The sequence below is a fragment of the Leptospira bandrabouensis genome, assembly GCF_004770905.1.
GTDB classification, from domain to species: domain Bacteria; phylum Spirochaetota; class Leptospiria; order Leptospirales; family Leptospiraceae; genus Leptospira_A; species Leptospira_A bandrabouensis.
Genome location: NZ_RQHT01000014.1, coordinates 1,560,001 through 1,675,343, shown reverse-complemented (window position 1 = coordinate 1,675,343; position 115,343 = coordinate 1,560,001). Strand labels below are relative to the sequence as shown.

The window sequence follows — 115,343 nt, the reverse complement described above, 5'->3', positions numbered from 1 at the left end:
CGACCAAAGAAATTCTGCAAAATTATTGTGAGTAATGTATGCGGATTTCTGGTCTAAACTTGTACGTTTGAACTTGATGAGGAACCATGTCATTCCACCAACCAAGATGACAAACGAAACAAGGCTTGCTATGATCAGAAACGCATAGAGAAGATCGACTTCTTTTGCGATTTCAGTTGCCTGGATAGGCATGAACGAGGTCGCTGGAATGAGACTGCTCCAAGACATCTATGTGACTCCTTGACGGTTGTTATTTGTTTTTTTTCGCCAGTTTATGTATAAAAACGCACCGAGAAGGAGTAAGGTGACTGCCCCCCCGAATTGCATCATCCTGTATGCGTATATCGTATATTTATTTTTTCTCGGATCAAATTGAAAGCAAAATAAAGCAAACTTGTCTACAAAACTCCCAATCTTACCAGAAGATGCCTCGAGAAAGGCAAATTTTAAATCTCTTGGTTCGAGTTGGATTCCTTGAAAGATGCGCGACACCTTACCTTCTGGAGTCAAAACATAAACCCCACTGGCGTGGATGTATTGTTTTGCTTCCGCATCCCATGCGTACCGAAAGTCCAATTGTTTGGTTAAAATATCAATGGATTCCTGTGTACCCGTGAGGAGATGAAGACCGGATCCGGCTCCTTCTCTACCATATTCCTTCAAATAGGCCTCCTTTTTAGGAAAAGCAACCGACTCATTTTCTTTCGGATCAATGGATACGGCAATGTATTGGTATTCTTTGCCAAGAGACCAATCGAGTGCTTTTAAACCTTGGAACACACCATTGAGGTGAAAATTACAAAGAGTAGGACATTTGAAATAAACAGGAGAAAGGAGGACGGGTTTCCCTTTCGAAAGAAAATCGGAAAACTTAACGATTTTTCCCGATTCATCTCGAAACGGTATGTCGAGATTGAGTGACTTCCCCGTGACATCAGAAAATCCGATATTTTCTAATTCTTTCGGAAGTTTATTCTCCCGAGTCAAGTTGGAATGCGGATCATACGCAGATACGCTAGTTCCTAATAACAGAAAAAGAAAAAAGAAGAATCGAATGTTCACGAAGATTTGGTGGTTACCCTATTTGGACTGAACGCTTTTTGATTCCATTCCTGGGTTATCCGGTGTTCCCGGGTGAACAAAGGAAATATAAGCGAAAAATAGAATGTTGAGAACGAGTGTGACAAGGAAAGTCCAATAGCCACCCTTATTGTAAAGGTCTGTGTTTTGCATAATTTTACCTGATATAGTCTATACGAAAAACTGCTCTTTTTATCCAACAATTTTTAAAAGATGCAAGATTAATTTTATTTTCCCTAAACTCAGGTCACAAAACCTGGAGGAAACAGATAGACGTATGACACTCAAACGTTTTTACACCATACTTTCCGCAATGATCCTTATCAATCTCCTCTACGGTCCACTCGTAAGAGCAACCGATTCAGGGCTCGCTTGTCCTGATTGGCCTTTGTGCCATGGTAAATTTGTACCAGAATTTACATTTCAGATCTTTATGGAAGTGGGACATAGATACTATTCAGGGATTTTAGGAATCCTTGTAGGAATCGGTTTTATTTGGATTTTACGAAAAAAAGAAACTCGAAAAAACCTGGGGATTCCTGCAACACTCTCCCTTGTATTTTTAATTTCCCAAGTCATCCTCGGCGGACTCACTGTTACCAAACTTCTCCACCCAACAACCGTTAACCTACATTTACTCAATGCAGTTCTATTATTGTCTTGTTGTTTAACAGTTCGATTGCTGATCTCCGAAGATAATCAATCCAAATTCCAATGGAATCGACCTGGTAAGTATTTTTTTCTATTTGTACTCATCGTCGTTTTATACCAACTTTTTCTTGGTGGAAAGGTGAGTTCTCACTATGCAGGTCTTGTTTGTTCCGACTTCCCTACTTGTAATGGAGAGTGGTTTCCGAAAATGATAGGACCCATCCGATTTCAAATGGAACATAGATTGTTTGGATATTTAGCTGCCTTGTCTGTACTTTCTTTGTCTGCTTATGGAATCCTTTACTTAAAGGATAATTTGGTCAAAAAGACTCTTAAAATTGCAGCTTATCTAATATCTTTTCAGATTTTTTTAGGTGCTATGAACGTTTTGTACCAACTACCCAAACTCATTACCGGATTACACACGCTAAACGGTGTTCTCGTGTTTATGTTTTGTTTTATTGCAGCCTTTTACCATTTTAGGTCTCCTGAAAGAGGAGTCCAATAATGTTCCGATTATGGAACCAACTGACAAAACCTAGAGTCACAGTACTCGTTCTTGCGACAGTTCTTCCTGGAATGTATCTGGGTACTAATGGTTACCCATCCCTTTGGGAAATCTCGATCACTCTGTTTGGGACTTATTTAATGAGCTCTGCCTCTTTCATTCTCAATCAATATATTGAACGAGAAAGAGACGCTGTGATGTACAGAACCAAACAAAGACCAATCCCAGCAGGAGAAATTTCACCAGGTTTTGCACTCTTTTTGGGTATTTTTGTCGCTATTTTGGCGTTTGGAATTTTGACATATTTTATCAATCTACTAACGGCCGTTTGTGCCCTCTCTGCTTTACTTTTATATGTGTTTTTATATACTATTTGGTTAAAACCGAGAACAGAACAAAACATCGTCATCGGTGGAATCTCTGGTTGTATTGGACCTTTGATCGGATATGCAGCAATGGCAAATACCCTTCCCGTTCCTGCATGGATTTTATTTTTGATGATATTTCTTTGGACACCTGCACACTTCTGGGCACTAGCTATCTTCTTAAAAGATGATTATGAATTCGCAGGAATTCCTATGATGCCTGTAGTTTCAGGCATTCAAAAGACAGTAAATCAAATCTTTCTTTATGCGATTGCATATTCGTTGTCTGTCATTGGATTTTATTTTGCCGATGAACGAATGGGATTTTTATTTTTAAGTTCTGCGATTTTTCTTACAGTTTTGATTTTGCTTTTCGCATTTCGATTAAAACTTTCGGGGGACAAACTCCTTGCAAAACGTTTTTTCTTTTTTAGTATCCTACATTTATTTTTGGTCAGCTTGATCATCGTCATCGATTCAAAAATCTAGTTTTTTTAGTTGATCTAGGCAGAATTTCCTGTTTTTCTTCTGCCCATGAGTATACTAACACGTTATTTCTCTAAATCTGACTTAGATGAAATCAAATCTGCTGTTGGCGAAGCAGAATCAAAAACTGCGGCAGAAATTGTTCCTTTTTTCGCTGAATCCTCTCACCATTATAAAGAATGGGCATGGCTTGGTGCATTTCTTATGGGTGGAGTGACTGGAGTAACATTCTATACTGCACAAAAATTCTACGGCCTTGTATGGAGTGGTGAATCTTTCTTTGCAGTTCTATCTGTTTGGATTGGTGCTCTCCTTGGTTTATCTATCACTGCACTTTTTCCTAAAATCAGAATCAACCTAGTTTCAAGGGCCGCCAAACAATACTTTGTTGATCTGAGAGCTAAAGAAGCTTTTTTAGATGAAGAAGTGTTTCGTACAAAAAACAGAACTGGCATTTTAATTTATATTTCTTTGTTTGAACATTTTGTAAGAGTTTTACCTGACAAAGAAATCGCAAGAATTGTGCCTAAATCAGAATGGAACGAAGCAGTAAAACTTATCGTTGAGGGAATGAAGTCGAACAAGAAAAAAGAAGGGATTGTTTCCAGTATTCTTTTCTGCGGACAACTTCTCAAAAAATACAATATTCAAATCGAAAAAGATGACAAAAACGAAATCTCCAACGAAATCCGTGACGGTGGGAAATTGATGTAATGAAATTCAATTTTAAATTTATAAATTCAAAAATCATTTCTAGGTTTAGCCAAAAGAACATTTGTTTTTTTCTAACTATTTTATTTGTTACATTTACAGAAGTTTCTTCTTATCCAGTTCCCAAATTGGAAAGACGAGTGATGGACCACGCTGGCATTTTATCAGAAGCCACAGTAAACCAACTGGAATCCAACCTCAAACAATTTGAGGCCGAAACTTCCAACCAAATTGCTGTGTATATCACACCAAATTTACAGGGAGAGACTATCGAAGATGTATCGATGGAGATCTTCGACGAATGGAAGTTAGGGCAAAAATCAAAAAACAATGGAGTTTTATTAATCATAGCACCAACCGAAAGGAAAATGAGAATTGCTGTAGGCCGTGGACTTGAAGGAGCACTCACAGACATCCAAGCAAAACAAATTATCCGAAACGAACTAAGACCAGGCTTTCAGTCTGGAGATATGGATGGTGGTGTCACCGCCGGTGTGAATGCGATTATGGCAGCGATCCGAGGAGAATATGCCCCTTCAGAAGATGATGTGGCCACAACTGGCAATAGTTCCGAAGAGGAAGTTTTTTCGTCGGGACTTGTTGGAGGAATTTTTACTTTAATTTCCTTAATTGTTCCTTCCATAGGAGGAGTGATTTTTACAATCATAGGCCTTCTTGTTTTATTCCCCTTTTTAACCTTTCTTTTTGGAAGTACTTTTGGCCTAATCGTTGCCGTACTTTTATTTCTACTCGTTATGTTTTTAAAACGTAAAATAGGAATCGGTAATGGTGGTGGTTCCGATGGTGGGTATTTTGGTGGTGGAGGTTGGTCTAGTGGCGGGGACTCATGGTCTTCTGGTTCGGACAGTTGGTCTGGGGGAGGCGGTGATTCTGCGGGCGGAGGATCTTCCGGAGATTGGTAATTCACATACGATCAAATAAAATTTAAATTCTAATTAATATCTAAGATATTTAAAAACAGGTCACCTAACATAAAAAATGTTTAGGTGACCTCGATAAAAATAAGTGTGGAATCATCTTTCCATTGAGATTTGTTCATCCTTTGGAATAACATGTTTTGAATTGCCGGAAGGACTTCTGCAAAAGGTAAAGAAACTGTAACCTGAATTATCTTTAACAAATCCTCCCAAGCCTGAGCTCCATCAGATTCGTTTAACTCCTCAAACAATCCATCTGTAAACAAAAAAATTCGGTCACCCGATTCTACCTTAGATTCAGTAATACCATACCTGTAGTGTTCCAAAATTCCAATAATGGGACCCGTGTTTTCCAACATTGCGGTGAACCCATTTTTTTTCAGATGGATTTGGTTTTGAACTCCACCTCCTGCATAACGAAGGATCTTCTGATGAAAATCAAAATCCAACACAATCGCAGGGAAATAAATTTGAAGGTCAGCATTTTTATCATAAAAATGTTGGTTCATATAAAACAACAAATCGTTTGGTCGCATGGCCACAGCAGACACACGTTCAAACTCAGATTGGATCATCATTGAATATAGTGCGGCCTGTAAACCATGTCCTGTAGCATCACCTAAAAAGAATCGGTAATAAAAATCCTGAATGCGTTTTACGAAATATATATCCCCACCCACTTCAGCGATTGGTTTGTATAAAATATCTACTTTAAGGAAAGGTTCTAAATCAGGAAGTTTGGTAACACTTTGAATGATGGACTTAGCAAGTCTCATATCTTTTCCAATTTGATCCAACTTTCCTTGGAGTTCTTCAGTTTTATCTTTAACTCGAGTTTCCAACCTTTCATTTAGCTCTGTTAGTTGGTTTTGCATACTTTGCAGAGTTTTATTTTTATCCGAAAGTTCACCAGCTAAGTTTTCTGCTTCCACAAAACCTTTTGAAAAATTTCTCGCAATATATACGGACTGCACAAAGAACATAGTAAAGATCCCCAAATGGATCAAAAGTGGCCCGTGTATGATTAGGTTGTTAACCAAAATATCGTTTACGAAACTTGCGATAAAGATGATAAAACTAAACAAAAAAATAAGAGAACCTGGGGAAGAATCTCGAATGGCTCGTGCTATAACAAAAAATGTATAAATAGCACCTAACAAGGTAAAAACCTGAAACGGAACCATCAAATAAGTATAAAAAGATGATCTCGTCACAAAGACGATAAAGCAGAATACAAACCCAGAATATTTAATTAATTCATAAACTCTACGTGAAAAATACTGATTGAAGAGTAAATAAACATAACGAGCAAAAATAGGAGTAATCAAAAAGAAACTTAAGTAACTTAACTTTAAATGGACTTCCCAGGAAATGTTTGGATACAGATGAACAATATATTTGTTTCCAGTAATGAACACACGTAAAGCAACAAGAATACACGTAAGTGCAAACCAATATGTGAAAGGGTCTTTTTTCCTGTTCCAAAACAAAAACAAATGATAAATTCCCATAAACAAAATGCTACCTACAAGTAACATATCGCGCAGAATTTCAAACTCGAATTGATGGTGGATATCGGATGTCCTTCCCAAAACTAATATTTGTGCAGGCCCACCCTTTCTGTGATGGTAATTGGAAATTTGTAATAAAATTGAAGTTTGATTTTCCTTGGGAAAAAAATCGACAATTCGTGGGCGATATTCCGGTTTCCCTGTTTGGTAAGAGGTAGTAACAACTCCATTGGATGATATTTTCACACCATCAACAAACAGATTATAGGCGGTTTCCATTTCAGGAACTTTTACAGAAAGGGGAATCCCTTTAAGTCCATGGTGGACTTTCATGCTAAAGGTGGCATATCCATCGCCTGCCAAAAATCCCCGTTTCCAAAAAGAGTCGGACCAAACTCCAGGAACCTCAAAAAAATGCGGCTCCCGGTTTGTTTTTAAAATCTCTAACTCTAAAGGTGAAATGAGAAGTCCCGGATAATATTCCCATTCACCTTTAAGTTCCACCGTTTTGGAGGAGGAACTTAAATAAGACTCAGCGGAAAGGACCCCTTTTTCCACCTTGGGTGGTGCCTCTTTCGAAATACACGAAACAACCAGCAAACACCATACAAGTCCGAACCAGCGGAAATTCATAAGACGATGCTGTTTGATAAACCTAGAGACGGTTCTGAACAGGAATGTACTTTCTTTGATTTTCACCCACATATATCTGTTTTGGACGAACTTTTGAGAAGTCTCCCTTCACTCTTTGTTCTCTCCAATGAGCAAGCCAACCTGGAAGTCTGCCAATGACCTGCATCACTGAGAACATATTCTTAGGAATTCCCAATGTGTGAAATACGAGACCAGAGTAGTATTCTAAATTAGGATAAAGAAGATTCTCCATAAAGTAGGAATCGTTCCAAACCACTTCGTCTATTTGTAGCGCAATGTCTTCCACAGCAGACAACTTTCTACCTTTGTAGAATTCACGAATGATTTCACGAGCGACCTTAGCACGTGGACTCACTACATCATAAGCCTTTTGTCCAAAACCATTAGTTTGGATATTCAAACCACCGCGTTTGAATCTTTCGAAATAATCTTTAACAGGTGTTTTAGTTTTTAAAATGTCTTCAATTAGACCAATGGCTGCTGTAGGACGTCCGCCCTCTCGTGCTCCCCATTGTGCCATAATCCCTGCAGAGATAGAGGCAAATAAATTGGCTTGAGTAGAACCTACCACTTGGACTGCAGTGTTGGATACGTTTTGTTCGTGATCCGCATGTAAAATCCACATTTGGTTTAAAATACGATCAAACTCTTCCGGAACTGTATAATTGTCCGCAGGCATTTTATGCATCATATAAAGAAAGTTTGTACAATATGGATTTTTATCCAAAGGATATACGAAAGGATGACCCACTGCATGTTTGTATGTGAAAGCGGCAATGGTGCGAATTTTTGCAAGTAACCTTGCAATTAAGTCCACACCCATATCTAATTTTTCTTCGTAGTCTTCTAAATAATAACTAGAAAGTGAAGTAACCATTACAGATAAAACTGCCAATGGATTGGCAACACCAGGAAATCCGTCGAAGAGATTTAACATATCTTCGTGGATCATAGAGTGTTTAGAAAGTCGACCGGAAAAGTCATTTAACTCTTGTTTTGTGGGGAGGTTCCCGTAAATTAATAAAAACGAAGTTTCCACAAATGTGGATTGGTATGCGAGTTCTTTTAGGTCATAACCGCGATAGGTTAGCTCCCCTTTTTCTGGATCACGTCTTGATACTTTAGACAATCCAAGAGCTGTATTAAACAAACCTGGATCAACAGTGACTAGGCCCGTTTTTCTATAAAAATCGGTTAGGTCGATTCCTTCTTTTCCATCGGTACCAACAATGACCGGTAATTTATATGTTTTGCCCTTGACGTGGATTTCCACTTCACTCATGAAAAGACCTCTCTCCCTCCTATCTTACGGAAGGGAAGTTTGGAATCTAGAATAATTTAGACTTGGGTGAGCGCAGAATTCAGAGAATCGTGAATGAGGACAAAATCAGTCAGACCAACAATATCCATCACTTTTCTAAAGTGAGTATTGAGTCCTGCAAATTCAATTTTACCCTGATTCTCTGATGATTTTGTAATGAGACTGATAAGAGTCGCAATTCCGGCAGAGTTGATGTATGATGTTTCCGAAAAGTTCAAAATGACACGATTTCGTTTATCTGCCGGGATGGATTCGTAAGATTCTACGATTTCCTCTTCAGCTTCGGATGTGATTTCGCCAGATATATGAATTACGGGTAAATTTCCCCCGTTTTCAAATCCCAACCGAATCTTAAACTCTTCCATCATTAGCTTCCAGGGAAATCCACCGAGAACGCGGGTCAACTAAAATTAGGATTTCGATTTTCTTTCTTCTTTCGTCATTCGACCAAAGGGTTGTTTGCACTTTCGACAAACAAAGTATATATCGGTTGGTGTAGCAGATATCCCGACAAGACCCATGGCGATCATTCCCCAAGTGGAATACTTAACAACTTTACGTGCATTTTCATCGTCACGAGTGGTTCCACAATCACAAGTGGGTCGATCGGCTTTTTTAATGATTTGGTTCATAAAGACAAGTGTTCGGCTCCAACCCGTAGGCGGAACCGAAAAAGACAATGATTAATTTTTAGAAAGGTGTTCTACGTATTTTGCAAGGATGCGAATGTTATCATCACCCAAATGTCCGTAAGCAACCATGGGAGATCCTTTGATTCCTTCTTTCAAAGTTTTAGTCACACCAGCAGCAGTATTTCCGTTTTTCCATTCAGAAGCAGGAGATTTGTAGTTTCTTGGTTTTGGATTGAGGGCAGCAGCAGCAGCTCCGTCACCAGCACCTTTTTCACCGTGGCAAGAAGAGCAGTTTTGTAGGTAAAGTTCTTCCCCTTTTGCAAGATCAGGATCGGCACTCGCGCTAGATTCAACAGCAGCAGGTGTTTCTTCTTTTGGTTTGGAATCGCCACAAGCTACCATCACGAATGCGAAGGAGAGTGCGAAGAGAGAGACTAGGACTTTTTTTGAGTTCATTTCTTACTCCAAGATAAGGTTGGCTCCAGTCTCTCACCCTTCTTATCTTTTGAAAAGAAGAAATCACTGTTTTTCTAAAAGATTTGCAAGTGCCTTTTCTAAATTTTGAAACTGAAACTCATATCCGCTAGAAAGCAACCGTTCCGGAAGCACATATTGTCCCTTTGTCACTACTACAGCTCCTTCTCCATAGAGCGCCTGTATGGCGAAGGAAGGAACTTTGAAAAAATTGGGTCTGTGCAAAGATTTGGCCAAAGATTTAGAAAACTCTTCGTTACTGACTGGTTGGGGAGAAACTAAATTAAAAGCGCCAGAGGCTGAATCCAACTGCATTAAGTGTAACATAGCGGAAATAAAGTCTGCTATATGAATCCAACTCATTCCTTGTTTTCCAGAAGCAATCGATCCACCAACACCTAATAAAAAAGGAGGAATCATTTTTTCTAAGGCTCCACCTTCGGGAGTTAAAACAATTCCTGTTCTTAGGACGAGAGATCGAATTCCTGTTGATTGCAAAGGAAGGATTTGGTTTTCCCAATCCACACAAATTTTGGCAAGGAAGTCATTTCCTGGAGCAGTATTTTCGTTATAAGGAAGATGATGTTCTTCTGACATTCCATAATAACCAACGGCACTTGCATTCACAAAAACTTTTGGTGGAGATTTTAAATCCAAAACACGTGCCACAAGCCCCCGTGTAAAATCAATACGGGAAGTCTGAATGAGTCGTTTCCGTTCTTCCGTCCACCTAACGCCCGCAATTGGTTCGCCAACTAAATTTACAATGGCATCTAAACCTTCTAAGTCTGCAGTTTGTGGGAGAATACAAGAAACAAATTCTAATTCAGGGAAAGAAGATAATTCAGCAGGTAACGAATTCTGTCTTGAGAAAACACGAAACCTGTGTCCTTTCAGAGAGGCAGTTTTTATAAAGGACTTACCAATCAGGCCAGTGCCACCTAAAATCCCAATTTTCATTTGATCTCCTTTAGGATCGATTCACAAAAAAAGAAGTAGCCCTTTTTCTTAGGCAGTAGAAGTTTTTCTTTCATATGAAACCTGTCATTGTACTTCCTATCTTCATCGCCATAATTTTAGTTCTCTTCGGAAATTATTATCTGTTTTCCGGAACCAAAAAAAGTATCAACCAATACAAAGAAAATCCACCATTCCGCATAGAAGATGCTACTGGATCCGGTGGCATCCATCTTTTGTTAGACAAAGATAAAAATACTGTTTGGAGAAAGAAACAAGACGGAAAAGAAGATTTCGATTTTTTCTTAGAAATGAAACTCTCTCATTTTTGGAATGGAACCGAGTTTTCACCCAGAGAATTTCGTTATTTGAATGTATATGCCTGTCCTGGAGAATCCCTACCTACATTCCAGATGCGATTTTTATTACGGGAAAGTATTAATGTAGATAAAGAACTTAGAATGCCAAAAGACCAACTTGCTTTCGTGTACCTGTTTCAGGAAAAAAACAAATCTAAAGTTTCCATTCCCTTATCAAAACTTCCTAAGTTTCAAAAAGAAAACAATTACCCAAAAAACATTTATATTCTAACCCCCGAATTCAAAGAAGTATCTAAGGATGGATGTTTTGCGGAAATAGAACTGGAAGAAATAAATTAATTTATCTTTAGTTTTATGTATTTGATTTTCATACATTTGGAAATCAAATACATACTTCATTCGAAGATGGATTGAAAATTGTTTTGTCTGCAGTCTACAACTTTTGTTTGGATCAATTGCCTTTTGTCTGTTTCTCTATTTCTTTTTTTAGTTCGATGATGCTCATATATAGGTTTGCAAATGTAGTGAGTTGGTTCATTGCATCTTGCAATCCGGCTTTGAATAAAAGTCCGTTGTCCATATGTTCCCGAAAGATGGTGAGCGGATTTTCCGCCTCCATACTTTCTACGGTTTTTTGGTAAGATTCCATAAGTTCTCTTTTATCATCTAGAGACTCTGGAATCTTCCAACCATTGGACAACCGACTCATAAAAAACTATCTACCTTCGACTTCGAGAAGTTTGGTGGTCTTTACAATCAGACGTGTGACAACATAAAAAATAAGTCCAAATCCAAAAAACCAAGTATGGAATGGTTTCCAAATTCCAGTGATGTCTACTGCACGAAGTGCCGGTTCTTGGAAATAAACTTGGATCAAATCAAAAACAGTGAACACAACAATGATTCCAAACAAACTTGGGTATTCACGTTTCCAAATATTGCGAAATGAAAAATCTAAGTTTGGTTTGATATAACCAGACAAACGAGGAATGAAGGCTGGAGTTTTATCCGCCCATTTTAAATATCCTTCTCCAAATTTACCACGAAGGAAATATTCTTCTGCAAAAATAATACGTTCGTAATACAAATAAAAAAACATAATGTATACGAGAGCAAAGGCAAAATCCCTAAGGATAAAAACCGGGCCAAGATACATAAGAAAATTCCCTACATATAACGGGTGTCTGACTAACGAATAAATACCTGATTGGTTTACAACATCAGCCACTTGTTGTTTTGTATTTCTACCTGACGTATTTTTAGGAGTGTATCCGATCGTAAAACATCTAACAAAAAGTCCCGCAAAACTGACTAAAAATGCACCAGATAACCAATACAAATTGGACTCGTAGTTCCCTTGGAAATAAGGGACATACGGTAGATACAGTAAGGAAAGAAACAAAATGACTCCTGGGATGTAGGAGCGCCATCGGAAGAGGAAATTGCCTTGTTGGTTGAGTTCTTCTATAAGTGCCATGTGAATTCGTACTTGCTTCCTTTGATTAAGCTGTCAGCATACGTCCTATGTCAATCAAATCCTTCATTCCCGCAAAGTTCAATCTTCCTGCTCTATGGTTTACGGATCTGACTCTTCCCGTTCTTAACAAAATGCTCCATAATCTTGATTCCATTGAGATTTCCGAAACAGACCAAAAAACTTTAAAGACCTTCCAAAAAGAACGTCTCCTTTATATTTCCAATCATCCCACAACCAAAGAACCTGGAATTGCCTATCACGCAGCAAACATTATGGGTTCTAGGTTTCATTATATGGCCGCAAGAGAAGTGTTTGAATGGGCTTATGGATTTGTAGGTGACTTTATCCAATCCATCGGAGCCTACTCCGTGTTAGCTGGTGCGCCTGATCGTGAATCCTTAAAAGCATCAAGGGAAATTCTTGCCTCTCCCGGTGGTAAACTTGCCCTATTCCCAGAAGGAGAACCCACTAGTGGTATGAACGATACCCTACTTCCCTTCCAACCAGGTGTGGCCCAACTCGGATTTTGGGGACTGGAGGATGCACTTAAAAAAGAGCCAAATGCAAAAATTTGGATTTTGCCCACTTTTGTTAAGTACAGAATGACCGGTTCCATAAACTCCATGCAAAAAGACATAGACCAAACCATCAGCAAAATGGAACAGAAGTTAGGGATTGAAAAAACTGGCAAAGACATAGTCCATCGTTTTTTGTCGGTGGGAAAACGAATGATTGAAAGGGAAGAAAAAGAGTATGGAGTCCCTGTCGATGAAAACAGAGCCGATGATTTTGACTACCGATTGGGACGGATGCGTCATGCTATGCTCGACAATATTGCAAGAAAAGCCAATATCCCCAAATGGGATAATGATGCCAATGCCATCGAAAAACTAAGAAGGATCTTAAGTGTTCTTGAAATGGTTTCTGTGGGTATGCCCGATCCCAAAGGAGAACTTCCTAGTTTAGAAATGGCAACTTGGGCAAGAAAAGCGGCAACCAAAGCTTATGACTTTATCACTATCCAAACCGCCTATATCAAAGAATTACCCAGTGCAGAACGGCTCTATGAGTTTTTATATCGCTATGAAAACGAACTTTTTGGAGAATTTAAACCTCGCTCTCACAAAGCAGTTGTTAGATTCGGAACACCATTCACGATCAATGAGTATTTTAGTTCTTATAAAGAAGATAAAAAGAAAACGATAGATTCCATTACAGAACGTCTAAGAAAAGAGTTACAGACAATGCTTGTGGAAGAAAAATCCAAATCCAATCCCCTATTCCCGAGCCAATATATTTTTTGATGGAAGTCTTAAGTCCAGAACAAGTAAAACAACTCATTACAAGCGGAGAGCCCATTGAGCTGAGTGCTTTTGGTGCCTCCAAGGTCTTAGATGAAAACTTGGTAAAAATTTTGGATGCCCTGACTGAAAAATATGGAATTTCTGATTTATCAGCCATTTTATTTACCATTGTCAAAGATTTAATCCTCAATGGTTTTAAAGCCAACTTTAAAAGAATTTTTTTTCAAGAAAACCAACTAGACATCCATTCTCCCGCCGACTACGAGTTAGGTGTTAGAATGTATAAAAGCCTCATCCTTTCTGGAAGGGGAAATACTTTCGAACCATTGGCAAAAGAAAGAAACCTATATGTGCATTTAAAAATTGAACATAATGAAAACCAAATCAAGTTTGATGTCAGAAACAATAACACACTCGTGCGGGGAGAGATGCAAAAAATTCGTAACTCACTCCTACATGCACAAAACTATAACGATATCATGGAATATTATATAGAGAGGGGAGATAACTCGGAAGGGGAAGGGATTGGGATTGCCCTTTGTGTTATCCTTTTAAAAGGAGAAGGACTTCCTACAGACCAATTTCGGATCTACCATGAGGATGGAGAAACCATCGCCCAACTCAGTATCCCACTAAAGAAAGGCTAGCCCAAAGAAACACATCTCACAATTTGGATTTATGGGTTCTGTTGCTGTCCTCTCGAATGATTCCATTCCTAAAGTTCTTTCTGACATCGTTGCCAATGAAACCAACCATGCACTTTGGCTGAACACTCTTTCCCTTTTAGAACATCTAGGTTCCAGAAAAATCCTACTCACCCAATCCAGTGAAGAAACTTCGGAGATGATTTTGAAACATGCTACCGAAGAAGCAAGACATGCCCTCTTTTTTAAAAAAGCTGCCCGCACCATAAGACCCAGTTTCCAATTGGGATACCAAAACTCCGCCCTTGTTCGGGGAACTGCGGCAAGAATTTATTTCGCAAAGCTAGACACTTTGGTGCGCCGAAGCCTACGAAAGGTTTTCCCAGACCCAAAAGAATTTACTTACCTTGCTTATTTGTACACCACAACGGTCATTGAAAAAAGAGCTATGGTCGTCTATGCTGCGTACGACGAGATTTTGGACAAAACGGGTTCTCCCATCCGCCTAACCAACCTGATTTTGGAAGAGGAAGGTCACCTTTCCGAAATGAGTGCCGAAATGTTCCGCATGGATCCAAATGCAAGGGAAAGACTTGCCGCTCTTGAGGCAGAAGAATCGAAGATTTTTGCCCGATTTTGGCTCCAAATCCGTGAATTCTCCCTGAATTAAAAAAGGCTTGCGGAAAAAATCCGAGGCTGGTTTTCTTCAACCATCTTCATGCGACATAATACTATTATTGGATCTTTGAGAAAATGGGATTAGAAGTCTTTTTATTGCCTTTTTTAGCCAGTGTTGCGGTGACCATTGGGTTACGTCGTTTGGACAAATCCAACACCAAACTCTCCCAACTCAAACGTTATGCGTCCAAATTGACCGATGAAATTGATGGTGTCGCTCTTCAAAAAATCCAATTGGTGAAAGATGCGGGCATTGACCTCGACATCCTTGTCAAACAGTCCCGAAAAGTGGCCGAAGACATTCAATCTTTAAGTTCCGAATCTCGTGACCTATTCGAAAAAATCCGCGCGAGCAAAGATTACCTCTCTTCTTTATCAGGCGAGATGGAACAAATCCAAGATTTGAGTACCCAAGTACGTCGTGAAAAACAATATATGGAAGAAGGTCTCTCTCAGATCAATTCCCACAAACGAGAGTTACGCGAAGTATCGGAAGATATGGAAGCCCTTCATAATGAATCCATTTCTATGTTGGATACTTTCCAAAATAAACTCAATCTTAGAAGCGATGAAATTTTACAATCTGTCGCACAAAAGATGGTGGAGTTAGAAAGCCTACTCGAAACCAAATCCGATTTTCTAGACAATTCACTTTCCAAAATTGCAGAGACTGCACGCGAAAAACTTTTATCCCATGCAGATGTGATGGTAGGAGAAACTGCCGGACGACTCGACCACGCACGTAAAGAAATGGATTTACTCCTCGAATCCATGAAATATGCGCAAGGGGATTTGGATGTTCGCCTAACAAAATTCGAAGATACATCTTCCCTACTTTCTGACAAAGTGGATAAGTTTGATGAAAGGTTAGAAGAAAAATACCAAAGAGCTTCCGGTAAGTTAGATGAGAAAGTAAACTTACTCGAGAAAAAAATCCAAGAACGTTTTGATTCTATTTTTGACCAAGTCACTCATACAAAAGATTCTTTTATGAAGGGTCTAAGTCAAGAGACAGATGCCATCAAACGAGAAATTGAAGATTTGTCTCTCGAAACACTTTCCAAACGTGATGACATCATCAATGAAACCAGAAGACAAGCTGACGGGATCAACCAAACCATCATCCAATTCCAAGAAAAATATTTGGAAGCAGAGAACAAACTCCTGCGCCAAGCCGACATTCGCAAACAAGAACTCATTCGAGAAATTGAAGCCTTTTCTGAAGAATTCCACCGTATCTCTGAAGAATTAAAAGAAGAAGCAAGTTCTCTCAAAAAAAGTGCCCTGCAAGAACTCAAAGATTTTGATCGTGAGTTAGATTCGGTTCGCACCAACCAAGAAACAGTCATTAAAACTTCTCTTTTTGAATTAAGAAAAGAACTCGAAGAAAGAATGAATTCTGATTTCAAACTCCAAAAGAGTGAAATGGAATCAGATCTTGAGATAGTCCAATCACAAATCAAAAACTTAAACGAATCCATTACAGCACAAACCAAAGATGTGGATGAATATGTGGAAGAGTTAAAATCGGCTCTTCGAGAATCCGCACATGAAATTTTAGAAACAGCAGAAGAAAAAGCCAAAGAATCCGAAGAAATCGTCACAGAAAAGATTCGTATCGCCAATGCCAACTTAGAACAATTTGTCAGCAAATGGGAAGACGAACTCGGTAAAATTCGGGAAGACCAAAATTATAGTATTGAAAGACTCCAGGATCGCCTAAAAGAAATTCATATTGAAGGTGCTGACCTACTCGGTGAATTTCAAAACCAATTCCAAAAAGCAAAAGCTAATTTGGATATGGCAGCAGAGTCCAAAACCAAAGAAAGTATCTCCCGATTAGAAGAAGAAGCGAAACTGGCTCGTAGCGAAGTCGAACGAATCCTCAAACATTTAGAAGAATCGGGTGAATCCTTTTTCAATTTACAAGAAGAGAAAATGGATAGGCTCAATGAAACCATTGATTCTAAAATCTCTCACCAATTGACAAAACTCCTTGATAAAGGAAATGTCCAATTAGGCCAACTGGAAGAAAAAATTTCAAACCATCTAAATACCGTCAAACGCAACTTAGACGAAAGTATCAAACGTTCTAAAGACGAATCTAAAAAACAAATTGAAACTTATCAAAGAGACTACGAAAAGTCTTTCAAAGAGATTGCAAAAGAAAGCCAAGACTTCTTAAAAGAAAGTTTAGATCGTTTCCAGGATTTAAAACAAGAAATCAAAAATGGATTGGAGGATCTAAACGATACCAAAGAAGAAACTCTTTTTAGTTTCCAATCCGAGATGGAAACATTAAAAGAAGATATCTTAACTCTTTCGAGTGAGTTAGAAACGGTCAAAGAACATTCTGATTTATTTGCTTCCGCCAAACAGATTGCAGATGAATCCAATCGTGCTGTAGAAGAAATTTCTGAAGCCCTCCGATCCCTTGAAAAAAATCGACCAGACATTGACCTCTACCAATCGGCAATCTCCGAGTTTTCTGAACTTCGAAAAGAAATCGCAAACGAATTAGAAACTTTAAAAGAAGCTCAGTTCCAAACCGAAGACATCGACAAACAAATACAAATCCTTGCCTCAAACCTAGTCCATGTATCGGAAACGATGGAAGGTTTTGAACAAAGTTTAAGCGAAGTAAGTTCCATTGAAACTCGGGTAACCAAACTCACAGCAGAACAATCTAAAATTGAATCCTTCCTTTCTTCCCTACAAGAGTCACAAGATTCCGTTTTCCATTTGGTAGAAAACTTAGAAGGCCAAAAACACAATGCACGGGAACTCCAAGCCCGCCTCGACATCCTTGACCGCGAAATCGAAGTGGTAGAAGCCCGCGAAAAGGAACTCACAGAAACCATTCGCCAAGCGGAAAACCGCACTTCCTTCCTTGTAGAACGAGAAGCTCAAATTGATTCGGTCGAACGTAAGTTTGACAAAATCGAAGAGCTGCTAGGTGATCTTTCCGACCGCCACCGCCAAATCCTTACCCTCCAAAAACGTCTGGAAGACCTGAAAGAATCCTCACGCGAAACCAAGGATGATTTGGAATCTCTCCTCGGAGAGGCAGACGAAACCTTCGAAAAACTCTCCGAATTCCTGGACATTGTCCAAGGGGCCATGCAAAATCCGGTCCCAACGGGGAAATCAGACCGAAAAGTTTCGGGAAATCCCCTTGTCGAGAGGAAAAGAGCCACCATCCAGAGCCTCCACGACAATTACCAGTGGTCTTCTGAGGCAATTAGCGAAAAATTAAATATTGAAAAATCCCTCGTAGATAACATCCTCGGAGTTAGAAAGAAATAACCGAGGTATCCATGTCCGAAGAACAAACAGAATCAACGTCGAAGGAATCCCTAATTGTCACTTCTAAAGTGAAAGCATACATCAAAAGTAAGGGATTTATGACTTCTGGCGATGCGATTGAAGGAATCAATGAAGAAATCTACCGATTGATCGACAAAGCTTTGGAAAGAACCTCTGCCAACAAAAGAACAACGGTTCGCTCCACAGATTTCTAATCCGTGATTTACATTAAAAACAAATCTGAAATTGAAAAGATGAGGAAGGCGGGAAAATTTGCCGCCGAACTCCTCGTGTATCTAGAACCTTTCGTCAAAGCTGGGGTCACGACCCTGGAGCTGAACGATCTTGCTGAGGCCTATACCAAAAAAAATGGTCATAGGTCTGCTCCCCTTGGGTACAAAGGGTTTCCGAAATCCATCTGTTCTTCCATCAATCACGTGGTTTGCCACGGAATTCCCAAAAAAGAGGATGTTCTCGCCGATGGAGACATTGTCAATCTAGACGTATCACCAATAGTCGACGGATACATTGGAGACACTTCTAAAACCTTTATCGTGGGTGGAAAATCTAGTCCCGAAGCGGAAAAACTTGTGGCAGATACCGAAAAAGCCATGTGGATCGGAATTGAACAAGTGAAACCAGGAAACCGAATTGATGATATCGGCAATGCCATTGATGATTTTCTTACCCCCCTTGGGTATGGAATTGTTCGGGACCTAATGGGTCATGGAGTAGGACGTAATTTCCATGAAGAACCACAAGTTCCCCATTTTCGATCTCCTAGAAAACTGGCAAAAATGGAAGCGGGAATGATTTTTACTGTGGAGCCAATGGTCAATTTAGGGACTTGGGAAGTGAATTTCGACAAATCCGATAAATGGACCGTTCGCACAAGAGACGGAAAACTTTCGGCTCAGTTTGAACATACCGTTCTTGTCACAGACAAAGGTTACGAAATTCTAACAAAAGTTTGAAGAAATCGTTCTTGCTTTCGCGTCCCATTTGTCGTCTAATTCCAAAAGAGGGTCATTATGAAAACAGCCATCACATTATTTAGTCTTTTTGTCATTACATCTGCATCTTTTGCCATTTGCCCAGGAAAGGAAAAACGTTCCTGCCCTGGTCACGACAAACTCATTGAATGCCCACACGACGGAAAGTAATTCGTAATGAACAAAGCCATTCTCTTCGTTGATGACGAACAAATCATTCTAATGAGCCTGAAGTCTCAGCTCAAAAAACATTTTGGGAACGAGTATCGTTATGAAACCGCCCAAAATACGGAAGAGGCGTGGTCGATCATCGAAGAATTGGCAGAAGAAGGAATCGATATCCTCATCATTATTTCGGATTGGCTTATGCCCAACCAAAGAGGTGATGAGTTTCTTAGGGATGTCCACAAAACATATCCAGAGATTAAGAAAATAATTATTTCTGGTCATATCGATGAACTCTCACTCAACCAATTGAGAGGAGAAGTAGACCTACATAGTTTTTTAAACAAACCTTGGTCTGAATCGGATTTAATCAAAAAAGTAGAAGACGCCATCGCGAAGATTGCCTAGGTTTTCCTAGGATACCTCCGCATGTCTCAATCAATCATTCAAAACACTATCGAAGACTTGGAAAATTTACGTTCTAAGTCCCCTCTCGTTCATAATATCACAAACTATGTAGTCATGAATAACACAGCCAATGCTCTTCTTGCCATTGGTGCTTCTCCCATTATGGCCCATGCCATTGAAGAAGTGGAAGAAATGGTTACAATCTGTTCGGCTACGGTTATCAACATAGGAACACTCTCTGAACCTTGGATCCAAAGTATGGAAAAAGCTGCGGCAAAAGCGGTGTCTCTTAACAAACCTCTCATTTTAGATCCTGTAGGAGCAGGAGCGAGTAACTTGCGTAATATGGCAATTCGTCGTATCCTCGGTGCAGGAAGTCCGAGCATTATCCGAGGAAATGCATCTGAAATTCTCTCGACTCTCAATTCTTCTGGAAAAACAAAAGGTGTCGATGCAACAGATTCCTCCGAGTCGGCAGTGGATTCAGGGAAGTCTCTCTCGAAAGTTACGGGTGGGGTGGTTGTGATCTCAGGAGCTACTGATTATATCTTAAGTGGAACAGAAAAAGCCCAAATACGCAATGGAGATGTTTTGATGACTAAGGTCACAGGGCTTGGATGCACTGCTTCAGCCATTTGTGGTGCCTTTGCTGCCATCCAACCCAACCAATTTCGCGCGGCTACTTCTGCTATGGCTGTGATGGGTATTGCTGGGGAAATGGCAAAATCCAAAACAAGTTCTCCTGGAAGTTTCCAAGTTGCTTTTTTAGATGCCCTCTATGAAATCGGAGCCGATGCCATTAAACAAAAGTTAAATGGTGAATAAAAAACAGATCCGAGGGGTTTATCTTGTCACCGATAGACCCTTATGTATCCACCACAATTTAGCAGAAGTCGTAAAACTTGCCGCCCTTGGTGGAGTATCTTTTGTCCAACTGAGGGAAAAAGAAACAGATAGCCGAACATTTTTAGAACTCGCCAAACATTTAATAGAAATCCTAAGACCATTTTCCATTCCCCTTCTCATCAATGATCGATTGGATATTTGTTTGGCCGCAGGAGCCGAAGGTGTCCATCTGGGACAATCCGATTTACCTTGGTGGGAAGCGCGTAGAATTTTAGGAGAACAGGCGATCCTTGGACTTTCTTTAGAAACAAAAGAAGACTATTTTTCTCTTATTCATACACATCCAAAACCAGAGTTGGATTATTTGGCCGTTTCTCCCGTATTTGATACCAATACAAAAACCAATACCAAACCTGCATGGGGACTTATGGGTGTTACCTGGTTAAAGAACCAAACCAATCTTCCGATTGTTGCCATTGGGGGAATCAAAGAATCCAATGCGGAAGCCGTCATTGAAGCAGGAGCCGATTCCCTAGCAGTCGTCAGTGCGATTTGTTCTGCCAAAGATCCGAAACTGGCAACAGAGAATTTATCAAAAAAATTCCATTCAATAAAAGAATAAAACAGAAATGGTTCAAATTCTATGAAGCGGAAACTCAAATCATTCATCTTTTGATAAGATTGAAACCTATTCGTTGTTTAAAAATCTATTAGTTCGGTTCTTTTTCGTTTTTTTGTATTAGATTCCGGTTCCAAATTTCAAATCCAATCCTTTCGATTGGGGAATCTTTAAAATATTCATCAAATTCTTGTTTGGTAAGTGCTTTTTTATTGGTAAATTCCGGATCGGTCCAGAAAGCTCTGGGTAAAAATCCAGGTTCTGTGGTTTCCACTTTGTTTCGTTTGGCGACATTGGCATTCCAAGGACAAACTTCTTGGCAAAGATCACATCCATACACCCAACCTTTGCGGTCCCATTTTAAAAAAGATTCCGTGGCTTCCGTTTCTCTCCTATCTTCTATGGTTAAATAAGAAATACATTTTTTGGCATCAATTTTATATGCATCCAAAGCACCTGTCGGACAAATATCGATACATTTACGACAACTCCCACAGTGGTCTGTGACAATTTCTTCCGGATCTGGGCCACCTAACTCCAAATCAGTGAGAATTGTGGAAAGAAAAAAATAAGATCCCAGTTTGGGATGGATGAGATTGGTATTTTTTCCCTGCCAGGCAATTCCAGATTCTCTCGTAAGAATTTTTTCTGCCACGGGCAAACTATCCACAGATTGCCTAAATTTATAATTTGGAAACTTTGTCCTTAGTATTTTTAATATGCGATTTCCTTTTTCTTTGAGAAGGATATGGTAATCAGAACCTAACGCATAACGAGAAACCTTTGATTCCATTAGAGAAAGAATATTTTCGGAAGCATCCGAACGGTATACAAATCCAAGACAAATCGCCGAACGAGGGGTAAGGCCCAAATTTTCAAATCGATTCCGAATTCCTAATGCATGGTCTTTGGCAAACCAATCCATATTTCCGAAACGTCCTTCCGAAATCCACTCCTCCAAATTTGCCAAGTCTGCTTCGGGAATTTTGGCCTCGGCAAACCCCACCAAAGAAAATCCTTCTTTTTCACAAATGGTTTTAATTTGGGAACGGATCTGGTAAACTGGATTTGTCATGGGTGGTGTAGAGGATGAAGTTTATCTTACGGAAATGCAAGGCAGGTTGCCAAGCGATTTGTATGTCCATGTTCCAAAACTAGTATCGCTCTATCCACAAATAGAAGCACTGGTGGCAGTTCCGAAGGGACTTCCTGAACTTTTACGAAAAGGAATTTATTTTGCTCTGCTCCAATCGGTGGTAAGACTACTCGAAAGACATACAGACCCACTTCTTCCTGAAATTCTTCCCGAATACCGAGAACTCATTCGGTCTGTTTCAGAAACTTATTCTCTTCTAAGACCTGAGCCAGAATCCAATTGGCTTTCCGAATGTATCCAATACGGAGACAAATCCGCCTACCATTGGGAATGGAAACATTTTGATTCACATGAGTTGTTCTAAATTATAAACGTTCTTTCTCTAACGATTTTAAAAAATCAGGAGGAATTGGTTTTTTAGATTTTGCTCTATAGTCAAAGTATACCTGAACTGTTTTTGCTTTCACATACACTTTGTTAGTGAGTTTATCTCGAATTTCATAAGAAAATTCCCAAGAGGTAGTGCCGATAGAGGAAACCCAAGTTTCTACAAAAATGGAAGCTCCAGGGAGAACCGAAGCTTTTAAATCCATTTCCACACGAGCCAGAACAAAAGGAATGTCTTCGAGTTCTGAAACTGATAGATAACGATTACAAAAATCTAATCTTGCTAATTCTAAATAAGTCGAATAACTAGAGTTATTGACTCTTCGCATGGGGTCCATGTCATTAAATCGAATTTGGATATCGGTTTGAATCATTGTTTCAAAATCAAATGTATTAATTTGGATTTATATGTCACTTCAATGTTTCTATTTTGTATTGGATACGAACAGACCGGAGTAACCTTCGCTCTTCAGGACTTCGACCAAAACTGGGGTCTAAAAATATTTTTCTAATTTTTTCCTTGGGAAATCCTAATGAAAATAAATAACTTTCGACAACACGGATTCTTTCTTTTACCAAACGTCGATTCGTAGTTAGATGACCGCTTGCATCCGCAGAACCAATTAAAGTGATATATCCTATTTGGGAGAAAACGGAAGGATTTAAATTCTCCAGCAATCGATCCAGAGATTGTTTTTCCAATTCAGAAGAACCCGCCGCAAATAGAATCGCAAATTCTAAACTTGAGGATTCCATAACAGTTGTATTTTTTTCAAGGTTTCGCGTGAATCTTTTTTGTTCAGAAGGTACTATGTTGTTAGTTTTTGAACTTTTTTTCCAAATCCAAAGCAGAAATAGTCCCGTACCGACTAACATTAGGGAAATCCAAAGCATCTCTCTTTAGACATATCTCAGTTTCGCAGAAATTTATTTCAAACAACTAGACAAATTCTAAATTCTTTATTAAAATATCGCATTATGGTCAGTATGCGAAAAATTATCATCATCTACGCATTGTTTATGGGTTTAGTGATTGGTTGTAAACCTCCAAAACTTTCAAACCCATGTGATATAAAATCAAAAGATTATTTATTGGGGACTCTCGTCCGTTTTGTCACAGAAGATCGTTCTCCTTCTTGTTATCCATCCTTCGACTTCCAAGATCTATGGGGAGTCTTTCGCGGGACTTCCGGGTATTCCAGTGTGAATGCCATTGCAAGTTACAATGACCAAATCATCGTTGGTGGAAATTTTCAGTTAATGGGCCCTTCTACAGGGAATGTCGTTTATTTAGAAACTGCCAATGGAAAGGTACTTCCCAATCGGTATTGTCCTTATCTCAAAATCGACGGCTCTGCTTTTACAGCAATCTCTGATGGGAGTGGTGGGTTTTACATTGGAGGAAGTATTTTTGCAGTCCAAGGAGAAACACGGATGGGCATCACCCATATTTCACCTGGTTGCCAAGTGGATCGGAACTTTAACCCTTCGATAGGATATGACAGAGAAATCAGGGCGATACTCATCAAAGGTGATTCAATCTATGTAGGCGGTTATTTTACCGAGTGGAATGGAAATACCAATTACAAGTACTTGGTCAAACTCAATCGATATACGGGAGCACTCGAACCCGAATTCAATCTTCAATTGGATGAGGTTGTCTTTGATCTCGAGTCTGACATGGATGCCATGTACCTTTGTGGCACCTTTACCACGGTCGGAGGTCTTCTGAGAAGTTCCCTCGCCAAATATTCGTTTGCTTCTGGTTCTGTTGTTTCTTCCTTTAACCCAGGTGTGACTAGTGGAAGTTGCGTAGACCTCTATTACGGATCCGATGCGAATGGCAGTCCCAATCTCTATGCGGTAGGAGATTTAGCCATCGCCCCTCGTTTGAATGCCCTCTCTGTTTACCCCGATGGCACTCCTACACCCTGGAACCCCAATATCAACTTAAATGTAAACTCAGTCCAACAATATGGAAATACCATTTATTTAGGGGGGCAGTTTACCACAGTCAATGGGTCTGCCGTATCAAATTTTGTTTCCGTCAATAATAGCACTGGAGCAACGATAAACGCCAATTATGCGGTCAACAACCTAGTGGCTTCCGTCCAAGTTGTGGAGAATACGTTGTATTTAAGTGGAAGTTTTACTTCGGTAAAGTCAGTTTCTAGAAATTATGTGGCAGCACTGGATCTTCCCAGTGAGACAGTAAGTGCGTTTGATCCCAACTATGATTATGTAATGAGTAACCCTGGTGCACGGTTTGTTTCTGCTGGGAATGGAGTGGTTCTTGTCGCATCCTTTCGTTCTACGGTAAATGTGGTTTCACGCAGTAATTTTGCAGTGATCGATGAATATACTGGCAAACCCATTGAAGGCACACCTTACTTTGATTTGCCAATCAAAGTTCTCCATCGCATCGACAATCGACTGTTTGTAGGGGGTGAATTTACCTCCGTGCAAGGACAAACCAAAAATGGAATGGTGGTTTTAGATTTACCTCATTATACAATCAACCCTAGTAGCCCAACGATCGCTGGTTCCACCTATGATGTACGATCCATGACCAGCGACGAATCTCGAATTTATGCGGTCGGGAATGGCATTCTTACAGTCAATGGACTTACGAGAAGAAATGCCTTTGCTTTAAACCTGGGAGACCTTTCTGTCACAAATTGGAACCCCGATTTAAATGGAGATGGGAATACAGTCCTCTTAGTCAGAGATCTAGTTTTCATCGGAGGTGGGTTTTTAGGAATGAATGCTGATGCAACTACCTACAGGTACCAAGCAGTAGATAAAATCAATGGAACCAAACAACTGCTTCCTTCTTCCTCAGTATTTCCAAATGATGTAGTCAACGCACAGGCATTAGTGGGTGATCGGATCTTTTTAGGAGGTGCATTTACTTCCATTGGCACAGGTTTTAGTTATTTGGCAATCTACAACCTAACAACACAATCCTATGAATCTCCCTCACAACTTTACACTAACGGTATTGCCAAATTTCTCACTTCTTACCCAGATGGGAATGTTCTTATTGGTGGCAGTTTTAACAGTTTGAATGGAATCGGAGAAAGATTTTCCGCTGGAATCTACAATTCCAATTCCAACCAACTTTCTCCTTGGAATCCAGGAATGAATGACGCCCTTTTATCCTCGCATTTTAAAAATGGAAAATACTATTTGGGAGGTTTGTTCCAAGGTTCCTTCAAACGAAGTTTTGGCGGGTTTGTGCGCTCCAGTTTGAATGAACAGTAACAAACAATAGTTGGTCATTGCGGACGATATAATTGTTTGAATTCAATTTTTTAAATCAGAAACGTGGTCAAATAATTAGAGATTTTCCTAGAAAGGAACCAAGCGACATCCCTTCAAAAAACTAGACATTAAATTTATCTTCTAAGAATGGCCTTATGGGCCGATTCCTTTTTCTATTCGTAAGCGTTCTCAGTTTTATCAATTTATTTCAATGCAAACCTGCAGACCTTGAAAATGCCTGTGATGTGAAGTCAAAATCTTTTCTTTTAGGAACTATCATTCGGTATGTGACCGGTGACCATTCCCCTTCTTGTCTCCCTTCCTTTTCCTTCTTCGAAGGATGGGGAGTCTACGGCACAACGGCCAGGGTCAATGCCATTACAAGTTACCAAGGACAAATCATACTTGGTGGGGAATTTACAATGGTAGGCATAGCCACAGGGAGTGCTGCTATGGTCGATGCGCAAACAGGGATGAGCATTCCCAATCGATTTTGTCCCCATCTAAAGGTAAAAGGTCTCACTAACGTTGTCATTTCTGACGAATCAGGTGGGTTTTATATCGGAGGCGATTTTACTCATGTCCAAGGAATCAAACGTAGCCAAGTAGCACATATCTTACCTGGATGCCAATTGGACACAAATTTTGTGCCAGCCGAAGACCCAAATCGCAACATAACCGCCTTAGCATTATTAGGTGAAAATTTATACGTTGGAGGTATGTTTACAGGCTGGGGATCTGGTTCACAGAATAATATTGCATCGATTCATCGTATCACAGGTGCACTCAACCCTGGATTTCTCAGTCCATCCTATGATAATTCCGTTTTTGATATCGTATCTGATGGATCAGCTTTGTATGTCGGTGGGCATTTTCAAAACGTTGGAGGAAGCCCACGATATGGCCTTGTAAAATTATCTCCAGTCACTGGTGCCGTAGATTCATCCTTCACAGCACAAGCCCCTGCCAGTGGGCAAGTGAATGACTTACATCTTGGAACAGATCATACAGGCACTAGCGTCCTCTATATTGTTGGACCATTTACAGGTCGTGCTATGTCTTTCTATTTAAATGGAACCCAAACATCTTGGTCCCCGAATCCAAACGCGGAAGTATTTAAAGTCAAACAATTCGAAAACACAATTTACTTGGGTGGTGAGTTCACAACTATCGGAGTCACTCCAGCTAATTATCTTGTTGGTGTAGATAATCAATTAGGTGCTGTTAAAGAAAACTCTTTTGCAATCAACAATTACGTCAGAAGTTTAAATGTTATCGGAAATAAACTTTATGTCCTTGGTGAGTTTACCGAAGCAAAAGGTCAGAAAAGAAACTATGCTGCTAGTTACGACTTACCAAGTCAAAACTTAAACCAGTGGGATCCGAGTTTAAACTCTACTATTTACTTCCCTGCTGGAGATATTGTTCTTTCAGGTTCTACCATTCTAATGGGAAGTAATTTTTCCACTATCAATACAAAACTTCGAAACAATTTTGCCGCTTTTGATGAAGAAACTGGATACCCAGCTGAGAATACACCAAACTTTGATTATTCGATCAAAGCCCTTCATGTTAAAGATAACCATCTTTTTGTTGGAGGTTCCTTTGAGAGTATCAACGGAATTCCAAGGATTTCCTTTGCCATTTTAGATTTGCCTTCTTACCAGTTAAATCCAACCAATATTGGTGTTTCACCGGTAGGCACCGATATTAGAACCATCACAAGTAACGAAAACCAAATTTTCTTTAGCGGCTATGGTTTGGCTTCTGTAGCTGGCCAAACTCGCAATGGTCTAGCCTCCATTGATTCAAATTCCTTTGGCCTTACTTCCTGGAATCCTGCTTTAGGTGCAGGAGAAAGTGCCAGCACATTACTAATTTTAAAGGATCTTATTTTTGTTGGCGGAATTTTTAATAGTCTTAATGGTGATAACACAGTACTCAATTACCGCGCCGTTGACGCAAATACAGGCGTTATGCGTTCCATTCCTTCTAGTGCAAACTATCCAAGTAACGGAGTCAATGGACAGGCCTATTTCGATGGCAAAATTTACTTAGGAGGAATCTTTACTTCGATTGGTAGTTTCGGAACCTTCAATCACATTGCAACCTACGATACCCAAACACAAAGCTACATTACACCAAACTATATTTATGCGGATGCAATGGTTTCGTCGCTAACAGCATCTCCTGAAGGAAAGGTAATTGTTACTGGTTCCTTTTCTGGACTCAGTGGGAACACAGCAAGTCAATATATTGCTGCATTTGATGCAAAAACCAATTCAGTTCTTGATTGGTATCCCAACCCAAATGATGTAGGGAATGTGAGTTATTATAAAAATGGAAAATGGTTTATTGGCGGAGATTTTATAAATGCATTCAACAAACCATACGGAGCATTTTTTGTAAGTTATATGAACGAAAAAAATTAAAATTTATTTTTTCAATTTCCGTTTTAAAATTTTTTGTAATGCTTCTTCGCCTTTTCTAACACCGAGAAGAGCGGTTTTGTATAATTTCGCTCGAATGGTTGTAGTGAGTTTCACCGGCAAAGGTCCATCCGGTGCCACAGTGATGATTTTTACACCCTTTGGTGGTTTAACTGCAATTTCTCTAGCTGCATTGAAGTGGAAGTGGTGAAGTTTACGCATCATCTTCCGAATCGTTCTATGTTTTGGAAAAGCCAGTAAACTTGTAAAACGAGTTAATGGGCCAGAAATATGACGAATAGGTGAATTCATAATCACCACTATTTCTTTATAACCTGCTTCAATAATATCCTGGATTGGCAGTGGATTTAAAATCGCTGCGTCGGAATATAATTTTCCATTTAACCAATGTTTGCCCCGAGTTGCAATAGGTAGAGAAGTGGCAGCCTTCAAAAGATCAAAAACATTTGAAGAAGTAGCTTTAATATATTCAATGGAATGCGTTTGAAGGTTACTTACGGCAATGGCAAAATGAGGAACATTTTTCCTATCTAATGTTTCTGATTCCAAACGCACTTTTTTACGAAAGATAAAATCAATTAAGTATTCTTGGTTCAGAAGAGTTTTGCCCTGAAATGGGTGAAAAAAAGAAATTAGTTTCCTTCCTGATAAATCTCTATACCAAACTGCTAGTGCTTTTTGACTTTTGACAGGCTCCTCTTTAGGCATGGAAACATAATAGGCTGCGGCACAAGCACCAGAAGATACTCCCACCACCAAATCAAAGTAATTCGGTCGTAAAAACCGATTCCATGCGTGTAAAACGCCACCGGAAAAGGCACCCTTCATTCCCCCACCTTCTACAAGAAGGGCTCTTTTGGTACCTTTTGCTTTCGGAAGTTTAGGTTGGTTGGAAGATTCACTGGAAATGGAAGACTGCACAATAATGTCAGGGTCTTCCGTCCACTTTCGGTTGCAAAAAATAATTCATGGCTTCTTTAGGTTTTCTATCTTTAGGGGAATCTCCAATCCTATTCGAAGTAGTTCCCACAATTCAAAATTCTTAAAAAAAAAGACCACCATACAATAAATTTCACTACATTAGCAATTGATTATCAGTATGCTCGGAATCAAAACATTGCAAACAGACGTGAATGGAACGATTGTCAAAGGAACTTTGCAAATGAATGCGAGAGGGTCATACCAATTGGATTTAATTTCTCCTTACAAAGGAGCAATGTTTACCTTTTCCTTTCCCAAAAATTATTTTGTACTTGGAGACGGACAAACTTCCGAAATCGATGATTGCGCAAAAAGCCACCTTCGCACACTTTTTTTTAAAAGTGAAAGTATCAAAAAAGAAATTCCTAAGTTCGAACAAGAACTAAAAGAGTTTTGGTTAGAATTAGAAACAATCTCAGTACTTTCCCCAAATGAATGGAATGAAAAATGTATGTTTCTAAAAAAGGCCTTACATGAAGGTTATATGGATGCTGACACATACGAAAAAACTTTAAACGATCTAACGAAGGTAATGGAAAAAAAATATTTCGAACGTGAGAAACGATGTGAAGTGTTTTTATCTCAGTACCTTCCCGAGTATTCTCATCTGCAAAATCATTTTTCATGGATTCAATTCTGTTATGAATTAACCGAAAAAAAACACCTACTCTTACTTTAATTTTTCCTTTTTCTTGCCAAAGATTCGGACTTACTCTTTACTCTCCATTAGGGACAGAAATTTATTTCCGGTACCTAAAAAATAGAACTCGGAATTTAGCTATGCGACCAATGGATCAAATCACAGGGAAAGAACAAAAACACCATGTGATATTACACTACTTAATGAATCAAGAAATGAAGGCCAATTGGAATGGACAAATCCAAACTATGACCGTCACACAGGAGTTACCCGGTGGTGAAGAAATTATAGTCGATTGGTCGGAAGTTTGGCCCATTGGACCGGGTTCTTCTTTTATCCTTTCGAAGTTACTGGCACGTTATTTAGAACTCCATTGCACATTTCTGAAACAACTTTCTCCAACTAAAATCCAACTACATGTTGATAGAGTCCTCATTGCCAAAAAAGAAAGATTAAATCCACGTTTTACGATTACAGAAGAAGGACTTGTCAACGTAACAAACATTGTCAGTTCCAAGACTATTATCGAAGCCAATATGTTTAATATCCCAACTCTTGTACGAGTTAACTTTGAAGACTATCGCAAACGAATGATGGTTAGGTCTGGCGAAGCAGGTACAATGGATATTTTTAAATCCGGTATGGAACGAAAGTTTGACATTGTGAAATCAACACAAAAAATCCTGTTTATCAAAGATGCGACAAGTGTCGAAAGTTATCGTTCAGATGAAGATGGGTTTATCAATTATGAAGACGAAATTGACGAACAAGTTGAAAAACTTGCGATGACAGCTCGTGACAAAAAAATAAAATCAGAGTTAATTCTTCCAATTCTTTATAAAAATGAATTAGAAGAAATCATTCCCATCGGATACTACTGGTTACAAACAAAAGAAAACTTCATTACTGCAGATGATTTAACATTCTACCAAACTTTAATTGCAGAAATGATAGAAAGAATCAAAGACGCCAATCTAATGACAACCGTAGAAAAATTTCCAGTTTTGGATTTATCCACAACGGGGTTAAAATTACGAGTTGGTAACAGTAATTTGGTGGAAACTTTACCAAAACAAAAAGGAATCCTTTTGGAATTGGTTTTTAAACTCCAAACACCTTTTCGGTTTTTTGGAAAAATTGCTTGGGCCAAAAAAGAAGAATCTGGTGATTTACTTGTCGGAGTGGAATTTTCCGGAAAACGAACCTATGCAGAAAAAGTTCGTTTTGAAGAAAATATAGAAATTATCAAAAATAGTGGAAAGTCCGCTGCGTAAATCGTTAGCGGGCCTCCAATTTAATTGTTTTCGTAATTTTTGGAATTTCATAAGCACATATATAGTATAACATTTTTAGATCGATGTAATCATAAGCCCTGGCCAAATCCTTTTCCCATAGGCTGTCAATTTTATCCCAAGGAAGGTTTGGGTATTTTTGTTTTTCAGTCTGGGGAATTTTTAAGGACTCTGCCTGGATATACCGCAACATTTCCTCGGCAAAAAAACTATCGTGGTCGCCTTCTTTAAATTCTTGGATTTGATTTCTGAAGAGGAAGGACTCAAGTTCCCGACAATAGAAAATAAACTCATAAAACATTTGGTTATTCTAAAATAGGATTGGATTAGGAATAGTTTTTTTCATTGGCAAAGAAATCTAAATCATGAATGCTTTCACTCAATATGAAGTTCATTAGCCGAATTCTTTTATTTTCCTTTTTAGTTTTGGTATTTCCCATACAATCTGCTGAAAAGGACTTCCAAATCATCGATCTCGTTGTTGGAAAAGGAGAAGAAGCCTTTTCTGGTTCCTATGTGACAGTTCACTACGTGGGCAAACTCACCAACGGTACTAAATTTGATAGTTCCCGTGATCGCAACCGACCTTTTGAATTCAATCTTGGGGCCGGAGAAGTAGTGAAAGGTTGGGACAAAGGTATCAAAGGAATGCGAGTCGGTGGAAAAAGAAAACTCATCATTCCACCAGAGTTAGGTTATGGTAGTAAAAAGGTAGGGAACATTCCCCCTGACTCTACTCTCATCTTTGAAGTGGAACTTTTAAAGATCTATTAAGGCCAAAATTCCAAAACCACACCTAACTGTCCTTAGTTTTTGATTTTATATCCTGTGCGAAAGATAACCCAAGTCACAGTCAAACATAAAGTCAAAAACATAAGGATCATGGAAATACTCACGGAAAGTGCAACATCTGCTCTTTCAAAAAAACTATAACGAAACCCACTGACCAAATACAAAACAGGGTTAAACATACTCAGTTTTTGCCAGAATGGTGGTAACATTTGTATGGAATAAAAACTTCCACCAAGAAATACAAGTGGTGTAATGACTAACATTGGAATCATTTGGAGTTTTTCAAAACTATCTGCCCAAATTCCAATCACAAAACCGAACAAACTAAAACTAATGCAAGTTAAAACAAGAAAAAACACCATCAGAATAGGATGATCTATGCGGATGGGAACAAAAAAGGATGCGGTTATGAGCATTAACACACCAAGCATCAGTGATTTTGTGGCCGCTGCTCCAACATATCCAATCACTACTTCCCACATAGTCACAGGAGCCGATAGAATCTCATAGATAGTTCCATTGAATTTCGGGAAATAAATTCCAAAGGAAGCATTCGAAATACTCTCAGTCAGTAAGGACAACATCACAAGTCCAGGAACAATAAAACTTCCATAGTGGATTCCGTCGATTTCTTGGATCCGCGAACCTATGGCCGATCCAAAGACAATAAAGTATAAAGAAGTCGAAAGCACAGGAGAAGCAATACTTTGTAAAAGAGTTCGAAAGGTTCTAGCCATCTCGAATCTATAGATAGACTTAATTGCGTAAAAATTCATACAGCCTCCTGTAACAATTGAACAAAGATTTCTTCCAATGAACTTTGTTTTGTGCTTAAATCACTGAATTGGATTTTCAGTTTTTTCAAATCATCCAAAAGTTTGGTAATGAGACTACTATCATCCGAACGATCATAAGTAAATACAAGAGCGGAATGATTATCAACAAGTTCCAATTCATACTTCGAAAGTGCTTTTGGAATTTGTTTTAGATTTTTTTTAAGTTCAATCCGAAGTTGTTTGGTTCCAAGTTGTTTCATGAGCCGGTCCTTGTCTTCGGTGAGAAATATCTCTCCCTTTCTAATCACAGAGATCCGGTCGGCAATCGATTCTGCCTCTTCGATATAATGTGTGGTGAGGATAATCGTTACCCCATTTTTTCTAAGGGATTCTACAATTTTCCACATATCTTTTCGAAGTTCCACATCAACACCGGCACTTGGTTCGTCCAAAAAAAGAATTTTTGGTTCGTGTGACAAGGCTTTGGCGATAAGAACTCTTCGTTTCATCCCGCCAGATAAAGTCATAATTCTTTGGTCTTTTTTATCCCAAAGAGAAAGGGATTTTAAAACTTCCTCGATGTATTTGGGATTGGCTGGTTTACCATACAATCCACGAGTGAATGATACACTGGCCCAAACCGTCTCAAATGCGTGTACACTGAGCTCTTGGGGAACAAGGCCTATGAGAGATCTCGTTTTTTTGAACTCACTGATGATATTAAAACCGTCAACAATCACCTCACCAGAGCTTGGTGAGACTATGCCACAAATCAAATTGATTAAAGTGGTTTTCCCTGCTCCATTTGGGCCAAGAAGGGCATGGATTTCGCCCTCTTTTACTTCCCAATGAACATCTTTTAACGCTTGGAATCCGTTGTCATAAGACTTGGAAACTTGTTTTAGAGTGAGGATCGATTTCAAACAGTTTCATCCTTCCAGCCAATGTCTGAGAGGAAGTCGTCATAACCCCCATCATAGACAAAAACTCGGTCATCATCGAATACAATTAGTTTTGTGGCTACAGCGCGCAAGTGCATTTCATTATGTGTTACCATAATCACTGAGCCATCAAAGTTATCAATGGCCTCAATGAGGGAATCACAAGACTGCATATCCAAGTGGTTTGTCGGTTCATCCAAATACAAAAGGTGACAAGGTGTGACCAAAATTTTTCCAAGGAGTACCCGGCTCTTTTCTCCCCCGGAAAGAACTTTGATTTTTTTTAGCGCAAGGTCTTCCGAAAACATAAGTCCACCAGCAATGTTACGAGCCTTTCCTTCTGAACAATTCGGGTCAGCACTCATAATTTCTTGGACAACCGTATTACTTTCGTTCATGTTTAATTTATTGGTTTGGCCAAAATATCCTTCTTTCAAAATGGGATGTTTTTTGACTTCACCTGAAACCGGTTGCAGTTCCCCTGCAATTAACTTGAGTAATGTGGACTTACCTTTTCCGTTTTTCCCAATAATACAAATACGATCTTCTGGTCCAACACTTAGAGAAAAATTTTCAAACAAATAGGGAGATGTTCCGTTATAAGAAAATGAAACCTCTTCTACACTTAACATTTGATTGGCGGAGAATGGGGCACTATTAAAATAGAGTTCCATATCTTCAATATTGTCTAGTGCTTTCATTTCACCTTGTTTTTCTAATTTTTTAACACGAGATTGGGTGCGGCTTGCAAAACTTGCCTTTGCTTTGAACTTTGCGATGAAAATTTCTTCTTGTTTGCGTTTTTTAGCTTCGTTCAGTCTAGTTTTTTCGTAAATTTCTTCGGCTTGGTTGATTTGTGTGTATAACTTTTCTGTGTTACCTTGCACCTTAATTGCTTTGCTTCTATGAATGGCTACCGTATGAGTTACAACACTGTCCATAAAACTTCTATCGTGGGTAATCAGAATGATCTCACCTTCCCATTCACGAAGGAATTCCTCTAACCAGCGTATGGTGACAATATCCAAATAGTTGTTTGGTTCATCTAAGATGAGCATATCAGGTGCCGACACAAGAAGTTTAGCTAAATTCATTCGAATTTGGTAACCACCGGAAAATTCTTCAGGACTTCGTTCCATGTCTTTTTCGGAAAAGCCAAGCCCAAATAGAATCCGTTCCACCTTCCAAGTTTCGTATTCATCACCCTCTGGTAGTCCCAGTGCACACTCTTCTAATACGGTTGGTTTTGTAAAAACTAAGTGTTGTTCCAAATGGCCGATTCGGTATCCTTTGGGGATGGTGATATTGCCTGAGTCTGGCTCTGTTTTACCTAGAATGATTTGGACTAAGGTGGATTTTCCATGTCCATTGCGACCGACAAGTCCTACTCGTTCGCCACGGTTGACGCTGAATTGTAAATCATCGAATAAAACTTTGCCATTGAATTGTTTGTTTAAACCAGATATTTTAATCATATAATTTCCGAAGGTTTCCCTATTTCGTATAAAACCAGGATCGAAAAAGAACCAGAAACGACGAGTAGAATCGAAGAGAAAATCTGTCAGTTTTCCCGGGAAATGGCCGCTCCCCAATCCCGTCGGACATAATCGACACAAAAACTACCAGTGAAATTATGAACTCTTTTTCATGGGTCTAAATTCCGAAACTGTACTGTGCGAACTTTTTTCTTCCTGCTCCTCCTATACTTAAGTTTCGGCAGCGGTAGTTATGCGAATGGAAACTTACAAGTGGCATTTGGCGCAGAAGAAAACTATCTTTTAGTTCATTCTCTTGATTCCAGCATTGTTCACTTAGGAAGTCCTGAAGAAAAAGAAGAATACAGAGAAATCATAAATGAGTATTTGCGATTCAAAAGTCTACACATCCAAGGTAAATACAGCGATGCTTATTTGGCCGTAAGGTCTACCCAATTCAAACTCATAAACTTATATGATAAGATTCTAACTAAAAACTTAAACCTAGTTCGATCGGAATTGATTTTACTCGGTGGAAAATCTAGAGATAAAGAGAAAACACAAACAAGAGCATTCTTACGTTTAGCGTTACGAGATATCAGTGAAGCCGAACAGAAGTTAATCATGGCAAGAAACACTCGCCCTCTCCTCTATTTACTAAAACTTCGAGAAATGTTATTTGCTTTGAAAATCTTAAAACATGCAGGAAAGTTTGTCATTTTTTTAAACCTTCTGCACGATGGAAAGTTTATGGATTCCATTGAATTTTCTGATTTTGATACTATTGAATCAGAACTCATTCGTGGATTTGGGAACACAAACAACAGATTATTAGCTCTTCATTATGATAATTCCTTTCTTCCTTTTGGAGAAGAAAGTATCTATGAATCGATGATGTCTAATTATAAATCACCAGAAATCAAAAAAGACTAAATACCTATAGTTTATTAGAGAATTTGTTTCGCAATTAGTTGATTAACCTTTCTATTTTTTTAGAATGTTTATTCATTTAATCTGATCTGGTCTCTTGCACGATTGGCTTTTTCTCTAGCCTCTTCTACCGTACTACCCAATGCTAAACTAACACCCATTCGGCGTTTTCCATCAATTTCCGGTTTCCCAAAAATGCGGACATCGACTCCTTTGACTTTCAAAGCTTCTTCCAACCCAGTATAAACAGGAGTTTTAGTTTTTCCTTCTAAAAGGATGGCCGAACTGGCAGCGGGAGTATGAAAGATTAGTTCTGGAATAGGAAGTCCAAGTAAAGCTCTAACATGAAGAGAAAATTCAGAATCATTTTGAGAGATCAGTGTGACAAGGCCCGTATCATGAGGTCTTGGAGATACTTCACTAAAGTACACTTCGTCCCCTTTGACAAAAAGTTCGACACCAAAAATTCCCCTCCCACCAAGACCAGTGGTGACTGCTTCCGCAATGTTTTGTGCTGCAAGGAGTGCTTTCTCCGTCATTGGCTGTGGCATCCAAGATTCCACATAATCACCATTCACTTGTCTATGACCAATCGGTGGTAAAAAGGAAGTTCCACCTATATGTCGTATAGTGAGGAGAGTGATTTCAAAATCAAAAGGTACATACTCTTCGATAATCATTTTACCTTTCCCTGTTCTTCCTCCTGTTTGGCCATACTCCCAAGCCTTTAAAATTTCGGACTCATCACGAACCATACTTTGTCCTTTTCCAGAAGAACTCATAATGGGTTTGACTACACATGGAAATCCAATTTCTCTAACTGACTTTTGAAAGTTTTCTACCGTATCAGCAAAAAGAAATTTTGATGTTTTTAAACCGAGTTCCTTTGCTGCAAAGTTTCGAATCCCTTCTCGGTTCATGGTAAGGTTCACTGCTTTTGCTGAGGGAATGATATGAAAACCTTCAGCTTCTAGTCGAACCAAAGTTTCTGTATGAATGGCTTCAATTTCGGGAACAACAAAATCAGGTTTTAACTCTCGTATGGTGGCCTCCAATTCTTTTGGATCCAACATATTGATGACACGCGATTCCTGTGCCACAAGCATAGCCGGCGCATTTGGATAACGATCAACGGCTATGACATGAACACCCAAACGGTTTGCTTCTATGGCAACCTCTTTCCCAAGTTCGCCTGATCCCAGGAGTAAAAGTTTTGTGGCAGTCTTTGTAAAAGGGGTTCCAATCATATTCACAAAGATTGAAAACTAGGTGAATCAGACAAACAGATTATACCCACCTTTCCCAGGAAATGAATGGCAGGGATTCGTATTACATTAAGTAACGTTTGCCCAGTTTGTCCCTTTGGTAGATATTGGCACCCTTGCGAATGAGTAGATCGGAGATTTCACTGAGTCCGTCAAAACTGTTGGCAATATGTAGGGCGGTGACACCACTCGGATCTGCAGCATTCGGATCTGCTGCTGAATTTAGAAGTACTTCGACAGCTTCTACATTTCCCGTTTCCGTTGCTTTGTGAATCGGATACAAACCCATGTTATCTGGTTGATTCGGATCCAATCCAATCGATAATAATTTTTTTAGATAATAAACATCCGATACTTCGGTAACAGCAATCCCTAAAAGCAAAGGTGATTCTGATACCAAAACTTCTTTCAGATCTGAATCCGCCAATAATAAATCGAAAGAATCTTTATCTTCTCTTGTGATCGCAGAACACAAGGTGCGCAATCTAAGATTGGATTTTGTTTTACCAACGAAATCAATTATGTTTTGTATCATTTGTTCATCCTACCAGTATCAGACGAATCTCCCTTGTAAAAATGGGACATTTTTTCGAATTCCGCAAACCATTCGTTTGGAATCGTTCCCGATTTTTTTTTGAAATCGTGATTAAAATGGGACTGATCGGAATAATTGTATTCCTGGGCCAAATCAGTGAACTTTAAATTCGGATTGTTCTCTCGGTAGTGTTCCGGATTCCTTACCATTTCGAGTAACCTGTGCACCGTTCTGTATTCCGAAGGTGCCATACCCACAATCTCTTTAAATTTACGATCCAGTTGTTTTCGAGATATTCCCAATTTTTTACAAAGACTTTCAATCGAAATATTAGGACGTGTCAGTTCCAATAAAGCAAAACGAATGTATGCAGGAATTTCGCGAGCTTTTCCCGGATACGTTTCCAAAAAGGAAGTTAAAAAGGTGCTGATGTCATCCTTCAATAGTAAGTTGGAAACGTTATTTTCACTTAATAAAATCTTTTCTTTAATTTCAGAAAAGACACCTAACAAAGAATCCATTTTCATCTCAGAAAATTGGTTTTGCAATTCGTCTCCCCGTTTGGAAAACAAGGAATACAAACCACCAACATAAAATCGAATGGCAATTAAGGATAAATTTGACTCGGATAAAATCCGCCACCTTCTTGTTTGAGGTCCCACAAGATGAACCCCAGGTAACCGAATTACTTGTTTGTCTTCTGTTTCTACAAGTGGTGGGTTTCCCAAATGAAACACCATCTCACACTCATAAGATGGTAAAATCCAAGGAAGTTCCTTAACATTTACCTCTTTCCAAATCCAGAATTCCTTTATAGAAGATTCCAAGTGGGAAGGAGGTTTTATAAAATAAATTTCCAAAGATTCTCCATCGTTTAGTTATGTTTTATTTCCAACGGCTCATTCGCAAAGCATTGAAAACAACAGACAAAGAACTAAAGGCCATTGCAGCCCCACTCACCCAAGGAGCAAGCAAACCAGAAGCTGCAATCGGAATGCCTAATAGATTGTATCCAAGTGCCCAACCAAAGTTTTGTCGAATGTTTAAGACTGTATCTTTTCCAATATGGATCAAATCTACAATTCTTTGGATATCTCCATTAACAAGCACCACATCCGCCGTATTAATTGCAACATCAGAACCAGTTCCCATCGCAATGCCAACATCCGCAGAAGCAAGAGCAGGTGCGTCATTGATTCCATCACCAACCATAGCAGAATGTATTTTTTCAGTTTTGAGCCTAAGGATGATTTTTGCTTTTTCTTCTGGTAAAAGACCTGAATACAAAGAAGAAATCCCTACTAAACGTGCTACTTTTTCAGCAGAAGTCTGATGATCACCTGTTAGGAGGACAGGTTCCACACCAATGGACTTTAAATCTTGAACTGCATCCTTAGCTTCCTTTCGAAGTTTATCTTCGATGCGAAATACTACCATCCCTTCGATTTCACCTCGTATCCCTACAAAAACCAAACTGGAACCATCTTCTGTCCAAGGTTGCATTGCTTTCTGAATAGAATCGGATATAACAAATCCATTCTCTTCCACAAACGATCGTTTGCCGGCAAAGTAAGAATTTTTGTTTTGTTCCGATACAATCCCACCACCAGGAAAAGTTTTTGTTGAAATCAAGTCAGAATCTGTTTGAATTATGTTTTTTTCTTTTCCAAACAGAACAATGGCTTTGGCCAGAGGGTGGTCAGAAGTTTCCTCCATCCTCACAATATCACTTAAAACAAGATCCGAATGGTTAGGATCCAAAAATGTATGAGTCATCTCTGTTACTTTTGGTTTCCCTTCCGTTAAGGTTCCCGTTTTATCAAAGGCAATCCAATTGATTTTGGAAACTGATTCCAGTGCTTCTGCACTGCGAAAAAGCATACCTCTTTTTGCGGCTCTTCCTGTGCCTACAAGTAATGAGATAGGTGTAGCAAGGCCCAATGCACAAGGGCAAGCAATGACAAGTATCGCTATACTCGTTTCGATGGCCGAAGCAATGACACCTGGATTGATAAAAAAATACCAAATAAAAAAATCAATGATACTTATAGCGATTACCACAGGCACAAAATAAGCAGAAATTTGATCTGCAATCCTTTGGATCGGAGCCTTAGTTCCTAGCGATTCTTCTACAGATCGAATGATATGGGAAAGTGTTGTATCATTCCCTACTTTGTTTGCCTTCACAACCAAAGACCCACTTCCGTTTACTGTACCACCTAGAATTTTATCTCCCACGTTCTTTTCTACAGGCATACTTTCACCAGTTAACATCGATTCATCGGCAAAACTAATTCCCTCAAATACAAAACCATCCATGGGGAAACGTTCGCCTGCTTTGACTAAAACCAAATCCCCTGGTTTTAAATATTCATTGGGAACTTCAGTCCAAACACCATTCGATTGTACAGTAGCAACTTCTGGACGAAGTTTAAGTAGGGCATTAATCCCATCGCTACTTTTCCCTTTGGCATAATGTTCAATCCACTTACCACCCAGGATAAAAGTAATAAGAACTGCAGAGGTCTCGAAGTATAGGTCTTTTCCAAATATACTATAACCGTAAGCAGCACTTGTACCAATAACCACTAGAACATCCATATTGGCGGATCCATTTCGCAAGGCACGATATGCTGATTTATAAAATGGAAACCCAATTAAAAATTGGACAGGAAAGGCAATCGCCATCTGAACATAACGATCCATTAATATATGCGGCATTGGCATAAAACTTAAAAAACTAAAATGAGTGACCATACCGTAAAACAACGGTAAGGATAAAATAGCAGAAAGTATAAAACGAATTTTTAGATTTCGAATTTGTTCCTTCTGTTTTTTCTCGGTTTCTGATTGTTTGTTGGAATCATGGACAATGGCAGAATAACCTAGAGATTCTACTTTTTTTAAAAGAGAATCCACTGTTACAGAATCATCATTCCGTAAAAAAACCGATTCTCGAGCAAAATTGACTCGAACATCGGAAACACCTTCCATTTTAGCAAGGCCCTTCTCAATACGAAGGGCACAATTGGCACAGGTCATACCAAAAAGGTCTAACGTTCGTTCGGTGGTTTTATTTGATGTTTCCAAGGGAATATCCATCCTCACTCAAACGTTCACGAAGTTGATTTAACTCCGCCTCCGTTAAAGTTTCTTTCACAGTTACTGATTTGTCGTCGAGGTTAGCAGTTGCTTCTTTACCGATTTCAGCAAAAACTTTCTCTACAGTTTTTTTGCAATGCCCGCAAGTCATTCCTTCTACTTCATAATTAACCATGATGATGCTCCTTCTTTTGTTCCTTTAACTCAATTAGCGGAAGTTTATATTTTACATCCGCACCTTTTTGGAAATTCCAAACTGGAGAAAGAATTAACTCCCCTTCTTCCACCGAAATTCCATTTGGAATTTCACAATAAAAATGGTCAGGGTGACCCGAACACTTTAAAGGGAACTCCTTACCTTTTGATACTACCTTACCAAACAACTTGGAATTTTTGGAAGTCGGATTTTCAAAATTGATATCGAGTAGATATACTTTAAATCCCAAATTTTGGTAAGGAAGCACTTCCGTATGAAAAGCACCAGGCATCCTAATCTGTCCTCCATGGGGACCCGGTTTGTGTTCCCCGTGAGCGGAAATCTGATGGAGGCTCAAAAACATTGTAAAAAACACAAGTTTTAGTAAATTTTTGATTGGTTTCATGATAACTCCTTTGTTAACATAAAACTAGTTTAAACCTTCCCATTGTTGGAAGGTCAATAGCCGATTCGTTTTTTTAACCTATTTTAAAAAAAAAGTTTATGAGGAAACAATGAATATTGGAGAACTTTCCAAAGAATCAGGAGTCAGCGCAAAACTCATTCGGCATTATGAAGGGATAGGTTTAATTCCCGAAGCAGGCAGGACAGAGAATGGATACAGATCTTATCAAGCAGACGACATACACTACTTAAGATTTATCAAAAGATCCAGAGAACTTGGTTTTCCGTTGGAGGATATAAAAAGTTTACTTGGATTATGGAAAAATAAATCGCGAAGCAGCAAACAAGTAAAACTTCTGGCGGAAAAACATTTAAATGAATTAGAGCTAAAACTCAAACAATTAAAAGATATGTCCGATACTTTGAAAAATCTAATCAAACATTGCCACGGCGATCATAGACCCGATTGCCCTATTCTAAAAAAATTAGAACAAAATGAATGAGTTTATAAAGTTTGTTTTAAAATATTTGCAATCAAACGATGAGCCGTTTCATTCAAATGAATATCTCCCGATTGCAATAAATCGCTCCGAAAACGCATAGACTGACGTAAATCAATTAAGGGAATACTCTCCTCTTTAGAAATGGATTTTAAACTAGTTACGAATTCTGAATCTGAATTGAGCCAGCGAGAATCCATAACAAAACCAATTTCTTTATAAATTTGGAACATTTTTGGATCATATTCAATTTCTAAGGGAATATAAAACATCACCAACTCTTTTTTGTCCATCCGAACCATTTCGTTTAACTGTCGTAATATCCTAAGCCAACGATTAAAGTTAATTGTTGCATACGTTTTCGTATCTAAAGATCCACGTAAGTAATCTGGACTAAGTTTAAACAAACCTTTTAATGTAACAAAGTTTTCTTTTTTGACTTGCGAAGTTCGTGAATCTAGATGGTTTAACTTAGCATATTTTTCTAATTCGATCTCCATCCTCTGTTGAATGATTTCAAAATATCTTTTTTTCAAATATATTCTAGTATGTTCAGGAAACAAAAACGAAATACCACGTAAAAACCAAAATTGTTTTTTTACAAAGTGCAAATAATCAGGGGTATCACCTGTTTCTAAAATATCATTCCCATATACAAAAAGATAAACTCGATCAAAAGAAATTTTTGACCTAACCTTTTCATACATTGATAACTCATTCTCCAAAGTAAACCCAGGAATTCCGAAGTTGATCCAAGAACATTCCGTTTCCCGATTTAGGATTTCAGAAAATGTATCTTCCCAAAAAATACCAGAACCAAAAACTTGCGAATCACCTAATATCAAATATTTGCATTGGGAGTTTTTTTCCAAAGCTCCGACGCGAGTTCCCCATTCTCCAATTTTTCCTATTTCTTTGTTTCCGAAACGATAAAAGGGAATTTCTCTGTTTATGGGAAAATGAAAATGTCCATACATTGAATCAAAATGGAAACTTAGTGAATCGATAAATCGGCAAAAAAGAAATAGTCCCAACAAAAAGCAGAGTATCAAAAATCCAAAGTAAAGTTTTGAAGTAGGATCGAATAAAGAATCAATTGCTTTTTTCATTGCATAAAGTAGGAAACCAGAAACTCTGTACCTGTTTTTGATTCGAAATGATACAAGCCAAAAAAGCAATAGGATTCTTTGTTAGTTTTGCATTTTTGGCATTCGGATTTTTATTTTTTTCTGCCAAAGGAATTGAACCCTTCGCTGATTTTGCCCTTCTAGAATGGCAAACGAAATTAGCAAACCAAGGGATTTTTCACTTACCATACAATCACGGAATCGAAGATCCAGATTATTCCTTTTTTCCTCTACCAGACTTATTCTTTCAGCTAACAAAAGGAATCGCTCATTCAACATTCCCGAATATTTACCCAATCCTAATATCGCCCATTTTTAAATTTTTTGGATATTCTGGACTCACTATACTACAAACCATTCTGTTTTCAATTGCAATATACATCTTTCATCAAATTCAAAAAAGCGGAAAGACCACTTTATTATTGTTATTTGGATCAACGTTACCTATTTATATTTTTTTAATCCACGAAACGGTGCTAATTTTTTTATTAGAAATTATAGTTCTATTTTTATATCATAAAAACCAAAACGTTTTTGCTGGTATCATCGGGGCTATCATTCTTTGGATTAGACCAGAAATGTGTTTTATAATGGTCTCAGTTCCTTTTTGTTTTGGAGAATTAAATCAAAGAATGCGATTTTATTTTTCGTTGGCTTGTGGTTTTAGTTTTTTGGCGTTTGGGAATTATTATATCTCAGGCTCTTTTCTACCTTTTCGCTTAACAAAAAATTCAAATATAGAACTTCGCCCTGAAAATGTATTTTTTCTAGTTAAAATTTGGATTTTGCAAGTACCTATCTTTACCTTAATTTGTTTTTCTTTTTTAAAGTCTTTACTCAACAAAAAAATCCATTTACGGATATCTCTATTACTCTTTGTTATGATTGTTATGCTTGTTGTGGCACCCAATACAGGCGGTCACAATACACCTCGTTATTTATTTGGACTTGTTCCACTTTTTGTCTTATTTTTATACGACAAAAAAAAGGAACCTTCTCCATACATATCTTTCCGATGGATCATTATCATCACCGCTGTAACTTTTTATACAGTTTGGAATTTAAACTCACAAATTAAAGAATTAAAAAAAATATCCAAATTCCAATCGAATACCTTAAATGAAATTCGCAAAATAAACGATTCGGTCCTTATATTTAGTAATCCTGATTTTGTTTTTGTTTCGTTACCTCTACTTGAAGAAAAAAAAGACCTACTCCTCTTAAGAAAAAATTTCAATCCAAAGGAACTGGCCAATCTACTAAATAAGGAAAATACAAAAACTTTTACGTTACTAGAACTACCGCCATCTCCAGTTGAATTGCCTTACAATTTTCGAATACCCAATTGTTTAAACGAATGTAATTTCATACGCGGCAAAACTCTCCCCCTAGAAGGAGCCCTTCTACCCATCTCTAGAACCCAATACAAAAGAAATTAAGTTAGGAAATATATTGACTTTCCAATTTTCTCCTTGGATTTTCCAACCTATTTGTATGAATTCGATATATGAACTCAAAACAATGTCCAACTTGCGGAAGCACAAATATTTATCAAGAATCAGCAACCGTTTATCGTTGTGGTGATTGTTTTGATAAATTGCCTACAGGTCTCATGGTTGATTCTCCACCTACGAAAGTATATGGATCTTCCAAACAGAATCCAAGCGCAGATTCCTTTAAAAAATGGAAAAACCTTATTACTGGTATTATGGTCACCTGGTTAGTATTAGGCTCCTATTTTTTCAATCACTATCAAAATTTAAAATCTACTTTAAACACTACAGTAAAAGAGGAAACGGTTTCCATTCCATTAGATGCAAATTTAGAATCAGTTGAAATCATTCCTGAAGGAGAATTTCAATATACTGCTGCTATACCAGATGTCATTGGAAATGTTTATGTAGTAGGAAAATTTACGAATCGAAGTGGACAATCACTTCTTATGCCAAAATTTACTGTTACCTTATTCAATGAGGAAAAGGTAAACCTCAAAACAAGTTATGGTTATGCGGAAAAAAATGTGGTGAATGAAGGTGAATCTGTAAGTTTTCAAGTTCTAATAGAAGAGGCACCAAGTTACAATCATTTTGATATCCAAGTTACGGCAACTACGATTCCCAAGGAAACAGATAAACCAGAACTGACATTAAAGAAACTGGATTTAAAACGTAACCAATATAAAGAAATTATTATCGTTGGGAAAATCCAAAATAACAGTAACCACATTACAAATTTTACTCGTGTCACTTGTTTATTAATCAACAAAGAAGAAAAAACAATAGATTACGCTACCGTAAGTCTCGCAAAAGAAGATTTTTTACCAAAAGAAATACAAAATTTCGAAATGATTTTTCTTAGAGCTAAACAAATTCCAAACTCTTATTACTGTGAAACTGACGCGATTACGAAGGAAAATGCAAAGCCATAGGATCTACTCAATTTAAATTTAAAAAATCTCAAAGTATCTTTCATTAATCCCAATGTTTATGCAAAACTCTGTAAAAGTTGTCGATTGATTTATCTAAATTATGTGAACGCCAATATGGATTTGCTTCCAAACTATCTTGGACTGTTTTTACAACGCTACGCGTAAAACTTGTCCGGTCAATTTTAGATCCTTTTTCTAATTTCTCGAAACTAGTATTTCGAACAGAAAGTTCTTTTTTAATTGCAGACGAAATCACCACAACAGCCTCTTCAGCCGTTAGGCGATGTTCCATAACAAGAAGCTCTGCAGCTTCTTTAATTAATCTTAACTGTCGATCACTCACTGACATACCAATTCAATGCCAACCTAAGCATAAAAGAATCTGAAAAACAACCCAGAAACACGAATTGAAAGTGGAAAAATTCTTTCAAAATTTTCGATCTATTAAAAATAGATTTAAACCTTGGCTACTGTAATTGAAATCAAGAACGACGATCTTTCCTTTGAGGGACTCAGCCCTTTCCGGGAGAGAATTATGTCTATCATTCACAATGCCAAGGAAGACATTGTCTTGGATTTTACAGACATTTCTATGTCTCTGGACAGCGCCACCATCGGAGAATTGATGAAGTTTCATTCCGCAATGGAATCACAGAATTTACAGCTACAAATTCAAGGCGTCAATAAACTGATTAGGACAGTTTTTCGTTTGAACAAACTCGACACAATTTTACATTTAATTGACTAATGTATACGTACGATTACGTATAAAATCATGGATTCATCCAAACTAAATATAGATCTAAACATTCTGTTCGTCTGATTCTAGATGAAGCGTATCCGATTTGTTTTTTTTCTACTCCTTCTAACAACATGCAATGATAAAAAACCTGACTCTCTCCTCTGGCTTTTGCCGCTTTTAGGAAGTGGGAATAATACTTTACAATCCACTCCAGAAGGACCTATCAATCCTCCTGATACTCTCTTACCAACTTTTATTCAAATCACAATCCTAAAGCCAGAATCAATAGATACCTACTGCCCAATGTATGGTGGTCTTTTTATTCAGTTTACACAAGGAGATGAAAAAACCTGCAGTCCCACTGATTGGAATCCAAGTTGTATCAATATGGGAATCAATGAAAATGGAGTACAAACTTTTTTAGATCCCCGTACTTATACAGGGATTGATTTTTCCACAAACATAGAAGTCAATTCGAGTTATTTTCCAAAGGACAAAAGATCCAATTTATTTTGTTTTTTTAGACCAATTCCCCAAGATACAGATCATGTTGAAATGTATAGTTTTCAAAATCAGTCAAAAAACATACCATCAAGCAACTGTTACAATACAATAAATGAAAGCAGATGTATTGATACTATTCCTCTTTTGGGAAGTTTAGAATTTAAGATGCCAAAAGAATTCCCTATTCTAATTTCAGATGGGAATGGCCATGCCGGCGCACATACATTAGAATTAAATTATGTTTCGGAAGAAAATCTTTATACAACTTGTGTTTATATTGGTAACGAACATAAAAGTGTCGAAGGATTCACAAAGAATGCATATATTTCAGGTGTTCAAGATACAAAAGGAAAAAATGGATATTGTATCCAATGTGAATTAAATTTTTGTAAATCGATAGATCCTAACACTGGTCTACTTGTTGAATTAACACCTGTAAGTCAATTTGCCATCCCCGTCGGAGAAATCGTCCTAGCCAAATCCGAGATTACATTATCGGTGATTAAGGGAGAAGGCCCTTATAAACACACAGTACAATGGAATATTGAAAATTTTCACCAACTTGTTAATTCGAATCAAATGGCAATACTAACGGCAAACAGTATTTTTCTTTTTTGGTTTTTGATTCCCTCGCTTATTATGATATTTTATTTTTACAATAAAAAGTGGAAACATTGGCTAAGGAAACGAAACTAATTAATTTGGAAACTGTAAGTTAAACTGAACACTTTGTCCAGGATTTACATTCACCTTTCCTTTTAATTGTTGGACAAGTAAATTCATTAGCTTAATACCAAATCCCTGGTCTATATTTTCAATGGAATATGAATCGGGAAGCGGCTCTCCATCATCGCTATACAAAAAGAGGATCTGTTGATCCTCTTTTTGCATTTGAATTCTAATTTGTCCAACTTCTTTATGTAAGAAGGAATGTTTCACAGAATTACATATAAGTTCATTCAAAATAATTCCTAAATTATTAGCAATTTCAGGTTTAACGATGATGGAGACATCAAGAAGAAAATCAAATTTGATATTTTTCGTATAAGTAGAAAGGATTTGACGCACTAAATTGGGGATATATTCTTTTAAATCAATTTCGTTTGGACTTTCAGATCTATATAGGCGATCATAGAGGGCCATCATACTTCTTAATCGGCCGGCTGCTTCATCAAATTGTTCCTTCAAATGTGAGTCTGAGGAAAAACTTGCTTGCATCTTCAATAAACTAAAAACTGAAAAAAGATTATTTTTAATTCGATGATGAACTTCTTGTAATAGAAGTTCTTTCTCTCTTAACAATTGTCTCACTTTTTCTTCAGATTCGATGGTTCGAGTAATTAAAGTATGCAAAGCAACAAAACGATTGATATTTCCATCAATGGAACGTAAGGGAACAATGGTTGCATTTACCCAATAGATTGAGCCATCCTTGGCTCGGTTCCTAATTTCTCCGTTCCAAACAAATCCATTTTGAATCATATTGTACATTCGTTTAAAAAAATCAGAAGAATGAAATCGTGAATTCAACAAACGGTGGTTATTTCCAATCAATTCTTCTCGAGAGTACTTTGAAATTTCGCAGAACCGATCATTTGCGTAAGATATATCTCCGTTTTTATTTGTAATCGATATGACTGCATGTTCATCAAATGCAAATTTTAATTGTGAAAATTCAAATTGCGACATCTTTAATTCAAAAAAACTTTGGTAATGAAGATTTGATGTTACTTGAATTTTCGGATTAGACTTTGAATGTAACTTAAAATCCGATTCGAGATCTTCAGTGATATCTCTTGCGATCACAACAATTCTTTTTTTACCATTCGAATCAGCCGAAAGTTTACTTCTACATTCGAAAGTTAAAAAATTCCCATTTTTATGAGCAATCCGCCATATACCTTTCGTTTCTGATCCTGGCATTTGCAAATTCGATATTTTTCTCCGCAGTTCGTTGCGATCATCTGGATGAAAAAAATCATCGACTGAACGACCGAGCACTTCATCCTGCTCATAACCTAACCTATGTTTATGATAGGAATTTACGTAACATATTTTTTCCAAATCGTCTATTTCGCAAATCAAATCAGGAAAATTCGACAATAAGTCGACATAATTTGTTTGAATCATAATCTAAATTTTATAAGCCGGTAATGAGAATTGAAAAGCCACTTTGGTTACGGGCTTTTCACTCAATTCAGAATGATCAACCACATTATGTACAGAAAGTTTGCCCTCATGTTTTTTAAAGCAACTGTCCACATAACTAAGTCCCAAACCAAAATCCAAAGTTCCATATTCATCAAATACGTTCTTCGATAATCTATAAAATGGTTCAAAGATTAAATTTTCATATTGCATTGGTACTCCGTAGGTACCATCTGCATTTACAACAGGTTGATTATAAACAACACATTTAAACCAATCATGTTCAACATTTGTTACGATAGTTATTTTTGAGTTTGCTTCTGAAAATTTACAGGCATTAATTATGATTTCTTTAAATGCATTCTGCATGGTAAAAACATTGTATGAAATTTTGTATTTTGAATGATTAGGTTTTGGATCACTAATTAAGATTTGTTGTGCTTTTAAATCCAATAGAGGTTTTATCTCTTTTAGCCACATTCCTAATTGTTCGTAAAAGTTCTCACATGAAATTTCTTCAAACTGCATGGGACTAGATACAATTAAGTCAATATCAGCGAACATTTTTAAAGCTTTTTCAGCCATCTCTGTATTGATCTGGATGAGTTCCATCAAGTCAGATTCAATTTTATAATGATCACCCTCTTTCACCTTCGCGTCTGAGACTAATTTTAAGAGTGTGACAAGAGCTCCAAATCCTGCACCTTGACAAAAACTATTTTTCAAACTCTCAAATAAATTTTGGTTCAGGCGATTGAATTCACCTACACCGACCATCTTCTCTTTCCACTGGATCCATTCCAAATGGCCTTCTAACCGAAGTTGACGTTCCCTTTTTGTAATCGTTTCAATACGTTTCATTTCATAATATTCAAATGCACGTTTCAATTTTATGGAAAGTTCTTGTTCTTCTAAAGGTTTTACAAGATAATCATAGATTCCCAACTTCATAACGTTAACAATCAACTTGGGTTCAATATGAGAAGTTAACATAAAAATCACAGGTTCGATTTCTTCCGACTTTAACTCCTGAATTAATTCTGCGCCATTCAAACCAGGCATTTCATAATCGGTGATAATAACAGGAAAGGGATTCTCTAAATAATACTCTAAGGCTTGTTTTCCATCGTTTGCAAGAGTCACTTTATAACCCAAAGCCGACAGACAATCCTTAAGATAGGTCGCAGAAACTAATTCATCTTCAGCCAATAATACTCTTTTTTCGTTCACTTATATTTCCTGAACTCTCATTGAAACCATCTCACGATTCATGATTAAATAAATCGTTCTATGGTCAACAGATACGGTCATAATTGAGATTGAATGAGAAAAAATAATAAATTTCTAATCATTTAAAAAAATAGAATTATTCTAAATTCTATTAAATCGTTTTCTTCGAAAATATTTTACGATCTCGGAGTAAACCACCATAACCACTGTTCCATGAAAAGCAAATACATATACATGCATTGGAACAGGTGCAAAATAGTATATAGTGCTTAGATCAGTATAAAAGAAAATAGAACAAAGAAACAAAGAAAATCCAATACCGATCCAAATGATTTTATTTGAAAACAGATCCATTTGGAAAACCGATTCCGTTCTTGAACGTTTGCATAAAACGTTTGCTATTTGTACAGTGATTGTTGGGAAGAAAAAGGCAGTTAAAGATTGGAGGTAGATAGAGTTTGCTTCGGCCATATTTAGTCCCTTCGGAGAAAGGGGTAACACACCATTACACTCTGTATAGACAAAGTAAAAATAGGTAGCTAAACAAGAGAAAAACAAAATCATTCCCTCAACAAGGTAAGATCGCAATATAAACCGAATAGAAATTAGTTTTTCATTTCGATTTCTAGGTGCACGAAACATAATCCCCTTTTCCGGCGGCTCTGCCCCTAAACCCATTGCTGGAATCAAATCAGTACCAACATCTACAGCAAGAACACCCATAACCGTCATGAGTAAAGGAAAACCTGGAATCAATGCCCAAAGTAAAAAAGGAATGAGCTCCTGAGGATTTGAGTTCAATACGTAAGCTGAAAATTTTCGAATATTATCAAATACCCCTCTTCCTTCCTCAATCGCATCTACTATCGTCGCAAAATCATCATCGACTATAATCATCCTTGCAGCTTCTTTTGCAACTTCTGTACCCCTCTTCCCCATTGCAATTCCAATGTCTGCTTTTTTCAGTGCAGGTCCATCATTGACTCCATCCCCAGTCACAGCAACTATCTCACCTAATCCTTGCAACATGGTAACTATTCTTAATTTTTGTGATGGAGATACCCTTGCAAAGATGGGTTCCCCTTTTCGGATCCATTCCCTGAGAGAGGCATCATTCATTTTATCTAATTCGACTCCAGTGATAACAACTGGACTTTCTCCGCCAATCCCAATGGAACGACCCACAGATTCAGCCGTAAGCGGATGATCCCCCGTAACCATTAAAATTCGTATTCCTGCTGTGTGACATTTTGCAATTGCTTCGGGAACTTTAGGGCGAACGGGATCTGCAAGACAACAATGCCCTAAGTAAACCATATTTGATTCGATTGAATCCTGACCCCAGGAAGGATTCTCTTCGTTCACTAGTTTATATGCAAAGGATAGAACTCGATAACCTTGACTTGCAGAATAATCAGATGCTTTCTTAAGATTTGATCGTTTGGTTTCATCTAACAAAACAACGGAACCATTCTCATATACATGCGTACAAATAGATAGTATTTCGACAGGACCTCCCTTTGCATACGCAGTGGTAAAATTATCTGATTTTACAACCACACTCATTCGTTTTCTTACGGATTCAAATGCATTTGTATAAATTCTTTTTCCCTTTGTATCTTTCAACCGTCCTTGCGATAAATACAATAATGCAAGTTCAGTAGGATCACCGAAAGGAGTTGGCTCTAAACTTGCATTATTACAATGGTAACCACAACTTAGAAAAACTTGATTCCCTTCTTTTTTTTCTAATTCTTGTGGAGTCAGTGAAGAAGAATCAAAATAAACTTCTATCACACGCATTTGATTTTGTGTTAACGTACCTGTTTTATCTGAACATATAACTGTCGTACAACCTAATGTTTCAACACTAGAAAGATCTTTTAAAATCGCATTTCTTTTGGCCATTCTCGAAACACCTAACGCCAAAGAAAGTGTTACAGTTGGCAATAAACCTTCAGGAACATTCGCAACAAAAATTCCTATAAAGAAAATGAATGCTTGTACAAAGCTGAGTCCTGCAACTAGATAACCCAAAATAAGAAAAACAATACCAATCACAAATGCAAATATAGAAATAGAAATTACTGTTTGTCTTAATTGTTTTTGTAATGGGCTTTCTTCTCGTTTGATTTTGGAAGTGATCCCTGCAATTTGACCAATTTCCGTGGATTGGCCTGTACCAAATACAATGGCTTTTGCTTTTCCTTTGATTAAAGAACTACCTGCAAAAAGTATATTCGGCATTTCTAACCAAAGAAATTTTCCTTGCAAAACGATTTCACTATCTGATTTATAACGCCTTGCCGATGTAGACTCTCCCGTTAGAGATGAATTATCAACTTCTACGTCCTCTGATTCTATAATTCTACAATCGGCAGGTACAATATCGCCTTCAGAAAGTACGATCAAATCCCCGGGAACAATTTCATCTGCAGGAACAGTTGTCGTAACCCCCTCGCGAATCACAGGACAATCCTGAGCGAGTAACTTACGTAAGGCTTCCACTGCGTGATCTGATTTTGATTCTTGGAAAAAAGAAAAAATACCATTGATGACTACCACAACAAAAATTGCGATCCCCAATTCTGGCATATCTACGCCAGGTACAAAACATAAGGCAGTGGCAACCCATAACAAAACAGCAAATAAACTAAAAAAACTTCTAATTAATTTCCAAATAACTGGTGTAGACTTTTCTTTTTCGATCGCATTTTTTCCAAACGTTTTTAAACGAACTTTTGCTTCTGAATGATTTAAACCATTTTGTAAATCTGTTTGCAATTCAAATGCAATCTGAGATTGGTTTAGATTTTTGTAACTAGGTTTCATATCTGATTCACCACGTTGCACCACAGATAGAACTTTTGATTCAGAATTGCATTTCAACAATTCATCAAAAATTTGTGGAAGTAGTGAAGAAAGGCCATGTAACAGGCGCAAATGTAAAGATGGTTGAGTTTCTGGAATGATTTGAAATACAACTAATTGAACAAATCGTTCTCCCATTAGAATCCCTTGAGGTATCAGAAACAAAAAGACTTCAGGAGTTTTAATATGTACAGAACGAAAATGCGGAATTAAAATATGAGGTCCCAGATCTCCGAATAAACTGTTAGGGAACGACTGGATACGATTTTGTAAATCGTTCTTAAATGGACCTTCCTCCATTTTTCGCAACAACTCAAAACTTACATCCTCCCAATTTTTTGCTTTAGGAAGAATATGAATTGAATTTACGTTTAAATATTCAAGGAGCATACTCCAATCAAACAACGACCAAATGGAGATTCTATCAAAATATCAATTTATTTCTGAAAATAATTGCAACGAATCTAAGTTACCGCGAGATCTTACTGAAAGATCTCTCTCGATGCCTTTGGGTACCGTGATTGGATTCCATCCCACCAAACATCTGTACTAAATGCAGCAGATTCCGAAATTTGCCATTTTCCGTTTGTTTTTTTGAATAATGCTTCCACATGGCAACAATCATAGGCCATTTCTTCAGAAAACGAAATTTCTTTCCCATCCTTTCTCTGGGTCGTTCCACGAAACCAAGCATAATCGCCAGAAACTTTAAAATGTTCTACCACAAATATAAATTCTTGTTTAAACTCATTCGAAAGTTTTGTGCGTAAAAGATCTAACAGATAAGTACGTTCCTTTTCATTCGAACTTGTTTTCGTTTTATAATTTAAAACAGGAGTTTCTGCAAAAAGTCCTAATCCAAAAACTAGAATTATTCCAAGAACAAACAATAAACTCTTCAAACGCATTATCTTTTACCTAACCTTTGCTTTTTGAATCATTTTGAAAAATAACGATGGGTAAACCATTTGCAAAGCTAATCCAAATTTTTCTTTGATACCTGCGATCACAACTTCCCTTTGTTTATTAGCGATGGCATGTAAAATCCTATGTGCACAGAGCTGCACAGGCAAACCAGCAGCAATGACAGAATCCATAGTTCCAGTAGAAGATCCGTCTCCCTGCAAAGCATTTTTTGAAATATTAGTTTGGATAAAACCTGGATAAACCATTGTTACAAATATTCCAGACTTTTCCTCTTCCGATCGTAAAGAATGAAAAAAACCAACTAACGCGAATTTGGAGGCAGAATAAGCTGACCTAAGTGGGCTACCAATTTTTCCTGCAACACTAGAGATAACTGCAAAATGGACTTCCTTTTTCCCTAATATTTGTGGAATCATAGTTCGGGTCATTTCTGCGGCACCATAAAAATTGGTATTCATAATTTTTTCTAGCGTAACTAAATCAGTTTCTTTTGTTAAGGAACGTTGGCTGATTCCACCGTTGTGAATGACTACCTTGGGAATACCATAATTCTGTAAACAACGTTTGGCGAAGGCGCCGGCAGATTTATAATCTTCTAAATCTAATTTCTCTACGGCATATCGCCCTTTTTCTAAGTGGAGTTCTTTGGCAATTGCTTCTAAATCTTTAACTTTTCGGGAAGCAAGTAACACCTTTGCATTTTGTTTATAAGCTTGTATCACTAGCTCTTTTCCAATTCCAGAGGAAGCTCCCGTAATCCAAACCCATTCGTCTTTATAAAATTGATTCATACGGCACACCTCAATCCCTTGTTCTCTTTTGCTATGATTTCGAACGAATACTAAATTCCCACAACTTGTTTTTCAACATAATTAAGACTTCAAAGACATTCTAATCGAATTTTCTATTTAGTCAAAAATTCATTTTGTACGGTCAGTAATCAGGATTGACAAAGAAATAGAGTGAAGTATTTTGAATTTAATCAGTCAATAAATTGCTTCAATAGCAAATATTGAGATAAATACCTAACTTTCACAGAGGGATTTCATGAAGTTTCTACCTCGGTTTTTTAAAAGAACTGTCACAACCTCCTTGATTTTCATTCTGGTATCTCGATGTAATATGGCTGACTTAAACAATCCGAGTGATCCTTTCTCGGATGAATTTGTCAAACGATCGATCCTTGCAGAATTCGTAAAATACCTATTACGTGAAAAGGTGGTACCTGATTCTCTGGCTCTACTAGTTTACAAAGGAACCATCCCTTATGAAGCAGGTCTCAGAGTGTACAGAGTTGACCCAGATTCTGGATTGACTTCAGATTTCGTGAGTGATGTTAGACCGGCGGTTACATCAGCATTTCCTGGATGCCAGCCTATAAGAATATCAATACCTCCAACATCGCAGGATATCATTACCTTTACTGGTCCGGCCAGCGATCGAGTTGTAGTTCACAAATTAGGAGTGGACCGCTCGTTGACAATGGTCCAAGATAAATATGGATTTGGTGCTCCATCTACCGCTACATTTAGTATAGATGGAACAACGATGTATTCTTCCAACACTTTAACAAGTCCGCATACAATCAACCGTTCCACAAGAGATATTAGTTCGGGTTATATCAGCTTAAATAACACCGGAAATTATCCTTTCGCTGTAGGATGTTCTCCTTCCTCGATTCGAACAAGTAATTTAGATGGAATTATCTTTACTGCCAACTCCCTTGGCTCACCTATGGGAATCTATGTGCACAAGAAAACAAGTGCAGACATAGTTGCTCCTGTTGGTGGAAATCCTTACACACAACCTGATAACCCTTCGACTAACAATAATTTGTGCATATCTGAAACTGACCGACTTTTGTATATGACTTCAACGAATTCATCTAATCCAATTTATGGATATAGGTATGACGCTAATGGCAATATGCAAATATTACCAAACTCTCCATTTTCTCCAGACCCAGCATACACCGCACCAGCACCGGCAGATAATAATTCTACAAATATGGTTTTGGAACCAAATGGAAAGTATGCGGCTTTTTTATATTCATCTGGAGGAACATTTTACATACGTCTATTGGCAATAGATGCAAATACTGGAAATCTAATTCCTACAGATCAAAAGTTAAGTGTTGGTAACTCGCCAAAACACCTAGATTGGGACCGGAGTGGCAAGTTTATTTATCTAGTTTCTGATACTGGAGGTTCTACCAATAAATATCAAATGGAATATTTCCAGTTTTCACAAAATGGAACATTAGCAAGAGGTGTTAACTCTCCTATTACATTTAGCAATATGTCAGGGGAATTCATTGCAAAAGATCTTAAGTCAATTCCCAAATATTTTAGATAATATCACGCATTTAATCTGTGTTATCAAACTTTAACAAGGCTATTTTCCTTGGAATTACACTTTACGCAATTTTACTTTTCGCATTCTCAGGTATTCCCGATGCCGATATTTTTTATCATTTTGCTGTCACCAAACTTTATCTAAAAGAAGGTTTAGTCTCAAAACTGCCTTGGCCCGAGATAGGAATCCAATCTAGAGAATTTACGGATTACCATTTTCTTTTTCATCTCACAATGATCCCTTTTCTCTTTCTTCCCACAGAAGAAACAATCAAAATTAAATTATTCATTCTATTTTCAATTTCATTGCTCCTATACCAGCTAACATCCTATTTTCGAAAAGAAGCACCTTCACTATCTCCTTATTTCATAGTTATTTTTTTTATTTTAGGGTCAGTTTTATTCACAGGAAGAATGTTATTTGGAAGAGGGAACTTATTATTCTTTTCATTTTATCTTTTATCATTGCGTATCTGGGACTTGAAATATAATAAATGGATCTTCTTATTGTCATTTCTGGCTACTTGGTCTTATAGCGGATTTCCTTTTTTATTTTTCACTGGATTATTTATAGTAATCTTGGAAAGAAGCAGTGCGAACACTCGACTATTTTTTACATCTTCCATGGGAATGTTTACCGGTCTTGTCATTCACCCATCATTTCCTTATCAATTTAAAGGTTATTTTATTGAACTAATTATCCAATCTTTTCCTCCACCCGGTGTTGAGGCAATTGCAGAGTGGCTTCCACCAACTAGGGACATTTTAATTTTAGGTTTTTTGCCAATTCTTCCTTTATTACTCCTAAGTTTTAGCAACAAAACTCATTACAATTTCCATCCAAGAAGTTTCGTTTTTTTATTTTTGGGAATAGTCTGTTTGATATTTACAGGTGCATCATTAAGAGTCTTCGAAATAAGTTGGTTAATGTTTTACATATTCATTTTTCTTAATACAACGCTTTCCAAAAAAAATCAAATCCTAACGGCTCTTATATTATTTGTAATTCAATTTCCCATTGCTTACGAAAAGATGAATCAACAATTTCGATCATCTGAGACAAAGTATGGTTATATAGTAACTCAATGGATAAAATTTAATATTCCACAAGGTGAACGAATCTTCCTTTCTTGGGCAGACTATCCTTATTTTACATTCAAACTACCAGAATATCGCTATCTCTTCGGACTTAATCCCCTTTATGCATGGTCTTTTAGCGAAGATCAATATTTTTCTCAAAAAGCGTTTTTCGAAGGTATTATTCCAGGTTTTCAACAAATTCCCAAAATTCTCAATTACGAAACAGTCGTAATTAATAAATTCTATTATAACTTCGCATATAGTGAATTTAAAAAAGTTTCTTCAGAATATCATTTAGTTTTTGAAAATGAAAAATATGGAATTTTTGTTAAAAACACACCGCTCAATAAAAACACAAAAGAGATTATCATACCCCAAAGATAAATTTTTCCTGTTAAACTTGGCAAACTGGCGAACATTCCATCTGAATATTTACCATTTTCCTCGGTCACAAAAAGATACTCTTTACCGGTATCGTCCAGTAGAAGTTCCCCAAGGTCTGATTTTCTTTCTTCAAAATAAGATTGAGGCATACTTTGACTTAATGCTGACTTCGGAATTTCTATAGTTGATTCTAAAAGTTCAGATAGAGTCTGAATAGGAAGGGATTGATTATCTAAAAGTAATTGCGATTCGCGAATTATTGCTGAAGGTATTTTTTTACTTTTTAAATTCTGATTCCAAGATTCATCCCCTAATCCACCTTCTTTACTGATTAAAATAAATGCTGAAAAAGAAGGTACAATTGTTTCAAACTGATCCAATTGTTTCTTAGTAATCTTAAGAACTTTTGTATGATATCCTAAATTGACTAAATACATTTGAAGTAGATTGCTTATTTTTAAAAAATCGCGATACCTATATTCAGATTGTGAATTCAATAGTTCTGTATGAATTAAACCAATTGGTTTTATCGACTTAAGATTAGCGTTGGGTAGAATCTTAGTAATAAAGAATGGATATTCGCTGCCAATGATTTCCAAACGCTGTTTATGTAAGTCGATATATTCATGGAATTGAGGACTATATCCAACTAGGTGAGTCACGCCCGAGCGAAGTAAAAAGTCTAGATAATATCCAGAATCTGGATTTCTTTTCGCATGCAATATTAGATTTTCCCTCCAATCCACATCAGTACCCCAACGAAAGCTATTTGCGAATCCAAACTCTTGCCAATTGAAAACAAGTGTAGAATAATAGGAAGATTCAACAGTTAGTCCTAGATTATTGCGCACTCCTGCCTCATAAAGAAGTGGTAACCAAAAATGAGGAGTCCCGAACATTGATTTAGATCTTATAATTTCCGGCTGGACCAATGTTCCTTTTGGAAGAGACGATAAACGATCAGCTAACTTCTGATATAACTTTAGTTCCTCAGATGATCTAGCACTGTGCCAAATAGGGGATCGATATTCTTGGTATTTAGTTGGATTAAAATTTATAAAAATATAAAATTCTATCATCAATACAATAAAGATTGTTGGAAAAAAAGGAAGTCGGTTTTTCCCGTTTCCAGCTATGGTGCGAATACTTAATGAGAATAAAATAGAGAATGAAATAAAAAAACAATCGAAAGCGCGATAATTATGGATTTTAAGGTTTGGGAAAATGTATCCAAGAGAATAATCAAGTGATAACCAAAAAAATACTAAAAGTATTGTAGAAATAAATTTACTTCTTGGTGAAGAATGGAATTTCCTAAAGTGAAAAATCAAAAGAGCAATCGCAGCTAATGACAACCACCTTCCTGAACTAAATAATTCGACAATGTATACAAGAGTTAAATTCTCCCCATTTGAATAAGCTCTTAATGCAGAATCATATACATCTTTGCCTAAAATAGATAACAATGGGGGATAAGAGTATCCGTAAAAAACACCACTAGTATATTCCGAAAAACAAACATAGTTATAAACAACCGGGGATATGAGAAATAAAACACTTAGCAATGCAAAACTAAATACTTTTATATTTTGGAAGAAAAAATGCCGGTATTCAAAACAATAAATCAATAACATTAGGCTATAGAATACAGAACTTAATAGATGAGTATAGAAAATAATGGATGTTAACCCAACAAATAAAACCAAATAAGGAATGTATATTTTTTTTCTATATTTATCTAACGAAACAAGTGCAAATAAAATCAATGAGTGTGCGAAGCTTGAAATAACAGTGCCTTCAACTATTCCAACTATACTTGTTCCTTGAAGTCCTTCACCTGCATAATTAAAATAAAATAAAACTGAAGAAAGTCCCAAAATAACCCGAACATATTTCGGATAAATGGACCACAAAAATTGTTTTGCAAATGAATATATAGCAGTAAATAATAATAAAATGGTTATAAATACTGATATTGAAAATGCAGATTCAATATTAATCGAAAGCAATAAATGCAGAGAATATACAAAAAGATAATAAAATGGTGGATAAAAGTAAAAAATAGGAAATCCACCAAACCAAACATCCGACCAACCAGCCGCAGAACCGGTTTGGATCAGTTTTGCGAATTCCTTAGCTAGAACAATATGACCCGGAGTATCCCATCCGCTCAATGTTTGCCCTGAAAACAAATACCAGAACTTTATTGGAAGTGATAGCAAAACTAAAGAACCGAGCCCATAGGCAAAAGATTTGGCCCATAGAACTCGGCGAGACAATAGTAGATCCATATAAAAAAGGATATGGATCTTGGTGATTTTGCAATCTTATATTCCAGGTTCCGTAATGCGAAAACTAGGACATTCAATACGGTAATTAGATTTTTTTCCATCGGATCCGAGATACAATCCTTCGTGGACCAAACGGTATTCACCCGGTTTTGTTTCTTGCGACGTTTCCCAAACTAAATCCAGGCTTTCTTCTGCTCTGGCCCAAATGCCTCGTTTTTGATAGAAGAATTTGGTATCGTAGTCTGCATCGGAACGAACCGGTTTCCAAGATGCATTTTCTAGTTTTTCCACCCATAAATAAGAAGGCACTTTCGAGTAACCTACGTTAGGATTTGCAGCAGCCACCCTACAAGAAACAACTTCACCTTTTTTGTAAGACTCGGAACTTGGTTGGATTACAGACTGTGGTTTGTTTGAAACAACATCGGCAAACGGTATCTTTAAAGGATGAATACGATCCGAAAGATCTAAAGGTCTAATTGTTTGAGGAGTCGCAGGAGCTCCGTCTTTTAACTCTACTGACATTTTATGAAATTCTTGTCTTAAAGCATTCAAACTCTGAGGGCCATGTAAAGTATGACCACCTTCATAATTTTGTGTTGAATACTCTTCTGGAGTAGTAATGTATCCAGAAAAATCATTCGTTAAACCTGATAAAACTATTTCCGTAGTTTTATCTTTTAAAACTGATCGAACTTCATTTTTAAGTCTACGACTAGACATAGTTGTCACTTCATGTGGTAATACCAAAATAGTCAGTTCACCTAACATCGCTAATCCATAAGGGAGTATTTGAGGTAAACTAGGAATTGGTTTTGTTTCACCCATAGGAAACAAAACAGCTTTGGGGTTTTGACATTCTCTAAGTTCGTCGGAAGGAGATTGTAACATAAATTTTGCGATCCAATCAATGTAAAACCTACGATTTTTATTTGTCATCCCTTCATGGAATAACCAATGCCCGCCACCTTCTTCTGTAGAACCCGCAGCAAAGGAATAGCCATAGGCAGAAGGACAAGTAGTTTCCGCTTTACCCGTTCCCGAAAATTCACTGCTTACAGGATGTTTACTCATATCAATAAATCTTTGAGTATATACCAAACCACCTGACAAACGTTTTCCTTCTGATTTTAAAATTTGTTGGCTTGCAATAAATTGTCTTTTCCCAATAATAAAACTACTATCGTAAATATCTTTACCTGGGCCTGTATTGTTTAAATTAAGATTCGGAGATACATCACCTTCATTTGCTTGTGCAAAAATAGCAACATATTCGTTTAATCCTTGTTTTTTGGCCTCTGCTTCAGCAAGTAATGATGCAATACCTTTGTTGTCGGAAGAAATAAGTCTATTATCAAAAGTAATATTGGTAGGATGAACCCCATACCAGTTGACAAAACCTATTGGTACGCCAGAAACCGATACAGTAAGTTGTAACATCTCTCGGTCAATATTATCAGAATATGATTTTCTCTCTGTCTCTGGATTGGCAAGGTAAGCAGAAAGACTTCGATTGACACCAGCCTCATTTACTATTGTTTTCCCTACTGTTAATTCAGCAGGTTTCATTTTTAAATATGCTTCTTTGATGGACTCATAAATTCCATCCCTTAAGACAGCATAAGAATCCGAATAAAACTCTTTGGAATAAAAAGAAACTTCCGAATAATGAAAATGTCCAGCGGGGCCACTATGAGTGTGAGATGCGTTGATTAAAACATTCCCATAGTTAAAGGTTGGATCTAATTCTGTTTGTAATCGTTTAACAACATCTCTTTGTATTTCAAAAGGAATCCCACCTACTTCTGCCGTCACATAAGCTAAAAGTTTTTTGGAGCTTATATCACGAACAACAAGGGATCGGGCAAACTGTCTTGTATGAATCCCAAGTCCGGTTTGGTCCTCTCTAGCATAACCCCAGAACATAACACCCACAGACGGACCAGTGATGTCTTTTTTCGCCATAGCAGCTAGATACACCGGTTTCTCTTCCGACAAAAGTGGAAGAGAAAAACAAAAAAGAACAAAGAAAGAAATTCTATACTTCATGTTTCAAATTCTAAAGTGGTTCCTTTCTCTTGTCAATCCCGAACAATTGTCGACTAATTTTCTAACTGAAATCTTTTCAGGAATGAGATATACCAGTTCATTGCGCAAAATTGCAATAAAAACGGGCCAATTCCAACCTAATCCTTGCCCAAATCGAAAGAAGAAAGGCAGACGAATCAGAGAAATCCAAAAAATTGGGTTATATTGAACGACAAGGAAGTGGCAGTGTTTTCTTTACTCCAAACCAAACTAGGACGATTTCGTATTTTAGCTTTTTTAGAAGGTCTTTCTTTTCTCACGATTCTTTTTGTAACCATGCCTCTCAAATACATATACAAAAACCCAGAACCAAACAAGATAGTTGGACTCATTCATGGTTTATTGTTCCTTTTATATTTGGTAGAACTGTTTCAAGTCAAAGTAGAGTTAGAATGGAAAATGAAAAAAACATTGTTAGCGGCACTTGCATCTGTTGTTCCCTTCGGGACTTTTATAGCAGAAAAATATCTTTATTTGAAATCAGATTCAGAAGGTCCCAAAGAATCCTAAACTTTTTTCATAACATAAAGGTTTTTCATTTTCTTTGTTTTATTGGTTTGATTGCGAGCTTGAATCTGGATGCAGCACCAAAGAAGGAAAATCAAAAACCAAATTTGGTGAAATCCACAGAGTATTCTCAATCTAGTATTGAGAATACTCTTGCTAAAGCAAAGGACCAATACCAATTCCGTTTGATTATGGAAAACGATGCTTTTGGCGGTTTTTCAGATCAATATTATACAAACGGATCTCGTTTGGAATTTAATATGACTGCGGGAGAAACGAATCCAACACGAAGGATACTTGGTTATTGGAATGATTTATTTATTACTCCATCAAAAACCACCAAGTATCTTCAAGGATTTGCACTTGGACAAGAATTCTACACACCAACAAACATACAAAAGGCGGATGTTTCCTATGGTGACAGGCCATATGCGAGTCGAGCATATTTTAGTAACTCATTAACAACGGCAACTGAGGATACAAGTATCATTACAGAATTGGAACTTGGAATGATAGGCCCATCCGTTGGTGGCAAATCAGCGCAAATGAATTTCCATAATTTCATTGGTTCCCCTACTCCTCAAGGTTGGGATACACAAATTCCTAATTCTTATTCTGGTGCACTTCGTACAGAAGTAAGAAAGTTCCATCATCGATTTTTTGGGACCCAATATAATTTAAACTTAGGAAATATTCAAGCTGATGCTTCATTTGGTCTTATCTTTCGATTTGGAAATGTAGACAAAACGCCAGGCCCCGGAAGTTCTGCATTACAACCAGGTCCTCCGATCCTTCATGAAGATGGCAAAGGTTATTGGTATTTTTATGTGAATCCAGGAGGAACATTTCAATTTTATAATGCGACCATCCAAGGGTTGATGGGATCAGACAAATCTTATAAAACCCAAAATAGAAACACTGCCTTTAGCAATTGGGATAATTACTTAAATAATCCAACTCCAGAAGCAGGTGAAAGAGAGATTCAATATAAAACTTTAGCAGAAGATAATGGAAAAAATTCTCTACAAAGGTATATTTTGTTTAATGAATTTTTAGTAAAAGGAACTAATAACCCATACAATATTGGGATTAACTATCTTTTATTTAACAATATTTTTAACGGTGCCGAGGATATTGAGAAATCAACTCGTTTATTCCTTTTAAATAAATTAGCTGAACAATGGGACCAAATACCAGATAACGCTCGTGCGTTGGCTATCTATTCGATCTTTCGCCCAGAAGGTGGGAAGTTGCCGCCACAAATAAGACTTTATTCTTACGAAGTGTTATCTCAATTTATCTTGGATCCCAAACAAAGAGAAATTTTGTTACAGCTATTACGTGATGAAATTGAATTTAGAGACGAAAAAACCTATGTTGCTGATTTAAAACGTGCTGTGGGGTTTATCAAAGTTGGATTTGTTTCCGTATCCAATGCAGGCTTTTTAGCAGGAGTTCATTATAACTTTCAAACAATCGACTTTCAGTCGGGAAAAGGACTTCCACAACAACACCAATGGTTAGGTTTCCAATTCGGGAAGGTCTTTTAAAAAATGTAATTGGATCCGCTATCAAAGAAAATGGAACGAATGTCAAAATTTTTGTCGCCAACCATACCATCCTTCTCCGACACTATGCGGTGATGAACACTCATAATTTAAGCGGCCGCCTTTGGTCTGTATTGATTCTTTTTGGACTTGTCGGGCAAATTGCTTGGTCTGTAGAGAATATGTATTTTAACTTATTCATTTACAATACCATCGCAAAGAACACGTCTTCGGTAACTCTGATGGTCCAACTGAGTGGGATCGTTGCCACCTTTACGACTCTCATCGCTGGAATTTTAACCGACAAAGCAGGGAATCGACGGTATTTCATTTCCATAGGTTACTTACTTTGGGGATTACTTACCTTGTCTTTTGCATTTATCTCTAAAGAAAATACTTCCATTTGGTTTGGGTTATCCGAGGATTCCCAAATTATTAACCTAACAATTGCAATAGTCATCACACTTGATTGTATTATGACAGCCTTTGGATCCACTGCAAATGACGCCGCCTTTAATGCATTTGTAACAGATAACACAGAAAATGCGAGAAGCCTTGCAGAAGGAGTTTTGTCAGCAATGCCTCTTGTTGCAATGTTAATAGTGGCTGGTGGATTTGGAATGATTGTGAATGCTCTTGGATATCCTGGACTATTTGTCGCTGTTGGAACCATGATGTCTGTTTCTGGAATCATTGGCATTTGGCTTATTAAAGACAATCCAAACCTAAAAAAACAAAACACAAACTTTTTCTCTGACATAAGTTACGGTTTCAAATTTAGTGTAATGGAACAAAACAAAAGACTATATTTGTATTTTGTTGCCATGGGGATTTATGGAATTGCTAGTCAGGTTTATATGCCATATCTCATTATCTATATGCAGGAGTACTTAAAATTTGATGCCATTCAATATTCAATAGTACTGGCTGGGGTTATCCTAGGAGCAAGTATCATCACCATTCTTCTTGGAAAACAATTTGATGGGAAAAACAAAGACAAGTTATTAATCTATTTTTCCCTACTTTATATACTTGGAATGTTATCTCTTTATATAATGTCCAAAACTATCGACTTAAATTTAAAAACGCAAGTTATGTGGACAACAGGAATCACAAGTTTAATTTTAATAACTGGATTTGTACAAGTTTTAGCCTTACTTGGTGCACAAATTCGTGACAACACCCCCACAGAAAATACAGGGAAACTCCAGGGAATTCGTATGATCTTTTTCGTATTGATTCCTATGTATATTGGTCCTATGATCGGTGAAACCATCAACGAAAGAACAAACCTTACTTACATTGATCCCGTCAATGGAGCCACTGCACATGTACCGGCGCCGGAAATATTTTTAGCGGGAACTCTCTTTTGTTTACTTATATTTTTCCCTCTTTCGTTTTTATTCCGAGGTAAACAATCTTAATGAAAACTATTTCCCATACAGAATACCCACGACCGCAACTAGAACGTGATAGTTATATCAACTTAAACGGAGAATGGAATTTAACTCACTTCACACGAAGTAATGAACCAAAAGGCCAATATAAAATTAATGTCCCATTCTCACCGGAAACTAAAGCAAGTGGTCTTGGGCATTTTATTCTTCAGCCAAATGAACAATTAGTTTACGAACGCGAGTTTGACCTCACTACTGATTTTATTAAAGACATCACCTTACTCCATTTTGGTGCTGTCGATTATTCTTGTATCTGTTCCATTAACGGCAAAGAAGTAGGTTCGCACAAAGGTGGTTTTTTACCTTTCTCTTTTGATATTTCCCAATACATAAAAATTGGGAAAAACGAAATTAAACTTACGGTGACAGACCCCACTGATACAGGAACGCAATCGAGAGGAAAACAAAAATTAAAACGAGGTGGGATTTGGTACACCCCACAATCGGGCATCTGGCAAACCGTATGGATGGAAAGTGTTTCCAATGATTACATAAAAGATATAAAAATAACGCCAAACATAGACTCAAATTCTGTGGAAATATTAGTAACTACAGAAAGCCCCAAAATCACCATACAAGTATTAGATGGTAAAACCGTAATTGCAGAATCTTCCGAAAAAAATGCGAATATCCATATACCAAATATGGAACTTTGGTCACCGGATCATCCAAAACTCTACGGTTTACTGATCAAAACGCCTGGTGATACAATAAAATCTTATTTTGGAATGCGAAAATTCTCCATAGGATTCGATGGGAAATTTAAAAGGTTATTCTTAAACAACAAACCATATTTCCATAATGGCTTACTCGACCAAGGTTACTGGTCAGAAGGACTACTCACTCCACCAAACGACGAATCAATGGAAAAAGAAATCAAACTGATGAAAGATATGGGTTTTAATATGTTACGTAAACATATTAAAATAGAACCATTACGTTGGTATTACCATTGTGACAGACTCGGAATGTTGGTATGGCAAGATTTTGTCTGTGGAGGTGGTGCCTATGAAACATGGAAGGTTGCTTATTTACCTTTTATTGGTTGGAAAACAAAGGACACTAAGTATAAATTTTTAAATAGAACGGATGAAGTTGGTCGAAACGAATTTATTTCGGAAATGGACAAAACCGTTAATTTATTAAAAAATACTGTCAGCTTATCTGTTTGGGTTTTATTTAATGAAGGTTGGGGACAATTCGACAGCGTCCAACTAACTGAGAAGTTAAGAAAACTAGACAATACTAGAACCATCGATAGTGTCAGTGGGTGGTATGACCAAGGGCCAAATAGTAGTGATCTGAAAAGCTTACACCTTTACTACCAAAAGCTAAAAGTTCCCAAAAACGAAAGCCGAGTTATCGTACTATCTGAGTTTGGTGGTTACTCACTAAAAACAGAAGGTCACGTCTTCGATGATAAAAAACTTTTTGGCTATAAAATCCTTCCCGACAAAAAAAGTTTAGAAACTGAATACCGAAAACTTTTCGAAACAGAACTAATTCCTCTTATTGAAAAAGGATTAAGTGCATCCATTTATACACAAGTGAGCGACGTGGAAGAAGAAATCAATGGCCTTGTCACGTATGACCGCAAAGTGGTAAAGTTTGATATCGAATTTTTGCGCGAACTGAATTCTAAACTCGTTTATCAATAAGAGAGAATAATGGAAATTATCGCCAATCACCCGTTGTTTACAATTTTTACCATCCTAACTTTTAGTTTTCTATTTTATTACTTTAAGGAAGTTGTTGAAACCCCAGTTCTTAGGTTTAGTGAATCCGATTTTTTACTACGTGTGATTGAAAGATCGCCAGTTCTGACCAAAAAGTATTATCCAACATTTTGGTGTTTCAACCAACATCTGATGTTATTTCTGCTAATGTTACGCGAATATAGAACAAAACCATATCATTATGATCAATTTGAACAATTAAAAATGAAAGATGCTGGAATTACGGGACTTGCATGGTCAGGAACAAAGGACCTTGCAACTAACAGTGATTTACCAATTATTGTAGTATTTCATACAATCAGCGGTGACGAACAGGATGTTAAATCAACTGTTAAATATTTAAGAGAACGATATGGTTGGATTGTTGTTGTATGTATTCGCAGAGGACATGGAAATCTTCCACTCACCAAACCAAAAATAAATACAATGGGTTCCACCTCCGACCTAAAGGAACAATTGACCTATATTCAAAAAAGATTTCCTAAGAGAAAAATGTTTGGAGTGGGTATTTCCGCAGGATCAGGACTACTTGCGAGATACTTAGGTGAGGCAGGAGTACAAAGCAAATTTGCCGCTGCGGTAGCTGTTTCACCTGCTTATGATATTGAAAAAGCGTTTCATCGTGTTCACCCAGTATATAGTAAAATTATGGGGCAAAGAATGATTAATTATTTTTTAAAAAATCACTATGAAAGTTTATCTACATTAAGCGGTATAGAGGAACTTTTAAAAATCAAAACCATCGGAGAATTTCAAGATAAACTACATACAATTTCTGGATACAAAGATAAAGAAAACTATTATTACCATTCCAATCCCGTGTTAGTTGCAAATAAAATAAGAACCCCTCTTCTTGTTTTGAATTCAGCAGATGATCCAATTTGTGTGAATCAAAATGTATTGGAGAACCTGCATTGGTTAGAAACACTTCCCAACACAATTCATGTTCATACCAAACGAGGAAGTCATATTGCTTACTTCGAAGGATTAAAAGCGAATTCATGGTCTGACAAAGTGATTGGAGAATATTTTGCAGCGGTATTAAAAGAGAATCTACCAAAGCGAAAAGTCACGGTAAAAGCCAAAAAGAAAAGCAAACGTAAGTAATTTTACTTTTTCAACGATCGATAATTTTGAGGTGATTGACCAAAACGATCTAAAAAAAGTTTGTGAAACGAAGATTTAGAATTAAATCCAGAAGCATAAATGACACTTATGATAGTCATGTCAGGTTTTTCCAAAAGAAGCCTTGCGGCTTCCTGCAATCGAAAATGATTTACATAATTACGAAAAGTAGAATTCAAATGAACATTTAATATCTCCGAAAGTTGGTGCGTATGTAAATCCAATCGTTTTGCTAAAATCGGTAAACTTAGATTTTCATTCAAATAGAGCTGTTCTAAATTCATTATATCATCTAATCTCTGCAAAGTTTGGCCTATATCTAATCCCCTCAATCTACTTTCTTGATAACGAGCGATTCGAACTTCTGATTTAAAATTAGGAACGATTTCTTTATGATTCATTCTAAACAATAAAATTATAATCAAAAGAGATGTTAATTCGAAGCAGGCTAAAACAAAAATTTGCATAAAAAATAGCTGGGAAATTACAAAAGAAATAACAACAAACAACGAATAAACCAAAAGACAAATCAAAGGGAAAAAAGAAGTTTCTAACTTTTCTTTAGAGCTAAATTTCCATCGAAACACTCGCGTAAAAATAGAAACCATATAACCCAAAATAGATAGAACTGCAAAACCAAGCAAAAAATGGATCAAATATTCAAAGTTATAATTTTTGTTTTGGGTAAACAAACCTGTTGGAAATAACTGAAAATCGTCAGAACGAATTAAATAAACGATGAACAAACTTACTATACTTGGCAAAAAATGGGATGGACTAACTTTATAAAAATCACCTCCACTCATTTCTTCAAAGTAAATATAAACCAAAGGACCAATCAAAAGTAAACAGGGGATATGAATCCCAAAAAAATATCGATATAACTTTATCTCTCCAGATAATTCTGCATAGATATGAATTTGTAATATTCCTAAAGTAAGGAATAAAAAAGTTGCTGCGTAGTGATAAACAAAAGTTACTACGCCAGTGCTTTGTTTTTGAGAAATTAAAGTAGGGAAAACTGTAAATGGTTTTCCATTGTTTCGGCGTTGCATCGTTTCGATCCAATGGGAAACAGCCAAAAGAAACGCAACCAATGCTCCTGCCAAAGGAATCAAATTCATAAAACAATTAAGAAAAGAAAAAGTACGTTGTCTATTTTTTTATATAAAAACTAAAACTTTGTATTCCATCCGTATACGCACGGACGACAGTTTCTAATAAAAATGAAATAATTCCTGTATGAAACTTAGTAACAAAAATCCCTCAATAAAACCAAAATTCAATCAAAAACGACCTATCTTAATATCTTTAAAACTATTCACCCTTTTAATGTTTTCTTTCCTGACATTAAACCTATGGGGAGACTCACTTAAACTTAATGAAAATAAAGTAAAAGTTCATTTAAATAAACCAACACACAAGAAACCAATCATCGTTGTACTTGGAGAAAATCAATATACAGAACTCACAGACTTTATAGTTCCTTATGGAATTTTAAAACGTTCCTATCTAGCGGAAGTATATGCTATCGCTGATAAAAGAGGGAAAATAGATTTTTTCCCTGCACTCTCAATGGAAAACAACACATCTCTAGAAGACTTTGACATACTTTATCCGGAGGGATCCGATATTGTTATAGTTCCCGCCATACATAATGCAAAAAACGGAAATATCATTCATTGGATTCAAAAACAATATAAACTAGGAGCCACTATTGTTGGTGTATGCGACGGTGTTTGGACATTAGGTTATGCAGGATTATTAAAGAATAAACATGCAACAGGACATTGGTATTCCAAAGAAAAATTATCTTCTACATTTTCAGATTCAATTTGGATAAAAAACAAAAGATACGTTCAAGACCAAAGAATTATTACCACTGCAGGTGTGACTGCTTCTATCCCCATATCCTTAGCATTAGTGGAAGCACTTGGAGGCAGGAAAAAAGCAGATGAAATCGCACTAATGCTTGGTATCACAGAATGGAATTCTCAACATAATAGTGATGAATTTTATTTTGATTGGAGGCAATATCTAACGGCTACAAAAAATCTAATTTTCTTTTGGGATTATGAAACGTTAGAGATTCCTATTTATGATGGTATTGACGAAATTTCCTTAGCGTTGGTGGCCGATGTTTACTCTCGAACTTATAAATCGAAAACAATTACCATTAGATATGGAAATCATCCTATTCAAACAAAATCAGGAATCAAATTTTTATCCGAGGTGAAGGAAGAGGAAAATATAAAAAACCATACGATCTTAGAAATACCAGAAAAGAAAAAAGCATTCAATCAATTTGAACATTCGTTGAATGATGTAGAAAAAAGATACGGACTAAATACAAAACTATTCGTAAAAACACAATTGGAATTTCCTAATCATTAGCTTTCCATTATGTCACTAATTAAAACCAAAATTTCAACTTCTTCATTTTTAGGCTAGCATCCCCATTGTTTATGAAAAAACTGGAATGAGAAAACTTATGCGTTCGAAACTAAAATTATATTTTTTCCTTTCCTATTTGGCTTTTGGCTCTGCGTTGCTTTTCAGTGTAATTTTAGTTTTAAAACTACAGAATGCATTACCTGATAATTTAACAATCACTATCGGTAGTGGAATTTTCATTCTACTTATTTTGATTTTTATATTTGGATCTTTAATTAGCTCTTGGTTTAGCAATATCTTTGTTAAACTAGAAGTTGCTTTTAAAGAAGTGGGACTAGGCAATTTACAAGTGAGAATTCCTTACAAAGAAAACGATTTACTATCAGAATTTTATATAAGTTTTCATAGAATGTTACAAGCACAAGGAGAACTCATTCAACATATCAAAACATCTGCAGATATGCTCTCCTCTGATTCACAAAAAATGAAATTGGTGACTCTTGATTTTTCTAGCAATTTACAATCACAATCTGCTGCCACAGAACAAGTATCAGCATCTATAGAAGAAATTTCAGGAGTTGCAGTTTCAATCTCTAATATTGCAGAAACTAACTCGCAAAGTATGAATAATTTAACTTCAGAAGTAGACCATCTCTCACTTGCGATCGACAGAACTAGCGAACATGTGGAAGGCACTCTTGATTCCATCAAAAATATCATTGAACGGGCAGAAGCAGGTAAAAATACATTGCGAACGATGAATGAAGCAATGGATAATTTATCACAAAGTTCACTTGAAATCTCGAAAACGGTAGATGTCATTGCAAAAATCAGCGAACAAGTAAATATGTTAGCACTAAATGCGTCTATTGAAGCTGCAAGAGCTGGAGACGCAGGAAGAGGATTTGCAGTTGTAGCTGAAGAAGTTTCAAAACTAGCAGAGAGAACTGCAAGTGCCGTCAAAGGAATCGATTCGTTAATGAAAAAAAATCAAAACGATGTTTCTTTGGGGAGAGAACGGATTGAAAAAACGACAATGGAAATTCAAGAGATCATAGGAAACATCGATTCCATATCGGAAAAAATTTCAGAAGTATATTCTTCTGTGAATACTCAAAAAGATTTAAAGACAAAACTTCTTAAAGAGGCAGTCTTTGTAAAAGAAAGATCTGAAGAAATCAAAGATGCGGTAACAGAACATAAAACTGCTACAAACGAAGTAATGGTATCTGTATCTTCCATAAGCCAATCTTCTTTTAGTAATTCTGAAAGCAGCGATCTTTTTGCAGAAAAAATCACTACCATTGCCAATACTGCAGACAAATTAATTGCAATGGTTGATCTTTTTAAAACAAATATCGTTTCCGATGAGTCCTCCATTTCCCATAGAGATGAAACAACACACAAACTTCAATTTAGATCCGAAATCGGGAGCATTTACTATATCAAAGAAAAAGATTTATTAGAGGTAGTTTGGACTCCCAATTTCAGCGAAGATAAATATATCGAAATTTTAAATGAAGCATTGAATATAATTCATAAATTCAATATCCGTAAGTGGCTTGCAGATACAAGAAGGATGGGCCTTGTGTCTCGCTCTGCGCAAGAATGGGTAAATGTCAATTGGTTCCCCAAAGCAAGTAACTCTAGCCTAAGAAAAATGGCAGTTGTTGTACCGAACTCGGCATTAGCCGCCATTTCCATTGATGACCAAACTTTAAAAACAGGAAATGTGGAATTAAAATCCGTACCTAGTTTAGACGCAGGAATCGCTTGGCTAAACGATTAATAAAGGAATGATTCTTTAGATCATTGTTGGTGTATTTAATAAAATACTAACAATGATCCAAGTTTCCGTTATTTATCCCTCTCTAAAACAAAAAAGAAAGGTTGTTTCATTCCTTTATAATCCATACATCCAAACAAAGTATTTTGATTTACCTTTTTAAATACATCATGAATAGGAAGATTATCATAAATCATCGCAGCGGTAAGCTGACCACGAAACTCTATACGACGCACACGAGCCTTCGATTTAGATGTTTGAAACAAAAAACGAACCAATAAAAACAAATATTTTAAGGGCCATAAACTCGTAGAAGGAATTAGCGTCGCCAACCGAACAGGCATTAAAGAAGGATTTACTTTAAATAAGGTTTTGCCAAAGGATTTAAAAACCAATGGATGAACGTTATCTGCATCCTCAAATTTTTTTCCATACCAATTAAATGTTTCTAATGCTCCATCCATAGTATGTCCTGTATGAAATCCAGAGCCATGCCACATTCCCATCATATCTTCGATTGTAACTGTCTCCAAAGCATCAAATAACGCAAAAGAATCCTCTGTAGAATTGTTCTTTTTAGCGCGCATTTCATAAAATTTTGTTTCAAGAGTATTCATGTATAAACTGTAACCTAAACCTACTTTTCCTTATCACCATTAGGACGAAATAAATTTACAAATTCAGAGTTCAATTTTCAAACTTCAATCAAGAACAGATTGAATCCGTTTTCGTTCTTCGTTAATACGATTAATTGCTGCATCGATTTTTTTTTGGGCCTGAATGGGGTTAGAAAAAGTCAAATGCATTCCATTCAATGAAGTTAATCCTAACGAAAAGGAAGTCATAGTAGAAATATACATTCTAAAAAGTTCACCATTTTTTTCATTGATAAACCACATAGAAGCTATTCTTGAAGATTTAGCAAAATCTCCCTCAAACAATTTCATACGATTAAACTTTGCAGTCGAAGCAATTCGATTCACTTCATCAATTAATAACTCAACTTCATTTTGGAGATCGATATTATTTGATTTTTTTGGCACATCCAACTGTAAGATGGCTGATAATCGAAAGGTTATCGCAAGTAAGGTATCCAAATAGATTAAAGTTTTTTTGATGAGCAAGTTCTGTTTTTCAAAAGTTGTTTTTGCTTTCTGTGTCTGATATAATCTTTCCAACGACTTCGCAGTGGCAGCCATAAACTTTAATCTGGATTCAATAGCTTCAGGAGACCTCCTGACTACCTTTATTCTTAAAGCAGAACTCGGATTTGTATCGGTTCGAAGGATACTATTATATTCAGATTTTGAATCGAAAAGGCCACTATCAAAACGGGAAAATTTTCTTTGAGCCTTTAGAATTTGTTTATAGATAATTAACTCTCTAAATGAACTTAAAGACAATACAAGGTTATATATTAGCTTCATAAATAATTTAAGGAAAGTGTAACTTACGTTCTATTTGTAAAATGGCAAGTGCATCCTCTAATACGGAAAGAGAATAAGTCGCCATAGCAGCAGTGGAAACGGTGATGATACCACCATAGTGATCTGACAACTTTAATCTTTTACAAATATCCTTTTCTCCTCGAGTGGCACTTGAAATCTGTTCGATTACCTGAACAAGTGTTGATACTACCATTTGTTGGTTTTGTCTGTCCAAATCATGATACACTCCACTTTGCATCTGAAATGCTCTATCTTTTATAGTTCTTATGGCAGACTCTAAAGAAAGAGAACCATTCAAAAAAACAGCATCCGTTTTAATCATTTTTTTTGATTTTTGGAATTCTCTTTGATGGTTCTCAAATTTAGTTTGTGCAAAATTCAAATAATAATACCGAACTGCATATTGGTGCCATCTTGCTTTTATTGAATCCAATTGAAATAAAAACATGTTTGTAAAAGCTAAAATTTCTGATACAAACGATTCGTTGTATCTAGGAGTTCCAACTGAACCTTCGACTTCACTCCATTTTTCTGTTACATTTAAAATTAGAGGATAACTTATGATTGATTCATTTTTTTGAGATCCAAACCAAGAAACTAAACATGTCCAGGTTGACTGTATCTCTCCTGTATCACCACCGTCCTTTATAAAGTGGTCTATATCACCTACTTTGAACTTTTTTCCAAATTCGAGAATTCCATTTTGAATTTGGACTGAATCAGATTCCAATTCCTTTTTATCGTAACCCTCCAAACCATAACTAAGACACAAGTTCTGCCATACTCTCATTAGTATCATTGTAAGATGACAAACAACCTCACAACGGATAGATGTAAAATACAATGAATGATAACTTGTAACTTTTGAGTTTTCTACAAATGGATAAAGACTTTGTAATTCCGTAGCAAATATCGCCAAAAAAAAATCTAAATCCATCCCAGTTTTAAAAATTTTGACAATGAGAGAGGAGGTAACCTCTTCTGCATCATACATAGAATAAGTGGGAAGAACGTCTAAACTATTTGTGGATGAATCCTTAACGACGGATGCGGACTCTGCCCCAACCTCATTACGGATTCCCGCGACAAGTAAGGCAGTAAAAGAAAGTTTTTTTAAAAAGTCAATCCGCCGCATAGGTATTATTTAATCCTTTAAATAGAAAATTCAAGATATTAAACCATTGCAATTTATTGACAATCAAAAAACAATCCATTTAAGGTCCCACGATAAATCCAAAGAGACAAAGGTTGCTAAATATATTCATTTTTTTTAAAGAAGTTCAAGTTTCAAAAATTCTAACTAAGGATAGTTCCCCAGTCTGCGATAAAGACTACATACCAACGATATTACCTTACTTAGTATCTGGTTCTGTTTCAGGTTTAAATAGCTCAGGACTAAAACTCTCACTCAATGAAATCGTATCTTTGTCAGTTGAAAGCGGTAAAACAAGTTTATCCTTTGCGAACATAATTACTAGCGGATCCACCTAGATCGTAAAAGTATCCAACCTACCTACCTACGGGTTTGTTTTGTAATATTACAAACGAAGAAGGTATAGTTAAAAATTCTGATATAAATTCTGTTTCAGTTACGTGCGCACCTACATGAGATCCATGTAACATCTATCTTTCGAATTCAGGCTATCCCCCTAACCCAGGTAGTGCCAAAAATTTTGATACTTTATGTTCTTCCGAAGGGAATTATCCTGGAACTGGCATTTATAAAGCTATGGTAGTCGATGGAGTAACAAGGAGAGCGTCTATCAGTGCAAATTGGCGATGGACAAATTGATTGGGTCTTTGCACCGAATAGAACCTATCGTCAATCAGAAGGCGTAATTGGTACGACAAATTCGGCGGGTTTGTTTACTTCTACTTTATCACGAAGATTTTCGGCTAACTCAAAGTATTGGACAGGATTGAACTCTAACTGGACAACAAATACAAGTAATACTTGTGATTTATGGAGAAATAATACTGGTTCTTTTTCTGGAGTCATGGGCCAAGGAAATTCAACAGCCATTGCTGATATTACTGCTGGTTGGTCTGCTGATCTATGTAACGCAAGTAACCAACAATTGATCTGTGTAGAACAGTAATTTCCAGACTTGCAATTCCCGATCAATCCTTTATACTAACGTTATGAATGTAGCTGATGCCGAAATCAAATCCCTCCTGGAAACCTATAAGAAAATAAGTGTATACGGACTTAGCAATGATCCATCCAAACCTAGTCATTATGTACCTGTCTACATTCGGGACAAAGGATGGGAAGTGGTTGGAACCTATCCCAAAGAACACAACGTAGGTGGTTTCGCTATTTATAAAAACCTAAAAGAGATACCAAAGCAAGATCGAAAGTTCATTGATGTTTTTCGTAGCTCGGATAAAATTCCGGAAGTGATCGATGAGATTTTAGAATTAGGTGGGACAGAAGTCGTCTGGTTACAATTGGGTATTTCTCATCCAGAAGCTGAAAAAAAAGCTGAAGAGGCAGGCATTCGAGTTGTTTCCAACCGATGCCTCATCATTGAACATAAAAAATATTTTTAATCTAAGGAATTAATCCTGGGCCTACATTGTTTTAGCTTTCCGCTAACTTCTTTAGATCGTAAATCTTTAGGATTTTCGATTCAATTTAAAAGCGGACCAAGAACCACAACTCCAAATGGCCCAGAGGACGAGTAATGGCTGAAAGAACAATCGGATGAGCCGAGCTCTATCAGTATCTAAACCAAAAGCACTTATTCCGTTCATATATTGAGATATATTTCCAGGAAAAATCAAAACAAAAAACAAAGCAACAATCCAACCAACTTGCACTTGTTTGCTGCGAAGAAAAATCAACGACAAACCTAAACTAATTTCCACCACTCCTGAGAGTAAGACGACTAAATCAGCATTGATAGGTAACCAAGTTGGAACTTGAGCTAAGAATTCAGTTCTATGCCATGTTAGGTGACCTGTTCCAGCGAAAGCCAAAAAAGCACCAAGTAAAATACGAAGTACCGTTTGGAATACAGTTCTTTCGGGAGTGTTTGTTTGTTTCATGGAAATTTAGACGAATGTCTACTGTATTTTGGCAATTCTCAACTGGTAAAACTCCAAGGTGGGTCCACCGGCACCAAAATGATTCTGAGTCTTTTTCTCTTTTACTAATCAGCAAATAATGATTTGTCTTTTGTATAGAAAAAAACGATTCAAATACTTTTAGAAACAGATAAGTCACAACCAAAAAAAGTCTCTGGCATTTTATATACCCAAATGAATACTCTAGAACCTTTATGTACAATTTATTCAAAAACAAATTTGTCACAATGGATCGATTCTTTATCCTTACATGAAATTCATGAATATTTCCTACAAAAACGAATTTTGTCTTTGGTTCCGAAGCCATTTTTTATCAGTCTTCCAATGAATGAAAAAAACTCTTTCCGAAATATAAACTCAAAAGCCGACCTCTAAAGAAACCACAATGCGACTATTACAACAGAAAAAGAATTGGATTTTTGATATGGATGGCACTTTAACAATCGCCAAACATGATTTTGACGCCATCAAACGGGAACTAGAAATTCCTTTAGATACAGATATACTCACTTCATTATCTAAACTTCCGACAGAAGAGGCAAAAAAGAAACACGTCCTCTTGAATTCCATTGAACTAAAAATTGCGAAGTTATCCATCCCTTCCCCTGGAAGTACCGATTTATTAAGAGAACTCAACGCAAAAACAAAAAACGTAGGTATACTAACAAGAAATAGTTTTTCAAATTCGATCGAAACTTTAAAGGCTGCAGGTTTAATTCATTTTTTCCAACCGGATTTTATTTTTTGTAGAGAACGTGCCTTACCGAAACCCAACCCAGAAGGGATTTTTCGGTTAATGGATCTTTGGCAAGCGAACCCAAAAGAAACGGTTATGATCGGAGATTATCTTTTTGATTTAAGTGCGGGTAAGGCTGCCGGTGTGGAAACCATATACATAGACCCAGAAGGCAAATTTCCTTTCCAAGAATACGCTACGCATTGCCTGATGAACTTAGGCGAAATCCTAAATTTATAAAATGAAAATACTGTCTTGCCACGGAAGTTGAAGTTTTCTTGTAGTGGTATCCATGATTCATTCTAACCTAATCATTAATTCTATTATATAGAGATTATTTTTTATATTCTAATGTTCTTATTAAAAAAATAATTTTTTAAACACGAATTATTACTAATTGTGAATAAACTTTTTCCTCCAATTGTTAATAAGATTGAATGTTTTTATTTAATTTGTTTTTGATTTCAATTTTTTCACTCCTCCAAATTTCGTGTAACGGCCAGTCTACTAAAAACAATATTTCCGTCCTCTCTCTTTTGAGTTTATCTGGAGCTACTGCCGAACCAACTCTTGAAGATAAATTCCAATCAGTGCAATCTACTACTTATTACAGAAAAGATGGAAACTTACAATTCCAAGACATAGTGATAGAATATAAATTAAAAACTACGAAAGAAGATTCAGAATCAATAGTAGGATATATGGGAAATCCTAATGAAATCTCCTACAATTCGAAAACAGGAATGATTACAGGTCAGATCACACAAATAGAGGATTCATTCAATAACAACTCAATTGTATTTTCTTATTCTGATTACACAAAAAAATTCAAATTCTACCTGACTTTAAAAAAGGAAGGGAAAATTATTTCTATTCGAGAAATTACATCCACTCCACCTAACGCTCCAACTATCCCACCAAATTCCATAACCTTACCAAATGTAAGTTATGAAACGGAGCGCTCTATCTCATATAGCGGCGGAATACCAACAGAATACCAAATCATCCGTGTCAAATTTCAAGCAGATTCCGACCTATCTGCTTTCAAACGATTAGATGCTTATTTGGGTAGACCCAATATAATTAGCCTGGCTGCAGATAATTTTAATGTGATAAATTATATAAAGGTTAGCTCGTATGATAAATATGCCGGGTATTTTTTCTTTAGTTCAGGTGAGTTATATGCACCATATAAAATCATTGTAGTGGGCTCTACCAATGACGCAAAAGGAAATCGAAGCATTGATACTGTTCCGCCACCACCTCCCCCATCACCTTGTGCCGGTAGTTTGACAGCTCCTACAACTATCGGAAACTGTGCGACACATTGTTTAGTTGTCAATTTAGTAGGAAATCAAATGGAATATATTGCAAAAACATCTGTAGATACTTCCACCGAAGAGTATTTATATTTAGACTCTTCTAGCTCCACAGTAAGCGGTGGTAGCGGGCCAGTAGGACTTGAGTATATTGAACATTTTTCTCCTATCGGCATAGGTGCCTACCAAACAAACCTAAGCACATTTGATGTTACTTCTTATAACAATGCATGCGTGGTTTTGTCATCCTATCTTGTCCGAGAGGGACCAGGAGGATTTAAAGATTCATATTTGACAACAAAAGTAATAGTCCCTTAACTATATTCTAATCAAAATCCAATTCATTCAATGCGTATTGGATTTTGATTTAAAATGGGGAATCTGATTTCGATTGCCAATCCACTCTCTTTCTCTATTTTAATGGTTCCACGTAACTGTTTCACTAAATTCTTAACAAGAGTTAAGCCCATCCCTTTGCCATCCATCACGGCACTATCTATACCAAGGCCATCATCACTCACCACAAGGATAAACTGATCCTCGATTTTACCCAAACTAACCTCAATTTTACCACGATTACGATTCATAAAAGCATGCCGAAAAGAATTAGAGACCAATTCATTCAATATAAGTCCCATAGGGATGGCTCGATCTAAGTCCATCTCCAGCCCTTCTTCAATCAATTCATGTAATTCGATATTGTTTTTTTCGTTTATATAAGTTACTTTTAAATTTCCCAATATCGAATTGAATATAAGATTTAAGTCTACATAAAGTAGATTTGGGGATCCATAAATGATTTTATGAACAGATGCAATCGCCATAATTCTATTCTGTATCAATCCTAGCGAAGTGGTTAATTTAATATCATTTTCTGACTCTACCTGCATAGCGAGAAGTCCAGAAATAATTTGTAAATTATTGTTGACTCGGTGATGAATTTCTGTCAGTAACTTTGATTTTAATTTTAAATCAGACTTAATTTGTCTCTCATGTTCGGTTCTCTGAGTTTGTTCCTTTTTCAATGAATGCACATACAAAAAGATCAAGAAAAACATAGCGTAAAGATCTTTAAAAAAACCTTCATAGTCATCAAAATAGTCGATCGAATATCCATGTTCGAAAACATTCGACACACTCACGTAACACGGAATAATCGCAAGAATCAAAACAAACGCACCTTCCCCTCTGTAACTTGGCCGCTCGATTAGTTTTCTAATAATAATATAGATAGCGATTAGATATACGAATAAAGAAGAAAGATTTAGTAGAGTTATAGTATTCATTTCAACGGCCCTAAACCAATATTTCTTTTTTTAAACTTACCAAAAAAAGGATGGAAGCTAAAAAATAAAAGGAATGTTCGAGAAGATTAAAAAAATCGTGAAACCAAAAACCCTCAACCACTGTAAAAATATTACTTAGCCAAATACATAAAAAACCTAGGATCAAAAAATGAAATTTAGGGATTAAGCCAGCAGTAAGTAATCGTAACGTGATTAGTAAACCTACGCTATCAAAAATAAGATTTAAGACTTCACTGATTTGATACATAATTTACCGAAACCAAGTTACCCAAACATTTACCCAGAGGACAAACTATAACAGGATTTTGATTATGGTAAAGTGATAATTTTGTTAAAAAAGGAACATAAACCTCAAAGTCACTTCCCGAAAGAAATTTCCCAAAAAATGATTGATTAAAGCAAGTTACCTTCGTAAAAGAACGGAATGCCCGATTTTCCTTACTTAAAGTTCTCTGCCAAAATAAAAATCATTGGCATCAATCCATTTGTATTCTTACCCAAAAATATTTTAGAATCTTTGATGAATCAGGCAAAAACAGATAAAGGAAAAATTCGTGTCACACTGAAAATTGATGGTTTTGAATTTACTCAAACACTCGTTAAATATAGTGGCGACTGGCGCTTGTATTTAAACACTCCCATGCGAAAAAAAGCAAAAAAAGAAGTCGGAGACCGTGCAAATTTTGAAATCAAATTCAATCCAAACCAAAAAGTCCATCCTATTTCTGTTGAACTCAAGGAAGCTTTGGAAAAAAATATGAAGGCAAAGGAAAAATTTTATAAACTAAGCCCTTCACTCCAAAATGAATTAATGAGATACATTGCTGGATTAAAGTCAGAGAAAAGTAAAAAAGAAAACGTAACTCGAGCGATCCAATATTTACTCGGGAATGGAAAATTTTTGGGAAGAGATCTCACTTAATAAAACATGCTCCCGCTAAAAAAGCTAGTCCAAGTCGGTAAGTTTCATCTTTGCCAACCTTAATACATTTGCCAAAAACTTTCTATGACTAATGATTAACTCTTGTTTTGTTTCCCTAGTTGGATTAAAAATTCCTCTTTTCCTAAAAACTTTCCAAGGATCAAGTTGGATATCAGACCAGGTTCCAATTTCCAAAGTTAAAGGAAGAAATCTTGAACTATTCGAACTCACATTACCTTTGGTTTTTTGATATTCATCATACAAACGATCCCAAAGATCACCGTGTGTTGTATAAGTTTCACTTTGCGGGCCAAATTTATAAAGAATATGATTAAATTTCGTTGTTAAATGATTGGCAATTTTTTGAAACAAAAACTCATCTGCACATTGTGAATGTGTGCTCGCATAAGGCCACCAAACATGATCGATAGCACCAAACCCTGAATGGATATCCACAACGGGAATCATTGTGTTTTCGGCAGGTAAGAGATATTCGTTGTAAAACCTATCTAATACTTTTGATTCTGCTTGCAGAACATTCCCTCTATAATACGGGAAAAAATTCGAAATTTTATGACCTCCAAAAAAGAAAGGGGCTTTCACTGCTTCAACACCAGAATTTCTCATTAAATCAACTCCACCTGGATTTGACCTACGTTTCATGGCGACCCCACCTGGATTTAGAATAGGAATACAAACGATTCCAAGTTCACCAGATTTAATTTCCTCGTATAGTTCGGAAGTTTTGCGGGCAAAGAGATCATCCAAAAAATCTAATAATACCCTGATTCCAATGGTTTCAAGACCATGAACGCCTGCAACCAAACCAGCTACATTACGTTTGATTGCCTTTTCTTTTCCAATTTCTAAAACATAAATGGGAAATCGAAACCCTTCTGCCGTTTTTGTAGAAAATCCGAACTGTTTGAATCGAACTAATTTACCACCTAACTTAACTATTTTGAGTATTCTGTTTTCGTATCGATTAAGACGTTTCATTCCTCTAAGCATTAATATTAACCTAAGAACCTTTCGTTATATCACTAACAATCGCGAATCCATGCTGATTCAGAACCGATAGAACTCATAGTCTTAAAATGAATCCTTTTAGAGAAATTCTATTTAATAAATTTATGTGACAATTTAATTACAAAAGCAAAGAAGAAGAAAGGAACAAATCGAATAAAAAATAATATAAAAGAAGTTCGCTAAACTAATTTCATTTACGAAAGAATCGAAATTTTTTCAACATGAATCAATGAATCCCGCTACACCTAAAACTAAAAATTCTAAGTACAAGGAAGAATTTATCACAACCAACGGTGTCAAAATTCATGTAGGAATTTGGCCTGGAAAAGGAAAAACAATCATTTGCTTGCATGGATTATCAGGAAATCTATACTCAATGAGACCTCTAGCAGAAAGATTATACAGCAAGGGATACAAAGTGATCTCTTATGATTTAAGAGGTAGAGGAAAATCTGACAAACCGCAATCAGGTTATGGATTCCAAAATCATCTTGCTGACCTAAAAGGAATTCTTAAACACTATAAAATCAAAAATCCCATTTTCTTTGCTCATTCCTTTGGTTGCATGATTGCACTTCGTTTTGCAATCCTATATCCCAATGATTTGAAGGCAATGATACTTATGGACGGTGGAGGACTTCTATCTCTATCAAAAAGACTACAAGTCTTGAAAGTGTTACAACAATCCTTCGAAAGATTAGATGTCATATATTCTAACATTTCAGAATACTTAAATTTAGTAAAAAACTCTCCCCTAGTTCCAACCTGGACCAATGAAATCGAAGAATACTTCCGACGGGAACTAGAAAAAACAAACAATGGTTATGTATGCCACATGCCTAAATTTGTGATGGAAGAAGAACTCAAAGAAATGGGTGGATCTATGCACAAGAAAAACATTCTCAAATATTTACTAAAAAACCCCAAAAGAGTAGTCTCGAAAATGATTGAAAACAAAAAATTAGAATTCGAAAAAATACAATCACCAACCTTAATCCTGCGAGCTACTGAGATGAATTTATTTCCAAAAGATGATTTATTACCAAAAACATCTTTTTTATCTATGTTAAAACGAATTCCATTTGCGAAAGGAGAAGAAATTAAAACGAACCACTATGGAATTCTTTTTGAAAAATCAATCGAAAGAGACAAAGTCATTGAAAAATTTTTAAAAGAGATCTAAAATATAAAAGTGGAAAAAATCCGTTGTTCCTGGTGTCTCAAATTCGACCAATATATAAAGTATCATGATGAAGAATGGGGTGTTCCAGTTCACGATGACCAAACCCACTTCGAATTTTTAATTTTAGAAGGTGCACAGGCGGGGCTTAGTTGGTCTACTATCTTAAAAAAAAGAGAAGGTTACAAAAAAGTTTTTGAAAACTTTGATCCTAATAAGGTTTCAAAATTCACAGATAAAAAAATAGAATCTATCCTTCTCAATCCAGCCATTGTACGAAATCGCCTAAAGGTAAATGCGGCGGTTAACAACGCAAAACGGTTTTTGGAAATCCAAAAAGAATTTGGTTCTTTTGATATCTATATCTGGAGTTTTGTAAACCATAAACCAATTATCAATCACCGAAAAAGTTTAAAAGAAATTCCCGCAACAACCAAAGAGTCAGATGCGCTTAGCAAAGATTTAATCAAACGTGGATTTAAGTTTGTTGGTAGCACTGTAATGTATGCACATATGCAAGCATGTGGGCTTGTCAATGACCATGTCGAAGATTGTTATCGCTATAAAGAAGTTAGTTCTCTTTCACAGACACTAACTAAAAAATAGCCTTTCCTATTTCTAACAGAAGACAAAAAGATTATTTTTACAAAAAAAAGAGTTGTGAAGTATATTTTCATACAACTCTTCTGAAGTCAAATTAGTAATGAAAAAATTTTACACCTTTACATTACTTTCATTTTTTCTCAGCCACTACCACAGCCTTGATCAGCTTCCATTCTCTCTCTTCAAAATAAAACGTATACATTGATTGAAATTTCATTACATTACTTTCCAAATCAACTTTTACAAACCCAAACTGATCTATAAAATCTATCGAATGAATATGAACTTGTCTTTCTACTCCTCCGATTTTTCCGTCTTTTAAGGATTGAATATAATTCGTTTTATTCGAACTAAAAACTTGGCCATTTCCTTTAATATAAACACTATCTGCATAATCAGAGTGAAACTTCGACTCGATTTCTGAAACATTCCTTCCATCGATATTTTTCATGATAAAGAGAAACTCTTTTCTTAAAGATTCCTCATTCTTTTCTGCTACAACTTGATTTGTGATCATAAATCCTCCTAAAATCACTAAAAATCCAAATACATTTTTATTCATGCATACATAGCATATTATTGCTATAGCAACAATATGCTTAAAAAAATCAAACTAATGATTCCTCATAAATTTGATCAATGATCCTCTTAAAAGTTTTAAAGTCATGCGAAGATAGTTTTTTAAACATTCGTTTGCGTTCCTCCGTAACTACAGCAACCATCAATTGGTAGATTTCGGATCCTTTTTTTGTTGGAAATACTTGATTTTTCCGACCATCCTCCGGATCAGATTGAATTTTTATCCAACCCTTTTCTTCCATATTTCGCAATGCCCTTGCCATAGACGGTCTATCATCAAAATCCCTTCCCAAATCTGATTGGCTACATCCTGGTTGTTTCATCAAACGAACCAAAACAAACCACTGCTCTGGATACAACTCAAGCCCATTGGCAGACGCTAATCTCATGAATTGACGCCGCAATGCTCGCACAGTTCGATAAATAAGATAGGCGTATGAGTTTTCTAAATCAAACGGGTCGTTCATTTTGTTGCTATAGCAACAATAAAACAAACGATTACAAAGTCAAATAAAATTCCATTATTTTGAACCAAGATATATACCTTAGACTATCTATCTTGACACCAAATCCTTATTATTTATAGTCTAAAGTTTTTGCACAAACAAAAAGGAGTATAAAATGAACACAAAAAGTAAACTTTGTATCACCCATTTTGACTATAGCCGATTAAAACAAATGATTTCGGATTATACCAAAAGAAACAAAATGGATCCAAACATAAAAGACCTACTCGGTGAAATAGAAAGAGCTCAAAAAGTGGATTCACAAACAATTCCACCAAACTTCGTAACCATGAATTCGGTGATTGAGCTTAAAAATTTGAACGAGTTAGAGTTCCAAGAATTTAAATTGGTTTTCCCTGAAGAAGCAAACACAGAAGAAAATAAAATTTCTGTATTAGCACCTATTGGAACAGCGATCCTCGGTTACAAAATTGGAGACGTGATTCAATGGAAAATTCCAAGCGGTGTAAACCAATTCCAAATTACAAACATCAAATACCAGCCAGAAGCTAACGGTGATTACCATCTGTAATCAATCTCTTTTACAGATATCACTTTTTCTTTTGGCGTTCCCAATTTAATTCTAAAAGATAATCCCTTAAAATAAGGGTCGGGCTCCTCCGGGGTCCGCATTCGCTTCCGTCTGCCTTCGGCAGACCAAGCCCTACGGATCCACTAACGCAAGTCATATATACAAAAATAATTTACCTTTGGTATAAAGAGTATAAAAACGAAGATGGCAATTTTAAAAAATATCCCAACTTTAAAATTTGATTCAGTATCGACTGTTTTATAATTCCATTTTTATTATATCTGTGTGCTGAGGTAATGGCATAATATGGTAAAAGATTTGGCCAAACAACTTTACGAAATTTTAAACTAAGTTCTGTATCTTCAAAGATTGATTGTATTTTTAAGTCAGAATTCCAAAGCCTCTTATCAAAAAAAATACAATGGTCAAGATAAACAATTCCCTTCTGTTTACAACGAATGAAATTGGAATACCAGGATATAAAACGTAAGATTAGATGTTCTTTGTCAAATTGATGTAAGAAACCTCCCCAACAAATTTCACGTTCTTTTTGACAACTCAACTCGATTAAAACATCTATTGCTTCTTTTGGTAAATACGAACGTGGGTGATGAAAAAGTATCATGTCTCCTTTGGATTTATGAAAGCCAATGTTTAATCGTTCCGCACGAGAAACTCCCGCCAATTGATTGATGGAAATAATTTCCACCTTGGGATGATTCTCCAAACCTAAAAGGGATTTTTGAAACAGAGTATTCTCTCCGTTGTCTGTAGGAATCACAATGCTCAACATCTGTTTGTATTGATTCTATCATGAGAAAACCAATACAAACAAGAAAAGCGAAAATTTACTCTTTTAGAAGGTAGATATGAATTGTGGAAGGAGATTCACCGGCTAATTCTTTGCTAATTCCGCTAGATTCGCGATCAGAGATAAATGTGCGAATTCGATTTTCATCGATGGATTCCTTACTTAAAATCTGTTTTACTTCATCAAAACGACGTTTCACAAGACGAACCTGGTAGGCCAAATCACCGGTAGTTTGCGATTTACCAACCAACACAACTTTAAATGGTTCTTCTGACTTTAATATTTCTCGGGATAATGCAACGAGTTTGGATTTAGATTCTTCTGTAATCTTATAATCATCAGGAACAAAGGAGACCATTTGTATGGGTGTAGTTTGGCCATCTGGTTTCCAATAAGATAACTTTGAAACGGAATGGTCCGAATTAGATTCATTTTTTATGGAATCCAAAACCACTGACTTTGGACAATACACTTTAATTTCGGTAGACGAGTTAAAAGATAATAGAAAACCCAAAGTTGTTACCAAAATATCCCAAGGTTTCGCATAAGATCTAGATTCCAAAACAAAGGAGTTAGCCTGTTTGGATTCAGAGTCGGAATTTAAATTATGGGTGTATAAGGGCAATAGGAACAATACTCGATAATTACGTTCTTCAGATGTCATCTCACAGCCATTTGTTGGATTGATAGGCAGATGGCGCTTTTCTTCTAAAGGGATTCCTAAGGAATTACAAGAAACTGCCAGAAAACCAACGAAAAGAATTAGAACTAAACTATGTTTACAATTTTCTTTTTGTATTACCATTTGGAAGTCGTTTTCTTTGTGGTCAAATTTGATAAAATCAATTGGTGAAAACTTGGCAGAGGTTAATCCAGATTCGGTTTGGTATACAAAGTTGTTATTTGCATACATATCCAAAATCAAAGTATCCCTGTTTCCTTCGGGTAAATCCAAAACAATAAGACCATCCTCATTATAACGATCCATCGAATATTCATCATCTAAGTATTCAAAATCCAAACGATCGGTAAAGGGAGCCGTTAATAAATTTTGTTTTCCATATTGCGGATCTGATTTTCCAGGAAATAGGCTGCTCTTTCTATCATCCAATCACCTAATCAATACAAATTTAACCCGATAGATTTTCTAAAACCAAAGCTATGCCTTGGCCCCCACCTATACAAAGAGATGCCACACCGTATCGTAAATTTTTTCTTCGTAGTTCATAGGCAAGTGTTAATACTACACGGGCGCCACTCGCACCAAGAGGATGACCAATGGCAATCGCACCTCCATTGACATTAGTTTTTTCTGGATTTAACTTCATCTCCTTCATAACGGCTAACGTTTGCGATGCGTATGCCTCATTGATTTCAAACAAATCAACATCTTCCATACGTATCCCCGCATTTTGTAAAGCTTTGGGAATCGCAAATATAGGACCAAGTCCCATTAGTTTTGGATCACAACCAACATTCGCATATCCCAAAATTTTTGCTAATGGTTTGAAATTCTTACTTTTAGCCCATTCCTCCGAGGCTATCAAAAGAGAGGCAGCTCCATCATTTATCCCTGATGAATTTCCTGCGGTCACACTTCCGTCTTTCATAAAAGCAGATGGAAGTTGTTTCAATTGGTTGATACATGAAACACCTCGGATTTGTTCATCCTTTTGGACTAAACTGGAATTTTTACCCTTAGTTAAGACGGGGATTATCTCTTCTGATAAAATCCCTGATTCAGTTGCTTTTTCTGCGCGAACTTGGGAAACACCAGCCCAATCATCTTGATCCAACCTTGATATAAAAAATTGTTTTGCTATGTTCTCAGCAGTATTCCCCATGGTAAGGTCTACAAAAGTATCAGTTAAACTATGAGCCAAACGATCCTCAATCACTGTATCGCCATATTTATTTCCCCACCTAGCATTCTTTAGGACAAAGGGGGCATTACTCATGGATTCTGATCCACCAACTAACAAAAGATTATTTTCTCGAGAAAGTATCTTGCGGGAACCTATGATGATACTTTCCATTCCAGATCCACAAAGGCGGTTGACTGTGAGCGCACTCGAACTTTCACTCAGTCCAGATTTAAGACCAATATGCCTGGCCAAATAAGCAGAGTCCTTATCATCTTGGATCACATTCCCATAAATCGATTCCTCAATTTCGCAAGGGTCTAAACCAATTTTCCGAATTGTTTCTTTCGCTGTAATGACTCCTAGTTCGGAAGCACTATAATCTTTAAGTCCACCACCAAATTTCCCAAACGGAGTCCGAACTCCATCAATTAATACAACCATGATCCTCTCCTATTATAGTGTATATACACTATATATTCATAAATTTTAAATAAGTAAAACCAAGTAAACGATTCATACATTTTCCAAACCGATTTGTAAAGTTGGAAGATCCCGTAATTCGGAAAGAATCTTTAACGTTTGTTTGAATTCAGATTTTCCTAAGTCTTCCATAATTGTTTTTTGGATTTCCTTCCAAAATTCGATAGCTTTTGTAAGTTTTTGTTCCCCTTTTTTTGTAAGTGATATACCCTTCACATTTCCAATCTCTTTTTTTGTTATAGCGATTAGACCATCTCTACTTAAAATTTCCAAACTCCTTTGTAATGTGGTTCGATCAATATCCGTGAGACGCGCAAGATCTGAAATACTGGGATCATTTTCATAGGCTATGCTTGCAAGCACTGTAAATTGAGTGATGCGAAGTCCAGTCGGTTTTAACTGTAAATCGTAATAACTAGTGATGAGCCGACTTGTTCGCCGGAGACTTAAATTCAAACAGGACAATCCGATTTGTTTTAAGTCTTCATGTGTGAAATTCATTTCAAACTGCCTGTAACTACAGGCTGTGTATATGCACCATACTGTCAATCAAATTTTAATGCTAATTTTTTCGGAATTCAAATGCCAAAGATAGGAATCATAAAGACTACCAATTTACAAATTTCTTTTTCGAATGAGCCATTCGGCAAAAACAAAATTGATAAACCAACCAGCACCCATCATTAAATCTCTGGGGACTCCGGAAGGATCTCCCCCGACAAAGATAAACCAAGGTAGATGTGTAAAAACCTGTGTACCCGCCCCCATTCCAATCGCATAACCACGAATCATCCAATGTTTATGTTTGGATATATTCCTTTTTAATATAAAAATAAACCCAACGAAAATACAGAGAAACATCCATATTCCAACAACTAAACGGATTCCAAATAACCAATCTCCATCTGTTGGAACTTTAGGATATACCAGAGTGAGCCATAAACCTGAGAGTGCAGAAACAATTCCCATAAATACTAAAAATCTACCAGAAATTCTATGCCAAACAATATGTTTCGTTCGAAAACCTGGTGCAAATTGAAAGGCACCTAAAATGCTAAAGAACAATACTGCAAGTATATGAACAAGAACAGGAATCGGATCATTAAAAAATCTTTGGTTTTCTACCGTATAACCATTCCCAGTCATCACTTGATGAAAACGAATGCCGCCAGCAATGGCTGGAACCAAACTTAAAAAAAGGAGAGAGCCAATGATCCAATAGTCTTTTTTTGAATACTTTGCCATAAGAATTTATGGTTTATTGCTTTAACAAACCACGGATCAAGCAACCAAAAAAGATTTCCAGGAACAGTTTTCTTAAGAATGAATTATGAAAAAACTTATTTCATTCATTTAACGATGGGATTTAATAATCATCACCATCATACGAATATTAATCCAAATAAATCGAACCAATTGCCAAGGGAAAAAAGTTCTAAAGAATTTGGTGTATGTATTAGGAAGTGCTACAAAATCACCAGGTTTGTAAGACGCACTTAATTCCTTTTGGTCCAGAAGATATAATTCTACAGATTCATCTTGATTCATATTTTTCTCCGATAGTTCTTATTCAGGGATCAGCCACCAACCAGGTTTACATTTAGCTTTATACATAAACATATAATGTAGAACCATCTTGATCCAATGCCCCGCAAGGCCAATTTCACCAGTCGTATAAGTAAGAGACCTTCCCCATTTGGGATACTTTTTGAAATCGGGAACAATCGGATACACTGTCATCGAAACCGCAGTTCCAGAGAAAATACCATTTCCAGCAGAGGCAATACAAGCAGCACCCATCTCCGCCATGGAAGCCTTATGTTTTAGTTCCTTGGTTTTTGATTTGATTTGATGGGATATGTTTTGTGCGACAACCTTTCCCATAATCGCAGAAGGCATCCCTGTTCTTGGTGGTGTTGGAGAAATTTGAATTCCGTCGCTATTTTTCATCACTTTTGAAATGGGATGAGGAGGAGCAAAAGCAATACCTATCCCAAATAGATTCGCATAAAATGGTGATTGGTAAGTGCTGGGCCAGTCCTTAGAATCCCAATGTTCATAAGGTTTTGATTCATAGTTTGCATCCACTTTCATCATCCCATTGGCAGCAAACAATGTTGAGGTTATATCTTCTCCATTTTTACCAATTGCTTTCAAACCTACCCCACTAAAAGGAGGAATTAACATTGAAAAATCATATCTTACAAACCCATTTTCTCCTTCTAGTGTTGTATAAAATATTTTGTCTTTTTCAATTTTTGTCACATGGGCTCTGGTTTTCCACTGTATCCCTCTTTCAACAAACAATGATTCTGCGAATATTTTATTGCTAGTAATATACCCACCTTGTTCCAGGTGCATTCCACCCATCCCAAAATCACCTAACTCGTATTCATTTGAAATCCAAAGGATTTTGGCTTTCTCACGAATACCGGCTTTTCTAAGTTCATGGTCTACATTAAAAAGATATTCAAAAGCCGCACCTTGGCAAGTGCACATCCCATGCCCTGTTCCAAACACAAAATTCAATGATTCACCGTTCTTCATTCTTTGAATGTGAATTTGTAATTTTTCATTCGCTTCCTCTGCATGTAAATAAGTACAGACAGATACTGTATTACCTTCTTCAGGACCAAGTCCCGGCGTTGCAGAAAAATTCAACTTTGGTCCCGTGGCATTGATACAATAATCGTAACTGATCCGGTTGATTTGGCCTTTTGTTTCGGGTGCTGTCGATTCATATTCGACAAACGCCTGTTCGGATGTTTTATCACCCTCTGGATATAAATGAGTTACTTTAGCTTGGATGAATTGAATTTTAGTTTTATCATAAATAGGCTTTAGTGCAAAGGTAACTTCTTTTGGTTTCATAGCACCTACACCTACCCAAATATTGGAAGGAATCCAATTCCAATTGGCATTGGGAGAAATCACAACTACCTCGTGTTTTTTTCCCAAGTATTTTTTTAAAAGCGTAGCCGCTGTATGTCCCGAAATACCAGCACCCATAATTATAATTCTCATAAAAGTATACCTATACCCCTATATGTATATTTTTCAAAAGAAAAAGCAAGAAAAACTTTATTAACACAGACTCCTTTTATATATTTTTACTGAACATAGTTTAGAGATTCAATGGAAAAGGAATTTAGTTATCTTTTCTAATTTGAAAATGTTATTAATGGAATGATTCTAAAGAAAGATTATAAAGTGGATTTAAGTAAAACGTAGAACTAAATTCATCAGAAATCAAAAATGGCTTCCGTGGGCTATTTCTTACATAAACACATTACAAAGATTACAGAAAAAATCGGATCAAATCAGGGTATGAAAGATAACAGAGCAATGGGAAAATTGGCGCACTTATCCTTTCTTCCATCGAAACTTTACAACTTCCAAAATTTCATTGTAAATAGGCAAACTTAGATGGTATTCAATTAACGTTTTTCCTTCCCCAGTTATAAACTCTTTAAAACCCCACTCATAACGATTGGGATCCTTTCCTGAATCAAACCAATCTTTAAAAACCACTCTCTCACCTTCCAAAATAACTTCAATTAGGTGGTAAGGCTCGGTATTTTGCCAATATCTTTTGTCTTCCATATTTTCCCCAGATGCTGAATTGATTTAGCAATAATACATACTATTCTGATTTACTTAGTAAAATTTGGAAAAACCAATTTAATACAGTTCAATATAAAGCATTCGATTTAAAAACATTGTTCTTTCAAAGAAAGGAAATTTTTACTCAACCAAGCCCAGTTCCATTTTTAAAAAATTACTTCATTCGTATTAGAATTACCTTGCAAATTTCGTCTCAAAAAAATATGAATCAGATCAATTAAAAGGATAAATCGAATGATCATTTTTCAATGCCCAACAGCAGTAACAGAATATCTTGAGGATAAAAAGATCGTTGTTCTAACTCAGAATGGGAAAAACACGGGAGCCAATTTAAAAGAAAGCCTCAATAAAGGTGTTGAGGCGCTCATCCAACATAAAGCTGTCAAATGGCTATCAGACAACCGCAATATGGGCACACATACTGCAGAGGATGTGGACTGGGTAAACAACGATTGGACTCCAAGAGCAATCAAAGCTGGTTGGAAAAAATGGGCTTTGGTTCAACCACTGTCTGCACTCTCCGCTATGTCCGAAAAGAACCTAGTTGATTTTTTTGCCTCTAATGGTATCGAAGTCAAAATTTTTGAAACTCCTGAAGAGGGTTATAAATGGCTGGAGTCGGTATAGATTCCTTTCATGAAATATAGAAAATCCACTCAGTATCTCTTCCTCTCGATTGCATTAATTACAATCCAAGCCACTTCCCTGGGATACCAATCATTTGGTGTCTCAGAATTCAATTGGATTATGATTTCTTTGCAAACGGCAGGTCTTATTTTTTCAATTGTAACAATATTTTTTGCGTTAAACCAAATCAGAAATTACAAAAACCAGTTTTTGGTAATCAAAACTACGATTAACAATGCAATTAAAGGAAGTTTGTACATTGATCCATCTATTAAATCAAAACTTAATAAAAGGAACGAAGTTGATTCTATCCTACTTTCAATATTTGAACTTCTCCATATTTTTCAAGATATCATCACTCTTTTAAAGGATGCGACAAAAGGTCTTTCTATTTCGATCGATGATGCACAATTAGTCGATGATTCCTTTAATTCTAGTTTAAACCGACAAAAAAATTATTCTCAAAATTTAGAAGAAGCAGTTCGAAAAATGACAGAGAATATGACTAACATTGAAAAGGCTTCAGCAAATAACTACGAAACTCTCATCAGTGTTTCCGATAGTATCAAAGTTTTGTCAGATTATATCAATGAATCAGAAACAAACAGCAATCTATCAAAAAGATTAACATTCGGAATTTCAGAAAAAATCCAACAAGGAAACAAAGCATTAGAAGAAATGACCAACGTAATTGAAAACATTGCTCTAAGTTCTGGAAAAATTGAAGGTATGGTCATTGTTATAAAGGAAATTTCTGAACGGGTCAATTTACTGGCGCTTAACGCTTCGATAGAAGCTGCCAGAGCAGGAGAATACGGAAGTGGTTTTGCCGTGGTTGCTCAAGAGGTTTCCAAATTAGCTACACAAACTTCCAATAGTATCAAAGAAATTGACAATAATGTTAAACGGAATAAAGAAGAAGTAATACTGAACCGACAAAAAATCAGCGAAACTAATCAACTTTATAAAGAAATCATTAGTGAATTAAAAGAAATTTTTCAAAAGATTGATTTCATTTCTGAATCTGCAACTAATCAAAGTCAGATCAAAGAAAAATTGCTTTTTGAATCCAATCAACTTTCACAAATGTTAGCAGAAATTAAAGAAAATATTAAAGATCAAAATAATTCTCAAAAACTCATCTCTGATGTTGCACAAGCGATGGATTCTAGCGTCAAGACTACATTTTCCGAAGGAGAAACACTTTCCAAACTTTTGGAAAAAATTAAATCTACAACAGATGATATTGGCGGAGTCATTTTACTGTTCAAATAAAATTTCCAACTAAAGGTAACAAAATTCAAGTTTAGGGAAGTAACTTTCTTTTACTTCCTAAATACATTGAAACTACCGACTCTACGGAAAAGAGATTCACTTGGCCGACAACCTCTAAACTCACCAGTTTCGTACTAATCCGAAAGAAAAGAGACCCGACCGAATTCAAAATTTATTGCATGAATATTCAAAAAATTGTGCATTTTGTACATATTTTTTATGTTTTTCAAATTCTCACTAGTAACCAAAGCAGAAAAGGAAAAATTCCATCATAATATTTAGTACATTTACCACTTCACAAGAGTTATATTTTATGATTGCCTATATTAGAATTTAGTTATATTATTTACATTTCTTTCGATTTTTGACTAAAACCTGGTAGAAAATTGTGATGCAAAATGGATCAAATTTAAATTCTAACAATGAAGTAAATCCGCAAATCAACTACCAAAGAATTTTCGAATCTCTTCCTGAGCTCTATATGGTCTTAGATTTGGATTTCAAGATTATTAATGTCAGTGATGCCTATGCCCAAGCTACTTTAATCAAAAGAGCAGACGTTATTGGAAAGAATATTTTTGAAGTATTTCCCGATAATCCGAATGATGAAAATGCAGATGGTGTAAAACAACTTAAGTATTCTTTGATGCAAGTACTCAATTACAAAATTGCGAGTACTATGACATTACAAAAATATGATATCCGTAAACCAGATGGAAGCGGGTTTGAAGTTAGGTATTGGAGCCCAAGAAATTTTCCAGTTTTTGATGATGCAGGTAACTTGTTTTGTATCGTTCATCGTGCAGAAGACGTAACAGAATTTGTTTATTTAAAACAACAAAAGGTAGAACAATCAGAACTAACTGCAGAGATGCGTGAACGTATCGAAAAAATGGAATCTGAAGTTTATATTCGCGCAAAAGAAGCCATTGAAAAAAATGAAAAATTGCTAACAAGTGAACAAAATCTCTCTACCACCTTAAGTTCGATAGGTGACGCAGTTCTGACTACTGATGAAAACGGAATTGTCAATCGTTTGAATTCTATTGCGGAAGATTTAACAGGCTGGAACGCAAAAGAGGCAATTGGACTCCAAGTAAATGAAATATTAAATCTAGTTCATCCTCAAACCGGTTTCCCGAAAGATATTCCCGTTTATGAAGTGCTCAGTACTGGGAAATCTAAAGGTGACAGTTTCGATACAATGTTGGTAAGCCACGACTCTAGACGAATGAATATATCTATCAACTGTTCTCCAATTAGAAATAAAAAAGGAATTATTATTGGAACTGTTTTAGTATTCAGAGATATTACTGAAGAATTTGCGGCTAAGGCAATTTTGGAAAAAGCTAAAGAGAATGCTGAACTTGCTAACAAAGCAAAAGATTCCTTTCTTGCAACTATGAGTCACGAAATTCGAACTCCGCTCAGTGGTTTGATTGGAATGTTAGAACTTCTATCGCAAACAACATTAACTTTAGACCAAAAACGAATGGTTAAGAATTCTCTTGATTCCGGAAATAGTTTACTACGTATCGTAAGTGATATTTTAGATTGGTCGAAAATTGAAGAAGGTAAACTAGAATTATCACTTCAACCTACATCAATTCGTAGATTACTTTCAGAAGTAGTAACAACTTATTCACATATTGCGAGTGCTAAGGGATTAGTACTTTCTTATTCAATTGATGAAAATATTTCGAGCGCTCATTTAGTAGATCCTTTACGGTTATCACAAATACTTAATAACTTTGTGAGTAATGGGATTAAGTTTACCTCTAAAGGTAACATTCGTGTTTCGGCTGTTTTACTAAAAAACCTTTCTTATGCACAACAAATTCAATTTTCTGTCACTGATACAGGAATTGGACTAAGTAAGAAAGACCAATCTCGACTTTTCCAAACTTACACACAAGCTACAGCAGATACTGCAAGATTGTATGGTGGAACAGGCTTAGGCCTTGCAATTTGTAGAAGCCTTGCCGATTTACTTGATGGCGAAATTACAATTGAAAGTACGCCAAATATTGGATCTACGTTTAGTATTATTTTATCTCTCCCTACGCTCAAACTAGATTTAAACGATTTGGATGCGTTTAAAGTCGAGGATAATACAAACTTACAAATCGTTAACAAGGAATCTTACATACCAAGAATTCTTGCAGTAGACGATCACTCTGTCAATTTAGAGCTCTTAATTCGACAACTTGAATCATTCGGACTTCAAGTCGATGGAGCCGTGGATGGTGAAAATGCAATACGTCTTTGGCTTTCTAACAAATATGATTTAATTATAACAGATTGCCATATGCCAGTGAAAGATGGTTATACTTTAGCAAAGGAAATTAGAAATCTTGAAAATTATAATTCCCAAAAAAGGACTCCAATCATAGCTTATACCGCCAATGTTTTGAGTGAAGAAAATGAACATTGTCTTTCTGTAGGGATGGATGAAGTAATGATTAAACCTGCTCGTCTCTCTCAACTAAAACAAATACTAGTCAAATGGCTGCCTTCAATCACTATCACTTCTCAAACTTCTTTCTCAGATCAGGATATAAGTAGCCAATCGCCAATTGACTTAAGTGAATTAGCGAATATTGTCACAGACAGAAATGGCCAGATTTCCATTCTAAAAAAATTCAAAATACATCATAGGGCAGATTTAAGTAAACTAGTTGAGCAACTAACAAATATTAATTTAGATGAAGCAGAGCAACTTGCACACAGACTAAAAGGCTCAAGTAAAATTGCCGGGGCAAGGGAATTGGCAAATGGATATACAAAAATAGAATCATTTATCAAAGAAAATGAAATAGAAAAAGCACTGAATGAAATTGAAATAATGAAAGAAGATGTTTTAGATCTAGAATCTTTTATTGATATCTTGTAGAACAACATGAACGGTTTAAGGAATAATAATGAATATAAATGAAATTACTTTTCTAGTTGTTGAAGACGATGACTTTCAGAGAGAAGTAATCACAGATATCCTTGTTAGTTTAGGAGCATCAAATATTATTGAAGCAAGTACCGGAACTGAAGCACTCAAAATATTAAACGAAGAAGGATCTCGATCAATCGATATCATTCTTTGCGATCTAAATATGCCTGAAATGGATGGTATGGAATTTTTACGCCATGTAGGAAAACTACATTCATCGATTGCCACTATCATCATGAGTGCTTTGGATTTAGCTTTGATTGAATCTGTTAAGAAAATGGCAGGAGCATACGGAAACTATTTACTCGGTGCCATTGAAAAACCAGTTACTTCAGTTCAATTGGAACCACTATTTGCCAAATACAAAACCCGCGAAAAAAAATCTGTATTTGATTCTACAAGTGGATCAAAATATAACTTAGATGAAATTTTAGAAGGATTGGCTAATGGAGAATTTACTCCTTTTTTCCAACCCAAAATTGAGTTTGCGACTGGCCGTTTGATTGGAGCGGAAGCACTTGCCCGTTGGATTCATCCCCAACATGGAGTGATCTCACCATACGCATTTATCGATTTATTAGAAAAATCAGAAAATATAGACACGTTAACATTTATCATGTTAGAGTTGTCAACTAAGGCTTGTAAGTTTTTACATGCACATGGTCATAAAATATCTATATCAGTGAATCTTTCTTTATCTTCATTGGCAGACATAAAACTTGCAGATAAAATTATCCAAATTGTAAAGAATTTGGAAGTGGACCCTAAATTCATTATACTTGAAATTACAGAAACAGCTGCTATGACAGAAATGGCACCTGCCTTGGAAAATTTGGCTAGGCTTCGAATGAAAGGTTTTGGGCTTTCTATCGATGATTACGGAACGGGTTATTCTAGTATGCAGCAGATCACTCGCATTGCTTTTACTGAATTAAAAATTGATCAATCTTTTGTTCGAGAGATGAATTCAAATGGAATATCAAAAGTACTGATTAACTCTAGTATTGAAATGGCAGGTAAACTTCAAATGAAGTGTACCGCAGAAGGAGTTGAAACTAAATACGATTGGGATCAATTAAGAAACATGAATTGCGACTTAGGCCAAGGTTATTTTATAGCAAAACCAATGAGTTTAGATGATTTTTTAATATTTTGTAATAACATAAAATGAAGTGAAGTGAAACGATTTATTTTTGGAATAACTTACGATTTGCAAAACCAATTGAAAAATATAGGGGAGATTACCCCCTATATTCAATCGAATTACTTCTTTTTTCCTGCCGATTTTTCAACAACAGGTGTTCCTTCTACGTAAACACAATTTAAAAATATCCAAATTCCGTGTTTCCCTGTGATTGTTACGTCTTTTAATCCTGTAGCACCAGGAGCTTTGCTCAACGCATCACGAGCTGCCTCTGCAATACTTTGATTATACCAAGTATTAGAGAAACCAGAAAATCCGCATTCTCTACCTTCCACAGGTTCAGTACCTACAACTTCTAAATTTGTTGGTGCTTCTAAGGAAATTTCCTTAAAATTTCCTACTTTATAAGAACAACTAACAGCAAATGCAATTGCTAATAATGATAACCATTTCATATTCTTTTTTTCCCTTACCAATTTATTTTAGCTTTCTCATTTGAGCACAAGCAGATGCAAATTCAGCGTTCCATTGTAAACCAACATTTTGGTTTTTAACGTTTCCTCTTCCTTTCGCATTAGCAAAAACATCATCATAAATACCTATAATGATCGTAGCACATTTTTCCCCTAATACCGTGTCCGATAATTCTGCCGAGTCATTTTCAGCTGGAACAAGGTAACCCACCTTTCCTGCAGTGACACAATTTGACAGAAAAACGAGAATTCCTAAAAGGAATATTTTTTTCATTTTTGTTCTCCTTAATAAAGTTATATGGGGAAAATAACTTGAAAGTGTAAAGAAAATTCCAACATTTAATGTTTTAAAATCGGTAACAAAAAAAACCTGTATTAGGTAGGAAAAAATAAACAAATGTTAAGTTGTTTATTGCATGGAATCTGGTATTTATGATTGTTAACTTTACAATTACATAATTTCAAAATTTTTTAAAACTTAGTCCATTTCGCTAGGTAGAGAGCTTCCTGCACTTTTTTCAAACTGCAACATTCTTTCACGGCTAATTCCAATTAGATTGTGTGTCAAAGTCAATGTATCCCCCAAATAATCAGGTGCTAACCGAATTTCCACTACACGGTACCAAGTTTCATGGGGAGGGACAGTAAATGCATGGTTAACACATAAACATTTAAATTTAAATCCGAAACTATGTTCGACAGGCAAGGCAGAATGAGGTGCAGCAAAAAAATATACCGCTTTATCTGTTGGATTCTTCATCACCAGTAAAAACTGTTTTTTGGAACCTGGTTTGAGAACGATTGTATTGTCTGGTATCAATTCACCAAAGGGTGCCAACTTCCCTTCTTTTACCGAACCCGTTGTCCATAGGGCCAGTGTCTGTGCTCCACTAGGCTCTCGGATTTCCATATTCAATGGGAAGGTTGTTGTCTCCCATTGAATATGAATGGAAACTTTATTTGATTTTATCGGACTAGAAACTTCAGTTTCCAAGCTAGATTGGTCTTTTTTTTCGCCTTCTCCTCCACAGGCAAAGGTGAAAAAAAATACAAAAGACCAAGTAACAACCGATATTCGATAAAAATAAGTTTTCATTAGATTATTCCAGATTAAGTTCCAAAGTGGAGAAATCCAAATTTTCTGTTTTTTTAGCATTTGTTAAGTAAAATTGTTTTCCCCGCATTTGTAAGGTAACAAACTCTTGGAATATTTTTTCTGTATTATTTGGATCAGGATTTTTAACAAGGTTACAATCCCTACCGCAGCCATTACAATCTCCACCACCGTAGTCTAAAAAGTTTGTAAATGTTTGTTTTCGTAAAAAACCAAAGATTCGCATTTGAATTTTACCTGGCGAAATGTCTTTAATTTCATAATTTCCCATTCCATAAAAGCGATTGGAACTTTCTTCACCAGCATCGTAGTTTGTACGCGCTGTAGAACCTTCTAAAAAGAAAGTTCCATCCGAACGAAGACGAATCGTCCAATCTGAGGATGTTGGTGGATCTAAATTTTCTTCAACCGATAGCTCATTTTCAGCACCTACTGGTAAATCGGATATGGTTTCGTCAATTGCTTCAGACACTTCTCTTCCCGTCAAACCTCTGTTCAACACCTTTCTTAAAGATGCTTTTGCAAATGCATCAAAGTTTTTGGCAGCGGTATCTTTTGATTTCGGAAGCGTATCCATCGCAAACCATTCGCCATCATCACCAAACCTTAACTCAGATAAGACGATTCCCTTTTCTGTTAACCCAGGATAAATTTCGTCCACTTTTATAGTTAACTTTTTTCCTTTGAAAGGTGTTGGCAGTTGGATGTCTTGACTACCCATTACATCTTCTAATTCTACTTTTGCTGAATATCCATCATCACCAGTTAAAAGTAGAGATTTTACACGTCCGTTTTTAATACAATGGACATCGGAACGTTGGTAACCATTCCAAATTTTCAAAACTGATATTTTTTTCTTTTCCGAAAAATCAAAGTTAAATGTAACACCCACACCACCTTTCACGGAAGAATATCCATTTTCATATTTTGAATCGAAAAGATTCATTACTGAGTATGTAGGTTCAGGGGAAGCAGTTTCCGAAGCTGTTACAGTTCCTGAAACGATTTCTGGAGTGTATGTCCTATAAGCACTTTTCTTTTCATCAAAAAATTTAACGGATTTAATACAAATATTTTGATTTCTTTGGAAATTTAAAGTAACTGATCTTGCTTGAACCACCGGATCAAAAATCACTTCCGAATTCGAATTTTGCACATCGGTGCTTGCATAAACTTCATCAAAATTTACGTATGCAGCAATCCGATCTTTGAACTTACCAGAACAAGATTCAATAGAAACTTTAGATAAAGCGAACGGAATGTCCGCGTAGAAATGCAGTTTTACAAATTCAGCTCCCGGTTCTGCTTTCCACTCTTTTCCACCTAACACAAGAAAGGGGAGACCATTGTCCATTGATGTGGAGGTAACCATTGAAAAGTGGAGTTTTTTGCCACAATTCAATGTTAATAGAACTAGTAAGATAAAAAAGGGAAACAAGGCTGATTTAAGTTTCATAATCTGTCCTTACAAAATGTGGATCAAGGAGAACGCATTAAACCAGGAAGGCAAGAAATTTTTAAGGACTTCTTGTATCTTTCAATACTCTTTCCCAAGATTCAGCATTCAGCGCACCAACGATCCAACGACCATTCACCCAGAATGTAGGGATTGCAGTGACTCCAAGTTTTTTTGCTTCTTCCCAATCCTTTTTTACTAAGTCTAGGTATTTTTTTCTTACACTTTGTGAATCACATTCAGACCAAACACTAGATTGGTTAGGTATCGGATCTTCTGATTTGATCATTGTTTTCGCATGAACATACAGTTTTTGCATATGATCTGAAAAATGAGCTGGGTCTCTATCCCACAAACAACGTGACACAATGAGTGGTGCTAAACTTTGGTTTGATTCACCATCCAATGGAAAATCTTTATGGATATACCAAATCTGATTTTTGTATTTCGAAAGTATATTTTTTGTATGGGGAAAAGTTTCCTTGCAAAAGCCACATAAATAATCACTCCATTCAATGATCACCCATTTCGAATTGGGTTGGCCAAATTGAGGTGAGGACTTACTATTTATTTTTGATAGTAAACTTGGCTTTGATTGGTCAAAAGGTTTTTGTTTTATACTTATATTAGATTTTTGAAAGATACGACTCCAAACAATACGTATGCGAATCATTTCGCGCAATCGATCAACTGCATCTGTATCATGTAACGAACTTCGTAACTGTTTTTTTTCTGAACTCCAGTAATGATTGATGTCTAATTCGGAAACAAGTTTTTTCTCAGTTTCCTTCCACTCTTGTAATGTAAATCCAAGGTTCTTCGCTTTCTCATTTAATCGGTTCATATAAATTTCTGATGAAAGTGTTTCCTTGATTGATTCCTCAGAAGGTAAGGATTCTGGTTGATACCGATTTTCCGATATAGGCTCAGAACAAGAAAAAATAAAGAAAAATAAAATGACTAGGGGCACGTTCGAAATCCTACGATCTGTAGCAAATAGTCTCAAGTATTTTTGTATGATCAAAATTGTTTTTTTTGATTGAAAGCGGAAATTGTTTCCATTTTGATGAGTCTCTTGAATGAAAATTAGAATCCTCTCGCGCATATTACAATTATTTGCACTGTACCTCTTCTTTACTTCGATTTATGCAAGTTTAGGTAAAATCATTACCATTCGATCTGGGACCAAAATCTTTGGTAAAGTTGTATCTTCTTATCAAGAAACAGATTATTCTACAAGAACAGGTAACAAACGTTATGGGACAACGCACTACATCCTAAAACCAATTATCAAATACCAATTGAATGGAGAAACTTATGAAATTCATGGCAAAATTATAGGCGAAGTTGGCAATCAATACAAGATCGGACAATCAGTTCCCTTATATCTTTCTGAATACCAACCTGATTATGCTATTATTGATTCCTTTTATGAATTATGGTATGAGCCTTTGAGAAATATACTCATCAGCATAGGATTATTTTTAGTAGGAACTTTCTTCGGCAAAATTTTTTCGAAAATAAAAGATAAAATTGCGAACTTATTCAATCCACAAACTCACTTTGATCAATTTTAAAAGTTCAATGTTTTCAAAACTGCTACCATTTAAAAGTTTTCGATTCGGATTAGGAATACTACTCTTCTGCATTATTCCTAATTCAATTTTTAGCCAAAACAAAGATATGGTTAAATTAGAGTGGTATCATTATATCATCCTTTCTCCTGTTCTCGTCATCGACGCAGTTAAGAAAGGTTACCAAAGTATTGGTAACAAAGTCGACGACCACCTTGAATTCCAAAGTCTACCCGAATTGCACAAAGCAGTAATTCGTTCTGATAAGGAAAAAATCAAAAATCTGGTTTCAACGGGTGTAAATTTAGAAGAGCGGGATAAAAATGGGGAAACCGCATTATTTTACGCATTAGATAATAATCGAATCAATATAGCGCGTTTTTTGATAGAGAATCATGCGGATGTTAATGTTGTGAATTACTTCGGAAGACCTGTGGTACAAGGCGCAATTGTTAACAACCAATACGACCTAATTAAACTCATGATAGACCATAATTTAAATTTACAAAATTCGAATGGCAATAGTACGGCCTTAACCATTGTTTGCAATCGCAAACAGGTTAACTTCAAGATACTTCAGTTGTTCGTAGACAAAGGAGTGGATATCAACGCAAAAGATAAAAATCAATATTCGCCTTTGATGTACTTGACTATAAAAGAAGAACCAAATTTAGACATTATACGTTACATGATAAAGAAAGGAGCCGACGTAAACGCAAAAGATCGTTCCGGTAAGTCCATCATTCGTATACTTATAGAATCTCATACTCTCAATTTAGATTTAGTAAAATTATTAGTAGAAAATGGTGCCGATATAAATTCGAAAGATAAGGATGGCCAATCCATTTTTGATTTCATCAGAACATACTATGATCATTCAGAATCAGATGAAATTGTTGTTTATCTAAACAAAAATCGTAACAAAAAACATTAAATGAATTTTAGAATATAATTCATTAACTGGAATATACCTAATCATACAGATAGAAAATGTATGTAATTTAGTTCTCCATAATACTAAATAACAAATTTGATAAAACAACTGATTAACTATATCCACTATCATTAAAAAATCGTAGCGAATCAAATGACAAACATAAAGCCTACCTTATAAACATATAATAATAAATTTTCTTCTCCTGAATCCCGTCCCCGGACGACATTTTTTTTTACCCATGTATGATTAAATTATCTTATTTAATCTGAGTGACGTAATTCTCTCAGGAGGAAAACCAATTGTCTAAACAATCTACATTGAAAAATAAATTTAAATCAAAGTTTACAACAACCGTTATTTCGTTATTGCTCTTAGTATTTCTGCAATGCAGCAAAAATGATAAAGTAGATGATTCGAAAGATTTTCTTTCTTTAATCTTATTAAGTCAAACTTTGCCAACAGATGAAAATTTACCAGAACCTGCAATCAATACAGTCGACATCACAGTTGGAGAAACTAAATATACAAAAGCACTTAGTGTTTGCCGAGGTGATTTGAATATGAATGGTCAAGATAATATTATGGTGCCAGGTAATGACCAAACATTGCCACTTTTTTATCTACACAAGGTTGATTTCACTGCGAAAAATGTATTTCTTACTCCACAAGGACCAAGCTTTATATTTAATATTGATATGCCAGGAGGTGGTGGTTATGATCCTGCAGTCCTATGTGAAGCCAAGGTAATTGAAAATAGTTCCACAACCTATGACATACAGGTAAAAAAATGTTCTGTTGATAAAATCGCAGGAGCAGTGAACCCTCCTACGAATACCATTTCTTTTCGAGCACGCTGTACAAAAGGACTCTAGGAAGTTTTATTATAACAAACATCACAAGATACTTGTGGTGTTTAGTCTTAAAAAAGAACGAAATGGTTTCTATTTCAAAAGTAAATACTTCGGACTGTTAGATGGAAATAAAAAGCGCAAAGTGAAAAATAAAATTCTCGCATTTCCGCTGGTTTCTGTTCCTTTTAGCCCCGAGGTATTTAAAATGAATTTTATTTTTTCCAATATCAAATGGATTATGTTTGGCTCCGGTATCATCACCTTTTCCATGATTCTATCTACATTACACCCAACACTCGGGCTCACGTTGACTTTTGGAGATACATTGAATGGCGATTTGGCCAATATAATTGTGCGTAACTGGGGGGCTTTGATTGCATTGACAGGTGGGATGCTTGTGTATGGTGCCTACAACGAACCAAATCGTAACTTAATCCTTTTTGTTTCCTCCATAAGCAAAACAACATTTGTATTACTCAATTTAATTTATGGACAATCTTATCTTACAAAATCGGGAATTGCTCTCGTCTTTGATTCTGTACTCGTCATCATCTTTGTGTCTTACCTCCTAAAGCAAAATTCTAAAAAGTAAATGAATCCATAAAGGCAAAATCGAATGTTTTTCTGAATTATGTTAGGTGCTAATGTCATTCAAAAAACTTAATCAGAAAAACTTTCATTTTTAATTAGGGATTAAATTCAAATTTTTTAGTTTTACAAATTTCTGCGTAATGAAATCCACTTTTGCGGATTTTCCGATCCATATTGGAATAATCCACTTCTACAAGCCCAAACTTAGGTCCATAACCATCATTCCATTCAAGATTATCTAAAAATGACCAATAATAATAACGTTCTACAGATACACCTTCCTCAATTAAGCGACAAATCTCTGCTAAATGGTCATTAATAAACTTTTCCCTTTTGTTATCACTTTCATCGGGGATCCCGTTTTCCGTAATATAAATGGGAAGTTTGTACTCGTCCCAAATCCGATGGCAAACTTTAGAAAGTCCTTTCGGATAAATTTCCCAACCTAAATCATTTTTCTGAGATTCAGGACAATTGGGGTCTACCATGGGTGTAGCAAATAAATTTCCCGGGTTGTAACTTGCTTTAAAAAGATGGCGAGAATAATAATTGATTCCAATAAAATCGCAAAATATACCTTTACCTTCTGGATGACCAAATCCAATGGGAAAAGATAACTTCCCTTCCACAAAACCTTTAATTTGAATTTCGTGAAAAAGAAAATCGCTTAGAAAACAACCGAGACGTGCCAAGGGGTGAGAAGTTAGAGGAGAAAAAATGGCAAGATGGTGCGCAAAACCAACCTTAGTTGGATTAGCAAAACCAGATTCCTTTCGGATTTTATGAATGAGTTGATATGACTTCAGGTGAGCAAGGATAAGTCGGCGAGTCACTTTTAAATATGCGGGTATATCTCCATGACTTCCCGGAGGATATTTACCATCCACATAACTATCATTAGCAAATACATTTGGTTCGTTGATTGTACACCACTCCGAAACAAGATCACCAAACTGCTTAACAGAAAATTCAACAAAGTTTAGGAATTCCTTCACCGCATCTTTTCCCAACCATCCTCCCTTTTTCTGAAACCATTCCGGGCAAGAAAAATGATGAAGAGTGACAAGAGGTTTGATCCCCGCCTCCAAAAGGAGTCGAAACTCATCACGATAATGTTCGACGGTATCCGCAGACCATTCTCCTTCCGAAGGTTGAATCCGACTCCACTCAATACTCATCCGATAACATTCTTGATTGAGTTTTGATAATAATTTTACATCTTCCACATAACGTGCGTAATGGTCTGCGCCAGTAATACTAGACTCTTCATTTCCAACCTTACCTGCTAAAGACCAATGGTACCAATTATTATTAGTATCCCCACCTTCAATTTGCGTCGCAGCAGTTGCTGAACCCAATAATAAGTCTTTTGGAAGTTCTATATGCTTTGCCATTTCTATCTCCGATTTACCATTAAGATTGGGTTCAATAAAAAACCTTAAATTATTTCTTTGCTATACCAGCTTCAATAAACTGATTGAGAGGGTATAAAGTTCGAAAACTATGAACGGCATCTTGTATAAAATGATTAGATGTAAGTTCCGAATTTTTTATTTTTTTAGCGACAGCAAATCCTTTGTACTTCAAAAATTCAATCGAAGGATGGTCTTTCGCAAATCCTTTTGGAGCTGTTTTTAACTTTTCTGCATAAAAAGTATTTCCGAAATTTTCCGCAAATTGTTTGTTTTTTAGAATTTTTAGAAACGAATCTGTATCTGCTGCAATTTTTTCTCTAATTTTTTGTAAAGACTTTGGTTCTGGCTTATAACATCCTCCACCTAACAAAGATGCATCCGGTTCAATATGTAAATAATAACCAGTACCTTCAATCTTCCGATTCCCCCCTCTCATAAAAATTCCAAAATGGGTTTTATAGGGACTCTTATCTTTTGAAAATCGCACATCCTTATAAATCCGAAATATACAAGACTTTGGATCCACACCTTTTACATTTTTGTCAAATTTCTCAATTTCCGATAAAAAATATCCCGTAAGAATCACTAACTCCTTTTGAATCTCATTAAACCTTTCTTTGTTTTCAAGAAACCAGTTCCGGCCATTATTTTCTCTTAAATCAATTAAATATTTTATAATATTCTTATTTATTACCATATTTTTTATTCTGCCAAACTTATTAGATACAAAAAACTACTTTTCCACTGCATTATAACTCACAAGTCACAGGAGTCAAGAAAACTAACTTTAATTATATAGAGTTAGGCAGCTATTGTTTAGCAAATTGATTCGCAATTTATGTGCGCTCCCAATGAGATCGGAGTTTTTTAATCTTATTTAATAAGGGATGGGCTACTCCGGGGTCCGCTTAACGCTCCCGTCCCCAGCCATCTAACGATGGCAGGTGACCAAGCCCTGCGTATCCACGAGCGCAAGACTTCATCCAAATTTTTTTACTGAAAGGCATCCTCTAATGACTTAAATATTTCCCGATTAACACCTAATGGCATAAAAAAACCAATGGAATTCACCGACTGAGAAGACCCACCATAGATTTCAATGGCTACGGAAGTTTGAGAAGGTTCTGCAATTAATATCTCCTGGAATTTAGGATACACTTTGGTGGGTGCTAAAAAATATGATATAAAATTCTTAAATGGAAAATTCGCACTGAGGCCATTCATTTTGGGAATAAAAAAGGTTTTAAACTTAAGAGAAACCTGTTTTTTTTGTTCAGGTGAAAGTCCATCCAATCGGCACCCGAGAATAGATCGTAACTTAGATGGCTCTGTATCAGGTCCATCCAAATAAATCGCAAGACTATCGCAATTGGTAATCCCTACCGACTCCCATTCTTTTTGAAAACGATCCCAACTGTTTCCAATTTCCTTATACGGTCCTTTATGAGTTACATAGTAAATCTCTGTGGGACCAAAAGACTCTCGAATCACACTTACTTGTTGAAACCCACCCATATAACTATAAAAGGCGACCCCAAACAATACCAAAATGGCAATAGCGATTCCAATACTTTTTCCCTTTTTCATTTTTTTCTCCTCCGACTTTCATATATGAAAAAACAAAAAGAGGCAATTAGAATTTTAAGGAGGGAATGTTTTGTTATGGTTCGTTTAAAAAATTTTAACCGCACTTTTGACGGCAAAAAGGGAAACATACTTTTTAATTCTCCCCACTCTTTTCATTCTATGCCTCATCTTCGAATGAACATTGATTCAGGAATCTAAATTTTACTATTTTTTTTAAATTGTTTTTCTATAAGGACATGAGAATTATCATATAATGTCAGTAATACGAAACAAATTCCCTTTTTTTTATCAAATGCAATGGCAAACATTAAAAACCATTTGGAATTCACTCCATTCCAAAGAGGTAGTTCCCTTTTTTTTCCATTTCCTTAAAGAACGATTCCATTTGCAACGTTCAACCTTTGGAAAGGAATGGAAAAAGAAAAAACCTACCCAACTAAAAATACTTCACCCACTTGATATTATCGCTTTTTATATTGCTTACCAAGAAGTAACAAGTCATGAACGTGCACTGGTCCTACTGTTAAAAATTCTCAAACAACAATCCGCCGATGTATTTTTGGAAACGGTAGAAGTATTTCGGAAGTATGGGATAAAGATTGTTTAAGGGAATGCCTTCCTAAAGTTTATGGTGGAATTGAATTTGAAGAACCAAACCTCCGTCTTCCATCTTTTTTAAACGATAAAGATGTTCTAAATTTATATCTTGGATTGGATTAAGTCATCACATAACGCAGTTTGCAAAACCTTTTCTTAAAAAAATCATTTCCGTGTGACCCATTCTCACCATTTCAGCAAGTAAGCAAGAGACCCACTCGTTTTTCATATAAAAAATCCTCTTGCGAATCAAAGAGATTCGCCCTAAATCGTTCATTGTAGATACGAAAGAAAATGACTCCCATTAAAATTTATGTACTCACAGTTTTTCTTTTGGTTGGATTGGAAATTCCACTAAATTCAGAACCATTATCGGAGACTAACCAAAAAGCCATTGATGCCTTTTACCAGAAAAATTGGTCTCAGGCCGAAAAGTGGTTCAAAGAAAGTTTAAAGAAAAATCCAAATGACCCATACGCAAACTATAACTTGGCCTGCGTTTACACCATTCTACTCAGTCAATGCGAGAATTTGACAGAAGAACAAGACGTTTTTCAGTTATTGCAAAATGCAGCCACATATAAAAAAACTTACAAACGTTTGATGCTGAAAGATAAAGATCTTTCCTTACTTCGTAATACATACCGATTGAATGAAATTGCAGGTTTAACTCCGAAAGAGATCTTTACAAATTTGATTTGGTATGGTCCAAGTCCAGGCGCTTATGGGTCAATATCGGAAATCAAGTTTGATGCCAATGGTACCTTTGAACTCTCTTTGGTTGCATTTCGGGAAAGTGACGGTACACTGGAAAAACCAAAGTATAGTGGAAAGTATCAATGGATTTCCGAAAAAGTCATTCAATTAGAATTTCAAAAACTCCCTTCCTCGTTTCCTAACCAAACAAAAAAGAGGCAAGCCCGTTGGAACAAAAATACCCTAGAAATCGATGGCTTTGACTATCAATTTCAGGATTCACCCGACCGCTGCTCCGCATAGAATGCCTTCGCTTTTGAAATAAACAAAGTTAATTTCAATTTGCGGTTGGAGTTTGTCAGTTTCGTATGCTTTTTAGAGTATAAAATAAATAGATTGCTCTCGGAATCAGATATACGAGGCTTTAGTTCAAGCGAATTTTTTCAGTTGAGTCAAATGCTCTATTTCTTTCTCGCCTATGGGTAGTTTTATGGTAATTTCGCTTTCTTTTTTTAAAAAAAAATTTGTTTTACCTCTACTTGTAGTTTCTATATCTTTTTCTTTTTGTAAAGTCGCAACCTCTCCCCTCCCCGATATAAATTCCGGATTTATGGATCTTTCTGCATGGGAACCGAAACAAACGGTGATAAATTTGAAAGGAGATTGGGAGTTTTGTTGGGATGAATTGATTCCTCCCGAATCGGATGAGTCCGTATGGAAAAAAAAATGCCATGGTTATTTTCCGGTTCCATCTTTTTGGAAATTCTACAAAATAAACGGAAAAAACCTACCGATTTTCGGGAAAGGAACCTACAGACTCAAACTCAAACTTCCAAAACGGGAAATAAACTACGGATTGTTTTGGACTGAAATCATGTCCGCTTTCGAAATTTTCGTTAACGCCCGTTCTGTGGCAAAAGTAGGACAAACTGGAGAAAGTTTTGAAACAATGAAGCCTGACTTGAAACCAGGCACGTCCTATCTGGGTAATCTTTCCGATGAAGTGACAATCGTCGTTTGGGTATCCAACTTCAACCATGAAAATCACGGATTTTGGGAACCTCTTTATTTCGGAGAATGGAAATCCATACAAAGACAGCACCTAAATCTTGTTATACGAGATATTGCAAGTTCTTCTGCAATCATCATCATCGGCTTATACCATCTGATTATCTTTCTGTCAAGATTGCGTTCCAAAGAATATCTGATGTTCGGTTTTTTCTGTATGATTATGGGAATTCGCCAATTGAATTTTGAAACGCATACGTTTTATTATCTATTTCCCAATCTGGATTTTGATTCATATATCCGGCTACTGTTCGGAGTGATTTATATGATCGGGGTTTCCTTGGTAACACTCTACGATCTTCTATTTCCGAAGGAAATCCCCAAAATAATCTCAAAAGTTCTCAGGTTGGTTTTCTTTAGTTTTTTACTAACTTTGTTTTTGCCAGTTTCCATTTTCACACATTACGCATTGTATCTCTTCGGTCTTGCAATGATTGCAATCATATTGTATGTACCATTGTTTATCAGAGCATATTTTAGAAAAAGGGAAGGTGCGGGACTTATGCTCATTGCCTACTCCATTACAGCGGTGACACTACTGAATGATATATTATTCAATTTCGGATTGATTCATACAGGTTATCTCTCCCATTTAGGGGTTTTGTTATTTATCTTCATCCAAGCGATTCTATTATCAAAAAAAATCACAAAGGCATTGCAAGAGGAAGAAAAATTAGTTCAAAAACTCGGTGAAACTCTGGAAGAAAAAAACAGAACCCATACGGAACTCTTGAATCTGAAAGAATACCAAAAATACGAATTGGAATTGCAGGTAAAACTCCGCACGGAAGAATACGAGATCGCCAAACAACTAGCAGAAACCGCGAACAAAGCAAAGTCTCAATTTTTAGCAACAATGAGTCACGAAATCAGAACTCCCATGAATGGAATTTTGGGAATCACGGAACTTTTGAAAATGACAAATGTTTCGGAGGATCAAACACAATATCTGAAAATGATTCAGGACAGTGGACAGTCTCTTTTGACTATATTGAACGACATTTTGGATTATTCCAAACTGGAAGCGGGGAAAATAGAATTATTAGAATCCGATTTTTCCTGGAAAATTCTTCTCGAACTTGCGGAAGGAATTTTTAAGCACCAAGCAGAACAGAAACAACTTCGATTTGAAGTCAGCTTTGATCCAGATTTTATATTTTTAGCACATGGCGATGAAAACAGAATCAAACAAGTGTTATTTAACCTTATCTCCAATGCGGTTAAATTTACGGAATCTGGAGAAATCAAAATCCTTCTCTCTTCCAAAAAGGAAGAAGTAGGAAACAGGATTCAATACAAAGTATCAATAACGGATACAGGAATAGGAATCCCAGAAGAGAAAATGGGTTCCTTGTTTCAAAGATTCACACAGTTGGATTCAAGTATTTCCCGTAAGTACGGAGGAACGGGACTCGGTCTTGCCATCTCTAAAAAACTAATGGATGTGATGGGAGGAGAATTAAAAGTTAAAAGGAATTTTCCCAATGGTTCCTGTTTTGAAATTGAACTCAAACTTCTTCCCAACCAAATGTCCCGAGTCATAAGATCCGAAGATTCGGTGGATCTCTCTAGACTACCATCTAACACAAATGTGCTGATTGCGGAAGATGATCCTACCAACCTGTTTCTACTTTCCAGTTTTTTGAAAAAATTAAAAGTCCGCCATGATGTGGCGAAAGACGGTTGGGAAGCGGTAACAAAGGCCCAAACAAACGAATTCCATCTGATTTTTATGGACATCAATATGCCCAATCTGGATGGCATCGGGGCATCGGAAGAGATTTTGAAAGACGAACGGATTTTTCCCAAACCAATCATCATTGCAGTTACAGCGGACGCCTTCCAGGATGATCAAGACAAGTGCATTCGCGCAGGAATGTCTTCGTTTTTGCCGAAACCGTTCCAAAAAAGAGAAATAGAACAAGCATTATACGAATGGCTGATTGAGAGAAAAACCGGTATTTAAAAGTCTTTACTAAAAAAGAAGTATCGACTTTAATCAAACTGCAATATAACAAGGAATATGCGAATTGTATTACTTGGCTGAATTTAGTGCTTTAAGTTCAACATTAGTTTGAGCAAAAATAGTGTTGGCCTGGTGATCGCTGCGAATCATTATGTTTTTGATGAAAATTTTGCAGATATATAGCCAGTCTGTCAAATGGCCTATGCAATACTGATCGCTGAAAAGCAAACAAGGCCAAATTCAATCGGGAGAATTTTTATGTCCGAACCAAATTCCTTTTTTAAAGGTATCATAAAATCGGTCTTCAGTGTCTTTTTAACTCAGACCAAAATTTCAAAAATAGAACGACTAACGAAAGATTTCGTTCTCATCGAATTGACCGGAAGAAAATTAAAAGAATCAAAATGGATACCCGGAGGTAAAGTGCAAGTCGATGTGGGCAATCTAACCTACCGCACTTTCACTCCCATTCATGTTGATAAAGTAGAAGGCAAACTTTCCTTTATTTGTTATCAACATCATAATGGTCCAGCTTCCAAATGGATCAATGACTTAAAAGTAGGTGACCCTTGTGAAGTCTTCGGCCCTCGTGATTCTTTGGATTTTTCGAATCTTGAAGGAGACGCCATCCTTTTCGGCGATGAGACTTCTTTTGGTATCGCGAAGGTTCTACAAGACAAAGTGGAAAAGGAATCTCACATATTCTTCGAATTGACTTCGGCAGATGCGGCAAAAAAAGCACTCGATCCATTGGGAGTTACGGGACAGAGAATGATCGAAAGATCCCCTGATGGATCACATCTACCAAAACTTTCGCAAGAGATTGTGGATCGCATTTCACAGACACCTGATGCTAAAGTTTTTTTAACCGGCAGGGCAAGTTCCATCCAACAAGTTAGAAACTATTTGAAAAATTCAGGGATCCCCACTAACAAACTTAAAGTTCGTGTCTACTGGGCTGATGGGAAGGTTGGTTTGGACTAGTGGGGGGACCCGGCAAAATACCTTCTCAATCCCTGCTCGGCTGGGCACTCGTAAGTTCAGCAATCACTTGATCTTATGCTCCAAACATTTATATACGACATGTAATTAAACCAACAATGCGAATATATATACACTATCGTAATCGTTCATATTGTAATATGCCCATTGATCTTTTTAAATGTTACCGACTCTATATTTCAAATAACTACTCAAACCAGAATCTATGCAATACACATAACAACCTTTCATCCCTCGAGTCATTAAAGTTCTATAAGTATTTTTGATGATTCGATCTAGAATTATTTTTCCTTCATCAGGATTCTCTGACATAAGCTTTTTTGATCCTTTGATCGATTGATCCATTTTCGATCTCGCATTATAATCAGTTTGAATTTGCCCATTACGGTAAGTTAAATCTTTCCCGATGATTACCCCAATGTAGTCAAGTTCCAATCCTTGGCACGTGTGAATGCATCCTATTTGTTCAAAAGATTCAGGTTGGATCATCCATAGACTTCCATCAGAAGCTAAATTCCATTGCTTTGCAAATTGAAATTCCGGAATCTCGATGTCCATCGCATTCAGTTCTTTTTTACTTTTCCAATCCCAACAATATCCCGCCACCAAACGTGCAGAATTTCGCTCTTTGTTTTTTTCATACAAAATTTGGGAAAGCTCGTTGGGATCGTTATAGACTCGAAAATCATAAGAAGAATCAGAAAGGTCATGGTTCGCAGTTTTCCGGATTTCCAGCACATCATCTATCCATGCCAGATATCCATTCGAACCACTACATCGAAATTGAGATTCTAATTTTCCATAGTATATATTAGCGTTATAGAGTTTGGCACTTTTTTCAATTTCTTCTTTAGACCCATAATCGAATAAAGTTACTCTTTGGTCTTCATCTAAGAAAAATATTGAGGTTTTCGCTGAATGAATGATTTCTTTTATTTGGTTCTCTCCCAAATTTCTATATAACCCGCTCATTAGATTAAGTCTGTGCGCCTCATCAACCACCAAAGCATCATACTCCATCGGTCTGGAATCTACAAAATTTCCAGAACCAGAGAATAACAATTTCACTGCAGACCCAGATTTGCCTCCCCGTCGAAGTTTTGATGAATATACTTCTCTGGGAGCAGAATTTTTAGAAACATAACGCACGTTTAGTTCCTCGCCTGTTATCTTTGCAAGAAGATTTATTGCAACA

General features: G+C 36.4%; 114 protein-coding genes and 1 pseudogene (2 of these 115 only partly in view). 56 read left to right on the top strand and 59 right to left on the bottom strand.

Annotated features, from left to right (window positions below; genetic code table 11):
* Both coxB and EHR07_RS15080 read right to left on the bottom strand, forming a co-directional pair.
* Nucleotides 1-228 carry the beginning of a cytochrome c oxidase subunit II gene (coxB, locus tag EHR07_RS15085; RefSeq protein WP_135745814.1) on the bottom strand. 735 nt of this gene lie to the left of the window's left edge, so the window shows 228 of its 963 coding nt (coding positions 1-228); it begins with the start codon at nucleotides 226-228; its stop codon lies off the left edge, out of view.
* Nucleotides 229-1,062 carry an SCO family protein gene (locus EHR07_RS15080; protein WP_135745813.1) on the bottom strand — a complete coding sequence of 278 codons (834 nt, stop codon included), beginning with the start codon at nucleotides 1,060-1,062 and terminating at the stop codon, nucleotides 229-231.
* A gap of 295 nt (nucleotides 1,063-1,357) precedes the next feature.
* Here EHR07_RS15080 and EHR07_RS15075 point away from each other — a divergent pair, with 295 nt between their 5' ends.
* Genes EHR07_RS15075 through EHR07_RS15060 form a run of 4 tightly spaced genes read left to right on the top strand, consistent with a single transcriptional unit; the run spans nucleotide 1,358 to nucleotide 4,724 of the window.
* The gene (locus EHR07_RS15075) at nucleotides 1,358-2,239 is read left to right on the top strand and encodes a COX15/CtaA family protein (RefSeq protein WP_135745812.1); all 882 of its coding nucleotides are present in this window, start codon (nucleotides 1,358-1,360) and stop codon (nucleotides 2,237-2,239) included.
* On the top strand, nucleotides 2,239-3,093 hold the full coding sequence (locus tag EHR07_RS15070; RefSeq protein WP_135745811.1) for a heme o synthase: 855 nt from the start codon (nucleotides 2,239-2,241) through the stop codon (nucleotides 3,091-3,093). Before EHR07_RS15075 ends, EHR07_RS15070 begins: the two co-directional genes overlap by 1 nt.
* A gap of 45 nt (nucleotides 3,094-3,138) precedes the next feature.
* Nucleotides 3,139-3,804: a TPM domain-containing protein gene (locus EHR07_RS15065; protein ID WP_135745810.1), complete on the top strand. Its 666-nt coding sequence runs from the start codon at nucleotides 3,139-3,141 to the stop codon at nucleotides 3,802-3,804.
* The gene (locus EHR07_RS15060) at nucleotides 3,804-4,724 is read left to right on the top strand and encodes a TPM domain-containing protein (RefSeq protein WP_135745809.1); all 921 of its coding nucleotides are present in this window, start codon (nucleotides 3,804-3,806) and stop codon (nucleotides 4,722-4,724) included. The genes EHR07_RS15065 and EHR07_RS15060 overlap by 1 nt, the downstream gene beginning before the upstream one ends.
* A gap of 80 nt (nucleotides 4,725-4,804) precedes the next feature.
* Here EHR07_RS15060 and EHR07_RS15055 read toward each other — a convergent pair whose 3' ends face one another.
* From EHR07_RS15055 to EHR07_RS15030, 6 genes are all read right to left on the bottom strand, one after another.
* On the bottom strand, nucleotides 4,805-6,883 hold the full coding sequence (locus EHR07_RS15055; RefSeq protein ID WP_167483379.1) for a PP2C family protein-serine/threonine phosphatase: 2,079 nt from the start codon (nucleotides 6,881-6,883) through the stop codon (nucleotides 4,805-4,807).
* A 22-nt stretch (nucleotides 6,884-6,905) separates the two neighbouring features.
* Nucleotides 6,906-8,186 carry a citrate/2-methylcitrate synthase gene (locus EHR07_RS15050; protein ID WP_135745808.1) on the bottom strand — a complete coding sequence of 427 codons (1,281 nt, stop codon included), beginning with the start codon at nucleotides 8,184-8,186 and terminating at the stop codon, nucleotides 6,906-6,908.
* A gap of 56 nt (nucleotides 8,187-8,242) precedes the next feature.
* Nucleotides 8,243-8,593 carry an STAS domain-containing protein gene (locus tag EHR07_RS15045; protein WP_135575065.1) on the bottom strand — a complete coding sequence of 117 codons (351 nt, stop codon included), beginning with the start codon at nucleotides 8,591-8,593 and terminating at the stop codon, nucleotides 8,243-8,245.
* Nucleotides 8,594-8,635: 42 nt separating this feature from the next.
* Nucleotides 8,636-8,857, bottom strand: coding sequence for a hypothetical protein (locus tag EHR07_RS15040; RefSeq protein WP_135745807.1), 222 nt, complete (start codon nucleotides 8,855-8,857; stop codon nucleotides 8,636-8,638).
* Between the two features lie 51 nt (nucleotides 8,858-8,908).
* Entirely contained in the window at nucleotides 8,909-9,313 is a 405-nt protein-coding gene (locus EHR07_RS15035; RefSeq protein ID WP_004787200.1) for a c-type cytochrome, read from the bottom strand.
* A gap of 63 nt (nucleotides 9,314-9,376) precedes the next feature.
* Nucleotides 9,377-10,291, bottom strand: coding sequence for a TIGR01777 family oxidoreductase (locus EHR07_RS15030; protein WP_135745806.1), 915 nt, complete (start codon nucleotides 10,289-10,291; stop codon nucleotides 9,377-9,379).
* A 74-nt stretch (nucleotides 10,292-10,365) separates the two neighbouring features.
* Between EHR07_RS15030 and EHR07_RS15025 the strand changes: the two genes are divergently transcribed.
* Complete coding sequence (locus EHR07_RS15025) at nucleotides 10,366-10,947, top strand: hypothetical protein (protein ID WP_135745805.1); 582 nt, start codon at nucleotides 10,366-10,368, stop codon at nucleotides 10,945-10,947.
* Between the two features lie 112 nt (nucleotides 10,948-11,059).
* Here EHR07_RS15025 and EHR07_RS15020 read toward each other — a convergent pair whose 3' ends face one another.
* Nucleotides 11,060-11,317, bottom strand: coding sequence for a hypothetical protein (locus EHR07_RS15020; protein WP_135745804.1), 258 nt, complete (start codon nucleotides 11,315-11,317; stop codon nucleotides 11,060-11,062).
* Nucleotides 11,318-11,323: 6 nt separating this feature from the next.
* Entirely contained in the window at nucleotides 11,324-12,085 is a 762-nt protein-coding gene (gene lmtA / locus EHR07_RS15015; protein WP_135745803.1) for a lipid A Kdo2 1-phosphate O-methyltransferase, read from the bottom strand.
* A 47-nt stretch (nucleotides 12,086-12,132) separates the two neighbouring features.
* On the opposite strand from lmtA, the gene EHR07_RS15010 reads away from it, so the two are divergent.
* The 10 genes from EHR07_RS15010 to thiE all read left to right on the top strand — a co-directional run bounded on the left by EHR07_RS15010 (nucleotide 12,133) and on the right by thiE (nucleotide 21,050).
* A complete protein-coding gene (locus tag EHR07_RS15010) occupies nucleotides 12,133-13,389 on the top strand; it encodes a 1-acyl-sn-glycerol-3-phosphate acyltransferase (RefSeq protein ID WP_135745802.1) in 1,257 nt (418 codons plus the stop codon).
* Nucleotides 13,389-14,036 carry a hypothetical protein gene (locus tag EHR07_RS15005; protein WP_135745801.1) on the top strand — a complete coding sequence of 216 codons (648 nt, stop codon included), beginning with the start codon at nucleotides 13,389-13,391 and terminating at the stop codon, nucleotides 14,034-14,036. The genes EHR07_RS15010 and EHR07_RS15005 overlap by 1 nt, the downstream gene beginning before the upstream one ends.
* A gap of 31 nt (nucleotides 14,037-14,067) precedes the next feature.
* A complete protein-coding gene (locus EHR07_RS15000) occupies nucleotides 14,068-14,703 on the top strand; it encodes a rubrerythrin (protein ID WP_135745800.1) in 636 nt (211 codons plus the stop codon).
* Between the two features lie 83 nt (nucleotides 14,704-14,786).
* Nucleotides 14,787-18,017, top strand: coding sequence for a SpiroCoCo family coiled-coil protein (locus tag EHR07_RS14995; RefSeq protein ID WP_135745799.1), 3,231 nt, complete (start codon nucleotides 14,787-14,789; stop codon nucleotides 18,015-18,017).
* Nucleotides 18,018-18,028: 11 nt separating this feature from the next.
* Nucleotides 18,029-18,232: a hypothetical protein gene (locus EHR07_RS14990; RefSeq protein ID WP_100744290.1), complete on the top strand. Its 204-nt coding sequence runs from the start codon at nucleotides 18,029-18,031 to the stop codon at nucleotides 18,230-18,232.
* Between the two features lie 3 nt (nucleotides 18,233-18,235).
* Nucleotides 18,236-18,991 carry a type I methionyl aminopeptidase gene (gene map / locus EHR07_RS14985; RefSeq protein WP_135745798.1) on the top strand — a complete coding sequence of 252 codons (756 nt, stop codon included), beginning with the start codon at nucleotides 18,236-18,238 and terminating at the stop codon, nucleotides 18,989-18,991.
* Between the two features lie 57 nt (nucleotides 18,992-19,048).
* Complete coding sequence (locus tag EHR07_RS19285) at nucleotides 19,049-19,180, top strand: hypothetical protein (protein ID WP_279633218.1); 132 nt, start codon at nucleotides 19,049-19,051, stop codon at nucleotides 19,178-19,180.
* Nucleotides 19,181-19,186: 6 nt separating this feature from the next.
* On the top strand, nucleotides 19,187-19,582 hold the full coding sequence (locus EHR07_RS14980; RefSeq protein ID WP_135745797.1) for a response regulator: 396 nt from the start codon (nucleotides 19,187-19,189) through the stop codon (nucleotides 19,580-19,582).
* A 21-nt stretch (nucleotides 19,583-19,603) separates the two neighbouring features.
* Nucleotides 19,604-20,407 (top strand): hydroxyethylthiazole kinase, encoded by an 804-nt coding sequence (gene thiM / locus EHR07_RS14975; protein WP_135745796.1) that lies wholly within the window; start codon nucleotides 19,604-19,606, stop codon nucleotides 20,405-20,407.
* Nucleotides 20,397-21,050, top strand: a complete 654-nt coding sequence (thiE, locus tag EHR07_RS14970) for a thiamine phosphate synthase (protein ID WP_135745795.1) — start codon at nucleotides 20,397-20,399, stop codon at nucleotides 21,048-21,050. Before thiM ends, thiE begins: the two co-directional genes overlap by 11 nt.
* Nucleotides 21,051-21,138: 88 nt before the next feature.
* On the opposite strand, the gene queG is transcribed toward thiE, so the two are convergent.
* The gene (gene queG / locus EHR07_RS14965) at nucleotides 21,139-22,122 is read right to left on the bottom strand and encodes a tRNA epoxyqueuosine(34) reductase QueG (protein ID WP_135745794.1); all 984 of its coding nucleotides are present in this window, start codon (nucleotides 22,120-22,122) and stop codon (nucleotides 21,139-21,141) included.
* Between queG and EHR07_RS14960 the strand changes: the two genes are divergently transcribed.
* Nucleotides 22,121-22,507: an LIC_11502 family protein gene (locus tag EHR07_RS14960; RefSeq protein ID WP_135745793.1), complete on the top strand. Its 387-nt coding sequence runs from the start codon at nucleotides 22,121-22,123 to the stop codon at nucleotides 22,505-22,507. The two genes, queG and EHR07_RS14960, sit on opposite strands and share 2 nt — an antisense overlap.
* A 1-nt stretch (nucleotide 22,508) precedes the next feature.
* Here the strand turns inward: EHR07_RS14960 and EHR07_RS14955 are convergent, their stop codons facing one another.
* Together EHR07_RS14955 and EHR07_RS14950 are read right to left on the bottom strand one after the other, a co-directional pair.
* Nucleotides 22,509-22,904 carry an acyl-CoA thioesterase gene (locus tag EHR07_RS14955; protein WP_135745792.1) on the bottom strand — a complete coding sequence of 132 codons (396 nt, stop codon included), beginning with the start codon at nucleotides 22,902-22,904 and terminating at the stop codon, nucleotides 22,509-22,511.
* A 37-nt stretch (nucleotides 22,905-22,941) separates the two neighbouring features.
* The gene (locus EHR07_RS14950) at nucleotides 22,942-23,286 is read right to left on the bottom strand and encodes an OmpA family protein (protein WP_244288954.1); all 345 of its coding nucleotides are present in this window, start codon (nucleotides 23,284-23,286) and stop codon (nucleotides 22,942-22,944) included.
* A gap of 231 nt (nucleotides 23,287-23,517) precedes the next feature.
* Between EHR07_RS14950 and EHR07_RS14945 the strand changes: the two genes are divergently transcribed.
* The gene (locus EHR07_RS14945; RefSeq protein WP_341867213.1) at nucleotides 23,518-25,794 is read left to right on the top strand and encodes a hypothetical protein; all 2,277 of its coding nucleotides are present in this window, start codon (nucleotides 23,518-23,520) and stop codon (nucleotides 25,792-25,794) included.
* Nucleotides 25,795-25,949: 155 nt separating this feature from the next.
* Nucleotides 25,950-28,226 (top strand): Kelch repeat-containing protein, encoded by a 2,277-nt coding sequence (locus EHR07_RS14940; RefSeq protein WP_135745791.1) that lies wholly within the window; start codon nucleotides 25,950-25,952, stop codon nucleotides 28,224-28,226.
* A gap of 3 nt (nucleotides 28,227-28,229) precedes the next feature.
* Here EHR07_RS14940 and EHR07_RS14935 read toward each other — a convergent pair whose 3' ends face one another.
* Nucleotides 28,230-29,072: a patatin-like phospholipase family protein gene (locus tag EHR07_RS14935; RefSeq protein WP_238778473.1), complete on the bottom strand. Its 843-nt coding sequence runs from the start codon at nucleotides 29,070-29,072 to the stop codon at nucleotides 28,230-28,232.
* A 271-nt stretch (nucleotides 29,073-29,343) separates the two neighbouring features.
* Between EHR07_RS14935 and EHR07_RS14930 the strand changes: the two genes are divergently transcribed.
* Both EHR07_RS14930 and EHR07_RS14925 read left to right on the top strand, forming a co-directional pair.
* A complete protein-coding gene (locus EHR07_RS14930) occupies nucleotides 29,344-29,904 on the top strand; it encodes a hypothetical protein (protein ID WP_135745789.1) in 561 nt (186 codons plus the stop codon).
* A 101-nt stretch (nucleotides 29,905-30,005) separates the two neighbouring features.
* A complete protein-coding gene (locus tag EHR07_RS14925; protein ID WP_135745788.1) occupies nucleotides 30,006-31,139 on the top strand; it encodes a DUF1577 domain-containing protein in 1,134 nt (377 codons plus the stop codon).
* Nucleotides 31,140-31,143: 4 nt separating this feature from the next.
* On the opposite strand, the gene EHR07_RS14920 is transcribed toward EHR07_RS14925, so the two are convergent.
* The gene (locus EHR07_RS14920; protein WP_135745787.1) at nucleotides 31,144-31,458 is read right to left on the bottom strand and encodes a ribonuclease HepT family protein; all 315 of its coding nucleotides are present in this window, start codon (nucleotides 31,456-31,458) and stop codon (nucleotides 31,144-31,146) included.
* 83 nt (nucleotides 31,459-31,541) lie between these two features.
* On the opposite strand from EHR07_RS14920, the gene EHR07_RS14915 reads away from it, so the two are divergent.
* Entirely contained in the window at nucleotides 31,542-31,931 is a 390-nt protein-coding gene (locus tag EHR07_RS14915) for an FKBP-type peptidyl-prolyl cis-trans isomerase (protein WP_135745786.1), read from the top strand.
* 32 nt (nucleotides 31,932-31,963) lie between these two features.
* Here the strand turns inward: EHR07_RS14915 and EHR07_RS14910 are convergent, their stop codons facing one another.
* Genes EHR07_RS14910 through EHR07_RS14900 form a run of 3 tightly spaced genes read right to left on the bottom strand, consistent with a single transcriptional unit; the run spans nucleotide 31,964 to nucleotide 35,141 of the window.
* A complete protein-coding gene (locus EHR07_RS14910) occupies nucleotides 31,964-32,725 on the bottom strand; it encodes an ABC transporter permease (RefSeq protein WP_135745785.1) in 762 nt (253 codons plus the stop codon).
* Nucleotides 32,722-33,648 carry an ABC transporter ATP-binding protein gene (locus tag EHR07_RS14905; RefSeq protein WP_135745784.1) on the bottom strand — a complete coding sequence of 309 codons (927 nt, stop codon included), beginning with the start codon at nucleotides 33,646-33,648 and terminating at the stop codon, nucleotides 32,722-32,724. The genes EHR07_RS14910 and EHR07_RS14905 overlap by 4 nt, the downstream gene beginning before the upstream one ends.
* Nucleotides 33,645-35,141 (bottom strand): ABC-F family ATP-binding cassette domain-containing protein, encoded by a 1,497-nt coding sequence (locus EHR07_RS14900; RefSeq protein WP_135745783.1) that lies wholly within the window; start codon nucleotides 35,139-35,141, stop codon nucleotides 33,645-33,647. The genes EHR07_RS14905 and EHR07_RS14900 overlap by 4 nt, the downstream gene beginning before the upstream one ends.
* A gap of 198 nt (nucleotides 35,142-35,339) precedes the next feature.
* On the opposite strand from EHR07_RS14900, the gene EHR07_RS14895 reads away from it, so the two are divergent.
* Entirely contained in the window at nucleotides 35,340-36,074 is a 735-nt protein-coding gene (locus EHR07_RS14895) for an adhesin OmpL37 family surface protein (RefSeq protein ID WP_135745782.1), read from the top strand.
* A gap of 68 nt (nucleotides 36,075-36,142) precedes the next feature.
* On the opposite strand, the gene purT is transcribed toward EHR07_RS14895, so the two are convergent.
* The 6 genes from purT to EHR07_RS14865 form a co-directional block, all read right to left on the bottom strand.
* On the bottom strand, nucleotides 36,143-37,318 hold the full coding sequence (purT, locus tag EHR07_RS14890; RefSeq protein ID WP_135745781.1) for a formate-dependent phosphoribosylglycinamide formyltransferase: 1,176 nt from the start codon (nucleotides 37,316-37,318) through the stop codon (nucleotides 36,143-36,145).
* 82 nt (nucleotides 37,319-37,400) lie between these two features.
* Nucleotides 37,401-37,871 (bottom strand): ankyrin repeat domain-containing protein, encoded by a 471-nt coding sequence (locus EHR07_RS14885; RefSeq protein ID WP_135745780.1) that lies wholly within the window; start codon nucleotides 37,869-37,871, stop codon nucleotides 37,401-37,403.
* Entirely contained in the window at nucleotides 37,868-38,731 is an 864-nt protein-coding gene (locus tag EHR07_RS14880) for a helix-turn-helix domain-containing protein (protein ID WP_135745779.1), read from the bottom strand. Before EHR07_RS14880 ends, EHR07_RS14885 begins: the two co-directional genes overlap by 4 nt.
* A 25-nt stretch (nucleotides 38,732-38,756) precedes the next feature.
* A complete protein-coding gene (locus EHR07_RS14875; RefSeq protein WP_135745778.1) occupies nucleotides 38,757-40,961 on the bottom strand; it encodes a heavy metal translocating P-type ATPase in 2,205 nt (734 codons plus the stop codon).
* Nucleotides 40,945-41,148: a heavy-metal-associated domain-containing protein gene (locus EHR07_RS14870; protein WP_135745777.1), complete on the bottom strand. Its 204-nt coding sequence runs from the start codon at nucleotides 41,146-41,148 to the stop codon at nucleotides 40,945-40,947. Before EHR07_RS14870 ends, EHR07_RS14875 begins: the two co-directional genes overlap by 17 nt.
* A complete protein-coding gene (locus EHR07_RS14865) occupies nucleotides 41,141-41,575 on the bottom strand; it encodes a hypothetical protein (protein WP_135745776.1) in 435 nt (144 codons plus the stop codon). The genes EHR07_RS14870 and EHR07_RS14865 overlap by 8 nt, the downstream gene beginning before the upstream one ends.
* A 109-nt stretch (nucleotides 41,576-41,684) precedes the next feature.
* Between EHR07_RS14865 and cueR the strand changes: the two genes are divergently transcribed.
* On the top strand, nucleotides 41,685-42,077 hold the full coding sequence (gene cueR / locus EHR07_RS14860) for a Cu(I)-responsive transcriptional regulator (protein WP_135745775.1): 393 nt from the start codon (nucleotides 41,685-41,687) through the stop codon (nucleotides 42,075-42,077).
* Nucleotides 42,078-42,079: 2 nt separating this feature from the next.
* On the opposite strand, the gene EHR07_RS14855 is transcribed toward cueR, so the two are convergent.
* Nucleotides 42,080-43,183, bottom strand: coding sequence for an SGNH/GDSL hydrolase family protein (locus EHR07_RS14855; RefSeq protein ID WP_238778386.1), 1,104 nt, complete (start codon nucleotides 43,181-43,183; stop codon nucleotides 42,080-42,082).
* Between the two features lie 47 nt (nucleotides 43,184-43,230).
* On the opposite strand from EHR07_RS14855, the gene EHR07_RS14850 reads away from it, so the two are divergent.
* Nucleotides 43,231-44,640, top strand: a complete 1,410-nt coding sequence (locus EHR07_RS14850) for an LA_3751/LA_3752 family putative glycosyltransferase (RefSeq protein ID WP_135745774.1) — start codon at nucleotides 43,231-43,233, stop codon at nucleotides 44,638-44,640.
* Between the two features lie 68 nt (nucleotides 44,641-44,708).
* On the top strand, nucleotides 44,709-45,629 hold the full coding sequence (locus tag EHR07_RS14845; protein WP_135745773.1) for a hypothetical protein: 921 nt from the start codon (nucleotides 44,709-44,711) through the stop codon (nucleotides 45,627-45,629).
* A 43-nt stretch (nucleotides 45,630-45,672) separates the two neighbouring features.
* On the opposite strand, the gene EHR07_RS14840 is transcribed toward EHR07_RS14845, so the two are convergent.
* Nucleotides 45,673-45,978, bottom strand: coding sequence for a hypothetical protein (locus EHR07_RS14840; protein WP_135745772.1), 306 nt, complete (start codon nucleotides 45,976-45,978; stop codon nucleotides 45,673-45,675).
* 186 nt (nucleotides 45,979-46,164) lie between these two features.
* On the opposite strand from EHR07_RS14840, the gene EHR07_RS19110 reads away from it, so the two are divergent.
* Nucleotides 46,165-46,377, top strand: a complete 213-nt coding sequence (locus tag EHR07_RS19110) for an STAS domain-containing protein (protein ID WP_167483363.1) — start codon at nucleotides 46,165-46,167, stop codon at nucleotides 46,375-46,377.
* An 81-nt stretch (nucleotides 46,378-46,458) separates the two neighbouring features.
* Nucleotides 46,459-47,571, top strand: a complete 1,113-nt coding sequence (locus EHR07_RS14830) for a hypothetical protein (protein WP_135745770.1) — start codon at nucleotides 46,459-46,461, stop codon at nucleotides 47,569-47,571.
* On the opposite strand, the gene EHR07_RS14825 is transcribed toward EHR07_RS14830, so the two are convergent.
* The 5 genes from EHR07_RS14825 to EHR07_RS14805 form a co-directional block, all read right to left on the bottom strand.
* Nucleotides 47,572-49,005, bottom strand: coding sequence for a PAS domain-containing sensor histidine kinase (locus EHR07_RS14825; RefSeq protein WP_135745769.1), 1,434 nt, complete (start codon nucleotides 49,003-49,005; stop codon nucleotides 47,572-47,574). It lies immediately after the preceding gene.
* A 3-nt stretch (nucleotides 49,006-49,008) separates the two neighbouring features.
* Nucleotides 49,009-50,253: a response regulator gene (locus EHR07_RS14820; RefSeq protein WP_135745768.1), complete on the bottom strand. Its 1,245-nt coding sequence runs from the start codon at nucleotides 50,251-50,253 to the stop codon at nucleotides 49,009-49,011.
* A gap of 141 nt (nucleotides 50,254-50,394) precedes the next feature.
* Nucleotides 50,395-53,514, bottom strand: a complete 3,120-nt coding sequence (locus tag EHR07_RS14815; protein ID WP_135745767.1) for an HAD-IC family P-type ATPase — start codon at nucleotides 53,512-53,514, stop codon at nucleotides 50,395-50,397.
* Nucleotides 53,515-53,606: 92 nt separating this feature from the next.
* Nucleotides 53,607-54,032, bottom strand: coding sequence for a hypothetical protein (locus EHR07_RS14810; RefSeq protein WP_238840135.1), 426 nt, complete (start codon nucleotides 54,030-54,032; stop codon nucleotides 53,607-53,609).
* Between the two features lie 6 nt (nucleotides 54,033-54,038).
* Nucleotides 54,039-54,842 carry an SDR family NAD(P)-dependent oxidoreductase gene (locus EHR07_RS14805; protein WP_135745766.1) on the bottom strand — a complete coding sequence of 268 codons (804 nt, stop codon included), beginning with the start codon at nucleotides 54,840-54,842 and terminating at the stop codon, nucleotides 54,039-54,041.
* A 256-nt stretch (nucleotides 54,843-55,098) separates the two neighbouring features.
* Between EHR07_RS14805 and EHR07_RS14800 the strand changes: the two genes are divergently transcribed.
* The gene (locus EHR07_RS14800) at nucleotides 55,099-56,406 is read left to right on the top strand and encodes a lactonase family protein (RefSeq protein WP_238778394.1); all 1,308 of its coding nucleotides are present in this window, start codon (nucleotides 55,099-55,101) and stop codon (nucleotides 56,404-56,406) included.
* 17 nt (nucleotides 56,407-56,423) lie between these two features.
* Nucleotides 56,424-57,869, top strand: a complete 1,446-nt coding sequence (locus tag EHR07_RS14795) for a hypothetical protein (protein WP_135745765.1) — start codon at nucleotides 56,424-56,426, stop codon at nucleotides 57,867-57,869.
* On the opposite strand, the gene EHR07_RS14790 is transcribed toward EHR07_RS14795, so the two are convergent.
* Together EHR07_RS14790 and EHR07_RS14785 are read right to left on the bottom strand one after the other, a co-directional pair.
* Nucleotides 57,776-59,746, bottom strand: coding sequence for a hypothetical protein (locus tag EHR07_RS14790; protein ID WP_244288953.1), 1,971 nt, complete (start codon nucleotides 59,744-59,746; stop codon nucleotides 57,776-57,778). The genes EHR07_RS14795 and EHR07_RS14790 overlap by 94 nt on opposite strands.
* Before the next feature lie 450 nt (nucleotides 59,747-60,196).
* Nucleotides 60,197-62,209 (bottom strand): neutral/alkaline non-lysosomal ceramidase N-terminal domain-containing protein, encoded by a 2,013-nt coding sequence (locus EHR07_RS14785; RefSeq protein WP_135745763.1) that lies wholly within the window; start codon nucleotides 62,207-62,209, stop codon nucleotides 60,197-60,199.
* 225 nt (nucleotides 62,210-62,434) lie between these two features.
* Between EHR07_RS14785 and EHR07_RS14780 the strand changes: the two genes are divergently transcribed.
* From EHR07_RS14780 to EHR07_RS14760, 5 genes are all read left to right on the top strand, one after another.
* Nucleotides 62,435-62,758: a DUF3817 domain-containing protein gene (locus EHR07_RS14780; protein WP_135746315.1), complete on the top strand. Its 324-nt coding sequence runs from the start codon at nucleotides 62,435-62,437 to the stop codon at nucleotides 62,756-62,758.
* Between the two features lie 107 nt (nucleotides 62,759-62,865).
* Entirely contained in the window at nucleotides 62,866-64,305 is a 1,440-nt protein-coding gene (locus EHR07_RS14775; RefSeq protein ID WP_238778475.1) for a lipid A deacylase LpxR family protein, read from the top strand.
* Nucleotides 64,306-64,397: 92 nt separating this feature from the next.
* On the top strand, nucleotides 64,398-65,726 hold the full coding sequence (locus EHR07_RS14770; RefSeq protein WP_135746313.1) for an MFS transporter: 1,329 nt from the start codon (nucleotides 64,398-64,400) through the stop codon (nucleotides 65,724-65,726).
* Complete coding sequence (locus EHR07_RS14765) at nucleotides 65,726-67,417, top strand: glycoside hydrolase family 2 protein (RefSeq protein WP_135745762.1); 1,692 nt, start codon at nucleotides 65,726-65,728, stop codon at nucleotides 67,415-67,417. Before EHR07_RS14770 ends, EHR07_RS14765 begins: the two co-directional genes overlap by 1 nt.
* 9 nt (nucleotides 67,418-67,426) lie before the next feature.
* Entirely contained in the window at nucleotides 67,427-68,602 is a 1,176-nt protein-coding gene (locus EHR07_RS14760; RefSeq protein WP_135745761.1) for a YheT family hydrolase, read from the top strand.
* A 2-nt stretch (nucleotides 68,603-68,604) separates the two neighbouring features.
* On the opposite strand, the gene EHR07_RS14755 is transcribed toward EHR07_RS14760, so the two are convergent.
* Complete coding sequence (locus tag EHR07_RS14755; protein WP_135745760.1) at nucleotides 68,605-69,744, bottom strand: AraC family transcriptional regulator; 1,140 nt, start codon at nucleotides 69,742-69,744, stop codon at nucleotides 68,605-68,607.
* A 118-nt stretch (nucleotides 69,745-69,862) separates the two neighbouring features.
* Between EHR07_RS14755 and EHR07_RS14750 the strand changes: the two genes are divergently transcribed.
* Both EHR07_RS14750 and EHR07_RS14745 read left to right on the top strand, forming a co-directional pair.
* The gene (locus EHR07_RS14750; protein WP_238778399.1) at nucleotides 69,863-71,014 is read left to right on the top strand and encodes a DJ-1/PfpI family protein; all 1,152 of its coding nucleotides are present in this window, start codon (nucleotides 69,863-69,865) and stop codon (nucleotides 71,012-71,014) included.
* Between the two features lie 97 nt (nucleotides 71,015-71,111).
* Nucleotides 71,112-72,803: a methyl-accepting chemotaxis protein gene (locus EHR07_RS14745; RefSeq protein ID WP_135745759.1), complete on the top strand. Its 1,692-nt coding sequence runs from the start codon at nucleotides 71,112-71,114 to the stop codon at nucleotides 72,801-72,803.
* 68 nt (nucleotides 72,804-72,871) lie between these two features.
* On the opposite strand, the gene EHR07_RS14740 is transcribed toward EHR07_RS14745, so the two are convergent.
* The 3 genes from EHR07_RS14740 to EHR07_RS14730 all read right to left on the bottom strand — a co-directional run bounded on the left by EHR07_RS14740 (nucleotide 72,872) and on the right by EHR07_RS14730 (nucleotide 75,383).
* Nucleotides 72,872-73,417, bottom strand: a complete 546-nt coding sequence (locus EHR07_RS14740; protein WP_135745758.1) for a DUF4334 domain-containing protein — start codon at nucleotides 73,415-73,417, stop codon at nucleotides 72,872-72,874.
* 84 nt (nucleotides 73,418-73,501) lie between these two features.
* The gene (locus EHR07_RS14735) at nucleotides 73,502-74,227 is read right to left on the bottom strand and encodes a flagellin family protein (protein WP_135745757.1); all 726 of its coding nucleotides are present in this window, start codon (nucleotides 74,225-74,227) and stop codon (nucleotides 73,502-73,504) included.
* 7 nt (nucleotides 74,228-74,234) lie between these two features.
* Complete coding sequence (locus EHR07_RS14730) at nucleotides 74,235-75,383, bottom strand: hypothetical protein (protein WP_135745756.1); 1,149 nt, start codon at nucleotides 75,381-75,383, stop codon at nucleotides 74,235-74,237.
* Between the two features lie 486 nt (nucleotides 75,384-75,869).
* Here EHR07_RS14730 and EHR07_RS19220 point away from each other — a divergent pair.
* Both EHR07_RS19220 and EHR07_RS14720 read left to right on the top strand, forming a co-directional pair.
* A pseudogene (locus EHR07_RS19220) lies at nucleotides 75,870-76,347 on the top strand (DUF1554 domain-containing protein).
* 43 nt (nucleotides 76,348-76,390) lie between these two features.
* Nucleotides 76,391-76,801, top strand: coding sequence for a CoA-binding protein (locus EHR07_RS14720; protein ID WP_135745755.1), 411 nt, complete (start codon nucleotides 76,391-76,393; stop codon nucleotides 76,799-76,801).
* A gap of 66 nt (nucleotides 76,802-76,867) precedes the next feature.
* Here the strand turns inward: EHR07_RS14720 and EHR07_RS14715 are convergent, their stop codons facing one another.
* Nucleotides 76,868-77,299 carry a DoxX family protein gene (locus EHR07_RS14715; protein ID WP_135745754.1) on the bottom strand — a complete coding sequence of 144 codons (432 nt, stop codon included), beginning with the start codon at nucleotides 77,297-77,299 and terminating at the stop codon, nucleotides 76,868-76,870.
* 424 nt (nucleotides 77,300-77,723) lie between these two features.
* On the opposite strand from EHR07_RS14715, the gene EHR07_RS14710 reads away from it, so the two are divergent.
* A complete protein-coding gene (locus tag EHR07_RS14710; RefSeq protein ID WP_135745753.1) occupies nucleotides 77,724-78,314 on the top strand; it encodes an HAD family hydrolase in 591 nt (196 codons plus the stop codon).
* A 197-nt stretch (nucleotides 78,315-78,511) separates the two neighbouring features.
* Complete coding sequence (locus EHR07_RS14705; RefSeq protein ID WP_135745752.1) at nucleotides 78,512-79,711, top strand: hypothetical protein; 1,200 nt, start codon at nucleotides 78,512-78,514, stop codon at nucleotides 79,709-79,711.
* A gap of 23 nt (nucleotides 79,712-79,734) precedes the next feature.
* On the opposite strand, the gene EHR07_RS14700 is transcribed toward EHR07_RS14705, so the two are convergent.
* A complete protein-coding gene (locus EHR07_RS14700; RefSeq protein WP_135745751.1) occupies nucleotides 79,735-80,679 on the bottom strand; it encodes a sensor histidine kinase in 945 nt (314 codons plus the stop codon).
* A 445-nt stretch (nucleotides 80,680-81,124) separates the two neighbouring features.
* On the opposite strand from EHR07_RS14700, the gene EHR07_RS14690 reads away from it, so the two are divergent.
* Complete coding sequence (locus EHR07_RS14690; RefSeq protein WP_135745749.1) at nucleotides 81,125-81,622, top strand: YdeI/OmpD-associated family protein; 498 nt, start codon at nucleotides 81,125-81,127, stop codon at nucleotides 81,620-81,622.
* A gap of 24 nt (nucleotides 81,623-81,646) precedes the next feature.
* Here EHR07_RS14690 and EHR07_RS14685 read toward each other — a convergent pair whose 3' ends face one another.
* Entirely contained in the window at nucleotides 81,647-82,633 is a 987-nt protein-coding gene (locus tag EHR07_RS14685) for a M14 family zinc carboxypeptidase (protein WP_135745748.1), read from the bottom strand.
* A gap of 247 nt (nucleotides 82,634-82,880) precedes the next feature.
* Here EHR07_RS14685 and EHR07_RS14680 point away from each other — a divergent pair, with 247 nt between their 5' ends.
* Nucleotides 82,881-83,834 carry an alpha/beta hydrolase gene (locus tag EHR07_RS14680; RefSeq protein WP_135745747.1) on the top strand — a complete coding sequence of 318 codons (954 nt, stop codon included), beginning with the start codon at nucleotides 82,881-82,883 and terminating at the stop codon, nucleotides 83,832-83,834.
* 9 nt (nucleotides 83,835-83,843) lie between these two features.
* Nucleotides 83,844-84,437 (top strand): DNA-3-methyladenine glycosylase I, encoded by a 594-nt coding sequence (locus EHR07_RS14675; protein ID WP_238840150.1) that lies wholly within the window; start codon nucleotides 83,844-83,846, stop codon nucleotides 84,435-84,437.
* Nucleotides 84,438-84,564: 127 nt separating this feature from the next.
* On the opposite strand, the gene EHR07_RS14670 is transcribed toward EHR07_RS14675, so the two are convergent.
* Both EHR07_RS14670 and EHR07_RS14665 read right to left on the bottom strand, forming a co-directional pair.
* Entirely contained in the window at nucleotides 84,565-84,951 is a 387-nt protein-coding gene (locus EHR07_RS14670) for a nuclear transport factor 2 family protein (RefSeq protein WP_135745745.1), read from the bottom strand.
* 91 nt (nucleotides 84,952-85,042) lie between these two features.
* Nucleotides 85,043-85,402: a MarR family winged helix-turn-helix transcriptional regulator gene (locus tag EHR07_RS14665; RefSeq protein WP_238778425.1), complete on the bottom strand. Its 360-nt coding sequence runs from the start codon at nucleotides 85,400-85,402 to the stop codon at nucleotides 85,043-85,045.
* Nucleotides 85,403-85,634: 232 nt separating this feature from the next.
* Between EHR07_RS14665 and rnk the strand changes: the two genes are divergently transcribed.
* Entirely contained in the window at nucleotides 85,635-86,051 is a 417-nt protein-coding gene (rnk, locus tag EHR07_RS14660) for a nucleoside diphosphate kinase regulator (protein WP_135745743.1), read from the top strand.
* A gap of 172 nt (nucleotides 86,052-86,223) precedes the next feature.
* Here the strand turns inward: rnk and EHR07_RS14655 are convergent, their stop codons facing one another.
* From EHR07_RS14655 to EHR07_RS14615, 8 genes are all read right to left on the bottom strand, one after another.
* The gene (locus tag EHR07_RS14655; RefSeq protein WP_135745742.1) at nucleotides 86,224-86,844 is read right to left on the bottom strand and encodes a glycosyltransferase family protein; all 621 of its coding nucleotides are present in this window, start codon (nucleotides 86,842-86,844) and stop codon (nucleotides 86,224-86,226) included.
* Nucleotides 86,845-86,899: 55 nt separating this feature from the next.
* Nucleotides 86,900-87,973, bottom strand: coding sequence for an OmpA family protein (locus EHR07_RS14650; protein ID WP_244288952.1), 1,074 nt, complete (start codon nucleotides 87,971-87,973; stop codon nucleotides 86,900-86,902).
* Between the two features lie 19 nt (nucleotides 87,974-87,992).
* Nucleotides 87,993-89,168 (bottom strand): thiolase family protein, encoded by a 1,176-nt coding sequence (locus tag EHR07_RS14640; RefSeq protein WP_135745741.1) that lies wholly within the window; start codon nucleotides 89,166-89,168, stop codon nucleotides 87,993-87,995.
* A 72-nt stretch (nucleotides 89,169-89,240) separates the two neighbouring features.
* Nucleotides 89,241-89,708, bottom strand: a complete 468-nt coding sequence (locus EHR07_RS14635) for a MarR family winged helix-turn-helix transcriptional regulator (protein ID WP_135745740.1) — start codon at nucleotides 89,706-89,708, stop codon at nucleotides 89,241-89,243.
* 114 nt (nucleotides 89,709-89,822) lie between these two features.
* Nucleotides 89,823-90,452 (bottom strand): DUF2306 domain-containing protein, encoded by a 630-nt coding sequence (locus tag EHR07_RS14630; protein WP_135745739.1) that lies wholly within the window; start codon nucleotides 90,450-90,452, stop codon nucleotides 89,823-89,825.
* A gap of 108 nt (nucleotides 90,453-90,560) precedes the next feature.
* On the bottom strand, nucleotides 90,561-90,755 hold the full coding sequence (locus EHR07_RS14625) for a hypothetical protein (protein WP_135745738.1): 195 nt from the start codon (nucleotides 90,753-90,755) through the stop codon (nucleotides 90,561-90,563).
* Between the two features lie 18 nt (nucleotides 90,756-90,773).
* Complete coding sequence (locus EHR07_RS14620) at nucleotides 90,774-92,231, bottom strand: NAD(P)/FAD-dependent oxidoreductase (protein WP_135745737.1); 1,458 nt, start codon at nucleotides 92,229-92,231, stop codon at nucleotides 90,774-90,776.
* A gap of 339 nt (nucleotides 92,232-92,570) precedes the next feature.
* A complete protein-coding gene (locus tag EHR07_RS14615; RefSeq protein ID WP_135745736.1) occupies nucleotides 92,571-92,810 on the bottom strand; it encodes a hypothetical protein in 240 nt (79 codons plus the stop codon).
* 255 nt (nucleotides 92,811-93,065) lie between these two features.
* On the opposite strand from EHR07_RS14615, the gene EHR07_RS14610 reads away from it, so the two are divergent.
* From EHR07_RS14610 to EHR07_RS14595, 4 genes are all read left to right on the top strand, one after another.
* A complete protein-coding gene (locus EHR07_RS14610) occupies nucleotides 93,066-93,458 on the top strand; it encodes an STAS/SEC14 domain-containing protein (RefSeq protein ID WP_135745735.1) in 393 nt (130 codons plus the stop codon).
* Nucleotides 93,459-93,467: 9 nt separating this feature from the next.
* Nucleotides 93,468-94,733: a methyl-accepting chemotaxis protein gene (locus EHR07_RS14605; RefSeq protein WP_135745734.1), complete on the top strand. Its 1,266-nt coding sequence runs from the start codon at nucleotides 93,468-93,470 to the stop codon at nucleotides 94,731-94,733.
* 391 nt (nucleotides 94,734-95,124) lie between these two features.
* Nucleotides 95,125-97,626: an ATP-binding protein gene (locus EHR07_RS14600; RefSeq protein WP_135745733.1), complete on the top strand. Its 2,502-nt coding sequence runs from the start codon at nucleotides 95,125-95,127 to the stop codon at nucleotides 97,624-97,626.
* 28 nt (nucleotides 97,627-97,654) lie between these two features.
* The gene (locus EHR07_RS14595) at nucleotides 97,655-98,848 is read left to right on the top strand and encodes an EAL domain-containing response regulator (protein ID WP_135745732.1); all 1,194 of its coding nucleotides are present in this window, start codon (nucleotides 97,655-97,657) and stop codon (nucleotides 98,846-98,848) included.
* Between the two features lie 92 nt (nucleotides 98,849-98,940).
* Here EHR07_RS14595 and EHR07_RS14590 read toward each other — a convergent pair whose 3' ends face one another.
* The 5 genes from EHR07_RS14590 to EHR07_RS14570 all read right to left on the bottom strand — a co-directional run bounded on the left by EHR07_RS14590 (nucleotide 98,941) and on the right by EHR07_RS14570 (nucleotide 102,834).
* Complete coding sequence (locus EHR07_RS14590; RefSeq protein WP_135745731.1) at nucleotides 98,941-99,276, bottom strand: hypothetical protein; 336 nt, start codon at nucleotides 99,274-99,276, stop codon at nucleotides 98,941-98,943.
* A gap of 22 nt (nucleotides 99,277-99,298) precedes the next feature.
* Complete coding sequence (locus EHR07_RS14585) at nucleotides 99,299-99,568, bottom strand: hypothetical protein (RefSeq protein ID WP_135745730.1); 270 nt, start codon at nucleotides 99,566-99,568, stop codon at nucleotides 99,299-99,301.
* 204 nt (nucleotides 99,569-99,772) lie between these two features.
* Nucleotides 99,773-100,390 carry an LIC11469 family lipoprotein adhesin Lsa20 gene (lsa20, locus tag EHR07_RS14580; RefSeq protein ID WP_135745729.1) on the bottom strand — a complete coding sequence of 206 codons (618 nt, stop codon included), beginning with the start codon at nucleotides 100,388-100,390 and terminating at the stop codon, nucleotides 99,773-99,775.
* A 4-nt stretch (nucleotides 100,391-100,394) separates the two neighbouring features.
* Nucleotides 100,395-101,864 (bottom strand): NADase-type glycan-binding domain-containing protein, encoded by a 1,470-nt coding sequence (locus tag EHR07_RS14575; protein ID WP_135745728.1) that lies wholly within the window; start codon nucleotides 101,862-101,864, stop codon nucleotides 100,395-100,397.
* Nucleotides 101,865-101,925: 61 nt separating this feature from the next.
* Nucleotides 101,926-102,834 carry a thioredoxin domain-containing protein gene (locus EHR07_RS14570; RefSeq protein WP_238778453.1) on the bottom strand — a complete coding sequence of 303 codons (909 nt, stop codon included), beginning with the start codon at nucleotides 102,832-102,834 and terminating at the stop codon, nucleotides 101,926-101,928.
* Nucleotides 102,835-102,943: 109 nt separating this feature from the next.
* Between EHR07_RS14570 and EHR07_RS14565 the strand changes: the two genes are divergently transcribed.
* The 4 genes from EHR07_RS14565 (at nucleotide 102,944) to EHR07_RS14550 (ending at nucleotide 105,818) form a co-directional block, all read left to right on the top strand.
* A complete protein-coding gene (locus tag EHR07_RS14565; protein ID WP_135745726.1) occupies nucleotides 102,944-103,441 on the top strand; it encodes a DUF3592 domain-containing protein in 498 nt (165 codons plus the stop codon).
* Between the two features lie 106 nt (nucleotides 103,442-103,547).
* A complete protein-coding gene (locus tag EHR07_RS14560; protein WP_244288951.1) occupies nucleotides 103,548-104,372 on the top strand; it encodes an ankyrin repeat domain-containing protein in 825 nt (274 codons plus the stop codon).
* A 302-nt stretch (nucleotides 104,373-104,674) separates the two neighbouring features.
* Nucleotides 104,675-105,247, top strand: coding sequence for a hypothetical protein (locus EHR07_RS14555; RefSeq protein WP_208739804.1), 573 nt, complete (start codon nucleotides 104,675-104,677; stop codon nucleotides 105,245-105,247).
* A 184-nt stretch (nucleotides 105,248-105,431) separates the two neighbouring features.
* Nucleotides 105,432-105,818, top strand: coding sequence for a hypothetical protein (locus EHR07_RS14550; RefSeq protein ID WP_135745724.1), 387 nt, complete (start codon nucleotides 105,432-105,434; stop codon nucleotides 105,816-105,818).
* A gap of 94 nt (nucleotides 105,819-105,912) precedes the next feature.
* Here the strand turns inward: EHR07_RS14550 and EHR07_RS14545 are convergent, their stop codons facing one another.
* From EHR07_RS14545 to EHR07_RS14535, 3 genes are all read right to left on the bottom strand, one after another.
* Nucleotides 105,913-107,211 carry a glycoside hydrolase family 1 protein gene (locus tag EHR07_RS14545; protein WP_135745723.1) on the bottom strand — a complete coding sequence of 433 codons (1,299 nt, stop codon included), beginning with the start codon at nucleotides 107,209-107,211 and terminating at the stop codon, nucleotides 105,913-105,915.
* 49 nt (nucleotides 107,212-107,260) lie between these two features.
* Nucleotides 107,261-107,929: a DUF2461 domain-containing protein gene (locus EHR07_RS14540; protein WP_135745722.1), complete on the bottom strand. Its 669-nt coding sequence runs from the start codon at nucleotides 107,927-107,929 to the stop codon at nucleotides 107,261-107,263.
* A 296-nt stretch (nucleotides 107,930-108,225) separates the two neighbouring features.
* Nucleotides 108,226-108,819 carry a hypothetical protein gene (locus tag EHR07_RS14535; RefSeq protein ID WP_135745721.1) on the bottom strand — a complete coding sequence of 198 codons (594 nt, stop codon included), beginning with the start codon at nucleotides 108,817-108,819 and terminating at the stop codon, nucleotides 108,226-108,228.
* A 253-nt stretch (nucleotides 108,820-109,072) separates the two neighbouring features.
* Between EHR07_RS14535 and EHR07_RS14530 the strand changes: the two genes are divergently transcribed.
* The 4 genes from EHR07_RS14530 to EHR07_RS14515 all read left to right on the top strand — a co-directional run bounded on the left by EHR07_RS14530 (nucleotide 109,073) and on the right by EHR07_RS14515 (nucleotide 114,130).
* Complete coding sequence (locus tag EHR07_RS14530) at nucleotides 109,073-109,426, top strand: hypothetical protein (protein ID WP_135745720.1); 354 nt, start codon at nucleotides 109,073-109,075, stop codon at nucleotides 109,424-109,426.
* A gap of 284 nt (nucleotides 109,427-109,710) precedes the next feature.
* On the top strand, nucleotides 109,711-110,415 hold the full coding sequence (locus EHR07_RS14525; RefSeq protein WP_135745719.1) for a tetratricopeptide repeat protein: 705 nt from the start codon (nucleotides 109,711-109,713) through the stop codon (nucleotides 110,413-110,415).
* Nucleotides 110,416-110,602: 187 nt separating this feature from the next.
* Nucleotides 110,603-113,146, top strand: coding sequence for an ATP-binding protein (locus tag EHR07_RS14520; protein ID WP_135745718.1), 2,544 nt, complete (start codon nucleotides 110,603-110,605; stop codon nucleotides 113,144-113,146).
* A gap of 258 nt (nucleotides 113,147-113,404) precedes the next feature.
* On the top strand, nucleotides 113,405-114,130 hold the full coding sequence (locus EHR07_RS14515; RefSeq protein WP_135745717.1) for a siderophore-interacting protein: 726 nt from the start codon (nucleotides 113,405-113,407) through the stop codon (nucleotides 114,128-114,130).
* Between the two features lie 174 nt (nucleotides 114,131-114,304).
* Here EHR07_RS14515 and EHR07_RS14510 read toward each other — a convergent pair whose 3' ends face one another.
* A protein-coding gene (locus tag EHR07_RS14510; protein ID WP_100741137.1) for a DUF2075 domain-containing protein crosses the window boundary here: on the bottom strand, nucleotides 114,305-115,343 show its 3' portion. 836 nt of this gene lie beyond the right edge of the window; the window shows 1,039 of its 1,875 coding nt (coding positions 837-1,875); the start codon falls outside the window, past its right edge; it ends in the stop codon at nucleotides 114,305-114,307.

Excerpts from the sequence above, each read along its gene's own strand:
- EHR07_RS15075 (WP_135745812.1), top strand. The coding sequence starts at position 1,358 with ATGACACTCAAACGTTTTTACACCATACTTTCCGCAATGATCCTTATC.
- EHR07_RS15070 (WP_135745811.1), top strand. The coding sequence starts at position 2,239 with ATGTTCCGATTATGGAACCAACTGACAAAACCTAGAGTCACAGTACTC.
- EHR07_RS15065 (WP_135745810.1), top strand. The coding sequence starts at position 3,139 with ATGAGTATACTAACACGTTATTTCTCTAAATCTGACTTAGATGAAATC.
- EHR07_RS15060 (WP_135745809.1), top strand. The coding sequence starts at position 3,804 with ATGAAATTCAATTTTAAATTTATAAATTCAAAAATCATTTCTAGGTTT.
- EHR07_RS15055 (WP_167483379.1), bottom strand. The coding sequence starts at position 6,883 with ATGAATTTCCGCTGGTTCGGACTTGTATGGTGTTTGCTGGTTGTTTCG.
- EHR07_RS15050 (WP_135745808.1), bottom strand. The coding sequence starts at position 8,186 with ATGAGTGAAGTGGAAATCCACGTCAAGGGCAAAACATATAAATTACCG.
- EHR07_RS15045 (WP_135575065.1), bottom strand. The coding sequence starts at position 8,593 with ATGATGGAAGAGTTTAAGATTCGGTTGGGATTTGAAAACGGGGGAAAT.
- EHR07_RS15040 (WP_135745807.1), bottom strand. The coding sequence starts at position 8,857 with ATGAACCAAATCATTAAAAAAGCCGATCGACCCACTTGTGATTGTGGA.
- EHR07_RS15035 (WP_004787200.1), bottom strand. The coding sequence starts at position 9,313 with ATGAACTCAAAAAAAGTCCTAGTCTCTCTCTTCGCACTCTCCTTCGCA.
- EHR07_RS15030 (WP_135745806.1), bottom strand. The coding sequence starts at position 10,291 with ATGAAAATTGGGATTTTAGGTGGCACTGGCCTGATTGGTAAGTCCTTT.
- EHR07_RS15025 (WP_135745805.1), top strand. The coding sequence starts at position 10,366 with ATGAAACCTGTCATTGTACTTCCTATCTTCATCGCCATAATTTTAGTT.
- EHR07_RS15020 (WP_135745804.1), bottom strand. The coding sequence starts at position 11,317 with ATGAGTCGGTTGTCCAATGGTTGGAAGATTCCAGAGTCTCTAGATGAT.
- lmtA (WP_135745803.1), bottom strand. The coding sequence starts at position 12,085 with ATGGCACTTATAGAAGAACTCAACCAACAAGGCAATTTCCTCTTCCGA.
- EHR07_RS15010 (WP_135745802.1), top strand. The coding sequence starts at position 12,133 with ATGTCAATCAAATCCTTCATTCCCGCAAAGTTCAATCTTCCTGCTCTA.
- EHR07_RS15005 (WP_135745801.1), top strand. The coding sequence starts at position 13,389 with ATGGAAGTCTTAAGTCCAGAACAAGTAAAACAACTCATTACAAGCGGA.
- EHR07_RS15000 (WP_135745800.1), top strand. The coding sequence starts at position 14,068 with ATGGGTTCTGTTGCTGTCCTCTCGAATGATTCCATTCCTAAAGTTCTT.
- EHR07_RS14995 (WP_135745799.1), top strand. The coding sequence starts at position 14,787 with ATGGGATTAGAAGTCTTTTTATTGCCTTTTTTAGCCAGTGTTGCGGTG.
- EHR07_RS14990 (WP_100744290.1), top strand. The coding sequence starts at position 18,029 with ATGTCCGAAGAACAAACAGAATCAACGTCGAAGGAATCCCTAATTGTC.
- EHR07_RS19285 (WP_279633218.1), top strand. The coding sequence starts at position 19,049 with ATGAAAACAGCCATCACATTATTTAGTCTTTTTGTCATTACATCTGCA.
- EHR07_RS14980 (WP_135745797.1), top strand. The coding sequence starts at position 19,187 with ATGAACAAAGCCATTCTCTTCGTTGATGACGAACAAATCATTCTAATG.
- thiM (WP_135745796.1), top strand. The coding sequence starts at position 19,604 with ATGTCTCAATCAATCATTCAAAACACTATCGAAGACTTGGAAAATTTA.
- thiE (WP_135745795.1), top strand. The coding sequence starts at position 20,397 with ATGGTGAATAAAAAACAGATCCGAGGGGTTTATCTTGTCACCGATAGA.
- EHR07_RS14960 (WP_135745793.1), top strand. The coding sequence starts at position 22,121 with ATGGGTGGTGTAGAGGATGAAGTTTATCTTACGGAAATGCAAGGCAGG.
- queG (WP_135745794.1), bottom strand. The coding sequence starts at position 22,122 with ATGACAAATCCAGTTTACCAGATCCGTTCCCAAATTAAAACCATTTGT.
- EHR07_RS14955 (WP_135745792.1), bottom strand. The coding sequence starts at position 22,904 with ATGATTCAAACCGATATCCAAATTCGATTTAATGACATGGACCCCATG.
- EHR07_RS14950 (WP_244288954.1), bottom strand. The coding sequence starts at position 23,286 with ATGGAATCCTCAAGTTTAGAATTTGCGATTCTATTTGCGGCGGGTTCT.
- EHR07_RS14945 (WP_341867213.1), top strand. The coding sequence starts at position 23,518 with ATGCGAAAAATTATCATCATCTACGCATTGTTTATGGGTTTAGTGATT.
- EHR07_RS14940 (WP_135745791.1), top strand. The coding sequence starts at position 25,950 with ATGGGCCGATTCCTTTTTCTATTCGTAAGCGTTCTCAGTTTTATCAAT.
- EHR07_RS14935 (WP_238778473.1), bottom strand. The coding sequence starts at position 29,072 with ATGAAGGGTGCCTTTTCCGGTGGCGTTTTACACGCATGGAATCGGTTT.
- EHR07_RS14930 (WP_135745789.1), top strand. The coding sequence starts at position 29,344 with ATGCTCGGAATCAAAACATTGCAAACAGACGTGAATGGAACGATTGTC.
- EHR07_RS14925 (WP_135745788.1), top strand. The coding sequence starts at position 30,006 with ATGCGACCAATGGATCAAATCACAGGGAAAGAACAAAAACACCATGTG.
- EHR07_RS14920 (WP_135745787.1), bottom strand. The coding sequence starts at position 31,458 with ATGTTTTATGAGTTTATTTTCTATTGTCGGGAACTTGAGTCCTTCCTC.
- EHR07_RS14915 (WP_135745786.1), top strand. The coding sequence starts at position 31,542 with ATGAAGTTCATTAGCCGAATTCTTTTATTTTCCTTTTTAGTTTTGGTA.
- EHR07_RS14910 (WP_135745785.1), bottom strand. The coding sequence starts at position 32,725 with ATGAATTTTTACGCAATTAAGTCTATCTATAGATTCGAGATGGCTAGA.
- EHR07_RS14900 (WP_135745783.1), bottom strand. The coding sequence starts at position 35,141 with ATGATTAAAATATCTGGTTTAAACAAACAATTCAATGGCAAAGTTTTA.
- purT (WP_135745781.1), bottom strand. The coding sequence starts at position 37,318 with ATGATTGGAACCCCTTTTACAAAGACTGCCACAAAACTTTTACTCCTG.
- EHR07_RS14885 (WP_135745780.1), bottom strand. The coding sequence starts at position 37,871 with ATGATACAAAACATAATTGATTTCGTTGGTAAAACAAAATCCAATCTT.
- EHR07_RS14870 (WP_135745777.1), bottom strand. The coding sequence starts at position 41,148 with ATGGTTAATTATGAAGTAGAAGGAATGACTTGCGGGCATTGCAAAAAA.
- EHR07_RS14865 (WP_135745776.1), bottom strand. The coding sequence starts at position 41,575 with ATGAAACCAATCAAAAATTTACTAAAACTTGTGTTTTTTACAATGTTT.
- cueR (WP_135745775.1), top strand. The coding sequence starts at position 41,685 with ATGAATATTGGAGAACTTTCCAAAGAATCAGGAGTCAGCGCAAAACTC.
- EHR07_RS14855 (WP_238778386.1), bottom strand. The coding sequence starts at position 43,183 with ATGAAAAAAGCAATTGATTCTTTATTCGATCCTACTTCAAAACTTTAC.
- EHR07_RS14850 (WP_135745774.1), top strand. The coding sequence starts at position 43,231 with ATGATACAAGCCAAAAAAGCAATAGGATTCTTTGTTAGTTTTGCATTT.
- EHR07_RS14845 (WP_135745773.1), top strand. The coding sequence starts at position 44,709 with ATGAACTCAAAACAATGTCCAACTTGCGGAAGCACAAATATTTATCAA.
- EHR07_RS14840 (WP_135745772.1), bottom strand. The coding sequence starts at position 45,978 with ATGTCAGTGAGTGATCGACAGTTAAGATTAATTAAAGAAGCTGCAGAG.
- EHR07_RS19110 (WP_167483363.1), top strand. The coding sequence starts at position 46,165 with ATGTCTATCATTCACAATGCCAAGGAAGACATTGTCTTGGATTTTACA.
- EHR07_RS14830 (WP_135745770.1), top strand. The coding sequence starts at position 46,459 with ATGAAGCGTATCCGATTTGTTTTTTTTCTACTCCTTCTAACAACATGC.
- EHR07_RS14825 (WP_135745769.1), bottom strand. The coding sequence starts at position 49,005 with ATGATTCAAACAAATTATGTCGACTTATTGTCGAATTTTCCTGATTTG.
- EHR07_RS14815 (WP_135745767.1), bottom strand. The coding sequence starts at position 53,514 with ATGCTCCTTGAATATTTAAACGTAAATTCAATTCATATTCTTCCTAAA.
- EHR07_RS14810 (WP_238840135.1), bottom strand. The coding sequence starts at position 54,032 with ATGCGTTTGAAGAGTTTATTGTTTGTTCTTGGAATAATTCTAGTTTTT.
- EHR07_RS14805 (WP_135745766.1), bottom strand. The coding sequence starts at position 54,842 with ATGAATCAATTTTATAAAGACGAATGGGTTTGGATTACGGGAGCTTCC.
- EHR07_RS14800 (WP_238778394.1), top strand. The coding sequence starts at position 55,099 with ATGAAGTTTCTACCTCGGTTTTTTAAAAGAACTGTCACAACCTCCTTG.
- EHR07_RS14785 (WP_135745763.1), bottom strand. The coding sequence starts at position 62,209 with ATGAAGTATAGAATTTCTTTCTTTGTTCTTTTTTGTTTTTCTCTTCCA.
- EHR07_RS14770 (WP_135746313.1), top strand. The coding sequence starts at position 64,398 with ATGAACACTCATAATTTAAGCGGCCGCCTTTGGTCTGTATTGATTCTT.
- EHR07_RS14765 (WP_135745762.1), top strand. The coding sequence starts at position 65,726 with ATGAAAACTATTTCCCATACAGAATACCCACGACCGCAACTAGAACGT.
- EHR07_RS14760 (WP_135745761.1), top strand. The coding sequence starts at position 67,427 with ATGGAAATTATCGCCAATCACCCGTTGTTTACAATTTTTACCATCCTA.
- EHR07_RS14755 (WP_135745760.1), bottom strand. The coding sequence starts at position 69,744 with ATGAATTTGATTCCTTTGGCAGGAGCATTGGTTGCGTTTCTTTTGGCT.
- EHR07_RS14750 (WP_238778399.1), top strand. The coding sequence starts at position 69,863 with ATGAAACTTAGTAACAAAAATCCCTCAATAAAACCAAAATTCAATCAA.
- EHR07_RS14745 (WP_135745759.1), top strand. The coding sequence starts at position 71,112 with ATGCGTTCGAAACTAAAATTATATTTTTTCCTTTCCTATTTGGCTTTT.
- EHR07_RS14740 (WP_135745758.1), bottom strand. The coding sequence starts at position 73,417 with ATGAATACTCTTGAAACAAAATTTTATGAAATGCGCGCTAAAAAGAAC.
- EHR07_RS14735 (WP_135745757.1), bottom strand. The coding sequence starts at position 74,227 with ATGAAGCTAATATATAACCTTGTATTGTCTTTAAGTTCATTTAGAGAG.
- EHR07_RS14730 (WP_135745756.1), bottom strand. The coding sequence starts at position 75,383 with ATGCGGCGGATTGACTTTTTAAAAAAACTTTCTTTTACTGCCTTACTT.
- EHR07_RS14720 (WP_135745755.1), top strand. The coding sequence starts at position 76,391 with ATGAATGTAGCTGATGCCGAAATCAAATCCCTCCTGGAAACCTATAAG.
- EHR07_RS14715 (WP_135745754.1), bottom strand. The coding sequence starts at position 77,299 with ATGAAACAAACAAACACTCCCGAAAGAACTGTATTCCAAACGGTACTT.
- EHR07_RS14710 (WP_135745753.1), top strand. The coding sequence starts at position 77,724 with ATGCGACTATTACAACAGAAAAAGAATTGGATTTTTGATATGGATGGC.
- EHR07_RS14705 (WP_135745752.1), top strand. The coding sequence starts at position 78,512 with ATGTTTTTATTTAATTTGTTTTTGATTTCAATTTTTTCACTCCTCCAA.
- EHR07_RS14700 (WP_135745751.1), bottom strand. The coding sequence starts at position 80,679 with ATGAATACTATAACTCTACTAAATCTTTCTTCTTTATTCGTATATCTA.
- EHR07_RS14690 (WP_135745749.1), top strand. The coding sequence starts at position 81,125 with ATGCCCGATTTTCCTTACTTAAAGTTCTCTGCCAAAATAAAAATCATT.
- EHR07_RS14685 (WP_135745748.1), bottom strand. The coding sequence starts at position 82,633 with ATGCTTAGAGGAATGAAACGTCTTAATCGATACGAAAACAGAATACTC.
- EHR07_RS14680 (WP_135745747.1), top strand. The coding sequence starts at position 82,881 with ATGAATCCCGCTACACCTAAAACTAAAAATTCTAAGTACAAGGAAGAA.
- EHR07_RS14670 (WP_135745745.1), bottom strand. The coding sequence starts at position 84,951 with ATGATCACAAATCAAGTTGTAGCAGAAAAGAATGAGGAATCTTTAAGA.
- EHR07_RS14665 (WP_238778425.1), bottom strand. The coding sequence starts at position 85,402 with ATGAGATTAGCGTCTGCCAATGGGCTTGAGTTGTATCCAGAGCAGTGG.
- rnk (WP_135745743.1), top strand. The coding sequence starts at position 85,635 with ATGAACACAAAAAGTAAACTTTGTATCACCCATTTTGACTATAGCCGA.
- EHR07_RS14655 (WP_135745742.1), bottom strand. The coding sequence starts at position 86,844 with ATGTTGAGCATTGTGATTCCTACAGACAACGGAGAGAATACTCTGTTT.
- EHR07_RS14640 (WP_135745741.1), bottom strand. The coding sequence starts at position 89,168 with ATGGTTGTATTAATTGATGGAGTTCGGACTCCGTTTGGGAAATTTGGT.
- EHR07_RS14635 (WP_135745740.1), bottom strand. The coding sequence starts at position 89,708 with ATGAATTTCACACATGAAGACTTAAAACAAATCGGATTGTCCTGTTTG.
- EHR07_RS14630 (WP_135745739.1), bottom strand. The coding sequence starts at position 90,452 with ATGGCAAAGTATTCAAAAAAAGACTATTGGATCATTGGCTCTCTCCTT.
- EHR07_RS14625 (WP_135745738.1), bottom strand. The coding sequence starts at position 90,755 with ATGAATCAAGATGAATCTGTAGAATTATATCTTCTGGACCAAAAGGAA.
- EHR07_RS14620 (WP_135745737.1), bottom strand. The coding sequence starts at position 92,231 with ATGAGAATTATAATTATGGGTGCTGGTATTTCGGGACATACAGCGGCT.
- EHR07_RS14615 (WP_135745736.1), bottom strand. The coding sequence starts at position 92,810 with ATGGAAGACAAAAGATATTGGCAAAATACCGAGCCTTACCACCTAATT.
- EHR07_RS14610 (WP_135745735.1), top strand. The coding sequence starts at position 93,066 with ATGATCATTTTTCAATGCCCAACAGCAGTAACAGAATATCTTGAGGAT.
- EHR07_RS14605 (WP_135745734.1), top strand. The coding sequence starts at position 93,468 with ATGAAATATAGAAAATCCACTCAGTATCTCTTCCTCTCGATTGCATTA.
- EHR07_RS14600 (WP_135745733.1), top strand. The coding sequence starts at position 95,125 with ATGCAAAATGGATCAAATTTAAATTCTAACAATGAAGTAAATCCGCAA.
- EHR07_RS14595 (WP_135745732.1), top strand. The coding sequence starts at position 97,655 with ATGAATATAAATGAAATTACTTTTCTAGTTGTTGAAGACGATGACTTT.
- EHR07_RS14590 (WP_135745731.1), bottom strand. The coding sequence starts at position 99,276 with ATGAAATGGTTATCATTATTAGCAATTGCATTTGCTGTTAGTTGTTCT.
- EHR07_RS14585 (WP_135745730.1), bottom strand. The coding sequence starts at position 99,568 with ATGAAAAAAATATTCCTTTTAGGAATTCTCGTTTTTCTGTCAAATTGT.
- lsa20 (WP_135745729.1), bottom strand. The coding sequence starts at position 100,390 with ATGAAAACTTATTTTTATCGAATATCGGTTGTTACTTGGTCTTTTGTA.
- EHR07_RS14575 (WP_135745728.1), bottom strand. The coding sequence starts at position 101,864 with ATGAAACTTAAATCAGCCTTGTTTCCCTTTTTTATCTTACTAGTTCTA.
- EHR07_RS14565 (WP_135745726.1), top strand. The coding sequence starts at position 102,944 with ATGAAAATTAGAATCCTCTCGCGCATATTACAATTATTTGCACTGTAC.
- EHR07_RS14560 (WP_244288951.1), top strand. The coding sequence starts at position 103,548 with ATGGTTAAATTAGAGTGGTATCATTATATCATCCTTTCTCCTGTTCTC.
- EHR07_RS14550 (WP_135745724.1), top strand. The coding sequence starts at position 105,432 with ATGAATTTTATTTTTTCCAATATCAAATGGATTATGTTTGGCTCCGGT.
- EHR07_RS14545 (WP_135745723.1), bottom strand. The coding sequence starts at position 107,211 with ATGGCAAAGCATATAGAACTTCCAAAAGACTTATTATTGGGTTCAGCA.
- EHR07_RS14540 (WP_135745722.1), bottom strand. The coding sequence starts at position 107,929 with ATGGTAATAAATAAGAATATTATAAAATATTTAATTGATTTAAGAGAA.
- EHR07_RS14535 (WP_135745721.1), bottom strand. The coding sequence starts at position 108,819 with ATGAAAAAGGGAAAAAGTATTGGAATCGCTATTGCCATTTTGGTATTG.
- EHR07_RS14530 (WP_135745720.1), top strand. The coding sequence starts at position 109,073 with ATGTCAGTAATACGAAACAAATTCCCTTTTTTTTATCAAATGCAATGG.
- EHR07_RS14525 (WP_135745719.1), top strand. The coding sequence starts at position 109,711 with ATGACTCCCATTAAAATTTATGTACTCACAGTTTTTCTTTTGGTTGGA.
- EHR07_RS14520 (WP_135745718.1), top strand. The coding sequence starts at position 110,603 with ATGGTAATTTCGCTTTCTTTTTTTAAAAAAAAATTTGTTTTACCTCTA.
- EHR07_RS14515 (WP_135745717.1), top strand. The coding sequence starts at position 113,405 with ATGTCCGAACCAAATTCCTTTTTTAAAGGTATCATAAAATCGGTCTTC.